The organism is Vibrio sp. CJQ_6, assembly GCF_043106745.1.
Classification (GTDB): Bacteria; Pseudomonadota; Gammaproteobacteria; order Enterobacterales; family Vibrionaceae; genus Vibrio; species Vibrio furnissii.
The window spans coordinates 1-113,969 of sequence record NZ_JBICMV010000028.1 but is presented as its reverse complement, the minus strand read 5'-3'; the positions used below and the strand labels follow the sequence as shown (position 1 = coordinate 113,969).

Here is a 113,969-nt window from a genome sequence, read left to right as displayed (position 1 = left end):
GCTGTCGGTTCCAAGTTTCTGATGCAATATGTCGATGAGTTTCTGCAACACTACCCAGACATTCGCATTCAGCTCACCACCACCACGCCCGGCCAGTTGCCAGAGCTGCATCTCGATCTCTTTATTAGCCGCGAAATCGATCAGCTCAATTCGCTGAGCTTCAAAGCCACACCCTTGTTTGTCCACAAAGCGGGCTTTTACGCGTCACCGCAGTATTTACAGCGCCATGGCACGCCATCGACGTTGCACGATCTGACACAGCACAACGTGCTGTGCTGGGGCGAGCAAACCAGTCGCGAAGTCAAAACCAACAACCATAAACGCCTAACCTTATCGGGCAACTTCGCCACCACCAACCCAGAAGCGCTGTTTTATGCGGGCAAGTGCGGCATGGGGATTGTGGTGTCCAATCACGTGATGTTGAAAGAAGAGCTGAAACAACGCACTTTAGTGCGCATTCTGCCAGACATCACCATCGATCAAGCCACGGTGTTTGCTTACTATCCCAAGCTCGATTACCAACACACGCGCACGCACCTGTTTCTCAACTTCCTCAAAGAGAAATTAGCGCACTCACAAGATGGCGACAGCGCATAAACCGTACGATATGTTTGATGTACAAGAAAGTACCAATGTTATGTCGCCAAATAACCCATTGTTCTAGAAAGCCATTCTTGGCTATACACCTAAAGTCGTAAGGACCCTCGGTGGAAAAAACCAGCACAATCTACCATAGTAACAAAATGCATATTATGAGATCTGTTCCTTAGTTCTCGGCATACAGATCAATCACAACGTGAGTGCTGGATTATGACTACAACATCACTGGCTAGAGATGCAGTTAGTCTGGATACAATCAATGAGTTAATTTTGTTGGACGGGAAAGCGTTGCTGGACCGGGCCACCTACGTGCTGCATACCCACTTCAACTCCTTTTGTACCTGCATCATTGAACTCGATAAATCCCATTACAAGGCTCATACGATCGCTTACGTCGCGGATCGTGAGCTGAAAGAGGGGGTTTGCTATCAGATGAAAGGCACGCCCTGCGAACAAGTCTCGAAGTCGAAGCAGGAGTATTGCCTGTTTCCCTCCCAGGTCACCAAGATTTTTCCGTACGACGATTTTCTAAACGATCACCACATTGAAGCGTACATCGGCATACCCCTGCGCAGCAAAAGTGGCGAAGTGCTGGGGATCTTGATCTCCACGTTCACCACGGCCGTGCACGATGAAGACCCGGTGATCGAGTACCATCGCATTCTGGCACGCATCATCGTCCACAGCTTGCGTAATAAATGGCTGTCGGAGCGCTCGGAAAGCTTGGTCAATCAACTGAGTTACGAAGTCTCACACGACAACCTGACCAATTTGATGAACCGGAACTACCTTTCAGACAAGTTGGAACGCTTGGTTGAAACCAGCAGCGAACCGTTTACGTTGGCTTATCTCGACATTGATAACTTTAAATCAATCAATGACTTGTACGGCCATTACATCGGCGACCAAATCATCAAATTCGTCGCCAACTCCATTTTGCAGTGCGTGCGTGAAGAAAACCTCACCTTTCGTATCGCAGGGGACGAATTTGCCTTCATCACCTTCTCTAACGACCCATTGAAGATCTGCCGTGCGATTCTCGATAAACTTGACCAAGGTTATTTTGACCCGTCGCACCGCATCAAAGTCGGGTTGAGCATTGGCATCGCCAAAAAATCGCACGAACCGATCACCGCAGACCAATTGATTCTTAACGCCAGCCTCGCACTCAAAGACTGTAAGCAGAGTCGCAGCAGTCAAATTCGCTGCTACGACACCCACTTGAGCAGCCAGTATCACCGTCGCACTCAGGTGATTGATGCGCTGCGCAGCGAGCTGGATAAAACCACGATGGCCGATTCTGAAATCTACGTGGTGGTGCAACCCATTGTTCATCGTCGCCAAAAAGAGTGGCACTATTTTGAAGTGCTGGCGCGCTGGAATAGCGCTTCATTGGGCTTTGTCTCGCCCATGGAATTCATTGACGCGGCGGAACAATCGGGGCTGATCATTGAGTTGGGCGAGAAAATTGTCGAACTGGCGTGCCAAGCCAAAGCAGACTTGGAACGCCAATTTGGCTACAAGGTCAAACTCGGCCTCAACTGTTCCGCCCACGAGCTGACCAATTCAACCCGTTACCTGACTCACTTGATGCAAACGCTCAACCAATACGGGTTCGAGCCGCGAGAATTCACCATTGAGCTGACCGAAACCGTGCTGCTGTCGCAAACCACAGAAGTGAAATACATCCTCGATAAACTACGCGAACTCGGTTTCACCGTGGCACTGGATGATTTTGGTACCGGCTATTCGAGTTTGAACTACATTCACAGCTACCCGATCGACTGCATCAAGATTGATGCAACCTTCATTCGCAATATGCTGTGCAATGAAACGGCAGAACGCGTGGTGTGGCTCATCATTCAGTTGGCCAAACAGTTGAATGTGGACTTGATTGCGGAAGGGGTCGAGAGCCAAGAAGCGCTCGATAAACTCTATGCGATGGGGTGTGACCAGATCCAAGGTTACTTCTTTGCCAAACCCGAAACGCCGGTCAAAATTGTGCAGCAATGGTTGGCACTTCAGCAGCCACGCCGCGCATAAAAAAGGCCCTGAAAACAGGGCCTTTCGTTTAACTTTCTGGCGTTGCCTGTGAATTGGTCGACGCCAGCAATCCTTCTTGGTGAGCCAGCATTCTGTCTAACTCATTGCGACGGGCGGTGAAGTTCGCCATGTCTTTCTTCGGCACCGAATTGGCCATAGGGATATTGGCCTTCATCGCATCCACCGGACGACCGCGCACGATCAACTCATAGTGAATGTGTGGGCCAGTCACTCGACCGGTTGCGCCAGACAGACCAATCCGCTGACCGCGCGACACTTTCTGCCCTTTACTCACCAGAATTTTGCTCAGGTGCAAGTAACGCGTCATGTAAGTGCTGCCGTGTTGAATCACCACGTAATTGCCCGCATACGGGTGATTACGTGTCATCACCACCACACCGTCACCGGTCGAAACCACGGGGGTTCCAGTTGGTGCCGCGAAATCCGTACCGTTGTGCGGCGCAATGCGCCCGGTCACCGGATGACGACGGTTCGGATCAAAGCCCGACGACAGACGCCATTTCCCCGTGGTGGGGTAACGCTGGAATGCGCGCTGCAGACTTTCACCGTTTTTGTCGTAATACTGACCATCTTTATACAGATACGCCGTCACATCATTGCTGCGGCTGAAAATCTTAATGGCTTGAATTTCGCTATTTCCCGTCAGTTGATCACCGACGAATTGACGCGACAACACCACTTCAAAGCGGTCGCCAGCGCGAACATCACGCACGAAATTAATTTTATCTTTCAGTAGCGTCACAATCTGATCAATATCTGAACTGCCCAACCCCAGTTGGTTCGCTGACTGTGAGAAACTGCCCTGAATTTCACCAATCAGCGGATATTCTTTCCATGTACCCGGGATTTTGACATCCTTGAACTCAAAACTGCCATCGTCCGTTCGCACATACACCGCGCGTTCAACCAAGCTGAACTTCAGCTCCATTTTCGCCAATGAACGTCCGTCTTGACTACGCCAAAAACGAAGCACGTTACCAGGCTTGAGGGTGTCGAGCGCGAGGTAGTTTAAGTCGGTTTCCATAATCTTCATCAGTTCTTGGTAGCTAAAGCCCAACTGATTGAAGATCGTGCTCAGATTATCGCCAGATTTAATCTCATACTCGTAATCCGGGTACGATTGTCGCGGTTCGGTCGTTTCCGACAGAATCGACTCCACGATGTGCGATTCAGGAATCGACAATTCAATTTTACGTGGGTACGACGGATTGCTGAGTGAGGATGAGAGGGCTGCCACTGCCAGTAGAGGTAAACCTACAACTGTTGCTTTCTTACGCTTTGAGAGCTCGGAAAATCGCAAAAATAGAGACTTGGGTAGCACAATCTAACCTGTGGATAATGTTAAAAGAGGTCAAAGAGTAAGACTTTCTTATCAAATTGTCACCTGTGATATGTCAAAGAACCATTAAAAAAGGCACCAAAGTGCCTTAATTTTTAATAAATATGCAACTTAAGCAAGCACTTAACTTGCTAACCGGTCAATTTTGACCATTCGGTTCATTGAGAGGTCTTAACCAGACAATTATCCTCACCAAATCCATTCGGAATGTATTGGTCAGCATGGGAATCGTTCACCCACTCTTGCGCATCGAGCAAGTAGCGGAACTGAAATTCAGCGTCTTTGGGTAAGCGAGTTTTGAACTTAAACGTGCTGCTCTTGGCCACTTTCTTCATCGGCTCCGGTTGCCAGTTCAGAAAATCGGCGACAATTTCAACTTTCGAGGCCTGTGGTGGCACATCCAGTTCAAATGTCACTTCCACCTCATCTTTGGTTTTAAAGAAACGCTTGATAATCATGATAAAACTCCGTTTTGGTATGAATTCATTCAGCTTGGCAGATTATAATAAACCTGGTGCACATGCTCAAATCGAACCACATACTGATTAACAGCGTTATCTCAACGAAAATACCGTCCTGACGCCTTCTCAACCCGTTGCCCTAGCAAGTGCAGATCATTGTTGAATTAATTGATATTTCTGCGATATCAGAAATAGTATAGACACAAATTTTGTCGGTGTATTTGCAAACGCTTCCCCCGCCTCATGCGTGAGAAGTGACACATTCAGTTGCGCATTTTCTTGTGTAACAGATTGTATCTCAACCCGATCGCCCAGCCATTCGCTGCTCACCATCACCATGCGCAGACGCAATTCATCGTACTGAAACAGTGCCAGATAGCTCATCACAGCGGAGCCTTGATTCGACACCCGAATGATACCCGCGTAACCACGGCGCTGCTCTTGGCCTTTCACGGGCACCAGCGAATGCGTATCAAGCGCCACTTGCCCCCGTTCACTGCCCGAATCGTAATCCCCCATCACCCAACGCTGCGTCTCGTCCCAACGATCCAGCAGCGCAAAGCTGACCGTTTCGGGGACCGGAATCGTCAGCGGCGTGGTGACATGGAGATCAAACAGACGCGCCACAATGGGGTCCGCTTTTAATGGTTGAGCAGGAAATTTCGACAGAATTTGCTCATCAGACAGTGAAAACCGGTATACCCCCGCGGCCACCACTAACACCAACAGCACCAGCGGCGTTAGTAAAATCAAAGGAATCGGAAGCCAACTTTTTCTCATGTTATGTCCGTTACAACTGACTAAAAGGGGCCGCACTATACCTTAATCATCACCTGAAGCGGACCATCACTTTGGCAGAATGTGCCCCATCCTATGTTTTCAGTCGCCTATTCTGATAATTGAATCACAACATAAGTAACACCGAGGTAAACCAACGGATAAATCAAGGTTAATATACTGATATTTCACATATTTAATAATCATGCATTACAATATCCCACTCATCAGGTTAGTGATATGGATCCCACTTTACAGGGACCAAAATGAGCGTAGAATCCACCGGGTTTCCAATTCCCTATCGTTAATAAGGTAATCGTTTATGTTTGCCATCTATGAATCCTATAAAGCGGGTTTACTTAAGCCAAAACAATGGATCACCAATATCAGCGCAGGATTGATCGTTGGGGTCGTGGCGCTGCCACTGGCGATGGCATTTGCCATTGCATCTGGAGTGAAACCAGAACAAGGCATTTATACCGCGATTATTGCCGGTATCATCGTGTCCCTGTTTGGGGGATCACGTGTGCAAATCGCCGGCCCAACGGGCGCGTTCATCGTCATTCTTGCCGGCATCGTGGCGCAATACGGTGTGGCCGGTTTGCAAATTGCCACCATGATGGCCGGGGTCATTCTTCTGATCCTCGGTGTTGCCAAACTGGGCAGCATCATTCGTTATATTCCAGCGCCGGTGATTGTCGGCTTTACCAGTGGTATCGGTGTCATCATCTGGGTCGGTCAATGGCAAGAATTCTTTGGTTTACCGGCCATTCACGGTGAACACTTTCACCAAAAGCTGATCGCCATTTTTCATGCGTTCCCACAGTTTGATCTCACCACCACACTGCTTGCGGTGTTCTCTTTGGCGCTGGTGATTGGCGGTCCGAAAATTCCAAAACTGAATAAAATTCCAGGCCCACTGCTGGCTTTGGTGGTCGTGACCTCACTGCAATACACCATTGGTTTCGATGGCGTACGCACCATTGGTTCTGCGTTTGGCGGGATTCCACAAGGGTTACCCAAACTGGCGATTCCTGACATCACCTTCTCACAGATCATTCAGTTGATTGGCCCTGCGTTTGCGATTGCGATGCTGGGCGCCATTGAGTCGCTGTTGTCAGCCGTTGTGGCCGATGGCATGGCAGGCACCAAGCACAACTCCAACCAAGAGCTGGTTGGTCAGGGTTTAGCGAACATCGTCGCGCCCCTGTTTGGCGGTATCGCAGCAACGGGCGCCATTGCGCGGACGGCAACCAATATTCGTAATGGCGGGAACAGCCCGATTGCGGGTGTGGTACACGCTGCGACCTTGGTCATCATTTTGTTGGCACTTGCGCCACTGGCCGTCAACATTCCGCTGGCAACGTTAAGCGCCATCTTGTTTGTGGTGGCGTGGAACATGAGTGAAGCACCTCACTTTATTAAGCTAGTAAAACGCGCGCCAAAAGCGGATGTGGTGATTCTGCTGCTGACGTTCGGCCTGACCGTGTTTGCTGATTTGGTGGTGGCCGTGAACATTGGGGTCATCATTGCGATTTTGCATTTCGTCAAACGGATGGCATCCAGCGTGGAAGTGAAAGCCAGTACTTCCCACGACTTGGGTAGTGAGCTGCGCACACACAACTTGTCGCAACTACCACGAGAAATTGCCGTTTACGCGCTGGAAGGCCCCTTCTTCTTTGCGGCTGCTGAAACGTTTGAGCGGGTGATTAGCACCATTCAAGAGACACCGGAAATCCTTATTATCCGCTTGAAATGGGTGCCGTTTATGGACATCACCGGTTTACAGGCGCTGGAAGAGATCATTGAGAGCTTCCAGAAGAAAAACGTTAAAGTGCTGATTTCCGGCGCGAACCCTCGCGTCACTCAGAAACTACGTCGCGCGGGCATCGTTCAACTGGTGGGTGAATACCACTTCTATGACGAGTTTGAAGCCGCGCTGAGCGCCAGCTTGGCGGAAATTGAAAGCCGTCAGAGCGCTGAACTGCCCGCCTCATAACGTTGCATTAATTATCCATTCCCGATAAAGCCCTTGAGTTCACAACTTGAGGGCTTTTTTCTGTCCGTTTTGTCGATAAAACCGCCACTCCTGTTTTCTCTCTTCATAAAAGCCGACGACTCTGTGCCCGCGATCACACAAAGAACACAAAGCGTTTTAAACAAATAATTAACCAGTGTAACAATGGCAAAACAAATCACTATGATTTGCACATCTCGCAGTGCAATGGAATGAATATTTAGCCCTTTTTAATGAATAGTATTGCAGAGCCATTAAAAACTGGATATTCTTGCACGCATGAGTAAATACGGATGTTTAGTGAATTAATATGCCAGGGATTTGGATTTAATTGACTAGTAGTCACACGAGAGAAGTAATGCAAGATAATGCTCAAACCTTAGAATCCCCGGCAGAGACGAACACTTCCGGCAGTTTTTGGATGTTCTTGATCCCGTCACTGGTCGGGGTCTTTCTATTTATGGCGCCAATCAGCTACGACGGTTCATTGACCATCCCCGTGGCCATTCTGGCGAAATCCATCCAAGCGCTGTTTGGTGACAGCCTGGTCGCGATCGTGACCGCCATCATCGCATTTATGTCGGTTGCCTCCGTTTTGACTAAAGTTTTCAAACCGGCATTCATCACGCAAAGTGGCTTTTTAAACAGCCTGTTTAACCCAACTTGGGTCTGGTTGCTGGTGCGTGTGATTGGTGGTGCAGCGGTGATCATGACATTCTTCCAAATCGGTCCAAAAGCGATTTGGGAAGAGAACACTGGGGGTTTGGTGTTGGAAGGCCTTCTCCCAACCCTATTCTCTGTGTTCATTTTTGCAGGCCTGCTGCTACCATTGCTGCTGAACTTTGGTTTGTTGGAACTCATGGGCGCGCTGCTGAGTAAAGTGATGCGTCCGCTGTTTAACCTGCCCGGTCGCAGTGCGATTGACTGTGTTGCGTCATGGCTTGGCGATGGCAGTGTCGGTATTCTGCTGACCAGCAAACAGTACGAAGACAAATTCTACACGCAACGTGAAGCGGCGGTGGTCGGCACCACTTTCTCTGCGGTCTCCATCACCTTCAGTTTGGTCGTGATTGCGCAAGTTGAGCTTGAACACCTGTTCCTGCCGTTCTACGCAGCGATCTGTTTGGCAGGTTTTGTCGCGGCGATCATTATTCCGCGTCTGCCCCCACTCAGCTGGAAGAAAGACACCTACATCGATGGCAGCAAGCCAAACCCAGATCAAGATGCCGTGCCAGAAGGCCACTCCTCTTTCTCTTGGGGGATGGAACTGGCGTTGACTAAAGCGGGCAAAGTAGACTGCCTGAAATCCGTATTTGGTGAAGGCATTCGTAACGCCGTTGACATGGTATTCGGCGTACTGCCGGTGGTGATGGGCTTGGGAACCATGGCGCTGGTTGTAGCAGAATACACACCGGTCTTCTCGGTACTGGGCCAACCGTTTGTGCCTTACCTTGAATTGCTGGGTGTACCCGAAGCGGTTCAAGCATCACAAACCATGGTGGTTGGTTTTGCAGATATGTTCATTCCATCGATTCTGGCCGCGTCAATCGACAATGAAATGACCCGATTTGTTGTCGCAGCCATGTCGGTCACTCAGCTGATTTACATGTCAGAAGTGGGCGCGCTGATGTTGGGCAGCCGTATTCCAGTCAACATTCTGGAACTGTTCATCATCTTCATCGTACGCACGCTGATCACCCTGCCGGTGATTGTGGGTGTTGCCCACCTGATTTTCTAACCCATCGTTTGACGTCGCTCTCGACGCCACACGCGAAAAGGCTTCCACTGGGAAGCCTTTTCTTTGTTCGTCATCTGAACCAATCAGTTAAACTAATCATTTAGTCAATAATTCATTTCATTGCTCAAACTCTCGCCTTATACTTTAAACAGCACCACAACTTCGAACCATCACCCGCAGAGGGAATTCCTTATGATAAGGCACCTGTCTTTCATCTGGTTGCTGCTGTATAGCGTCCACAGTGCCGCGGTCGAGATCACCGTCAAAGTGGGTGAGCACGCGCCACACACCATGACACTGGTGCAGTTGCAGTCAGCGCTGCCGGTGAATGCCTTCACCACGCACGTCCCTTGGTTGACCGAACCGCACACCTTTACTGGTTTTACGCTGACCGATTTACTCAAGTATCTCAAGGTCGAGAACGCCGAGTCGGTGTCGCTGATCGCACTCAACGATTACGCCGCCAACATTGCCATAGACGATGTGCAGCAATACAACCCGATTGTGGCCTACTTTTTGGATGGTAAACCGATGCGCGTGCGAGACAAAGGCCCGTTCTGGCTGGTCTACAACCTCAGCGCTTATCCGCAAATAGACGAACCGATGCACTACACCCAAATGGTGTGGCAGATTAAAGAGATATTGATTCACACGCATGATTAAACCGATACAAAGTCAGGCCCTCCATCCTTGGGTCTACCGTGCAAAAACATTGCTGATCCTCATCTCTGCGCTGCTGGTCGTGGCGAATCTGTACACCCTCAGCAGCACGCGCGATCTCGCGCGATCGTACAGCGACCAGCAAAATCAGGCGACGTGGTTTTTGTTTCAGTTGACCAAAGAGTTTACCGAGATGATTGCGGAATCGCCGTATGCGATCCATTCCGAGCAGAAGATGGCGCGCGTGTGGCTCAAATACGAGCTGACATGGAGCCGCTTTGACGTGATCCTCAACAGCCGTGAAGCCGAGGGGTTTATGGGGTTAGAAGGCACCTACCCGTTTTTTAAACGGGCCTTTGACGATTTTAAAATGCTGGAGCCCTATTTGATGGCTGCCAAAGACGAAGCCTCTATGGCGCGCTTTGAGGCCCAATCGCAGCAGCTTTATCAGCGCATCATCAGCTACATCAACGAAAACTTTAAGATTCAAAGCCCGATTTACCTGCACCAAAAACAGCAAGCGTACTGGCTGACTCAGATTCAGTTTGCCTTGATGTTTGTGCTGTTCGCCTGCATCGGTTTGGTCAGTTACATTTTGCACGCAGAAGCGCGTTTTCATAAATTGCTGGCGCTGACCGACCCACTCACCGGGTTGTCGAATCGCTTGGCGATGTTTGCTGCGCTAAAACGCTACACCGTGCAGCAGTCATTTTCGCTGCTGTTACTCGACCTGAACGGATTTAAAGCCATTAACGATACACTCGGTCATCAAGCCGGCGATTCGGTGCTCAAGCAAGTTGCATATCGACTGGCGCACATTCCGACGTTCGATTACTGGGTATTTCGCATGGGCGGCGACGAGTTTGCCATCATTCTCGACAGCGTTGACCCCGACGATCTGGCGGGCATGCAAACCCTGATTATGGAATGTTTTGACGCGGCGTTTCAGTTGCCAAGCCTTGAGTCCTATCCACTCAGCACCAGCATCGGCGTCAGCCGCTTTCCTTACGATGCGCTCGACATCAACCAACTGGTCCACATCGCCGACAAGAACATGTACCAGATGAAGTTCCAACAAAAAAGCCCCTCATAAAGAGGGGCAAAGTTACCATCGCTTATAGTTATAATCAGGTTCTTTCTCTTAACCGAAGTCACCGTTCACGTAGCCTCGTGTGCGGTCATCTTGTGGTTGGTTGAAAATAATTTGGGTGTCGTTGTGCTCGACCAGCTCTCCCATCAGGAAGAACGCGGTGCGGTCTGAAATCCGGCGCGCCTGCTGCATGGAGTGCGTGACGATCACGATCGTGTAGTTCTTTTTCAGCTCTTCCATCAGCTCTTCGATTTTATGAGTCGCAATGGGGTCAAGTGCCGAGGTCGGTTCGTCCATCAAAATCACATCCGGTTCCATCGCGATGGTGCGCGCGATACACAGACGCTGCTGCTGACCCCCTGATAAGCCGAATGCGTGCGACTTCAGGCGATCTTTCACTTCGTCCCACAGCGCGGCGCTGCGCAGTGAACGCTCCACCACTTCATCGATGTGTTTTTTGTCTTTCACGCCTTGAGCACGCAGGCCGTAGGCCACGTTTTCATAAATGCTCATTGGGAATGGGTTTGGCTTTTGGAACACCATGCCGACTTTGATGCGCAGGTCAGCCACGTCGACGTTGCCATACACATCTTCGCCATCCATGGTCAGTTTGCCGGTAATTTTGACGCCTTCAATCAAATCGTTCATGCGGTTCAAGCAGCGCAATAAGGTTGATTTACCACAGCCAGACGGGCCGATGAGCGCAGTCACCTGACGTGTAGGAATCGGCAGGTTGATCGATTTCAGCGCTTGGTTCTCACCGTAAAACAGGTTCAGGTTTTCAATGCTAAATTTGTTCATTGTCTTTATCTCGTAAATTCTGTCAGTCGTGTCGGTTTAGTAAGTCGCCGTATTGAATCGCTTCGCGATCAATTTGGTAAACATGTTGATGAGCAACACGACGACGATCAGGACGGTCGCTGTACCGTATGCCTGATTCCACTCTTCGATAGTAAACAGCTCAGTGGTCAGCTTGTACAAGTGCACAGTCAGCGTACGGCCTGAGTCCATCAAGGAGTCCGGAATACGCGCAACCATACCTGCGGTCAAAAAGACCGGCGCCGATTCACCGATCACACGACCGATACTGAGAATGACTGACGTCATAATACCTGGCATTGCGCTTGGCAAAATCAAACGCCAGATAGTATAGATTTTTGATGCGCCAAGGCCGTAAGAGCCTTCGCGATACGTTTGTGGCACCGCCATCAACGCTTCTTCTGTGGTTCGAATAATCACCGGCAGAATCAGGATACTCAAGGTCAATGCGCCCGACAGAATCGAGAAGCCAAAGCCCAGAATCGCCACGAAGAACGTCATACCGAACAGACCGAAGATGATTGATGGAATCCCCGCCAGCGATTCGGTACAGAAGCGAATCACTTTCACCAGTCGGCTACCCACTTTGGCATATTCAGTCAGGTAAATCGCAGTCATGATGCCAAGTGGCGCCGCCACTGCAATCGATGCAATCACCATGTAGATGGTTGAGACGATCATCGGGAAGATACCGTGCTCATCGCCCGTACGCGTGTAGTTGTCGGTAATGAAGTTCCAGTCTACATGCTGCAAGCCATTCGACAGAATGTACCAGATGATCCAGAACAGGAATCCAACCGTCAGTGCCGCAGCGAGCCAAATGAAGCTGCGCAGCACGTTGTCTTTCAATTCACGAACTTGTTTTAGTTTTGCGCGATCCATCGTCATTACCTCGCTTTCTCACGGTTCAGGTACAGCAGTGCCGCGTTCAACATCATGATGAACACCAAAAGCACCACACCGGTCGCGTACAACGCATTGGCGTGTACACCGCTGGCGTACGACATTTCGATCGCGATGTTTGCGGTCAACGTACGCGCTGAGTCCAGAATGCCTTGAGGCATCGCTGGCGCGTTCCCCATCACCATGATGATGGCCATGGTTTCGCCCAATGCACGACCGATCCCCAGAATCACACCGGTCATAATCCCGGAACGAGCCGCAGGAACGAGCAATTTGAAAATGGTGTAGATGTTGGATGCACCCAGCGCCAGAGACCCCTCTTTGTAGGTTTTTGGCACCGCGCGAATCGAGGTTTCCGATACGGTAATCACCGTTGGCAGAATCATCACGCCAAGGACGATGATCCCCGCCAGAATGGTGTTACCGGCTGGCACCTGAAAGATGTTTTGAATCAGTGGCACGATAATCACCAGGCCAAAGAAGCCGTAGACCACCGAAGGAATACCCGCCAGGAGTTCCACCGCAGGGCGAATCACATCAGCCACACGTTTAGGCGCGATTTCCGCAATGAAGATGGCCGTAAGCACACCAACCGGTACGCCCACGATCACGGCGCCAAAGGTCGACACCACTGACGCGACGATCATCGTCGCCACACCGTACAGTGCTGGTGGCAGCCAATCTTGGCCTAAAACGATACCCGTAATGCCGGCTTCTTGGAAAGCAGGGATACTTTCTCGAATAATGAAGTAGGCAATCACGGCGAGCGATACAATACCGATGACTGCACTGGTTAAAAACAAACCGTGAAAGAGGCGCTCTTTCCAGTCGATACGCTTTTTAGCGCGTAAACCGCGCTTTGTTGCTTGCGTCTTTGCACTGTTCATAAGCTGGTCACTATTTGTCGCGATGGTCATATTCATCTCACTTGTCGAACGAGTCGAGGTGGATTGAAAGCGCTCAGCCCTAATTAAGCGGGCTGAGCAAACTGATTAAATGGGGTTCTTAGTTCACAGGGATGTAGTGGTGAGAAGCAACAATCTTTTGCGCTTCGTCAGACAGCATCCAATCCAGGAATTTCTGTGTTTCAGCCGATGGTTTGCCTTCTTTGTACAGCACCAAGAATGGGCGAGCGACTTTGTAAGATCCTGCTTTCACATTCTCTACGGTTGCTGGCGTGCCATCGATCGATAGAGCGTGTACTGAACCATCTACTGTACCCAGTGAGATGTAACCGATTGAGTATGGGTTAGAAGCAACCATGGTTTTCAGGCCGCCGTTACCGTTAGCAACTTGCGCGCGCTGAGAGATGGCAGACACTGTTTTGCCAGAGATTTTCTTTTTCAGTTCCATGATTTCTTCGAATGCACCGCGTGTACCCGATGCTGTGTCACGAGTAATCGCAACGATTGGCTTGTCTTCACCACCCACTTGTTTCCAGTTGGTGATGTCGCCTTTGTAGATTTCTGATACTTGTTCTGCGGTCAGGCCTTTCACTGTGTTGCTTGGGTGCACAACAACCGCGATGCCGTCACGAGCGATCACTTCTTCAACCAAGGTTGGCTCTTTCTCTGAATCCTTCAGATTACGAGAAGACATGCCGATATCCGCGCTGCCGTTTTTCGCCGCTTTGACACCTGCAGATGAACCTGGGCCTTGCACTTCAATAAACACTTCCGAATTTGTCTTCATGTATGTTTCAGAGAAAACTTCCATCAGTGGAGTAACACTGCTAGAACCCACTGCAGAGATGGTCTCTTTTGCTGAAACTGGGTTAACTGCTAGAGCGCCTAGAAGAGCGATTGCACCGATTACTGTCTTTTTCATCACAATTTCCTTAAGTGGCTTTATTGCCGTTGTGTTTCACTTGGACGAGGGTCACTTTAGGCCTCGAATATGACAGTTGTGTTTCAGTTCATTGAAAAGTCGATGACAGGTTGAAATATTTGCAGCGGAGAAAAACTCTCTGGTTTGTCCCTGTTTCATTCGCAAAATCAAACATTTCACGCTCGCACATTGATGCCATGAAACACCGTTTTTTATAACGCATTGAAAAGGTTCATATTTCCACTTTAGCCGCTAGAACTGAAAAGCATAAGACAGTTAAAAATCCGATTGAAATCTTATAGTTAGCAGATATTATCTGGGGTGCTATTCATAAAAATGATAATTATTTTCTCCCCAATATTTCAGAAGAGGACCACCATGCGCCAGTTACTGAGCGGTTTGTCGATCAAGCTGCAAGTTGTAGTACCGGTGTTTATCACCATGTTGTTGCTGATTTCAGGGATCAGCTACAGCACCACCACGCTCAAACAAGCGTTTCGCGACATGTCGCAATCGACCGAAACACTGGTCAATCATAAAGATGAACTGACCGACATCATCGACAACACGTACGCCATGCGCATCAGCGCCATTTACAGCCTGTTCCAACCAGAAGAAGTCAACGCCTTGCCTTCTGTGCTCAAGCAGCGTCAAAGCGAAAACCTCGCGCACCTGAACTCGCTGGCCAAAGTGGCGGGGCTTGAGAACGAAATTGCCGAGCTGCGCCGCGCCATGCAGCGCTACGTGGATTATTCCATCCAAACCATGATTCCGCTGCTGAACACCAAACACCATCAGCAGGTGTCTGCGGCTTTTGATGCCGAATATGAGCGCGCCACCGACGTGTATCGCGATGCGGGGCGTGACATGGTGAATGCGATTCAAGCGCTGTCCGACCAACTCAACACGCTTGCATTGACTGACCTTCACGCCAATGAAGCGCACAACCACAGCGTGATGGACATGTCGTTGGCGGGTTTGATTGTGGTGTTACTGCTGGCCGCAGTCAGCAGTTGGCTGCTGGCGGGCGTTATCGTGGCGCCGATTCGTCAGCTACAACAGACGGTACGCGAAGTCGCGCACGGGAACCTGCAAATTCAAGCCAACGAGGAAGGAAACAACGAGATTACGGAACTGGCGCGCGATGTAAACGCCACGGTGTCTCAGCTACGCAGCACCGTGGATGCGTTGATTCGCATCAGCGTCGATGTGGCGTCTGCCTCGACCGAGCTGGCCACGGTGATGACGCAATCTAGCGTCAACTCAGATCAAGAAAAGCAAGAAGTGGAACAAGTGGCCTCGGCGGTGAATCAATTGGAAATCGCCGCGGGCAGCGTCACCGATAACGCGACACGTGCCGACAGCGCCGCGCAGCATGCCAATCAACTGGCACAAAACAGCCTGAGCATGTTCGAACAAAGCAATCGTGCCAACGCGATCATGACCGATAAACTCAGCGATGCCGCCCATGTGGTGACCAGCTTGAAAGAGCAATCCGAACGCATCGGTAAAGTCATTGAAGTGATTCAGAGCATTTCTGAGCAGACCAACCTGCTGGCCCTAAACGCAGCGATTGAGGCGGCACGCGCCGGAGAAAGTGGGCGCGGGTTTGCCGTGGTGGCAGATGAAGTGCGTATGCTGGCAGCGCGCACGCAAGATTCGACCAAAGAGATTCAGGTCATCATTGAAGAGCTGCAAGATAAATCCGGCATGGCGAACGACAGCATGAATTCGAGCTTGAAAATGCTGCAAGACAACCAAGCGTTGGCCGCGAAGGTGAGTACGGCCTTGGAAGAGATCAACGGCTCAATTGCTGAACTGAGCGCCGTCAACACGCAAGTGGCGTCGGCATCGGAAGAGCAGAATCAAGTCACCTCCGACATCAACCGCAATCTGGGTAACATCTATGAATTGGTGAGCCAGAACGTGACCGGCATTACGCAATCAGCCGCGGCAGCACAAGAGCTTTCGCAACTGGCCGAACAACAGAAACAGCAACTCAATTACTTTCGCGTCTAACGCCAAGGCACACGGCCATTCCCCTGATACGCCGTATTATGCACAATAAAAAACCACCTTCTCAGAAGGTGGTTGAAAAAGAACAAAGCCGCCTGATAAAGGCGGCTTTTTGATGCTTTATTCGTCGTCGACTTTCGGCGCCACTTTCTTCTTCGGAATGAAGACGGTATCGCCTACAGCCACGTGATCGTAGAACCCTTTATCACGCTTCACGGGTTTCTTCGCCACTTTCTTCGCTTGCGGTTTCGCTTGGCCACGTTGTGGCTTGGCTTTGTTCACAGGCTGACGTACTTTCAGGCCTTTGAACTTTCCTTGCAAACCTTCCAACACATCAAATTGAATGTCTTGCTTCAGGTAGGCTTCTACGCGTTTGAAGCTGTCCCAATCTTTTGGACCCACCAGCGAAATCGCATCACCTTTGTTGCCCGCACGACCCGTGCGGCCCACGCGGTGCACATACTCTTCCGTATGTTTGGGCATGTCGAAGTTAATCACGTGCGTGACGTTGGCGATATCCAGACCACGTGATGCCACATCGGTCGTCACCAGAATCTTAAACACCGCACGTTCAAACTGACTCATGATGGTATTGCGCTGAATCTGGTTCAAGCTACCACTCAGCGCCACGGCTTTGAGTTTGCGTTCGTTGAGTTTCGCCGTGAGACGTTCGGTGTCATTACGGGTTGCGGTAAAGATAATTACCTGACGGTAATCGGCATCATCCAGCACGCGATCCAGCAGCGCTTCTTTATGATCCAAATGGTCACACAGGTAGAAACGTTGGGTGATATCTTTGTGTTGCTCGTTCGAACCACCGACCGCAATGTGCTTGGCATCGTTCAGCATCTCGTACGCGATGTCGTTCACTTGCGCGTGATCCAGCGTCGCAGAGAACAGCAACGTCTGACGACGGCGGTGTTTCGCGGCGTTGTGAATGTGGCGCAATTGCGGCGCAAAACCGAGATCCAACATGCGATCTGCTTCATCCAGAATCAACGTTTCCAGACCTTCCAAGAACAGAGAGCGGTGCTCCAAGTGATCGGCCAAACGCCCTGGGGTCGCCACGATAAATTTCGGGCCACGACGCAGCGCTTTCACTTGGTCGTTAAAGTTTTCACCACCGGTGATTAGAGTGGCAGTGTAGCTCAGGCCCGACAGCATGGTACGCAATTCACCGTACACCTGTTTGGCCAGCTCACGGGTCGGAACCAGAATAACACCTCGCGGATCACGGGCTGACAACGCTTTGGTCTTCAACGCTTTATGAAGCATTGGCAGCAGAAAGGCTAGCGTTTTACCCGAACCCGTTTTAGATGAAGCCAGAAGATCTTTTCCGGCCATGGCAACAGGAATAGCCTGCTGCTGGATTTGGGTCGCTTGCTTGAAATCAAAATGAGCCAAAGTTTTCAATAAGCGATTGTCTAAACCTAAATCTTTGAACTGCAAAGGATTCTCCAATATTGTTGTAGCGCCTTGCACCGCAAGGCTAAGGTCAAAATAAAAAACGCGATATGATAGCGCGAATAGTGCACAAATAGATAGAGATCACACAAAATATTCTAAATGTAGCAGCAAAATGGGGAAGCGCGGATCAACGCGTGTCTCTCAGGAGTGAGAGCCTTCGTCAATTAATTGATTACTGGATAAAATTTTGGATTATTTTGACTTTGTGGATATAGGCGAAGATTAAAATAATGTCTACACTTTAAATCGTCACTATATGGACAAAAATGTATAGGGCGTAATTGATAAATGTAAACAAGGAGTTCGATATGAACAAAATGTTAATCGCAGCTGCAGCGTCATCTGTACTTCTACTGGCAGGTTGTGCATCAGGTCCAGACGAAGCGACCACAGCAAAATTGGATGAACTGAACAACCAAGTTAGTCAGCTAAGCGATCAAGTTGCATCGCTGAAAAGTGACCATGCGGCTATGATGTCGAAAGCGAATGCCACTTCAGATGCAGCCATGGCTGCTCAAGAAGAAGCAGCGCGTGCAAACGAGCGTATTGATAACATCGCTCAGTCTTACACGAAGTAAGACGAACCACAATAAAAAACCTTTATATATCAAACATTTAAATATTTGATAAGGTTTGAATGGCGATGAAGTGGCGACGAAATTTGATGTCGCCACTTTTGTTTTTACGGTTGTACTACCGCACCAGAAGAGTGACGCAATAAATCCGGCTTAAGCCTACTTTGCCTTGCTAACCAATTTCGGTTACGGTGATTGATAATGTGGCCTTACTAGTCATAAAATTATAAATACATTAAAATCAATAACTTATTAAGACACTGAGCCATGCTTGTCCCAAAAACGTCCACATCTCAATACTCATGTTTAGGTGAGTAAGATTAATCCCAACAAAAGCATTCCATTTTATTGTTGCCAAACATCATACTTTACCTAATATGCTTAACGCCTTGTTATAATTAGTTTTCGCAGAACTCAAGTTCAATACTTTTTATGAAGTCTTGATAGAAAGCAAGCCCCAAAGAAGCTACCTCTATTGGAGCCGACCACGGTAACTCTATACCTAAATGTTGTCGTGGTGGGTCGTACCATTTTTTACTGCTTAGAACACGCAATAATTCAACTCTCTCGGGTAAAAAGTGATAAACAATCGGGTGACTACCTTGATAGGATGAAATACGTCCACTGCCATCAATTGAGAAGTGCTCAATATGGACATAATCACCTTTACCACCAATTGTCATAAACTGCTGTGCACTTTTGGGCTCAATCATTTCTTGCACAGAATGCTGATCACTATGTCTTGCATGGTAGAGGTATTTTAAAAGCGGATCTGATTTTCTTAGTTTTTTGTATCTTCCCTGCCAAGGTTCAAACTTATTCCGAATAGGCTGGCATACTCTCTCGGCTTTGACCCAGCATTTCTCTATTGCACCAAGAAAAATTCGCCATTCATCTTCAAACTCCTCTAGCGTGCTCGACTCTTTCATACGCACAATGGCTCTTTCAGCAGATTCCAACTCTCTTTGAGCTGGTCGTAGTAACTTACCTTTTTCCACTTGGACCTCCATGGAGTTATTACGCTCTATAGACGGACTTTTCCGCCTTTGCATTCCGTCTATGTTGCTGCTATTTGTTATGAAACTCAACTGTCATCAACTTGGCCTATTGGTGTACTGGCTAGGTCGTGCACTCATTGGGTCTGAGAAGCTTTGGTCGGGTGGACGACACTTGTTACCAAGTGCCGTCTCCCTAAGAACCCAGCGTGCAACTTTCACTGCACTGGGCTCAAGCCTCCACTAAGGCATCGTTTGATACCCAGCAACTCACAAAGCAGTTGGAACAGGTTCAATCCAAGAGTTACGTGCTTGTCTTTTTGACTTCCGCTTAGCCAAGTATTCTTGATAGTCGGGGTCATAAGGGATTGCGGCACTTCGGATTTTCACGTGTCGTTCTATTGGCACTTTCGCAATTTGGAACAGATTGAACTGACAATCCATGTTCGTGATTTTCTGCCAACCATGAAATTGCCATTGGCCTTTTCGATTGAGAAAATACTTATGAACAACCCAGTCTTTAGACTTGGTTGGATGACGTCTAACTGCCCAGTGCCATAGTGCTTGGAATAGTTTGTGGTCTACATACCCGAATACTTGTTTAGCAACGCAGTGGCGGTAGTAATTCGCCCATCCTCTGAGTTTTGGATTTATCAGTTTGATAAGATCATTAACGGGGATAGTTGCGTGCTTTTTGATAAGCTCACGTAAATTTCTCGAAAATAACAGTGTGTTGAACTTGCTCGGTTTAATGAGCAATTTCCCTTTGTACTTCCTATGGTTGAAGCCCAGAAAGTCAAAACCATCATCAATATGAGTAATCTTCGTTTTCTCTTCGGATAGGGTTAACCCTCTTTCAGCCAGAAAGTCAGCAATCAACGGTTTGATATCGCTCACTAGCACTTCCTTTGAAGAGCAAGTGACCACGAAATCATCAGCGTAACCAATGAAATTGGCTTTAGCTCCTTTTCTCAGTGCTGTGGATTTTACGCGTTGCTCTAGTCCTGCAAGGGTCATTAGCATCAAGGTTGGAGATATTATCCCTCCTTGTGGTGTACCCTCATCGGTGTCGTAGAACAGGCCTTTATCCACAAAGCCAGACTTCAGCCATTGCTCTAACATACGTTTATCTACGGTGATATTTTCCATAAGCCATTGATGCCCGATTTTATCGAAGCAAGCTTTAATATCGCCCTCAAGAACCCATTTTGCTGATTTCTTCTGTGCCAAACATATAAAGCACTGACTAATGGCATCAGCGGTGCTGCGGTTTGGTCTGAAACCATAACTATTGAGGTCGGCTAGTGTTTCAGAAACAGGCTCTAGTGCAAGCAGGTGGAGCGCTTGTTGCGCTCTATCTATCATACACGGAATACCTAGAGGTCTGAGTTTGCCATTCTTTTTAGGGATGTAGATCCGTTTGAGTGGTTTTGCTTTGTCAGTCTTGCGACTCAGTTGATTAACCGCTTTCATACGGCGTGCATCTGTGTTCCAGATGACACCATCTATTCCAGGCGTTTTACTGCCTTTGTTTTGAGAGACTCGCTTAACTGCCAAAAATTTAGCAGAGCGAGAATGAGTCAAGAGCCACTGTAAGGATTTCACCTTACCGTATTTCTTTTCTCTCGTTGCTTTTGCGATACGCATTTGAAGCTTTAATACGTGCGCTTCAGCGGATTTCCAGTCAATAGACTGCCACTGAGCACCGTCAGAAGATGCACTAATCTCTTTCGAGATCATCATTTGCTTTTCTCCTTAAATAAAGTTCTTCAAATTCTCTCGCAAAGGGAGACCAGTCGGAAGTGGGCTCACTTTCGTGATCAGGCATGAGCCTGTATCTGCATCATTACAATGCAACTTTCGCTTTTTCCGACCTCCTCTACCTGCATCACTATCGGCCACAAAGGCTTTCCCTTAGGGAGTGATACAGGCTTACCCTGTTCCGTACGTTACGTAAAATGTCAGGTTAGATGCCCACTCTAGTGCGGGGAGCGTATCGATCACGAAAGAGCATTGCCCAATCTCTTTCCGACTCCCATTGCCTTTTTGGCTACAGCGTAATAACCACTTCCGCTGCTTCATCGTATAACGCACCTTAAATGGATTCACTTACGTTCATCATACTGACTACCTAGCACTCACCCGATTTGTGGTTATCAGGAGGATCTTCTTCTCACGATTCAAATCCCGAACGGGATATTCCCGCTCTTCGTTACATTGTCTGAGCCGCTGCTTTATTCAGGCTCATAGGCTCATCTGGTGATACAGAGGGTTCACTCATAAAGCGGTGAACAACGCTTCATACGACTTCAGGTCGCACGGGCAGATACGAGTTAGATTAACCATTCATAGGACCTTATAGGTACTTGGAAAAATCACGTTTTCCGTCATTGCTTGACTCTCTTTTACCGTTCTCTTTTTCAGACTAATCCCTTGAATAATTTTGAAAAAGTAAAATTTCTATTAGATTGACGCCAAAGCCTTGCCCTGTCTGGCTTCACCTCCTGAAAAAGAGATCTTTAATTTTATACATTAGATCGTTAAAAACCTGACGGAAAACGACTAAAAACATTTAAAATCAACACCTTACACTCCAAATCAAGATCCTTACAGATCATCATTATTGCAATTTATCGAAAAAAAACGCAATTCTTGAAATTCTATTAGGCGCGATATAAGCCCTTTTCTGCGGCTTTTCTTATCACTCTAAACCCCTTATAGCAAAAGGCTTTATCGCGTGTTCTACGTCTTTCCTAGCCCCGTAGATTTTCACTAAATCAAAATTGCGAAAAAATCAGATCGAAAGTGTCGCAGGTGGGGAGGAGGAGTGCGGATTCCGTCACCTAGAGGTGGCCTTCCGCCATGGATGCTCCTATTTGTGGTTTAGCCGCATCGGGCGCGTAATTGCTGCTGATGTTCGAGGCAAAAGAAAAGCGCCCTTGGTGGACGCTTGGTATGGCTAGAATCGGTTCCTAGATAATGGGATGCTCTCCGGCAGAGCTGCCACTCGATATGTTTGCTTTGGCATTTTGTGTAATTTCGTCATACACAGCATTGGCGATAGCTTCTGCCATCTTCCCTGCCATGGCGAATTCACCTGTAAGAACGAACCCTTGTGCTTGTAGTTCGCTTTCCAACTTCGCTTTGAGAGATGCTTTACTCATTGCCATGTTTATTTACCTGCCTTAACTGTCGATGACAAATCAGAGTGAGGCTTGCCTGTGTAAGCACAAATGCAGTCACCTTGCACAACACCTTTACCACCATTCATGGTGATGAGGTCAGCGACTTCTATGATTTTCTTGGCCGTAGTGGTTTTGTTGTTTGTGATTTCTTCTATTTTGTCTTCCAACACTTTGATGCGTTGGTTTAAACATTCGGTGATGTTGTCTTTGTCGGTCTTGCTTTCGAAGTTGCCCGCTTCATCTACCAATTGGTAAACACCTTGGCGTTGTTGGTATCGGCTTTCACCTTGCTTGATACTTGGTAACTTAAAACCAAGCGGCAGTACACAACGAATAAAAGGCTTGTCCGGTTGCCCGAACATAAACCCAATTTCTACGATGCTGCCGATCGCAGGTGGCTCAAGTCTACCGGCGTATTCACCCACACCTGGTATTGGTAGTGGTACCGCCTGAAGTGGTGATTTGTCTTTGAACTCCACGCCCTTTTCATCAAGCAGCTGAACGTCCACCGAGTAATGCGGATAAAAGCGATCAGACATGTCACCCTCCTCTGGCAGCTCAGGTAACGCCACCACCTTACCCCATCGTGGCAAATGCCAGCGTCCAGTCAGTTCTGGAAACAGTCGGAAGATAATCCGCTTAATTGCATTTACGTCCATGTCAGCTTCACCTCTGTTCCTTGGAAATCAACGCCCACCAAACGCAGGCCATTGACGATTGCACCCGGTCTTAACTTTGGGCTTGCAGGTATTTTCACTGACTTGGCCGTCGTGTGCCCCGTCATCAGGTTATCAGGAATCGTAACTGGCTTATCGGCCCAGTAAGAGTCTTTCCAAGTGCCCACATAGATTTGGCCGTTGCCCTGCTGCTGCCAAAACAGGTCTTCAATACCAAAAGCTTGAGACAACTCGTCCATCACCCGATATCCATTACCATCACTGTAAAAGCAAGGGATAGACGTTTTACTGTAGGCCGCTTCCGGAACCACGAACTGCAGTCCAGTTTTGTTGGTCACATCGCTGAGTAATTGCATCAATGTCGGATGACGAAGCGTGATATCTAACGGCTTAAACAACAATGCCGCCAGTTCTCGACAAAACAGTTCTGACCACCCTTTTTCTGATGCTTGCACACGTTCGATGTAGCCAAGGAATACCCGCGAAATGCTGTCACCCCATCCGACATCTACGGCAATGATAGTGTTTACCTTCGGAGTACCTTCAACGGAAATCGAGCAGCGACCAGGTGTATTAACATCAAAAAGAATGCGATGGTTCTTTGCTTTAACCTTTTGACTACCAAGATAGGCTCGGCACACGAACTTGTGGTTTGGTTCCATTACCTCCCCCCTATGACAATATTTCGTCTAGTGATTTAAGAAACTTCATGATGCCCGTGAGTTCGACGCTGGTATCCGGCGGAACATCTTCACTTTGCCCTGTTTCTACCGGAGTAGTCACCCCTTGCACCTGCTGTTGAGTTGCTGGCTTATCTTCCTGTCGCTGTTCAACACGCTCAGGAACGGACAAGTGCTCAACCAACTCGAAAGCGACGTTCCATTGTCGGTTGCTCTCTTGCTCATCGGCTCGAATCGTTCCTTGGAATTTAACCTGGCGAATTTTGAGTGCAGCGGCCGTGTTGTTGCTGATGCGGTAAATCTGGCGGGCACTGTTATCTTGCCCGCCTGCCATGGTGAAAAGGTTGCTAAGGGTTTCACTCTTGTTGAATGGGATCACGCCACTAACCGCCAACACTTTACCTTTGTTACCTGTTTCGGCTTGGTCAGTCGATGAGGACTGGCCGGACATATCTTGTCCGGCGAGCTGTTGGCGTACACTGATGCGCAGGCTCTTAAGTGAGATTTGAGTGCCGTTAAGGGTTAGCATATATCCAACCTGTGCAGATTCAGACGGAAATAATCCTCGATAGTTACGGAGAGAACTCCCGTAGTTTCATCAATGGTCGGCGGTACAGTAAATCCATCTATTGAACCCATTGGCGTGGCGTTCAGCATATACTTACCTGAAGGCATTCTAGTTACTGCTAAATAATAACCACCAAACTTATTCCCATTTGTCGACTGCCAATGTGTCGTCAAGCTCCAAGTTGAAACAATTCCGGCTCTGAGATTACCTGGCGAGCTATAACGATAGTCGTCTACTATCTCATTAAACGTATACGTTCCAGCCACACCACCAATATCCAATGAGGATGACAATGTTTGACCTAACACTCGCCCTGTTACGGTCAAACTTTTCTTACATTCAACATCACCATCTCTGACTACCTTAGCGACAGCTAACTCTTTATCAGTAAGAGGAATAAACTCATCATCAAAGATATAAAACGAACCAGGCTGAATAGCGTCTACTGCCTCAAAGTCGAACAAGTCAAGCGCTTGAGGATAATTACCCTCCGAGTGGAAATCGGCCAAGTATTTACAATCAAAGTAAAAAACTACGCCATTTTCACCACCGCTAGCGACATGCGATTGTAGCTTGCCAAGGCGGATAAAATGGTTTGATGACAGGGAAATATCACGAACCACACCGACACCGTTACGACCTCGAACATGGAGTACTTTTGCGATTTTCTCACCAAAGCAAGAATCCATTCGAACGCCAAACGTAAAACCTGTCATCCCGACACTATCAAGAGTCGTGTCGTTAACCCGTAAACCTGCCTTGTAATCTCGACGATACTGCGGCAAGGTTCGGTCATACCCTAACAACGGATCAATGCCTCCTGGACTGTCATACTGACCGTTACCGCTCAATCCTACTCCATTCAATCGTAGTGATTTTCTAAGCTGAGAAAGATAAATACCATCCAGACGATTATCTAAAAATCCACCGCCCAAAAACTCAATGTATTCCGTCGCACAATCCACACCCTCAATATAGCCAGTGTAAAGACCATGACCATTACATGACGAACTCTCCACACCGCTAAGTCGGGAAACCTCAAGGCCATTGGGTAGAAATATACCGTGACTACCTGTTCCGATAACGCGAACATCAAGGCTTCGCTGGCCAGTACCTTTGTAAACGTGGGGAGTTGCCGATGCTAATCCGTGCTGGCTTACCTTTCGGTGGTCACCGACTACAGCAAATCCCGCAACATTAAACTTGGTACCTAACTCAGCAGTAAATATACCGCCATCAAGATCACTAATAACCGCGGGGCCATAGCAAGTTTCAGTGACCATTTCTTTCCAGGTAAAGTTTCGTCCTTGATCGTCCCAATTAAAATAGTAATTCCAATTAGGCGTATTAAATACATAAGTACCATCAGGACGTCGCAAGAACATCGGGTCCGCTCCACCTTTAACACCACTGGTGCTTCGAATAATGGCATCACCAATTTCAACTGGTTCGGCGCAGTAATAAACATGCTCCTCATAAAAATACACAGGTCTTTGATTCAATTTTGACCAAAGCGCGGCACGGTTAAAGGCATCAGACGCAGATTCAAACACATAATCAAACTTATATCGCTTCGCTCCAAAGTGGTTAAACGTAATGGTTTCTGCATCCCGAACCCAACGACCAGTTCCGCTCGAAATCGAGTCTGGTTTGATGGTTACACCGCCATCATCGGCATCATCTGATTGTTCAGACCAATAGAATGCACCACCTCCGTCATCGTAAGGCGCATAATAACCAAGCACACGAACACGCTGGCTAGGGTAAGATCCAACATACTTTCTCAATTCAAAAATATTGTCTAATTGAGTTGTGGTCTTTTTAATAACCCACTCTTTATCTGCACTCTCTCCATCAGGTCTCAAATCACTCACTGAACCATCGGCCAGAACCTGGGCAATTTTGCACACGAAATGTGGGATATCTTTACCAGTCGATGAGTCGATGTAATCGTCTTTCTCTTCGGCCGTGATGACGAAATCAAACAGAGTGACCTGCTCCCCTGTTGGTGTGCCTTCACGGTGCGCGTCGATGTAGATGAACGATGGTTTGTTGGGTACCTGAACGCTGCGGTCAAACTCCATGCTCACACGGTTGCCCGATACATAACCGGCACCCGCTTTGATGTTGTATGCGCTGCCTGATGGCGTAACCAAGAAACCATCTTCGATAAACCAGTCTTTGCCGTTCTGGTCGATGATGGACTGCGCCACATCGCTGTCCATCTTCTTCATACGGTCAGTGGCGTTATATTGCCAGCTGGATGCATCCACCGTGATGTTGGTGATTTCCGCGATGTCTTTATATTCAAGAACGACCGAACGCACCAAGGTATTACCCGCGACACCCGGCTCATCGGCTGTTTTAGGTGTAAGCGCGTGATGGTCAATCGTGACTAATACGCCGTATTCTGAGCAGTATGCGCCTGTCCAGTTGAACTCAAACGGACCAACATCGCTGGTCAAAGTAGTGCTGTAGATAACCGAGTCTGCAGAAAGGCGGCCGCGCTGTTCCACCTGCTCTTGATGAACAATATCGTCCGTCGGGACCACATCATCTGGCTGTGGGAACTCTGGACGGTTCGGAACATTCGCAAACATCATCTTGTCGATGATAAGTGGCTTTTCTTCAGCGTTAAGCTGTGCCAACAGTGCTTTACCTGCGGCGGTTAAAATTGACTTGTCAGTGGTATTTGCCATGTTTAGTAATTCCTTAACCCTTCACTGTGGCTTGGTAATATTCGCAGTCGACATTCAGCACACTTGGAAGCATGCCAACATTGAGCCTGGTCTTAACGTGAGATGTGGTGTATTGCGCTTCGACGTTCTTGCTTCGCGCTGCCAACGGCATTTCGACATAACTGGTGTATTGATAGCGGCGGCAGGTTCTGCCGTATTGTCTGATTACTGTATCTAGCAGCTTGGGAACATTGGTTAAATCGCCGTCGCGGATTTTTAGACTGATTACATCCCAATCCACATTGGCTAAACGCTCATCTTGCCCGATGTGGGGATAGCCCAACTTGGCGAACATATCTTCCCAGCCCGCTATCGTTCCCGCGTCGCGAGCGAAGCCGTATGCATGAGCCACACGGATTCGAAATAACTCTTCCGGCTCTTGGCCTAAGCGTTGTATATCGCGTTGCCACGCAAGAATGTTCACCAGTACCATTGGGGCGGTTAACGGATCATGCTGCTGCAGTGGCATTTCGAATGCCACTCTTACATGTTCCCAATAGTTACGCATGGCTCGGGCGAACTTAGCCAGCTCGCCTCGGCCCATCCAGTAACGCAGATTAATCTCAGGAATTTTCAATCGTCACCCCCAGAGAATTAATGCGCGGTACCGTCAGGTTGTTGATGATGTCGGCGTTATCAAATTCGAGTGATTCAATCTCTGAGAACTGCGCATGCAGCTCCTGCCCTAGCCTTGAGAAACTGAATCTTAGAACCGGATTAGTGACCGTTGGCGAGTAATCGGTGTTCTCACGGAAAGCCGCACCGATGAACTGCTCCACTTTAATTTTCAACGCATCTCGGTCTTCCATCGTTAGTGAACGCAGCGGCCACACTCGGCAGACAATATCGTGTGTGGTTTCTGGCATGGCGAGCACTTGCAGATCATCACCATGGCCGTGCTGGCCTTCAACACGGATGTACTCATTCAAATCGGTTAACATCTCTGGCGAGGGTTCACCCGTGTCTAGAAGGATGAGCGCGTTGGCGGTACCTGGGCCTCGCGGGGCGTTATGCTCAAAGTAAACATTGTCGTCGTTAATGCCTGCACGACTGGTAAGCAGTGAACGGTAAGCCGCATCAATGTGCCACCTTGCTACTGCGCTCCACTGGTTACGAATACGTAGGCGGAGTTCGTCATTACTCTCTTTGTCTGCCCCGGCTTCATTCAACCATTCGGCAGGGTTGGTTACTGCACCAATGCCCGGGACTGCAGTTGGCAAAATGTGGTAATAACCTTCGCCTAAGTTGTAAGCCGCACCCTCGTTCTCTGCTTCGACCTCTGCCATCACCATGGTGTCATTTTCTGCCATCGTGGTATCAGCAAGTACCTTCACCCGGTAAATCGTGCCGTTAATCGGTTCGGTCTGTACCCATGTATCTTTGGGGATCACCAACGCAGGACCTTTAGCCGCGGAACGCTGAAAGGCGATCATCCCTTTAGCTTTGGTTGCGCCTTTGCGGGTGAGTTTGCATTGCCACGCCAACAAGTCGAGCCATTGGTCAACTGCGGTCGCGACAAACATGTTCGGTAAGACATAACCAACCAATAGCGTCATCACCAGCCACATGGTCACTTTGACCACGGCGGATTCAATCAGGCGCCAAAACGGGGAGAACGGTGAATCATTCGAGATAATGGAACCTTCTTTATCCATCTCCTCTTTGAGTACTTTCTTCCACCCCGTTTCATCGGTTGGGATACCGGATTGCTTCACCAATTCGGCGTAATCTGGTTTTGGAATATCAGTCATTAACGCTCTCCGCTATTGGCTATCTCAAATTGCAATTCGCCAAAGTCCATGGTGTCGGCAAATACATAAATGGTGCCTTGGGTTGGTTCTTCTAACCTCACCGTTCCTGGTACCAATCGAAAATCTTCTTCAACCAGCAATTCCAGTTTGGTGCGGATATCGGCTTTCTTTGATGGGCTTCGCTCTGCGATTAAATCCACCGCTAAGTTGCTCTCGATGATGGCGTGTTTAATGTCTTGGGCGATCACCGCTCGGTCTTGGATCAAGATTGGGTTGCGACCTGCATCGAGCACCACATCCCCGTTCTCAATCAAAATGTCCTGATATTTGTAATCCACCATTAGCCTGCCGCCATCTCTAGTTCACTCGCCATGTCTTGCGGGCTGTTCATATAGGTTGGATAAATCGCCACACCACCGTAGTTAGTCGAGCTTGTTTGGTAACTGGCGATGTTCTTGGCGGCGCCACCTGGTTGAATTCTGGCTCTAGGGGTAGCGCTTTGAACCGCTTTAGATTTCACTTGAGTCGCTTCATCATCACTACCGAAGCCGGGTATCCAATCAATCAATCCTTTTACTGAGTCCCAAATTCCCGCTAGGCTCTGAGTAATCCAATTGAAGACACCAGAAAAAATAGCCTTCATTGAGTTGGCCATATCACCAATAAAGGCAAAGCCACTGGTGTCGGTAAAGCCACTCATCACCCATTGCCAGCCTGCTTTGATGAACTCAAACATGGCTCTAAATGGGAATGTGATAAATGTCAGAGCCCCTTCCAATATTTGGAACCAAGTTGTGTCACCAAACGAGGCTTGGAGATCATCCCAGTAGAAAATCAGCGCACCTACTGCGGCGATTGCGGCAACAACAGCACCAGCAATGAATCCTATTGGGTTCGCCATCATTGCGATGTTTGCCGCTAGCATTGCAACACGAAGCGCTGTCATTCCTTTGGTTAGTAAAAAGCTCATGCCTGTAAAGAGCTTCATCGTAAGCAGGTAAGTCGCCATTGCTTGCTTACCAATCCCCATCATCAAGGTAAATGCACCACCTGCTGCAGCTGCACTTAAAATTGCGATGCCTGCAAAACCAATGTATTTGGTCAGGTTCGGGAACATCTCTGTCCATTCAATAATTTCCAACGCGCCATCGGCCAAACTTGATACCACTGGCAGCAGTGAAGGCAGCAACGCCGCACCAAAAGCGGTGCGAACGGCAAACACCCCTTGTTCGAGTCGTTCCCATTGGTCAGTCATTGCGCCAGCCATATTGATGGCCGTGTTTAAATTACTGGCATCATTTAGCTCTTTGACACTCGATTGGAGATCACCCGTCTTGCCTATCAAATCAGTGATAAGAAGCACGGCTTCATCCGAGCCAAAAGCTTGTTTTATCTGGTCGATTTCCAGCGAATCTAAATCACCGAACTGGTTGCGCAGTTTCGACATGATGTCGAACATCGGCAGCATTTTTCCGTTGCTGTCGGTAAACGACATGCCTAGTTTGTCTTGTGCTTTGACCACACCGTTCATAAAGGCTTTGTAACGAGTACCCGCTTCACTGCCAGTCATTGAACCTTGCAAAAGGCCAAGAATGGCCATCTGTTCTTGAATGGCGACGCCGTGAGTTTTACCTAACGCGCCGACACTCTTGAACGCATCCGACATGCCTTGACCCGTCGTTTTGAACATCTCGACAGATTTCGCGGTCATGCCTGCTACTTCTTCTGCCCAGTTATCTTTGCCCATTCGATCGGCTTGGTCTTTGAACACCGAGTACATAGTGCCCATGTAGTTGGTAATGGTGGCAGTATCGGCTTTTGTTGCCGCGGCTAAGATCGCCGAGCTTCTTGTTACCCCTGCCAGCTCATCGCCAGTCAAATCCCCCATTGCGGATTTGATGTCATAGGACGCAGCCACAAAGTCCGTGGCTGACTTGCCGTATTCAACCGAAAACTTCATGGCCGTTTGAGTCAGCGTCTTTAGTTGATCATCCGCTACACCAAGTGATTTCACTTCACCTAATGCCCTGTCCATTTCAATTGCTGGCATCAAGGCTTGTTGCAAAGCGAAACCAGCACCCACCATGCCTGCCGCTCCTGCCATCATGGTATGGGTCCCCTGACGATAGGTATTGGTGACATCATTTAGTTGGCGCTGAATGTTGCCCAGAGGTTTCGATATCTGGTCAATCAGTCCAACTTGAAATCTGAGTGCTTCTGGTAACATCATGTTCCTTATCAGCTAAACGCCTTGGCAACCCCGTTAGCTGTGGCAGCTTGCATGTTTTCCCAATACTGACGCTCTAACCAAATCGCCCTTGCAAGGTTCTCTTCGCTGTCTGCCTCACCTGGCAACCACTTACGGCGCCAAGTCAGCATTTGTTCGAGCTCGTTGGAGTCCATAGCCCGAACAAGGGCATCTATTTTTTTACTTTAATTTGCAACTTCGGTGTGTATTCCTTGAGAACTTCACCTACAACTTGAATCGCTGCACCTGGGTTATCGTTTGTCAGTTCACGAAATGCATCTTTGCTTTCATCTGTGACCGCATTCATCAAAAAGTTATGCGCAGAAGTGACAATCTCCCCCTGTGCCAACGCATTCATGTAGTCGTTGTAATCCGCTTCTGTTGGGACGAATGTGATATCTGTATTGCCGACGGTTAGTACAATTTGCTTGCTCATGCTGCTTCTCGCTTTAGTGTTTCGTAAATTCGTGTGAGGCCGTTTTCTAGCTGACGTTCCAGACGTTCGAAGCCGTCATTCACTTCGTCTTTTTTTGCGTAGTACTCGGCCACATGGGTTTTGTATTCAGCAAGCTCTTTAGAAAGTGCAAACAGCTTGCTGATAAGCGCTCCGGTTAACATCACCAAAAGGGTGGCAAGGGCAACCAGTGCTGATAACCAGGTTGGGTCCATCGCTATTCCTTCTGTGGAATTTCCTTCAGTCGTTTGCCTTGTAGCGCGTTGATGATGTCATCGACCGTTTCTTGCAAAACATCGTTTGTGCTGAGACCTTTCAATGTTTCTAAGCCCCACACCACAAGGCGCGTGGCGAAACGTTCAAGAACAATTTTCCAGCCAATTTGAAAGAACAGGCCTTTCAGTACTTCCAACAATGTCTTGCCAACGATTCCAGTTAAGAAACTCATGCTGCTTCTCCAATTAGGGATTGATATGCCTGCAAGTAATCTTCTTCGGTTGCTTTACCTGCGCTCGTGTTCCAGTACTTCTTCGCGTACCGAGCCAAACCTTCGAGGTCATCGGCATCTGGCAAGGCTTCTGGGAACCGAATTAAGTTGAGTCGTGCGGCAGCTACTGCGAACTCCGGCGAGATCACCATATAACGGGGGTCTAAGAGCTCAACGGGGCCGAACATCGACAATGCATCCAACAAGTGAGGGCGGCTCTTACCTAACCACTCAACAAGCCAATTGAATGTGGCGGGTTCCATCTGGGTAAAGCCCAATGCAGGGCCACGCACTTGTTTTGAGTAAGTAAACTTTCCGGACTCATGGGCAATAATCATCAGGATCAGATTAATCGCCGCTTGAGTATTCATTGTTCCTTTGCCACCGGATGCCATATCTAAGTGGTCAAGGACGGGTTTCATGATTTTCTCAACAAAGAGCTTTGCTAAATTCATCGGGTCATTCTCTCCAATTCGCTTTGACACGGGGTGCAGTAGATGCAACCTGGTACTTTTTGGCGGCGTTCTTCTGGGATTGGGTCGCCACATTCGCCGCATTCCTGTGCGCTTTCCCGTTGTTCAATTCGCTTAGCCCTTGCCAGTTGGTTGGCAAGCGCCACTTCTGTGAATTGGGTTTCAAGGCCACTGGCATGGTCGATAACATCAGACATTACGCCCCCTGTTTATTGAGCCAAAAGCTACTGAACCAACTCTTCGGTTTCATCCGAACGTAGGTACGGCACACCGTTGATGCTGACAAAGTCCGGGCTGGTCACTTCGAACGGCAGCTTGTGAACTAAGGCACTGCCTCCGTTTGAATCGGCATCAAGTAGATCAGAGATTTTGATGCGACATCCAAAGGCTTCAATTTTGAGCTCGTCTTTATCAATCTTGCCGTAGAACAGCGCATCAAAATCAGGCATGCCACGCCAAGAGCCAGCTTGTTTCGCTGCCTTGCTGAGCAAGTTAAATTGCTGCGTGGTCAGCTCCATTTCACCACTGGCTTCTACATCGCCATCTACCCAGCCATCAGGTACACCTGAGGTTTTATTCACGGCGGAATTGTCGGTAATGGATAACGTGACTTTTTGCGCTTTGAGCTTGTAGTCACCCAAAGAGAAATGCATGTTCTTGCCAGAAATTCGCATGCTCATGGATTACGCCTCCGAGTCGGTTGGGTTAGTAAGATCAAGCGCGATGTTGACCACGATGTGTTTCGGGCAGTTATGCGGGCGAACCATCAAGCCGATCACCACTTTGGTTTTGCTCATCCACTGAATGGTGACGTCACCATCTTCTGGCGGCATGATTTCACCAGGGAATGTAATGCCGCCAATTTCCGTCCCTTTCGACATATCACGCATGTCTTTGCGAAAGTACGTGCGATTGAGCTCAATGCTTGGTGGTGTTGAGTTAAGAATGCGATCGGCAATACGACGAATGGCTTTGATGCGTACACGGCGGTTAAGCTTGTGAACCGGACGAACGTATTCGAGATACTGATAATCACCGCCTTTGGCTTCCAATGTGGTGGCATCTGTCCAGTACACCCCTTCCAAATCGGCGTACCACTGTGGCAGTGAGTAACGGGCATCGGCCAGTGTGGCAATAGTGCTCATCTCTAACACTTTGCCTGCGCTGTCCGTTGGCATGTCACCCAAGCTCAAGACCGAACCTGTCGCCACGCGCATCGGGCTATCGGCTACCGTGACGCTTCGGTCACACAAACGGCCAGCCAACACACCGACGTTATTGCCATTAAGTTGAGGTACGGGCGTCACGAGGTTAGCTGATACGTCTTTGACCAAATCCAGCATGGCGGTCTCGTACTCGGCCCACGTTTGGCCTGTATCTGGGTCTGCATCAATACCGGCACAAGCTGCAAGGAAGAACACCCAACGGCCAAGTTTGCTGGTCAGTTCCGTCGCTTTGGACTGCATATCGTCAAATTCAGTTTTAACGGTGACTGGGTCACAAATGGCAATGCCTTCGAATGAGTCGGTTAGGTTTGCCAAGTCAACCGCGGCTTGCCATGTTTCACCATCGGCTAAACCAACAATCGCCCCTGTCCAGTTTTGTTTGCCGTTAAGCTGGGCGGCTTTCACGTTCAGACCAAGCGCATCGTCGGCGACAACTTCGTCAAGGTTGGTCATGTTATTAATGCGGGTCACTTGGCCTTGCAGTTCGGCTTGGTCAGTGCGCCCGATGAAAAGCACGTGACGTTCTATCTCAGGGATACCGCCTTGTGCCAAATTGAGATTGTTAACCTCTACCTTTCCGGTTGCCATTGGTTATTTCCTCTGTTTTGCCTGCTCAAATATCTTGATGAGCTGGCGGTTCACTTCACGTTTTTTACTACCGAGAATCTGACGCTCTGCTAATGGAATATCCCAACTGGTGATATTTGGCTGATTAGAGAGTTCTCGAATAAGTTGTCCTGCTTGTCCGTGGGTGATGGTTGCCATCAACTCACGTAAACTGGGTTTCTTTCGTCCTTTGCCGCTTTTTCTCGGTACCGTGTAACCCAGTTCTCTTAGCTTTCTCGCTTGCCCTTTGGTACAAGGCGCTGAGTAATCCGGTTTGCCCCATCGTTTTTGCATTTGGCGCTTGGTCATTTTTTGCTTTTGACCAACGTGGTGCCTTGCTGCGATTTTGGCGGTTAACTTGTTACTCCAAGTCAAATCAAGCTGGTTGGCGTTTCTTACATAAGGCGTTAAACCCTTTGCCATCCGCTTTAAAACCTTGCCTTTCTTCTTTCCTTTCCTTGGCTGCAGAGCGCTTCCGTTAATGTCTTTTTGGGAGCTAATGCGTTTGCGTGTATTGGCTTTTTCCCAACGGCCAAGGGTTTTCAGTATCCAGACTCGCTTTTTAGGTGGCAGAGCCAGCAAAGTCAGCTTTTCCTGCATGTTGAGCACATCGCGCTCATTGACCTTAATTTGCGGCTTCATTCACCAACTCCGCTTCTTCTGCGGTGTATATTTCAACGGCCTGTACTCGGTAGGTTTTCCCTCGCCAGGTGATCATTCCCGCTGGGTCAGGAATCAGCTCAATCGGCTCAATCATTTCCAGCTCAATGGCAACGTCCGCCACTTCACTGCTGATCACATCAACAGAAAGGTCTGGGTCGCCTAACTCATCTTCATTACGAGTAACGTCGTAATCGCTCAGCCAACAGGCAACCAGAGCAAGCAGACAACGAGGGTCCAGAAGTCGATGCGGAAACTCTTCAATGCTGATCACGGCGTTGTACTTCCAGTTACAAACGATGTAACCGCCGTTCCCTCGGTCTTCACCGTTTGGCACGATGGAGCCATTTTCCTGCCAGGCATCAATTTTGTTATCGAGCACATTGGTATTCAGGTGACTGACGATGTAATCCGTCAGGTGCTCAAGCTTGGTTTTGTTGTAAGTGGTTTCGCTCATATCGAGTCAATCCCATTTGCACTGCGGCCAAGGAGCGCACGCACATCTTTGTTACTCTGGGCGAGAAAACGTGCCTCTTGTTCCGGTTCATCCGTTGCCACGCTTTCGCCTTCTTTTCGGCGGTCTTGAGTCGCAAACTCTTTCATCAGTTCTGCATGAGCCCGACCATAAACCGCACGTTTGTAGAGCATGATTTTCGGGTTGCTCAGCACTGGTTTTTCGCCATCTACAATCAGGCTTTCCAGTCGCTCTTGAATATTCAGCGCGGCGATGGTCACCGCGTAGTTCAAAGAGTCGTTATCAAACGTATGGGGAACACGGCGTAAACTGCGGAATTCAGCCGTGGATAAATCCGGCCATCCTTCACCAGGTATGGCGATATCGACTGCGCTGTTAACATTTCCGCCAAAGCTCATAACGGCTCCTTGCTTATTTAAATTAGGGCGCCTCTAAGCCACTGGGTCGACGGTATCGAGTTAGCCTATTGGCTTCTCTTACCTCACCAGCCGAGGCGCGGTGGCGTAGGAGTCTTTACAGATTCTTGCCTTCGTTAATGGCGCGAATACGGGCTTCAATCTTCTTGATTTGGGTGCCAACACCCACTTTGCTGTTCTTATCGTGCGCGTGTTGAAGCAGAGCCAAGGCTTTTTCCAACGTTTCCACATTTCCGACTGCAGTGGCTTGCGGCTGACCTTCTTCATTTCGAATCAGGTATAAACCCGCGAACTTGTACCACTTGGCGTGAACCTTCTCGTGCAAGCGCCAGTCTTTCTCTACCTTTTCGAATATCTGGGAGAAATAAGGCTCGATTGAATGACCACGTTCGGATTCTTTCTCCGCCCATGCCAACACTTCATCAGCACAGAACGTCGGCCAGTCACGACGAAAGTTTTCTGGTGTAGGTAAGTCGAGCTCAATGGCTTTCATGCACCATTCGATTGCGATATCCAGCTCTTTAATGTCGAATAGCCAAACCACCAAGTTGGTAAAGATTGGGTTTTCGAACGCTTCACCACTTTCTAAGTAGGCCTGAACATACGGCTTGTACTTCGGTACCAGTACTTCACGCTTGTGCTTAATTCGATCAGCGATGGCATTTAAAGAGCGCAGATACTTGCGGTCTTCTTCAAACTCAATCAGCTTGATGTGCAGGCTGTCGGTATCTGCACCGGAACTTACTCCCGGTGCAGACTGGTTAGCCTGCTTTTCAATGATCTGTCGACGCTGTCTTGCTAATGGGCTAACCATGCGTCACCTCTTAAGCTGCAGGTTCAACAACAGTGACAGATTCGATAGCAGCAAACTTCTTCAGATTACCCACTGCATAACCTTCCATACGGATGTGGTTTTGCTTAAAGCGAAGCTCGTCTTCGTCATTTTGCTGCTTACGCCATTGAGTACCTTCTTGGGTAAGAATTTGCAGGTTCTTAGTGTTAGTTACCCACACCGCATCGGCAGGGAAGAAAGGCGGTGTATAGGCCTGTTTACCCGCAATGGTTTTGGCTAACTGCTGAGCGGCTTTGTGTTCCGTTGGCGTGTTTGCTGATTCCAGTAAACGATGCTGTTCTGCTGCGACCAGGTTGGAACCGACTAGAACCACTAGATCAGGGTCTTGACGATGTTCTGGTGCAATGGTGGTATTGATCAGGTCTTGAACCAACGAGTCTAGGTTCTTGTAGGAATCCGCGGTTGCGCCCGTTGGGTCGAGTTGCGCCGATGCAAGAACTTGGCTCGCTTTCTTCTCTTTCACGATGGTCAGCCAGCCTTTGTTAACATCCTGACCAAGTGGGTTAGCGACTGGATTGGTGTTGGCTGCGATAGACGTACCATTAAAGCCAACGCGCAACATGTCCAAAGCGAAACGGCGAGAGATGGCGTTTTTCATCATGGCCAGCCACTGGCCTTTTGAGCCTGAGTTTGCCCACTGAGTCATGGTCTCCCACAAGATATGTGCGCCAGAATCGGTCTTAGTCAGCTCGTAAGTATTACCACTTTGCCCGACTTCAACACTAAAGCGACCACTGTCTTTACGACCTGTAGACAGGCCATCATCACCCACATCAACAACCTGACCTTTAATTTGCTGAACTGGCAGCAACGAGACCATGCCAAGGAAAGCATCAGACTCCATGATCGCCTGGCGAAGCTTGGTTTCCATTGGTGGCGTCAGGTTAAATGACTGAGTACCCTGCGGAGCATTTGCCGCTGCTAACGTCGCTGCACAAAACTCTTGTAGGTAGGTGGTAGATAGTGCATTCAGCATTAAAAAATCTCCTCAGATGAGAACTTCTCACTGGTACCAGATGGGTTCGGCTCTTGACCTGGTACTTCCTGCGAAAGCTCATTGAACTTAGTTTCCAAACCGTTCACTTTCTCAAGTAACGGCTGTAACTTTTCTTCCAGAGTGGCAGAGAACTGCTCAACGGTTGTGCCCTGCTCTTTTGGATCTGTTGTTTCAGGTTCATCTTGCAAGTTGAACTCTTCTTTCAGTTCTTGCTTGAACTCGCCTTTGAATGCAGCAAACTGTTCTTTTAGTGCTGCTTTAAGTTGCTCTTCAGTCACTTCGGTATCCTCGTCTATTGATGGAGTTTCTGGCACTTCATCGCCAGAAGAGAAAAATTCATTGAATGCCGCGAAAAAGCGGTCTTTGCGCGTGAAACACTCGGAAAAATCGACTTCTTCCAATGCGCTGCACTCTAATTCGGTGGTTTCGCCAGATGTACGAGAGAATTGAAGGAGCGAGGTACCTGTGGAGGCTGGGGAGTCAGTCGCAGCTAGGCCCATTAAATAACAACGCCCTTCGCCCTTGTAATCTGGATTTGGCTCGATGGATGTGAACAGCTTTTGCTTTTTGCGGTTGGCTTCCAGCATGTATTCGTTTGGCTCAAGCTTCGCGAACAGACGTAATTTGCCGTCTTCTTCTTCAGCTTTAAGCTCAACAACATTGCCCCAGTTTTCACCGTAGCCATAAAATCGACGGTGTTCTGGCCAGATTAGCGCGGTGTACTCTTTCGGGTCATAGCTTGCCGCCATTTGCTCAATCCAATCACGGGTAATTTTGCGCCCGTCTACGGTTGGCCCCTCAGTAGCAATGATTTTCCAGTCACTAATCTTTGGCATTTTGGTACTCAAACTTGTCATTCACATATCGGTGTGAGCAAACAATACGCCTTTGAATAACGGCTTTCAGCCACTTCATTTCCTAAGAATTCGGATTTAGCCAAAATCCGAATTTATCCGAATTTTGGTTAGTCATTTGCGAGTTTTCGGCGCGTATGATGCAGCTATGGCATATTCAGATGAAATAAGAGAAGCCGCGAAAAAGCTCTATTTACGCGGTGTTCCTCCGAAAGAAATTGCAGCGCAACTTAACCTCAATAGTGAGCGCATCCTTTATACCTGGGCGGAGAAATTCGGCTGGGCTTTGTTGCTAAATGAACTTTCTGTTGAGGAAATGATTAACCGCCGTCTGGCGGTGCTGATAGATAAGGATGAGAAAACCGATCAGCAGCTCAAGGAAATGGACAAGCTTATCGATCACCACGTTAAGCTGCTAAAAGCTCACGCTGATGCAAAAGCCAAAGCAGAGCGACACCTTTCGCAAGGCAGCTCACCAAAGAGTGATGGTGACTCATCAAAACAAAGCAGCAATAACGGCAACCGTAAAAGTAGCCGCAAGAAAAACAGCATTGAGCACCTGACAGAAGATGACTTTAAAGGCTGGCACGAATCCCTGTTCGAATACCAGCACACGATGCGTAACAACATCAAACAGCGTATTCGTAATATTCTGAAGTCTCGCCAGATAGGCGCTACCTACTATTTCAGTGGTGAAGCGTTAGAAGATGCGATTCTGACTGGTGACAACCAAATCTTTCTGTCTGCATCACGCGCACAGGCTGAAGTTTTCCGCAGCTACATCATTGCGATTGGTAAAGAGTTCTTAGACATCGAGTTAACTGGCAACCCGATTATTCTTTCCAATGGTGCCGAACTTCGCTTTTTGTCCACGAACAGCAAAACCGCGCAGAGTTACCACGGCCACGTGTATGTCGATGAATACTTCTGGATACCTAAGTTCGACGAGCTGAACAAACTTGCTTCGGCAATGGCAACGCATAAAAAGTGGCGCAAAACCTACTTTTCTACGCCATCGTCTAAGATGCACCAGGCTTACCCGTTCTGGACTGGCGACCAGTGGCGCAAAGGTAAAGACTCACGCGCCCATGTCGAATTCCCGACTTTTGATGAATTCCGAGACGGTGGACGACTCTGCCCCGACAAACAGTGGCGTTATGTTGTCACCATTGAAGATGCGGCAAACGGTGGTTGTGACCTATTCGACATTGACGAACTGCGCGACGAATACAGTGATGATGACTTCAAAAACCTGTTTATGTGTGTGTTTGTCGATGGTTCGCTGTCTGTCTTCAAGTTCTCAGACCTCGAAAAAGGCATGGTGGATGCCGCTCACTGGCAGGACTTCAAGCCAAATAACAAACGTCCTTTTGCCAACCGGGAAGTTTGGTTGGGTTACGACCCAAGCCGAACCCGTGACAATGCGTGTTTGGTGGTTGTCGCTCCGCCTGTCGTCGCGGGTGAACGTTTCCGTGTATTAGAAAAGCACTATTGGAAAGGGCTGAACTTCCAATATCACGTAGCGGAAATAGACAAAGTCTTTCAGCGCTACAAAGTGACTTACATCGGCGTCGACACCACGGGTATTGGTGGCGGTGTTTGGGACTTAATTTCTAAGAAATACCCGCGTGAAGCTCACGCCATCCACTACAGCAATGAAAGCAAGAACCGTCTGGTCATGAAGATGATTGATGTAGTAGAAGCCGGACGCCTGCAGTTCGATGCTGAACACAAAGACATTGCCATGGCGTTTATGGCGATTAAGCGCGTACCAACCGCCAGCGGTAACGCCATGACCTTTAAAGCCGAACGCAGTGAAACGACCGGACACGCCGATGCATTCTGGGCAATATCTCACGCCGTCGCTAACGAACCGTTAGATCACTCAACACCAACTAAATCAACCTGGGCCACTGCAGCATGACCGAGCAAATAAACACTTTAGTCAAACAAGAAGAACACGCGCCAGAGTCGGTCTATCACATCGACTCCTCACCAGAGTCCATCGACTCAAACAGTTGGATGACCACCTATTCAGATTTGTTCTACAACGATGCTGATAACTATTGGGAACCTCCGATTTCACGCAGTGGCTTAGCGGATATTGCTCGTGCCAACGCCTATCATGGTTCACTGTTGATTGCCCGGGCAAACTACGTAGCCGGACGCTTCCAAAGTGGAGGCGCTACCCGCCGCCGACATATTCAAGCTTTTTGCCGTGATTACTTCACCTTTGGTGATGCTGCTTTTCTTAAAATCCGCGATGGTTTCAAACGTGTGGTTCGCTTGCATCCATTACCTGGCATGTACCTTCGCAGACGCAAAAACGGCAATTTCGTCATTCTGGAACGCGACAACCAGCAACGTGAATATAAAAAGGAAGATGTTATTTTCTTGCCTCAGTACGACCCTCAGCAACAAATCTACGGTTTGGCGGATTATCTGGGCAGCATTCAGAGCAGCTTGCTGAATAAAGACGCGACCTTGTTCCGCCGCCGCTATTACAAGAACGGCGCACACATGGGCTTTATCTTCTACGCTACCGACCCTAGCCTTAGCGAAGATGATGAAAAGATGTTGAAGGAAAAAATCGCCAGCTCTAAAGGTGTGGGTAACTTCCGCAGTATGTTTGTGAACATTCCGAACGGTAAAGAGAAAGGGATTCAATTGATTCCAGTTGGTGATATCGCCACCAAAGATGAATTTGAGCGTATCAAAAATATTACCGCGCAGGACATTCTCGTCGGCCACCGCTTCCCAGTGGGTAAAGCTGGCATTATTCCGCAGGGCACGACCAGTTTAGGCGACCCAACGAAGATAGGCAGTGAATACGCCAAGGATGAGATCATTCCTGTGTGTGAACTGATTATGGATGAGGTGAACTCAGACCCAGAGGTACCTAAGCACCTTCATTTGAAGTTTGATACTACAACCGAAACAACCTCATAGAACTGTACAAAAACACAGCTATTGGCGTAATATTATGATGTCAGTCAGAAAGTTAGGTCAGTGTATGCGAGTTTATTGCCAATGTGGTGAACGCGCAATTGTTAGCAGAAGCAACGCTGCGGATGCCAATTGCGCGGAATTATCCTGTTCATGTTCAAACCCCAATTGCGGACATACGTTCGTTAGTGCTATCGGGTATAAACATTCTTTAAATCCCTCAAAGCTTCATTTAGGAATTGGCGCGGCAAGTAAACCGACCCTTGGTGTGGGAAAAGTGTTTGGTAGCCGGGTTTATTGTGGCTGTGGGGAACGGGCGGTAATAAAGAAGACCAACCGCCTATCCAATGATTGTGCTGATCTGTATTGCGAATGTAAGAACCCAGCGTGTGAACATCAATTTGTAATGTCTTTATTTTTCAGCCACACGCTTAGCCCCTCTTCCAAAACGACCAGTGATTTAGCAACCTGCCTTATAAAGGCGTTATCTCCTGACCATCGAGATCACCTGAAACAACAATTGGCATTGTTTTAATACCCAACTCATCCATCTGGGCAGCTCTTAGCTGCCCTTTTTTATGTCTGAGAATCAGCTGCAACAAAAAGAGCCCTACCTCATTGCCTTGTTCACTATCGCCATATGTATCGTCTGCGAGCGCACACAAAACAAATTCCTCTGCTTTCTGATGTAGTTCAGACATTTAGCCTCCTAACCGACGTTTTACTGTATATTAATACAGTAGTTTTTACAGTACAAATATAATTAGTTTTTATGTGGTCAACTACACTCTATGAGTGTGCCGTCCTTTTTTGCGGCACAGTCTAAAGATAAAAATAACGTAATTATTTGAATTCTTAAGCATTTATCTAAATGCTAACCATGGCTGGCTTTTCATCTACTAAACACGCCAAATTTGGCGCACTGAGTGATTGAAATGCCAAAACTAGACAACCACATCTATTCAATTAACCAATACTTCACCCAATTAAGAATTGCTCGAAGGGTTACACAGAAAGAAGTGGCAACTAAAACCGGAATACCTTACCGAACGGTGCAACGGCTCGAACAGCAGCGCGCGGTGATTAATGCTGAGCAGATTGAAATGCTGTGTGAGTTTTACCAAGTCAGCCTGCTGGAGATGGCACAAGGAACTCTCGCCTTGCGCCCCACCAACAGTATCGAGTTACTAACCTATTTTGAAAGACTCCCAGAGCCAGTAAAAAAGTCGATCACCCAGCTAATCATCACGCTATGCAGCAGTATTAAATGACTCCCACTCTCGCTGATAGATGGCATCTCGCATTGCTCTAAAGTGATTAAGGATATTGACCTGTTCTTCCAACGTTTTGGCTGTCGCTAACTTCTCTTCTTCTAGGTCTACAACAAATTGGTATGTCGTCTTTGGACTACAGTTTTGCATATGTTCTCCTGGTTCTTTTTCTTGTGCTTTTACTTGAGCATAACTGGCGATATAACATTTCCTAAATTGGAAAATGTCTTAATGACCAAACCAGAATAACCTATGCTTTCATTCCCACAAGCTCGTCGAAACTGACGAAAATTGCTTTCTTAAACAGCTTAGAAATTGGGCTTGTCGACATCATTAAATATGTTATGGACGCAGCTATGCTTACTTAAAAAAATGCACTTGGGGGACTGGAGAAGGAGGGTGTATTTATACTGCCAAATCAGATTTATGAGTCAACAGCATTTTTTTAGCCAAAAATACCAACAATAAAAATTCATTTATTTTCAATAATTTAAAAGTTGTCGCTATAATGCCACAGTCATTTTTGTGAAGACAATCACAAAGGTGTCACATCATAGCGACGCCTATTCTAATCAGATTAACGACTCCCAATATTAGAAAGCGCGGCGAAAAGTGCAGCACCTTGAGCTTTCACGGCCAACCTGTTTTCTTGCTCTGAGGTTAAGTTTTTCAACACTAAAAGCCGTTCATAGTCTGAAAGTGACATACCGTTAATAAAGTCTTTTAATGTTGCCTGGCACAATTCGACAAGCTCTTCATCTAATGCAATATTTTTGTTTTCCATTCTTAACTCCTACGCTAATGGCCAGTCTTCTTCCATCTCTGGGAAGAACGACAGGTCTGGTTGTTGATACTTTTGCTGTTCTGGTTGGGCGAATACCTTGTCCCAACCTTCGAAATCCATCCATTTCAGATCATCTGCAGGTGCACGGCTTACTTCGACCAGCTGCGCCGGACGTTTATTGCCGTGTTCGTCTACCTCCGCAGGGCGGATTTGAATACTGGTTGCATCGTCGATGCGAATTGAGCTGCCTTTTAGCAGTGCGGCCAGTGCCGTTTCATCAATATTTGGCGGATTATTCGCCCGACTATTCACCGGGTCTAAAATTCGGGTTAGCTGATCGCTGACCTGTACCTCGCGATGCTCCGTACAGTTATTGACAGAACTCCGAGAGGAGCCAGAGGCTCCAATAACGGTCGCTGCGCTCCCTTGGGTGATCGCTTCAGCTTCTTCGATAACCTTTGATTTCTTCTGAATCGTCCAAACCTTAGTGCGAGTTTTCACGATCGCTTCCGGTGTTTGGAAACCTTCCACCTTGCGCACGTCTTCACCGTGAGGTGATGCGAAAGGAAGTACTTGATATGAGTTGGTGATCAGCAAATCTTCGCGTTTAACAAATGGTCCACCCTGCCCCATTATGTAACCTTGCCAGTTGCCATGGTCTGCGGCTTTCATCGTGTCTACGATGCAGGCTTCATCAGATTGGATTCGTGCCTGGTAGTTTTTGCCGATCACTTCTACCAACTCTTTGTTGGTTAGCAGGTGATCAGGTTTTACCGGACCAACCACATGGCGGTGCAGCATGTGGTACATATCTAACAGGTCAGCGCGTTCTTGCATGAACACGTATTCCATAAAGGCTTTTTTGTTTTGGCTTGCGAAGCGGCGCAGCTCTCGGTAAGTCGTAACCGGCGCACCACCAAAGAATTGAAACTGGCGAATCGCCCAGCGGCTTTTCCAGGCGCTGACGTTCTTCGCCATGTCTTTGACTGATTTGCCTGTTTCATCGGACACTTCATCGTCCATAGCAAAACCGTCGATGTTCTTAGAAATGTATTTAGCAATGTAGCCCGTTGCTGTGCCTTTCTCTGGGTCGATGTAACCAAAGTCACAACGTGGACGGTAATCCATAGGACCAACATAAGCGCACTTGCGAAATGGCTTTTGCTTTTCCTTTTCGAATTGCGGGTGCAGTTCTGCGCGGTCTTCTTGGGTTGCGTACGAAATAAAGATGTCACGCACTTGCGCCACTTCTTCTGGTTTTACCCAGATAAGTAAATGCCAGTGTGGTGTACCATCGTGATGAGGCTCAGCAACACGTACGCCAAACCAGCGGATTTCTTCACGGCCTAACTTAGCGCGAATACGCTGCCAAGCATTGTTTAAGTACGCTTGCGCCTCTCGAGGGCTCGCACCGTTCCAATGCTCAATAAAACCGCCTTTCTTGTATGAGTTGTGGTATTTCGACGGCGTGGTCAGAGTCAGAAACAAACCTTGTAAACCAAGTTCATTGCCGATGTCTTCACAACCACGACAACGCACCATCAATTCATGACGGCGAATCGCAGGGTTAGACACACTTTTCAGAACCATTTCGGACAGGTCGGCTTTCTCTTCGGTTTCTTCGTCGAAGAGTTCACACTGCTTGATGTATTCCCAGTTGCGCTTTTGTTGCTCCTGGTGCTCACGAATGCAATCCCAAGACGCATAAGCAGAGGCTTTTGAAGATACTTGCCCCATTGCAATGGCGAGGTGTTCGCGCATAATTTTGCGAGCTTTAACCAAACGACCAAGCCACCACTTTTCACTGATCATGCGAGAAATGTCTTGCAGAGCGGAAAGCTCATTTTGTTTCTTGTATTTACAAGGAGGCTTAATGCCAAACTGAGCAGTGAAAGCCGCTAACTGATGGTAACCTTCAACGACAGGACAGAACGTATCGTCCTTTTCCAGTTCAGCTTCGGTAATACTTGCCAACTTAGAAGAGATAATTTGGAAACGAGCATTCATGATTTTGCCAATCTTGAACGCCATTTCTTTGAGTTCGTCCAGTTCCAACTCTGCCAAGATGCGGCTTTTCACTGGCTTGCGGCTTTTCTCCGCCTTGTCGAAATCAAAGCGAAGTTGAGGTTTTGCTAACTCTGGGTGTGCTGACGTAAAGTCGCTTTGGTCAGTGTTATCTAATTCTTCACTGAGCAAAGAAACCTTTTGGGTTGTTGGTAGCTTTTTGTATTTGCGTAAAACCATAACGGCGCGATCTGCAGCTGGCCCCATGCGCTCACGCAAAAAGATGTTTGCTTCTCTACGACCTTTCTTTTCGAAAACTGAAATGTATCGAGTCACAAAGTACTTGGTTAAGTAGTCTGGCAGGCCATGGATTTTGTCTTTTGCCCACTCAAAATCATCTGGGTTTGCTTCGAATAGTTTACGTTCGAGTACGCTCAGGTCGTCAGGTTCTTGCGACTCATCAAAACGTCTTGCACCAAAGCAAGCATCCGCTAGTGTTTTTGGCGCTTGCGGAAAAACGTGCAAACTTCCCCAACTTTGACAAGCCAGAGAAGCAGCACGTTTGTAGTCATGGTCAAAACCGAACTTATCTAAGTCTAATAGTTCGATTTCTGTTGGTTCGCTTAGGTACTTCGACACGATAGTTCTTATCCACCAAAACCTAAAGCAACACGCCAAAGCGGGCTAATGTCAGTTGGTTTCTTAATGCCAACCTGCTCTATTGGCTTGGCTGTTGATTTAGCGCGAAGCTTGCGAACTTGCTCAGCTCTCTTTTGGCTTTTCTGAACCTTGGCTACTGCTTCATCCAGAGTGCAACCTGCATTCAAATGTTTGTAGATAGTGGTGTGCGTGGTACCAATCGCTTTCGCGATATTGTCGATACCTTTGATTCCCTTCCACTCATGAGTAGCAACGCCGCAATTGTTCTCACGGCCATCAACAAAATGAACCGCTTCACGGATGGTTTTGCCGTTACGTAGGCGTGATTTCAAAGTACCCAGTGGAACGCCAAACGCTTTCGCGATCGCGGATTGACCTTTATGACCGTCTAGTTCGTAGATGTAATCTGATCTCACGCTGCCACCATCCCTAATTTTTCTTTCGCAAATACAACAAACCGCTTTTGCCAATCTGGCTCATTAACGAAGCTTTCCAACTCTTCAATCCGAATGTTCGTGGTTACACCCCAACCTTCTGGTCCAGCAAAGTAGGCAACCGCGCACTTTTCGAATGTCGCCGTTCTGCCTTCAAAGACTTGGATTTTGTCTTCATCTACAGAGAGGGAAGTAATCTTCTTGTATTTCATACCGCCTCCAGTTCCTGAGTGGTCACCAACATAAAGCCGCCTTTACCGTTTCCTTTGCTCAACACACCTTTGGTTAGGTGAGTACAGCTAAGGGAAACACATGCCTGTTCGATCGCTTGGTCTAGTGAGTCGAAGTCGCCAACCATTACATTGGCAACTTCTTGCGTGTCTTCATGGCGGACAACACCGCCATCTGGACAAAGCATGATTGCTGCGTATTCCATTAGCTCTTTACTCCTTAACCAAAACAATGCCATCGTCTGTTTCAATGGCTCCGGTGATGACCGTGCCATCTTCAGTTCTGACTAAACCTAGTTCTTCGGCCTGTTGGATAGCTTCACGTAGTGATTCCACAATGCTCGGTTTCTTCATTGTTTTGGCGTTCGCTAGTGCATTGTTGTATTTGTCCGCATCAACCCAAACGATAAGAGCAGTCTTTTTGCCGTCCGCTAGTTCGGTAGCGCCAAGACCATCGGTTTTGAATTTGATTGTGGTTCGCCCTTTGTTGTATTGAGCCGAGTCCATACACTGGTGAAGCGCTTGAACCGTTACGTTCTCGTCACCAATTTCATTAAGTAGCTGAGTGAGTGATGCCATATCAAATTGCCTCCAACGTTGGGTAGCCATGCAGTGGTTCGCAGTCTCGCCACCACGTTTGCATTGTGGTGTTTTGGCTTGTGCTTTTCGTGCATGCAGAGATAAAGAAAAGAGCGCGGATTGCGCCAATGGCCTGATGATGCGTTGCGTTGTCTGAGGATTGGTTGAATACCACGACCCAGTAAACCCACCATGCAGTGATGAAGTCTTCCAGACACAAACCTTGCTTAGTGCCGTTCACGTTCACCAACATTGCTCGAGTAGAATCAAGCTCTAGCATGTCGCCTTGGCTTGATTCCACCGGATTGAATACGCGAATAAACTGCTCGATTTTGCGAGAAGTGAAACCTTCATGACGAAGGCCGAACTCTAGGTCTTTGCGATAGATAGTCAGGATGCTCATACTTCCCCCTCAATGACAGTTCTCGCGTCATCTGCATAGCAAACGACCATATGAAATTTCTGCCAAATCTCTGAAACGTATTTAGCCTGGAACTTCGCATCATCTAGTGCGGAATGGTGAACACCTTGGCGGATAAAGGTTGTTTTCGGGTCGATACCGAGAATTGAACGTCCCATCTCTACGATGGTTCTTACGTCTCGGTCATTCCAATGCGTGAAGTTAGGCTTGATGCGTGTAGCTTTAAACGCGTTCATTAAGATCACATTGTCGAAGCCGCTACCGTTACCCCACACTTGGATATCTTTTGCATCACCCAAGTCAGCGAACCATTGGTTTAGCTCTAGAAGTGCATCTTTTAGTGATGACTTAGGCGTATCTCTCAAGAATATTGAACGGGCTTCCTCGCTTTGCGTTAGCCACCAAGTAACCGTGGATGCGTCAATGTCGCTGTAGTAAGCAGAACTGTTAAGGTTCACGACCACTTCAAAGTCAGCACCAAGCGCACCTGTCACTGGTGAAAACACAACGGCGCCAATAGAAACAATCGCTGCATTACTGGTGTTGCCCATGGTTTCTAGGTCTAACATTACGTGCGTGCTCATGCCCCCACCTCCGCTTTCGCTTCGGCTTCTTCACGGGCTTCGATGATTAACTCTGTTAGTTGGCTCTCTACTGCTAGCAATTCCTGCAATGCATTTTCTTCACCTAAATACACACAGGCATTCATCAAATCGGTTCTATTAGCATCTCCATAATTTGTCGCAACGTGGTTAACACGAACATCTAATGCATTTACATGACCAGCAAACTCGACCATGACATGCAACACATCGGTATTCGCCATCGCCAGCGCATTAATGGCGTTCACAATGTCTAACACTTCACGGTTGGTGTTCAGGCCGCTAAATAGCTTTTGCTTTTGCGCCAATGCTTCTGCTGGCAAATCCGCATACCCAATCGTGCCGACATTACGGTTGAGAACTTGGTCTATGAGGTTTCTTGCTTCGGTTAACTTTTGATTGGTATTCATCTCTATGCTCCTACGCTTAGACGAAAAAAAGCCCCCCAATACAGCGGGGGCAAAGGCTGGCTTGGTGATTAATGGGTGTTACTGAATTGGTAGTGCTTGAGGCGACGAACATCGCCGAGCGTGTTGTCAAAGCCCACGATCATTTCCTTTAGGTACTGCATTCCTGAACGGATTTTTTGCAGCTCTAAATCGTCGAACGACTCAAACTCACGTTGGTAATCTTTTGGTGACATACCGCCAGCGATAAGAACTAAGCCGCGGCTTTTGTCTGGCAGCTCATTGAACATCTTTCTCAACTTGCCGCGTGTAGCGGAACCGTTGAAAAGCGCTTTGCACGCGGCAATGCTTTCGTTGGCGTTGGGTGCTTGTTGTAATTGTTCTTGTTGAATAGCTAACTGACTCATTGGTTCTCCTTAGGCTAAACCGGGAATTGGCGCACCGTTGGCGAAGAAATCCAGCCCCATAGACAACATGGGTGTCGCGCCAGTCGTGCGGTTTTCTATATCGTTGATAAGAAGCACAAGGTTGCCGATGCCTGCTTGTGCCTTTTGGATAAGTGATTGTTTATGAGTGCGTGATAGGCGTGGGCCACTGCCGTGTTGCAATGCCCAAGTAGACAGTTCGCCAGCATTGGCACTGTGTTTTAGAAGTCGCTCAACAATGCTTTCCGCTTCTTCTGCGCTTTCTACTGGAGCTGCTACCATATCGAGCCCAAGCAAAAGGCTATTAACGAGCGTGTAGTTACCGCTGATTTTTGAAACCGCAACAACTTCTACTGGCTTGAGTACATGGCGCTGACCTGGGTTTAGCTTGGCGCGAAGCAAGTCTTCGCTCATTCCCATTTCACGTGCGATATGTGCCATGTTCTCAGAACTCGCAAATGAGCAACAAGCCTCGTCAAATGACTTTTGTCTGGACTCGCAAAAAACGGACATTGAGATATTTGCAGTCATAACTAATACTCAAACGAAGAAGAAAGGGACGAAAACGAATGACCAGCCGATAATATTCAGCCAAAGAGGACATTTGTTTGGATAGTTTTCTTCCCAAGACTCACTCTTAGCATTTTGCAGAGTGAGTTTGGTTTTTGGTAGTAGGGCGAAGCTCATACATCTTGCTCCGCTGCGCGTTGGTAAAGCTTGACTAAGTTGATGAGAACGCTGCTGCTTTTACCTTTTTTTTCTAGGACAGGGATTTCGCCAGCAGTGATTGCGCGGTCAAGTGAAGATGAAGACCAACCCGTACGACGAAGAAACTCTTTTTTAGTACAAAAAGGTGCGTCAACAGCTATTTGAATACTTGCCATAAGTGGTATCCTACTTGTTTGAGATAATGATTGATGTGCATAGGTGAGACATGACGACATCAATTACTTTGTATGACGAGATTATTGATCTCATTTGAAAAGAATTCAATAGCAAATAGTCTGACTTAAGTCACATTTATCACAGGCTATTGCCCTATTTGACAAACTCAAATGAACCATTAATAAACTCATTTGAATAAATGGTGATACGTAAATGAGCACATTAAAGGCCAAAGTTCCTGCATATGACTATCTGAAGGGAAAGGAATTTACGGAAAAGCTGAAGGAAGTGACCGATTGTTCTACTTATGAGTTATTAGCAGATTACTTTGGCGTGCCTAGGTCGACTTTTTTTACTTGGCACACACATAATCGCACTGGCTTTGAACTTATAGTTCGTGAACATCTAAAATCTGGTGCATCAGTTCGCTACTTAGCGTTGGGTCAGGGTGAAGCATTTCCAGAAAAGGAAGTGGTAGCACCAACTAATAGCATTGAAAAGTTTGAGATTTCAAATGGACAGCTGGAAAAGGTTGGGACTCTAGAAATAGGTTTATCAACCCTTAATGATTTTGGCCTAGTAAAAGACAACCTAATCATTATTGAACAAGATGGTAGCAACCTATTCATCAATAAATCAGACTCTCAAGCATCTTCTGGTGAGTATCTGATTGATATAGACGGTGTTCTCTCTATAAATCGACTACAAAGGTTGCCAGGCAAAAAATTAGCTATAGCCTTTGACACATCAACGATAGAAGTGTCTGAACAAGACATCAAAGTGCTTGGCCGTGTGGCTTTGGAAATGAGGAAGAAGTAATACGCCGCAGTCACTGTTCACAAATATGCATCATGCTTCATCAATGCGTATCTAAATGTAAGTTTTTTAAGTTAAAATCTAGTTTCATATATAGCTAGAGGTAAACATAAATGACGCAAGACAAACTGTACACATGCAAATCCTGTAAAGAGTCGGTTCAAAAGGATGCGAAGAAATGCCCACACTGTGGTGAAAAGTATCCCACAGTGTCTAATGCCAAAGGCTGCTTGAGTTTAGTTGTTATCGCCTTGCTTGGTGCGGTAACACTATCTATGTGTACAAATGAACAAACCAGCAGTACGTCAGATAACGCCCGAGTGTCATCCGCACAATCCCAACCCAAATGGTATGAGAATGGAGGCCTACACGATAAAGGTGCCTTGGTTTGGCAACAAGCCCCTTACTCACAAAAACTTGCCAGTGCTGCTGATATTTATGCGTTCTTCTATCAACAAAACAAACTGTCCCCTTCTATCGCTTCGAACATTTCAAATGTTGATGACCTTAGACCATATGCTGAAAATCTAGTCGCCTCCCTCGATGAAGCATTCAAGCCAAGACCGACAAAGGAAGAAAACGAAAATATGTTTGCAAACCAAACAGTTTCTGAAACTTCCGTGATACTACTGACAATGCAAGGTCACTTGAAATAATAATGGCATGATTTGGTTAGGAATTTAAAAATGAATAAGGTTGTAAGTACAAAACTAAAATTGGGAATTATTTTACTCCCTATCGTCTTCTCTTGGTTCACGCTAAAGAAAGGATATAGCACTTTAGCTCGGGTAGTTTCATTCTCGTGGCTAGCTCTAACTTTAGTTTTTGCTGTAGCTGGAGATGAACAAGCTGGCGCGTTGATTGGCATTACGGCATTAGGCGCTGTCATATACGCGATTGCCGCTCTTTTAATATTCGTGTTTAAGAAAGCCACACAGCGAAAAGAAAAAATGCTTTCGATCATCAATGATGACGAACAATGGGCTGAATACTGCATCAAGAAAAAACTAACTCCATCTGCTCAAAAGTTCGTTTTAAAAACTTATGGTATTAAAAAAGAACCTGTCGAACTGCCAACTGCTGACATAAAGGTAAAAGTATCGGTTAGCAGCACATCAACATCAGATCACGAACGTGAGTATGAGCGTAAATCGTACGATAGTGTTGATGCATGGGAGCAAGACTGCAAAGTCCTATGGACTGGTACAACTAAAGACATTGAGTTTTCATATTCTAGCTCTTGGTCTAAACCTAAAGAACGCAGAACCTTAACTCCCCAAGAGTTCGGCATTGATGGTAATGGTAGCGGCTACATAAAAGGTATTTGCCATAAATCGAATGAACAGCGCACGTTTAAGCTTTATAACTTTGAAACGAAAATCAAAGTTGGAAGTCAGCGATTTGAGCCTGATGAGTGGGTGGAAAAATACCTCAACTTAGATACTTACGATTTGTACCAAAAGTACGGCGCTAACATTTAGGGTTAGTTTTAAAGTATGTCTGTTCGTAAATTAGAAGATGGCAGCAAAAAGCCATGGCTCTGCGAGTGTTACCCGCAGGGCCGAAACGGAGCCAGAAAACGTAAACGCTTTGCCACCAAAGGCGAGGCGCTGGCTTACGAAAAGTTTCTGATGAAAGAAGTCGATGATAAGCCTTGGCTTGGTGAAAGTAAGGACTTGCGCACACTTCAAGACTTAGTCGAACTCTGGCACAAGCTTCACGGCCAGCACCTGAAATCCGCTGAAAAAGTTTACCCTCGCCTCTGCACCATCGTTGAAGAACTAGGGAATCCGTTTGCAATCAAGTTCACGGCAAAAGACTTTGTTCATTGGCGCTCTAGCCGGAAAGCAAAAAACCGATACGGAGATGAGACGACTGCAGGCAAAGTGATATCTGCGCCTACCAATAATCTCGACTTGAGATATCTGCGTGCGGTTTTCAATGAACTCACTGCCCTTGGCGAGTGGACTCAACCAAACCCACTTGCCAGCGTTAAACAGATCCCTGTAGCTGAATCTGAAATGGGCTTCTTCTCAAATGAAGATATTACTACGCTCTTCGATAGGATCAGCAAAAGTAAACGGGCCAAAGAGTTCGAACTGGTCTGCAAGATTTGCTTATCGACAGGTGCACGAATTTCAGAAGCGAATAACCTCCGTCTTCCACAGATTACGAAATACAAGATCACGTTTCTTGATACCAAGAGCAAAAAGAACCGTACCGTTCCAATCACAGAAAAGCTTTATAACGAGCTGATAGATTTTGAACGAACGGGAGAAAAGGATAAGTTGTTTAAAAACTGCCTTCATGGGATTACATATATAGTGAATCAGACCTTTCCGGACTTACCGGATGGTCAAAGCACCCACGTCTTTCGTCATACCTTCGCAAGTCGGTTTATGGAGGCCGGAGGAAATATTCTCGTACTGCAAAAAATCCTTGGTCACAGTGATATCAAAATGACCATGCGCTATTCCCATTTTTCACCCGATCACCTTATCCAGGCGGCTGAGTTAAACCCCATTTCGAGCTTGGGACTGTAGCCATAATTCCAGAGAGAAATGGCGACAAAATGGCGGCAAATTTTCTTAATATTGATGAATATTGAATAGCATTGACGAAACGGGCATTTTATAAGGCATTGAAATGACACGGGAAGCCTTGATTTTACTGGGTTGCGGGAATAACTATTGATTACACGAAGTAAGTCTCGCTGAATTAAAAAAAGAGCCTGCATTGCAGGCTCTTTTTGTTTTGGGAACAGTTGAGAAGACCGCATCAACTCATGCGATCCGCGGCGTACATTCACTCGCCATCGAGCAAAGAGAAATCGGGGCTCACCACTTCAACGGGCACACCGTTTTGCGCCAAAATCACCGCGCGCGCTTTGGCGTCGGATTGATTAAATTCTTGCATCCACCAGCTCAGTTCAATCGGCAGTGCCAAATCTTTCTTGCTGCCATCGCTGCGCGTCAACGGCTCATGCGCTTCGACAAACACACTGCGGTCGGGCTCCAGCGCCACTTTCACGGGTTCATTAATGATGCGGACTTTCTCCCCCCGTTGCACCTGTTGGAACAGCCATTCGATATCTTTCGGATCCATACGAATGCAGCCGGAACTCACGCGCATGCCGATGCCAAAATCTTTGTTGGTGCCATGAATGAGGTATTCCCCATTGCCATAACCCAAACGCAGCGCGTATTCGCCCAATGGGTTTTCTGGCCCCGCCGGCACCACCGCAGGCAGTTCAATGCCTTTCGCCAAATACTCTTGGCGAATCGATTGCGGCGGCGTCCACGTCGGATTCGGTCGTTTTTGACTGATCACGGTTTCCATTTCTGGCGTATCCCGACCAATGCGGCCAATCCCCACCGGGAAAATATGTACTTTGCGGGTTTCCGGTTCGAAGTAGTACAAACGCAGCTCGGCCAGATTGACGACAATGCCTTCGTACGGCACTTTCGGCAAAATAATCTTCGAGGGGATCATCAAGACAAATCCCTCTTGCGGAAGAAACGGATCCACGCCGCGGTTGGCAGCCATCAAGGCCAAAAAGCCAACATCATACCGTTTGGCAATTTCTGCCAACGTTTCCCCTTTGTCGATCACATGATACTGCGTATTGCCGACCATGCTGCTGCCTTCCATCGGGAAGTCATAAGTGGCGGCCCAGACTTGGCTGGCAAAACTGGCGGCGAACGCCCCCAACACCAATAACTTACGCAACATGCTCCACATCATCCTTCGCTTCTTTATACAAGCGTAAGGTTACTTCCCTTTCTGCTTTGTGATCAACTATCGGCTGCGGATATAACAGAGAGTTAACACCGCTCCAGTTGGACGGGGCATGAATGTGCGCCTCTGGCACCGTGGCCAGTTCTGGCACCCATTGGCGAATGAAACGGCCCTGAGGGTCAAACTTTTCCCCTTGCGTGGTCGGGTTGAAGATACGAAAGTAGGGCTGGCCATCACAACCGGTTGAAGCGCACCACTGCCAGCCACCATTGTTGGCAGCGTAATCGCCATCCACCAAATGCTGCATGAAGTACCGCTCCCCCCAACGCCAGTCGATGTGCAGATCCTTGGTGAGAAAACTCGCCACTATCATGCGCAGGCGATTGTGCATCCAGCCCGTTTGGTTCAATTGGCGCATCGCCGCATCGACAATCGGGTAGCCCGTGTTGCCTTCGCACCAACGGGCAAATTTGGCTTCATCCGTCCACCACGTGAGGCGCGCGCCCCATGCTAGAAAATCTTTGCTCTTGGAGAGCTTGGGTTCGAAGGTCAGCAAGTGCTGATAAAATTCGCGCCAAATCAGCTCACTTAACCAGGTTTGCGCGCCGTCAGACAACGCCCCCATGTCCGATTCCGCATACACACGCGCAATACATTGACGCGGCGACAACGCGCCAATCGCGAGATAAGGCGATAACGAACTGGTGCCGTCCTGCGCCGGAAAGTCACGCTGCTGTTTGTAGTCATCCAGCTGCTCTTGGCAAAATGCGCGCAAGCGGCGGCGAATGGTGTCGAAATCGACCGGCCACGCATCGCTGCTGACACGCGGGTGGGTAAACGGCTGCGCCTCACACCAGAGCAGCGATTGCAACGCCTCGGGAAGCGACCAAGGCTTCGCGGCGCGGCTGGCTTGAATGCGTGGCGGTGAAAATTGGGTCAACCAAGCGCGTTTAAATGGCGTGAACACCTTAAAATAATCGCCCTGCTTATTGCGCACACTCCCCGGCGGCATCACGCATTTATCGTCAAACGACTGCCATTCAATCCCTTGCTGGTGAAGGCGCTCTGCAGCCTGTGCATCGCGCTGCTGCTCATTGAGTTCATAATCGCGATTGGCCAAAACCTGATTGGCATGTAACGCGGTGGCCACTTCGGTCACGGCATCAACCGCCTCGGTAAACGTCGCCACTTCGCGATACAGCAGCGGCACATTCAACGCCGCCAACTCGGTTTGCAAGGCAAATAGACGACGATGAATGAAATCGGCCTGCATCGGCGCCATGTCGTGCTGTTGCCATTGGGTCGGCGTCGCCACAAATAGCGCGCACACCGCCTCATCGCTGGCGAGCGCTTCATTGAGTGCCGTGTTATCCACCGAGCGCAGATCGCGCCGTAGCCACACCAGTTTCATTGCATGCTCCTATGTATTGACCAGCGATTGCAAGACATCCGACAGAAACAGGCGGTCGCCAAATTGCATCGCCAAGCGCTGCTGGGCCTGCATTTGGCTTTCCGCCAACCCGCGATGAGAAAACAGCGCCAGCGCGTTGTAAGCTGCCAAAGCATCGTTGTCGACCAAACCGGTCATGTCTTCAACGCCATCTAAAAACGTCACATTGTAGCCTTGCTCGGCCCACGTCACGGCCCACAACCAAGCCAGCAAACTGCCAGTCGGGTCAAAGCTGACCACCAAGCATTTGCCTTTGTGCGCCGCTTTGTTTTCCGATTCCAAAATGCTGGATAACTTGCTGAGCATGATGCTGTGAAACAGCCCTTTTTGCAGCGACCGCAGCGGCCCTTTGACTTTGTCTAACGCATCCACCACTGGCAGCAGAAACTGGCGTTCCACGTGATTGAGCGGGTATTCCTTCATCACCGTCGCCAGCACACTCTCGGCTTTACCGCGATTCAACTGTGCCAACGCGCTCAACAGTGTTTCACACTCTTCGAGTTCGGTATGCAGTTCTGGGCTTTCCGCGATGTCCCCCCCACTGCCTTGCAACAACTGGCTGACTTTACCGATCGACACCCCTTTCAATAACCAGCTTTGGATCTGGCGAATGGTCTGAATGTCGGCATCGGTGTATAGGCGGTGGCCTTTCGCGGTGCGTTGCGGCTGAACCAGATTGTAACGGCGCTGCCACGCGCGCAGCGTGACCGGTTTGACGCCAGTGATTTCCGAGACTTCGCGAATGGCGTACAACGTTTGCTCACAAGCCATAACGTAATTTCAACTCCTGAGGGTGTGGATCCAGATAACGCTGTTTGCTCAAGTACGCATCGGGATACATCGATAAATAGTGTTTGATGAGTGTCAGCGGCGCGAGTAGAGGCAGCGTTCCGCGTCGATAATCGTGAATCAGTTGCGCCAGCTCCGCTTTTTGTCGGCGGTCGAGCGCGCGCTTAAAGTAGCCCTGCAAATGCATCAACACGTTGGTGTGGTTTTTGCGGCTCGCACGATGGCTGAGCGCCTGCATCAGCCCCAACCGATATTCACGAATAAATTCGTCGGTCTGATAGTGACTGACATTGGCGACCAAACGGCCCAACGCTCGATACGAGAGCGGGTGGTGCGCCATCAAGGATAATTTATAACGGGAGTGAAACTCCACCACCTTTCCAGCACTCGGTTCATCGCCAAGGCAGCGATAAAAATCATCCAAACAGAACACACGGGTGATGAAGTTTTCGCGCAGCACCGGATCATTCAGACGGCCGTCTTCTTCCACCGGCAACCAAGGCATGGCGCGCATTAAGGTTTGGGTGTACAACCCCACGCCCTCTTTTTCAGCGCCATGTTGTTTATACACTTTGACACGCTCCATGCCGCAGGTGGGCGATTTCGCGCAGACGATGTAACCGCGCAGCTGATGCTGTTCAAGTTCCACCACTTTGTGTTCAGAGTACGCCAGCAGCGCATCGGTGTGATCGCGGCTCACGTTGTTGGTCTCGACCAGCGCGATGCGCTCGTCGTTAGACACCAAACGAATGGTCGGGCGCGGCACGGGCAATCCCATCCCCACTTCCGGGCACACCGAGACAAAATCAAAATAGGGCGCCAGCTCTTGTGTGACGAACTGACTTTGCTTGTGCCCGGCATCAAAACGAACTTTCTCTCCCAGAATACAAGCACTGACCCCAACACGAATACTCGCTGATTCCATCTTGGCCTCCAACTTATACAAACGTAAACTTTGTATAAGATATAGCACACACGCCAAGAGTTATACAAACAAAATTCTTGTACAAATAAATCAAACGTTTTCCCGAATCGATTGCCTTACCACTTTCAACACATTTAGTTATCAATAGAGCTTATCAATCACTCTCCGACTCATTTTGTGACAAATCTCTCAAGGAGCCTTGGGGTTACTGGCTAGTATTGCCGCAACAGATGATTCATCAGTCAACAAAAACCGTAATTTGTATCGGTGTATAGGATGACTGACCTACTTTGGAGAGAAACGATGGCTACCCCACACATTAATGCACAACCAGGTGATTTTGCGGATACTGTGCTGATGCCAGGTGACCCACTGCGCGCAAAATTCATTGCGGAAACTTATCTGGAAGACGTACAACAGGTTTGTGACGTTCGCAATATGTTTGGCTACACCGGCACCTACAAAGGCAAAAAGGTGTCAGTGATGGGCCACGGCATGGGCATCCCATCGTGCAGCATCTACGTTCACGAACTGATCGCTGAGTACGGCGTGAAAAACATTATCCGTATCGGTAGCTGCGGCGCAGTACGCGATGACGTCAAACTGATGGACGTGGTGATCGGCATGGGCGCCTCTACGGACTCGAAAGTGAACCGCATCCGTTTCAGCGGCCACGATTTCGCCGCCATTGCGGACTACGATCTGCTGGAAACCGCAGTCAATCAAGCGCGTGCGAAAAATGTACCGATCAAAGTGGGTAATGTATTCTCCGCCGATCTGTTCTACACACCTGAACCAGAAATCTTCGAGAAGATGAAAAACCTTGGCATTTTGGGTGTTGATATGGAAGCGGCTGGTATCTACGGTGTTGCCGCCGACCTCGGCGCACGTGCACTGACCATTCTGACCGTGTCTGACCACATTCTGCGTGGCGAGAAACTGAGCGCAGAAGATCGTCAGAAATCATTCCACGACATGATGCAAGTGGCTCTGGAAACCGCAATCAATATCTAATTTGAAGACTTACACTCCGCAGCCGGATTTAACCGCCGGCTGCCAGAATTACCCCGAGGGGGCGATCGTGTCTAACGACCAATTACCGGCGGATGCTGATGGTTTGCAACTCAACTTTTGTAAAACATTGGCGTGTGACAACTTTGGACTGAGTGACGCAGAACGTTATGTCCTGCAACGCGCAAACCCCAAGCGTCCATCGATGGTTTGTCGTGAATGTGGAGCTTTCCCCCCCTTACTTAACAACCGTGAAGTGCTCAACGAACTTCATCGCCTGCGTCAGCTGCACAGCGAAGGGCTGCCGGCATGTCGCAATGACGACTGCGCCAACGTTGGCTTGTCCGTCCATACCCACAAGCACCTCTATCACGCCTTTGGCTACAGCGGCGACCGCCAACGGTATCGTTGTAAACAGTGTCATGCCACCTTCGTGGACAAATGGTCCGGTGCCAACAAGAAACTCAGCTTTCAAGAGACCTTGCTCGGCCTGCTCTTTATGGGCTACTCCGTGCGCGAGATCTGTCGCAAGCTCAGCATCAATCCCAAAACCTTCTACGATCATGTCGATCACGTTGCCAGTCGATGCCGCCGTAAATTGGCGATGATTGACGCGCGCTGGGTCAACCATGCCGAATCTTTCCAGTTCGCCTCCCGTTACATGCCCCTGCAACCACAAAGCAACAACGGCGTGTTGTGGATTGCAACCGGCGATGCGCGAACCGGTTACATTTTGTGCCAGCACGTCAATTACTCAGCGCAAGAAGAGCCTGCGGGCAGCGTCGATCACAATCCGTATGGCTTTCCAGCTCGTTTTGTGTCTCGTGAACACTCTTCAGAAGCCAATCAGCCGATTCCTGATCCGTCACCGATTCTGCGTGAACGCATCGACCAGAAATATCAAACCATTCTGGCGCGCGGTAACGTCGAGGATCCGATGGGCAATCTGACCGTGTTCCATTACCCATCCAAAGGGGCGTTGATTCGACCACCGTACACCTCCTACGCTCATTACTTGCATGTGCTGGATATGTGCGAAGCAAGCAAACGGGTGTCGATTTTCATGCCTCAAGATCCGGTGTTGCGTTCAGCCGCACTGAGCGTGTGCCTGTCGCGCATTCGCGACAACAACGTCGATTTGATGTACGTGGAAGAAGACCACGGTTGGCAGCCGATGGGCGAGTTCAACAAAACCAATATCGTACTGATGGGGTGGTGGCGCGATCGCTGGGCCATTGCCAGCCAAGCGAACGGTGACAAAGGCATTTGCTACCTAGCCGGCGACAATGGTGAGCCGCAGCAGTGGCTGCAATCGGCTTCGATTCGTCAAATCGAGTTCTATCAGCAACGGTTTCAACTGCTGTTTGAATCCTTCATCAATGAACCGCGTCGAAAACTGCGTCCGGGCGGGCTGCAACCGTTACTGGATATTTTCCGTGCGTGGCACAATCTGTGTTATCAGGATAAACATGGCTTTACAGCGGCGCAAAACCTTGGGCTAACTCAACACCCATTAACATTAAAAGAGCTTTTATCCTAAACACTTGAAAGATTTGCCTTACAAAAAATGTGAACTAAGGTCAATAAATGTGCCGATAGCTAGTCAATCGGCTCAATTTATTGCTGTAATGAGTGCGAAAACCGAACGGCTCCATATAATGAAGCTGTCATTCAGAGCCGCAAAGCCAAGGATCATGCAGTTTGGATAAAAGCCAGTACCTACTTAAACTTGAAATTGACCAACTTCGGCACCGCATCGAGTCTGAACCGCAGCAAGTGCTAGCGGTGGCGGAGCAATGCTTAACGCGGGCCAAACAAATCGAGTTTTCTGACGGTATTCTGCAATCGCTGATCATCATGTCACGCTGTCTGTGGTGTGATATGGATTACCGCGCTGGCCTCAAAACCATCAAACAAGCCTTTACCTACCAAAACAGCCTCGAAACCGACGATTACCTGCCGGAAATTCTTCATGTACATGCTCTGCATTTTTGGGGGCAAGCCAAGTATTATTCTGCGCAGCAATTCTGGATCAATGCACTGGAACAAGCCGCGTTGGTGGAAGAAAACGAAATTCTGATCGAATGTTTGATTGGTCTTGGTAACGTGTGGCGCATCACCAACGAACACAAACTGGCGGGTGCGACTCACGAGCTGGCGGTGAAAGTGGCCAATAACACGCGCATTCACTGGCTGGAAGGCAAAGCGCGAATTTTGTGGGCATGGGATCTCTACCTGCTCAACCAATACGTTGAAATGCTCACGGTACTTGATGGGGCCGAAGAAGCGTTACGCGGCCATCCCGATCGCACTTGGCAAGCCGAAGTGTGGGATTTTCGCGGCCTTGCACTGCTGGGGTTAGAGCGCCTCAGCGATGCGGAAGAAGCCACCCAGCGCGCGCACGAGTTGGCGGTGAAACACGATTTGGTGTGGATGAAAGCCCACTCATTTATCAGCCGAGCACGGCTGGAACTGCTGCGCAAAAACCTCGATCACGCGACCGAACTGCTGCAACTCGCTGAAGCCTCTGCCGACAAGTTTGATAATGGCGAATTGCTATCGCAAATTTGCTACCAACAATCACGCGTGGCAGAAGAACAAGGGGATTTTCGCGCGGCGCTGGCCGCCTTTCGCAAATACCGCCAATTTTCGACCGCCATGCTACGTGAACAAACCATTCGTGCCGGTTTGGATAAAGCCCGAGCGTCAAAGCGCCAACTGGAACAACGTGCCCGTAAGCTGATCAACCGCGTTCGCGCGCAACACGAATACGATCCGGAAAAGCACCTGTCGAATGTGGTGTCTGAAACCTATTGGTGGGAACAAATGGTGCAGTTTAAAGCCGAGCTGCAACACGCCACCCATTCCGTGATTGTCATTCAGCACCATGACGCCCACTTTCTCGATGTCTGTACCGAGCTAGTGCATTCGCTGTGCGCGTCCCAAGATTTACTCTCTCGCCTCAGCAGCCAACGTTTGGGGCTGCTGCTGGCCGAAAAAGACGACGCAGCCCAGCAGGTCTATCAAACGCTACTCAACATGCTCGCGATTTATCCGTGGCAACGCAAAGGGCTGAGCGGCGAACAGCCCATCGTGACGCTGCACAGTATTCTGAGTTTCCCGTTTACCCTCGAACAACTCGAAGAGATGTCACCACAGGAAGAGTCGTATGGAAGCTCTACTCAATAAGATTCAAGATGCCGGGCTTGATGCCACGTCCGTGTCCGGTGAAGAAGCGATTATTTTCTGGGATCATGTCCGCCAGCACGTGGCTTCAACCGCGGAAGAAAAAGCGCTCAGCCTTACGTTCAGTGCGGAATACCGCGCCGAACTGAACCAACTGTCAACCAGTATCGAAGAGCTGCGCGCGGCGCTGCAACTGCTGCTTGGCAGTACATCTTATGAACTGATTCTGTCGTTGAAAAACAGCCTCAGCGAACGCTTGATGGAGCAAGGCGACTACAACGCAGCGCTCACTGAATACATTTCAGCGTCAAACATTGCAGTCGAACAAGGCTACATCGATGATTACGTGCTGGCCGTGCTTGGCATGGGTAACTTGTGTGACGCTTATGGCGATCACAATCGCGCCCTGCGCTACTACCAAAAAATCGACAGCATCGATCACGCCATCTCCAGTCGTTCACTGCGCCTGCGCTACAAACTTTACATGCTCGCCTGCTATCTGCACCTGCGCCGCTTTACCGCGGCCAACGATTTGGTCAAAGAGTGCGAAGAGCTGAGTATTTTGGTCAGCGACAAAACCTTGACCGGGCAAATTCTGCTTTATCAAGCCAAGCTCTACCGTGAACAAGGCAAGCTAGAACAAGCGCTGTCGATGTTAGGCAACGTGCAATTTACACTGGGGAATGTGCACTCAAGCTGGCTGTCGAACATGATTCGCATCGAAAAAGCCTACTGCTTAATCGCGCTCAACAAGCCGCATTTTTCCAACTTCATTCTGGAGTCGACCGAAAAGCGTTTACCGAAGTTGGTCGCGCCGATGTTGGAAAAGCATCTGTACGAAGCGTTCAGCGATGTGTGTGAACGCCAAGGCTTGTATCGCACCGCGCTGAACTACGAAAAGAAAGGCTTTCGCATTGAATCGGATTTGATGAAACGAATTCCGATCAGCGAGCTGGGTGCGACTCAGTTACGCCGGCTGGCACGCTTTGAGCTGCAATTGAAACTGATCTTGTCGGAGCTGGAAAATCGCGAGCTCAAAGAAACCACCGAGAATCAAAAGAACACCGTGGCGCAGTTACAGCAAGATGTGTTCACTGACCCACTCACCAAGCTGCACAACCGCCGCTGGTTGGATGTCAAACTCAAAGATTTGCTGCTAAATGAAACATCATTCGCGTTTCTGGTGGTGGACATCGACCACTTTAAATCCATCAACGATGAACTAAGCCATCTGGTCGGCGACAAAGCGATCGTCAATGTGTCCAACGAGATTGCCCGTTACTTCCGTTTTCGCGGCACGTCCTGCGTTCGCTTTGGCGGTGAAGAGTTCTTGGTGATTTTAGAACATGCCACGCTCGAGCAAGCCGCAACGCACGCCGACGCCTTCCGTGAGCGTATCTACCAATTCGATTGGCAAGACATTCTCGGCGAACGCGGCCTCACTGTGAGTGTGGGCGTCACACTGCATCGCGATGGCGAAAATACGCAGCGTACCTTCTACCGCGCCGATAAAGCGCTCTACCGAGCCAAAGCCAACGGCCGCAATCAGGTCTGTACCGAATAACCCTTCGTCCCTTGCCAAGAGCAGCACAGCCTTAATGTGCTGCTTTAATGTGCCGCGCCACAAAACGTGATCCACGGCCAAAATCACGGCCAATCTCCTCTCCTCAAGTGCATTATATTCCGAGGAGTAATGGAAACTTGTTTAATATAAATAAAGCGTTATGTAAAAACTAACGCCAAATCACTTCACTTGGTTACAAGGACTTCACCATGTTTTTAGATTATTTTGCCCTCGGGTTATTGATCTTTGTTGCCTTGGTTATCTTCTACAGCATCATTGTCATTCATGACATTCCGTATGAGATCGCCAAAGAACGAGGCCACCCCCACCAAGACGCCATTCATGTGTCCGGCTGGGTAAGCCTGTTCACGCTGCACGTGTTATGGCCGTTCTTATGGATTTGGGCCACGTTATGGCGCAAAGACCGCGGCTGGGGGTTTGCCCAATTACAAGAAGAGCAGCACGACATTCATCACCGCGTTGATGAACTGATTGATGAAATCAACACGCTCAAAGCCGAAGTGGCAGCGCTCAAACAATCCGCGCCAACAGCCGCCAAAGCCGAACCCAATGAGGAGCAACGCTGATGGATCTGTTACTCATTTTGACCTACACCGCCCTGTGTGTGGCGATCTTTAAAATTTTTAAGATTCCCCTCAACAAATGGACTGTCCCCACAGCGGTACTCGGTGGTGTGGTGCTGATCGGCACCCTGATTTTACTGATGAACTACAACCACCCCTTCACCGCCATTGGTGGTCAGGTGTACAACACCACGCCGATTGTTTCGAGTGTGCGCGGCAAAGTGATTGAGGTCGACGTGGAACCCAACACGCCACTGCGCAAAGGCGACATTTTGTTCAAAATCGATCCCATTCCGTTTGAAGCCGCCGTCATTCAGAAACAATCAGCGCTCGCCGCCGCAGAACAAGATGTGTTGAGACTGGAAGCGGAATACAAACAAGCCACCGCTGCCACAGTCAAAGCGCAGGCTGAACGTGATAAAGCGCAGCGCGAGTTCGCACGTTACGAAAAGGGCTTTAAACGCGGTGCATTTACCGCGCAACAAGTCGACACCACCCGCCAAGCGTACAAAGGGGCGCAAGCCGGTTATGAGGCGGCTCAAGCATTTGAAAACGAAGCCAAGCTGGCCTTTGAATCGCAAATTGATGGGGAAAACACCACCGTCGCGCACATTCGAGCAGAGTTGGTTCAAGCGGAGTTTAATCTGAGCGAAACCGTGGTTCGTGCCCCAACCGATGGCTATGTGACCCAACTGGCGCTTCGCCCGGGCATGATGGCAGTGCCGCTGCCATTGGCACCGGTGATGACCTTCATTCATACCGAAGAAAAGTTCTACGTCGGCGCTTTCCGCCAAAACTCGCTGCAACGCTTGTACCCGGGGTTTGACGCAGAGTTTTTGTTCCGCGCACTGCCGGGCAAAGTGTTCAAAGGAGAAGTGGTCGAAGTGATTCCGGCCATCGCAGAAGGCCAGATTCAGGCCCGTGGTTCACTCCTAGGGACACAAGCACTCAATACGCAGGGGCGCGTCTTGGTGAAACTGCGCATCACCGATGACATGAGTGAATACCATCTCCCACTCGGCACCAACGCAGAAATTGCCGTTTACTCGGATACCTTTGAGCACATCTCCGTCATGCGCAAAGTGTTAATTCGCATGAAAAGCTGGCAAAACTACCTGTATCTGGATCATTAGTCCTGACGAAAAAAACCGCCGAACTTCGGCGGTTTTTGATTGCGCGAGGCTTCAACTCCAGCGCAACACGCGCACTTCATTGCCTTCTTCAGGTTGCCTTGGAATGTTGAGCGACAGCAGCAGCGACACGCCCGCCATACCCGCCCCGATATAAAACACCGCAGCAGGCGACACCAACCAAAGCAGACCGAAACTCACAGGGATCACCACCGCCGCAATGTGGTTGATGGTAAACGCCACACCCGCGGTCGAGGCCATATCAGCCGGATCGGCAATCTTTTGGAAGTAGGTTTTGATCGCCAACGCCAAAGCAAAAAATAGATGATCGACCACATACAGCCCGGCAGCCCAATGGGCATCGGTCACCAAACCGTAGCCAACAAACACAAAAATCAGCCCCACATACTCAAACATCAATGCTTTGCGCTCGCCCACCACGCCAATGAAACGGCCAATGCGTTTGGCAAACAAGAAGTTGAATACGTAGTTAATCAGAAACAGTAAGGTGATGTCGGCCGCTGAATAGCCAAACTTTTCTACCATCAGAAACCCAGCAAAAACCGTGAAAATCTGGCGGCGAGCCCCACTCATGAAGGTCAACGCATAGTAAAGCCAGTAACGTTTTCTCAGCACCAGTTTCTTATTTTGCGGCGTTTCTGATTTGAACTCTGGAAACGCAAACGCCAGCAAGACCACCAGCGCGAACGCCACGCCCCCTGAGATGCCGTAAACCCATTGAAAACTGAGATGCAATTGCTCCAGCATGATCCACAGCGCGCCATACGTCAGCAACGACGCCAAAGCCCCCACGGAGATCAGCTTGCCCAGCATCTCCGGCGCTTCTTCTTTTTTCAGCCATTGCAATGACAAAGATTGCTTGAGCGTTTCAAAGTAGTGAAACCCCGTCGACATCAACAGCGTGGTGAGCAGCAAGCCAACCAATGAGGGGAAAAAGCCGGTGATCGCCGTGCCAATCGTGAGCATGCCCAGCGCAAGCACCAAGAAGCGTTGCTCACGAATAAACAACAGCACAAACACTGCGGTAAACGACAAAAAGCCTGGGATTTCCCGCACGCTTTGCAGCAACCCAATATCCGCACCGTCAAAATGCGCTTTCTCGATCACGAAATTGTTGAGCAGTGCCATCCAGCTTGAAAATGCAATTGGCACAATAATGGAAATGATCAGCAGAAAGTTTTGCGGCGTACGCCAGTTCTTTGCTTCCATGAGAATTATTATCATCCTTGTTCATCAGAACGCCAGTTTACCCAAACTTAGGTCCGGTGTAACCTTTTGTAACACATCCCGCTTTTCCAACCTATCGTCTGCACGGCAGCATAGGCTGGATGAGTCAACCCCGAGGTTTTTATGCAGGTTCGTTTCGCCACCGCCAATTTATTCAACTACCTTGCACCGCCGAACGCGTTTTATGAGTTCAACAACATTTATGAGCAGACGCAATGGCAACAAAAACAGCGCTGGCTGAGCCAAAAACTGACCGCACTAAACGCCGATGTCATCGGCTTTCAAGAAGTGTTCAGTCCGCACGCCTTGCGCGATCAAGTGGCGGCGCTGGGCTACCCCTATTTCGAGGTCATCGACACGCCACACGTCAGTGACGACTACATCTATTCCTCGCCGGTGGTGGGCATTGCATCGCGCTTTCCACTCAGCGAGGTGGCCGCCGTCGAGACATCGCTGGACGGGTTTCATTTTCATCGCAAACCACTGCGTGCAACGCTCAATCATCCTGCACTGGGGCAGGTGGATGTGTATGTGGTGCACTTTAAGTCGCAGCGTCCGATGCTTCATGAACCGATCGGCGACACCTTGGTCGATGCGTGGCAGCAGGAATTGCAGGGGCGCTGGCAATCGGCAATGCAACGAGGTCAGGAAGCGCATTTGCTGCATCAGGCCATCGTCCAGCGCAAACAGCAACGTCAACATCCAGTCGTCTTGATGGGCGATTTCAATCAGGTTTTGAGCAGCATGGAGTTTGCCGCGCTGCGTGCCACGCACCGTTTTCGTCAACCGGAAACCTGTCGTCCTCTGATTCCTTATCATCTGTTGGACAGCTGGACGCTGTTTAGCCACAGTGGCGACGACCAGCGCCAACCGACCCACTACACTGGCGCTGCCGGCCAAGTGTTGGACTACATTTTGCTGTCGAGCGAGTTTAGTTGCGACGCTGATTACCCCGTCGCCCTCGTGAGCGATTACCATGTTGAAGACCAACACCTGATCAACCCCCATTTCGACACCGACCGTTTTGCCAGCGATCACGCGTTGGTCTCGGTCACAGTCGAATGTGCCAAATCACTCGACCATCTCTCCTGAATAATGACCCTGAATCGCGATCCTGAATATCACGCCTGAAGCTCATTCCCTGCTTTTCATTTGTTCATGAAATAGTTAGATTGATTAAAAAATAACGGATAAAAAGAAGGACAGCATGGAGATTTTAATCAGACCCACAGAAGTCAGTGACGCACGCGCTTTATGCGATATTTACGCCCAACCCAAAGCACAGCGCGAAACCTTGCAATTGCCGCACCCAACCGTCGCGATGTGGCAAAAACGACTGGAAACCATGCCAGAAGGTGTCTTTAGTTTTGTCGCGGAAGTCGATGGCCGTGTGGTCGGCAACATCGGCATGCAAGTCTCGCAACGGGAAAGAACCGCACACTGCGCCAGTTTTGGTATTGGCGTACATGATGAATTTCACGGCCACGGCATTGGCAGCAAGCTGATTGAGACCGTGCTGAACCTCGCCGACAACTGGCTCAACATCAAACGCGTGCAAATCGAAGTCAACAGTGACAACGCCAAAGCGATCGCCTGTTACAAAAAATTTGGCTTTGAAATTGAAGGGGAAGCCAAGTATTCGGTGTTTCGCGAGGGCGAATTCATCAGCACCTACTACATGGCTCGCATAAACGCGTAATCCCACGCGCCAGCGCGCGCTCACCCCATCATTTGCCACTATACTTACCTAGATGGACGTAAGGAGTGGCAATGATGGATTTTGTCGACATGATGCGTTTACGCGGCCAAGCCGCAGAGAACATTTATTTTGCTCAGCGCGAGCGTGAATTGATTGACGCACTACACGCTCATCCCGAGCGCTTGCACCAATCACCGCCCGATTTAGGCTGTCCCTTAACGGACGCAGGCGATCAGGCAGACCGCGCTCAAGATTGATGACGTAGATGCTGCCACTGCGGGTGGCGCGTCAAATAGTGATCCACGTAGCTGCACTGCGGCACGATGGTCAAGCCTTGCTGCTCAATCAGGGGCAACACCGTTTCCATCATCACTTTGCCATACCCTTTGCCTTGTAAACGCTCTGGCACGCGCGTGGACGTAATCGTCATGACGCCAGGCGCCAATTCATAGTGTACCAGCGCATACTCGTCCCCTTCCAAATGCACTTTGAAGCATTGCTGCTGTGCATCTTGTATCACTTGTTCTTTCATTCTTACTCCAAATTTGATAATTAACTCAAATAAATTATGGCAAAACTGAATTGAAACTCGCCGTATGTAGTCATAAAATCGCTGAATCTGCAGGAAAAACAAAAAATAAAGCAGTACGTTATACGGAGAGAGACATGCGTTCACAGTCAGTGGCTACTCAGCACGACCCCAACGGTTCCAAGGTGAGCTCACGCCACAAAACTATTTCGACCCTCAATAGCACCGACGCTTTGGCGATGGTCGAACACGGCAGTGAACTGACACTGAGCATTACCACTCCCGTCGGCACCAAATTTATCTGCAAAACGCCATTCATCGGCACCCACTCTGACACCTACCTGCTGATTGAAATGCCACAGGTCTCCAGCGAAGACCTCACCTACTTCTTTCAAGAGGGCTTTTGGATTAACGTCCGTGCGATTTCACCCCGCGGTGAAGGGGCAATGATTCATTTCCGCAGTCAGCTTTTACATATCATGCACGAACCGATCACCTTGGCAATGCTTTCCATTCCAAACACCATGCAAGTCACGCAACTACGCAAAGAGCCGCGTTATGAAGTGAACTTGTCAGGTAAAGTGAATCAAGGCGAGCGTAAATCGGAATGTGAAGTGCGCGATCTGTCGAAAAGTGGTTGTCGATTTATTACGGCGCCGCTCGGCCGTTCGTACCAGGTGGGCGATCAGGTTTCGATTGAAATCTTCGCCGACAAACGTGGCAGCAAAATTTTCGAGCCCTTGGTCGGGCGCATCTGTAACTTACAGCGCTCCATTCATTACGCGCGCTACGGGTTGGAGTTTACCGACCAAGGCAAAACCAACGCCAAAAACCTGCTTGGTCAATTGAAGTTCAACGGCACCAAACTGACGCTGAACGTGGAATAACACTCTGCCTTTCGCCGTATTCGGCAACTGTGAATCATAAAAAAGGCTCTGCATTGCAGAGCCTTTTGGTTCGGGTTGGGTTAGCCGATAAACGAAATGTAACCTTGTAAAATAATCAGATTCACGATGTCGATGAAGAACGCGCCCACAATAGGCACCACCATGAAGGCCTGTGGCGACGGGCCATAACGGTTCACCAGCGATCCCATGTTCATCACCGCGGTCGGTGTGGCCCCCAAGCCAAAACCGCAGTGGCCGCCAGAAATCACCGCCGCATCGTAGTTCGACCCCATCACTTTAAAAGTCACGAAGTAAGCAAAAATACCCAGCACGACCGACTGAACGGCCAAGATCACCAGGAAAGGGATGGCCAAATCAAAAATGTTCCACAGCTTCAGACTCATCAATGCCATCGCCAAAAAGAGTGACAACGACACGGTGCCGAGAATATCGACCGTGTCCGTATCCAGCTTGTGCACCTTGGTCACTTGCAGCAGGTTGGTGATGAACACGCCAATAAACAGCGCGTAGACAAAGTCTGGAATCATTAACCAACTGATATGAAATGACTCGACCCATCCTTCCAGATACTGCGCGCCGGTGACACAAATCAGCAGCACAAACAGCACTTCAATCACCTTCTTCGAGGTCACTTTGTCTTCTTCGTACTCGTTGTATGTCACCAACTCAGGGAAGCGACTGTGCGCCTGCGTGCCGCGACCATATTCCGATTCAAAGTTGTGCTTGTCGATCAGCTTTTTCGCCACCGGGCTGCCAATCAAACCGCCCACAATCAAGCCGAAGGTGGCCGATGCCATGGCGATTTCCAGTGAATGGTCCAACCCGTAGTTTTCACTGAACGTTTGCGACCAAGCCGCGCCCGTGCCGTGACCACCCGATAACGTAATGGAACCGGCGATCAGGCCCATCAACGGATCGAGCCCCAATGCGGTCGCGAGCGTCACACCCACGCCGTTTTGAATGATGATAAAGAACGATGCAACGGCCAGGAACACCAGCACTTTCGCGCCGCCTTTCACCAGTTGTGTGTAGTTCGCGGCCAATCCCACCGTGCTGAAAAACATCAGCATAAACGTGTTCTGCAGCGGTAAAGAGAATTCCAACTCAATGCCATTGAAATGCAGCACGGTAATCAAAATGGCGACAATCAAACCGCCAACGATGGGCTCAGGAATGTTGAATTTGGTTAAAACCGGCAGTTTGGCATTAATAAAATGCCCCAAAAATAACACGCTAATGGCGATCAGGAATGATTCCAGCGTGCCGACGGAGATAATGTGATTCATATAACCTCAAATGTATATCCACACTCATCTTCCTTAATGAGCTACAAGCGATGGCAACCTGCGCCATGCTCTGATAAACGACCATACCCGTGTCGTCGAAAGAAACCTCTTAGGTGTGACTTTACGTCACGTCTCTGTGTCAATGTTGAAATGAGAGCTTGTTCACTGAGCTAAATGAGTCAGTGTGAGGAGGTGAAGGGAGACATAATACCTAACCAGAAAAAAAAGAGCCAATCGCAAAACGGCGATTGGCTTATGTATGATGTGAACAAGTATCTATTCACTAACAACGTCAGTTGGCTAGGTGACCCTCGGCTTTAAGAAGGGTCGAGATGAATTATGCATTAACCGTGCCATCTTGCAAAGCGCTATTTTGGGCGGAATAGCACAAATTCTGATAAAACACCGACAATATTTTTGCATTTTACGAATTGCAATTTGCAATTCGGCGCATTCTGATACTCAACCACATGCTGAGCAACCTTGTATTAAATTTTTGCCAATCCTCATTGTTCGATCGGATTCAGCAGCCATTTTTCGGTATAATCCCCGCTTCAGTTGGTCCCAATTAAGGTTTTCAATGAATTACTTGAGTACGTTTTTGAAAGGCATCGCGATGGGCGCCGCAGACGTCGTTCCGGGCGTGTCTGGCGGTACGATTGCTTTCATCACGGGTGTGTATGACACGCTGCTGGAAAGCATTCGTCGTATCAACCCAAGCCTGCTTCGCTTGTGGAAACAGGAAGGATTCGCCGCCGCGTTTCGTCACATCAATGGTGGTTTTCTGATTGCGCTGTTTGGCGGCATATTCACCAGCATTCTCACCCTCGCTAAGCTGATCTCGTGGCTACTGGTGACGCACCCGATTCCTATCTGGTCGTTTTTCTTTGGTTTGATTCTGGTGTCGGTGTACCACATCCTCAAACAGATTGAGCACAGGACATTATCTCGCTGGGCCTTTCTCATACTCGGAGTGGCTTTTGCCTACGCAATCACGGTGTTAAAACCGCTGAACATGGAATTTACCAGCCTGAACATTCTTATTGCGGGCGGCATTGCCATCTGCGCGATGATCCTGCCCGGCATTTCAGGCAGCTTCATTCTCCTGCTGATAGGCATGTACACGCCGGTCCTTGGCGCGGTGAAATCTTTACAAATCGATGTGCTGAGCCTGTTTCTACTGGGCTGTGTGATCGGTTTGCTGAGTTTTTCTCATGTGCTGTCTTGGCTACTCAAGCACTACCGCGACGTGACGCTGGCATTCCTAACGGGCCTCATGCTGGGCACGCTGCCGAAGATCTGGCCGTGGAAAGAGACCATTAGCTGGCGCGTGAACTCACACGGCGAACAAGTGCCGTTGGTTGAACACAACCTGAGCCCATTTAATTTTGAGGCCGTGACGTCACAACCGGCTCACCTCGGCATCGCCATTGTGTTGATGCTGTGTGCCATCCTGCTGGTGCTGGGGCTGGAACGATTTGCCAAAACGCACGACGTCTAATACGTATATCACTCAATCTCAGGTGGCTTCGGCCACCTTTTTTGTTTACATGACTGCCAGCACAGTTTTCTCGTTCGCTCACAACCGCTGATCCTCCCTTGTGCTACCATGCCGCTTTCTTGATTCCGAGCCGATGATCGCTCGAAACCCTTTGCACGCAGCCCAGCTGCGGCGTGATGAGGAAGATCTATGCGCAGAACATTTCGTTTGATGGTGGTAATTGCCGCACTGCTGGCCGGCTTTTTCGCCAACGATCTGATTGGTTATTTTCAGGCTGACCCGCCTCCCAAAGACCTGAGCCGCTATTGTGCGCTCTCAACGCAGCGCTGCGATCAAAACGGCGTGGGCATGACACTCGCTCACGATACCGCTCATCCATTGGTCGCAACACCGCTTGAAGTCGATTGGCCCAACGCCGCGCAAGACACCTTGTTGTTAACCCTAGAAGGGCTTGAAATGGACATGGGCCAAACCAAGTTTGTCTTGAAACGCCGTGATGATGGACGTTTCGGCGCTGATTTGATGTTGCCGGTCTGCACCACCGCCCACATGACTTGGGTTGGCACGCTGACCGATGGACACACCACAGTTTATCCCGCGATAAGGATGCAACGATGAGTAAAAACTGGTCCCTGATTCTGGTGGTCGCGTTCGTACTTGGCTTTGGTTTCAAAAGCTACCTTGACGCGCAACCTGAGCCGACGAACCTCGCCGATTCACCCACGGTCACCCTGTTCGGCCAAGACAACCAAGCCGTGAATATCTTTGACGCCAACGACCCACGCATTCGCATTGTCTATTTTGGCTTTACCCGTTGCCCAGATGTCTGCCCAACGTCTCTGGCCATGCTGGCTGGCGCGCTCAATGAACTGGATGCCGACACGCAAAGCCAAGTGCGCCCGATGTTTGTATCACTCGATCCGGAACGGGACAACGCACAAGCGTCAGCGACCTACGCGCACTATTTCCACCCCATGATTGAAGGTTTGTCAGCGCCCTTAGACGTGACCACTGCACTGGCTCACCGCTACGGCGTGATTTTCCGCAAAACCGAATTGCCGAACTCTGAGTTGAAATACACCTTGGACCACAGCTCCTATTTTTACTTCCTTCAACCAGACGGCACGCTCATCACCAAAGTACCACATACCCAAAACCCAGCTCCGATCGTGGATGCAATTAAAAAAACAATAAATACATCAAAAGGATAGTGACATGAAATTGAAAGCTGTTGTGTTGGCCAGTCTGTTTCTCAGCCCGCTGAGTTACGCGCAATCCGACGTCATGGTGCATCACCCGTATGCGCGCGCCACACCGCCCAATGCGCCCACCAGCGCAGTCTTTGCTGAACTCTCCAACACTGGCGACCACGCGCGCTACATTGTGGCAGCCTCAACGCCAGCAGCCGGAAAAGTGGAATTGCACGATGTGCTCAAAGACGGAGACGTCATGAAAATGCGTCAAGTGGAAGCCTTCACCCTGCCTGCGCACGGTTCACTGACGCTACAACCGGGCAGTTTTCACATCATGCTGTTCGACCTGAAACAACCGTTCCACGAAGGCGAAGCCATTGAGGTTCAACTGACCTTTAAAAACGGGGAGCAACAGTCGTTTACTGCGCCAGTGAAAAAAGTCATGAACGGTATGCAACATCACTGATGTTTGGCACAACCTTATCAACCTGTGGCGAAAGTCGCAGCCTGATCAAAAAGAGATGGGATTCCCCATCTCTTTTGCTATGATGTCTGCGCATTCAGCCCACTCAATATTTGGAGGATTTTAATGATTGTAATCACTCACCACCGCGCAAGTTCAGTGAAGAAAGCGTAACCCAATAGCTCACCTTTCCTTCCCTAGAATTGCCCGGTGTTCTTAACCGGGGTCACACAATACCATTTCGACCCTAGCGATATTTCATGCGTTCAAGGCAGCGTTTTTGCGTCTGTCTGGGGTAACCAAATGAGTTTAATCAATACACATACTCTCTCACTGCCACAGTTAGGGTGGCGACCTGTATTCCAACAACAACTGAGCTTGGAAGAGATCGAGCATACTGTTTTCGCCCGCATCGCCGCGCACCATCGCAGCGGTTATGTTTGCTGGAGCGAGCACGGAGAATTTCATCTCGACATTCACGCGAAACTTCCCGCGATGACGGTCGGCGATTGGATTTTGATCGATAGCAACCAGCAGTTTGTGCGCTTGTTAGACCGCCAATCGCTGTTTCGGCGCAAAGCGGCCGGCAGCCGCGCCTATGAGCAGTTGATAGCGGCCAACGTCGATACGTTGTTTATCGTCTCCTCACTCAATCAGGACTTTAATCTCAGCCGCATCGAGCGTTATCTGGCGCTGGCACGAGAAGCCCAAGTTGAGCCAGTTATCGTGCTGACGAAAGCAGATTTATGCACCGATGGCGAAGCGAAGCGCCGCGACGTACAAGCGCTCAGCCCGCTGCTCAATGTCGAAACCATCAACGCACTCGACCACGACAGTTGCCAGGTGCTGCATGCATGGTGCAAAACCGGCAGTACGGTCGCTGTCATGGGCTCATCCGGCGTCGGGAAGTCGACATTGGTCAACACCTTGATGGGCGAAACCATCCAGAGCACCGGTGGCATACGCGAACAAGACAGCAAAGGACGTCACACCACCACCGCACGCTTCTTGTTACCGATGCCGGGGGGCGCACTGTTGCTCGATACACCGGGCATGCGTGAGCTACAAATTGCTGATTGTGAACACGGTGTTGCAGAAACCTTTGCCGATGTCGCATCACTTGCGCAGCAGTGCCGCTTCGGTGATTGCCAACACCAGTCTGAACCGGGATGTGCCGTTCAGCGCGCGCTCGAAACCGGAGAATTGGATGCGAGACGATTGAGAAATTATCAGAAATTACTCGCAGAACAGCTCTATAACAGCGAGACCATTGCCGAGCGGCACGCAAGACATCGCCGCTTCAGCAAAATGGTTCGTCATGCACAGATAATCAAGCAGTCATAAAAACTGCGTATTAACCCAATAGAGGGTGAATATTCGCCCTCTGTTTTCAAACCCATTCGCTACATATTTTTAACATCAACTCTAAAATGCGTTGCATTTCAACATATCTGGTAATTTTTTGTTCTAACTATCAATTAATCCTAGACACATTATCCCGTCACGTTAATATTGGCCTTATTCAGTGATATCCACTGAAATAACTACAAATCGAATCATATATTCATTACAGGGATAACTATGCAAAGCAACAATATTTTTGCCCGTTTTGCTCGTGGTAATCTCGTGCTGCAGATCCTAGCAGGTATCATTCTTGGTGCTGTGCTGGCGGTTGCCGCGCCGGATACTGCGCAAAGTGCTGGGCTACTCGGAAGCCTTTTCGTGGGTGCACTGAAAGCAGTCGCACCAATTCTGGTCTTTATTCTGGTGGCGGCGTCTATCGCCAACCAAAAGAAAAACCAACACACTTACATGCGTCCTATCGTCGTACTCTACCTTTTTGGCACCTTTACCGCTGCGCTGACTGCCGTGGTACTGAGCTTCCTGTTCCCGACGACCCTGACGTTAGTTGCTGGTGCTGAAGGCGCAACGCCGCCTCAAGGCATCGCAGAAGTTCTGCAAACCCTGCTGTTCAAACTGGTTGATAACCCAGTGAACGCGCTGATGTCTGCCAACTACATCGGTATTCTGGCGTGGGCGGTCGGCCTAGGTTTGGCACTGCACCATGCATCTGCGACCACCAAAGCCGTGTTCGAAGATCTGAGCCACGGCGTTTCACAAATCGTGCGTTTCATCATTCGTTTGGCGCCATTTGGTATCTTCGGCTTGGTTGCATCAACCTTTGCAACCACCGGTTTTGATGCACTGGCTGGCTACGCACAACTGCTTGCGGTCCTACTGGGCGCGATGGCGATCATTGCACTGGTCGTGAACCCAATCATTGTTTATGTCAAAACACGCACCAACCCATACCCACTGGTTTTCCAATGCCTGCGTGAAAGTGGCGTCACGGCATTCTTCACCCGTTCAAGTGCAGCGAACATTCCTGTGAACATGGCGCTGTGTGAAAAACTGAAGCTGGATGAAGACACGTATTCCGTATCTATCCCTCTGGGTGCAACCATCAACATGGCAGGCGCAGCAATCACCATCACCGTACTGACGCTGGCGGCGGTTCACACCATGGGCATTCAAATCGACCTGCTGACTGCACTACTCCTGAGCGTGGTCGCGGCAGTCTCTGCGTGTGGCGCATCAGGCGTTGCGGGTGGCTCTCTCCTGCTGATTCCGCTGGCGTGTGGCCTGTTTGGTATTTCAAACGACGTGGCGATGCAAGTCGTAGCGGTTGGCTTTATTATCGGTGTGATTCAGGACTCGGCAGAAACCGCGCTGAACAGCTCAACCGACGTGGTGTTTACGGCAGCCGTTTGCCAATCACAACACAAACCTTCCGCTTAAGCGCGTCTTAGGCGATCAAAAAAGCCCCGACATGTCGGGGCTTTTTTTTGTCTCTGGTGGTTCGTATTAGGCCATCAGTGTTTATCCATCGAGGTCTGTGAGAAGTTTAACGGCGCGGGTTTCTCTTCCGTCGGCTGAGCGGCTGGCTCTGCCATCATGCCGCCATCCAACTCATCGAAAATGCCATCACTGGCGCTATCAGCAATCTCATCATCTTGCATCGATTCCCCTTTTTTCGGCACCGGCACGCCCCGTTTGTAGAGCTTGTTCAGCGCACGAATAATCGCGTGTTTACTGACCGTCCCCGAACGAATTTTTTGTTGCAGAGGTTTCGCCAGCGATTGCAGCCCGACCACTGAATCCACGCCGATGCGCCCGCCCACTTGGTCACGCAGCACTTTCGCGGGCTCGTAACCAAAGTAAGCCGAAAGAAACAGCCAGATGTAGGCAATCGCGTTGCCATTGGCCCCGCGATCAATCCACGCTTCACCAGCGCAGTACATCGCTTCTGCATACCCTTTCTCACTGGCGCGTTCGAGCCAGTACACCCCTTTGAGGAAATCTGCAGCGACGCCCACACCTTTGATGTAGTTGATGCCCAGTTTCATCATGCCTTCCAAGCTGTTGAGTTTTGCAGCTTTGGAATACCAATAGGTCGAATCGCCCGGCGCTGGCGCGATGTTGTCTTTGGAGACACACCAGTCGCCCATAAACATCATGGCATCGATATATTTGTCTTCTGCCGCATCTTGAATCATGGCAATGCCTTTCGACACATCCACTTCAATCCCACGGCCATACACCAACGCACGACCCGTTTCATACTTCGCCGCCAGATCCCCTTCCTGACCCTGAATGCAGTTCTGCCAGAATTTGGCTTTTTCCTTGAGGATCACATCATCACGAATCCGTTGGCAAATGCGCACAATCCCGTACATGCCGGTAATGTTGTCGTTATGTGCTGCTTTTTCGTACCAGAATAGCGCTTCTCGAAGGTTGGTCCGCTCGGCCTCTTTGGCCAGGTAAAGCATCGTCGGCACATGACCGGACTCCGCCTTGTACAGACGCTCTTTACGCTCTTGATCGCGCTGGCGTTCCAGTGCTTTGCGATAGGCTTCTTCGCGGGCTTTCTTTTCCGCTTCGAGTCTCTTCTTGCGAACAGACAGCGAAATCATCCACACAAATATCAGAATCAGTGACAACCCTGTTGCCCCGATCGCAATCCCAATAGTATTCATCAAATAAGGTTCTTAACTCAGTCTTTGTGACTGTATCGGCTGAAATAGCAAAAACTTAATTCTCACCAGACGTTACAGTTTGTCTCCAGATAAAAACAATAGTACCGCACTCCTGACGAAGTGCGGTACTTACAAAATCGTTCGCAACAAGAATTGTGCTACACGGCGCGTTTCAATCAGACAGGCTTATTGCGCCGATTTACGGTTCACCGCTTTGACAAAGACTTCTTGTGCCCCTTCAATCCCCAACGCTTTGGCTTCATCCAACAAGCTCAGTGCTTTCGGAATGTCGTTGGCGGCCACCGCTTTTTCGATGGTTGAGAAGTAATAGGCTTTGGTGTCTGGTTGGACCGTCACAGGTTGCACTGGCACGTTGCTCTTTAGATGCGCTGACGCAAAGCCACCAACCATGGTTTTAGTCTCTACCTTGAGCTCAAGTTGACCACTGGATGAGGTTGCATAAGTCGGGTCAGTGACGATAGGCAGTGGATCACCCGATTGCTCGGCGCGTAGCTTCGCTGGATGAGGAACGGTGACTTTTTCACCCAATGCATTGGTCTCGCTATAAATCACGAGATAAGGCGTTTGTTTTGCATTCACGCTGAGCTCGATTTCAAATCGGTTGCGGGAAAGCGCATCAGAAAAAAGGGTTTTAAATTGATCCGAGGAGATCGTGCGCACAACGTTAAAGCTGGTATCTAGCAACTGAACCGCAGGTTTCAGTACGCGTCCCTCTTGCATCACACTACGAATACGAACGTCAACATTGCCGGAGCGATCAGCAAACTGAAACGCAGCAAAGTAGCTTTTGCCCGTATCAAACTGCCATACTGGTGAACTGGCATCTAAACCAAAGTTCAAATCTTCGTTGAGTTCTAATGCCGCCCAAGGCGCGCCACTCAGGGACTCACAACAAACATCCGTCTGATTTACATCTACGTAACTATTAGGTTCGTTCGATGATGTACAGCCCATCAAACCAGCAACACTCAGAGCGAGTACCCACATTTTCTTCATTGATCGAATCCTATATCAAAACAAAAGGCAGTCTGGTGACTGCCTTCAAATAGTAACAGTAAATTAGGCTAACAACTTAGAACCAAATCTCGGCTTCAACACCAAAGCGAGTTTCGTCGCCTTTTGCATCGTTGCTCCAACCGTAGTTATCTTCACTTGATTTCATGTAAGTAACGTAAGGTTTGATTTGTGGACGACCAAAGTAATCCGCGTTCACAGTGAATACTGGTGCAATCGTCGCGGTGTAGAAACTGGTGTCTGCTTTTTCACGACCCCAATCCGAACCGTTACCCAAGCTTTCTACTGCGTAAGTCAGCGTGGTTTCTAGACGGAAGTTCTCGTTGAATTTGTACGATGGTGTCGCACCAAAGAAGAAACGATCTACGCCATCCTCAGAACCCCAAACTTGGTCTTTCGTGTCGTTGTACAGTTTCCAGTACACCAACTCGGTACCAATTTGTAGGTTATCGGTCACGTTCAGAACACCGTAAGAGGTCAAGAAAATAGACTCATCGTCTTTATCCCAACCGCCGTTCCATTGACCAAAGTTCACACCTTTAGTTGACGCAATACCTGAACCGTAAGTCAGTGCTGTGGTTGTCCAACCATCCAGACCGTAGTAGTCACGAGAATAAGTTACAGCCAGACCGTAGCCATCTTTCGCCGTGTTATCTTCGTCTACGTTTTTACGCGACATGATTTTCGCGTCAAAGTCAAAGCGGCCGCTCAGCGCTTCCACACCGTAGTAGTACAGGTCAACCGAGGTCAATGTAGTACTGCTGCCATTGGCGTCAACATTGCCCAGTTTTGAGTTGTAGCTATCACCAGCATCTGCAGAGACAACAGCAATACCCATATCTTTGTACTGAATACCGCCACCAACACCAGAAGATTGTTTCCAGAATTCTTTAGTAATGATACCAGCTTGACGGTTTAGGTAACGTTTACCAGCCCAAATGCTCAAGCCTTCTGGGAAGTAAGAAAGATCGCCCAGTTCAACGTAAGCTTCTTTAAACTCAAGTTGACCTGATTCACCAAAACCTTCACTACCTGAAGATGAAGTATAGAAACCACGGCCGCTACCTTCGTTGTTGCCGTATTCAGTCTTCAGAACATATTTAGACCAAGCGCCATTGTCGTAGTTATCACCACGAGTGACCGTAAATTCAACTTGGTTTGGGTTACCAGAAAATGAAGCACCAGCCGCACGGTAATCGCGACGATGTTCATACGATTCATTTAGGGCTAAAGATTGACCTGCGTTATACAGTAAATGGCCGTATCCATTAATTTGCCAACCTTGATTTACTTTGTCTTCAGCAAAGCTGGAGCCAGCAGCCAAAGACGCAACCACTGCGGCAGCAATTACACTTACTTTTCTCATTATAAACTCCATTTAGGGTGTATTAATCTCGCCCTCTCTCTCTGTTTCATCCTAAAAGGCAGAAATAAGATACTGTCAAAAAGAGAGGTAAGATGGGACGAATCCCCAGTTGTTTCAACACTGTTAAGACTACTGAAATTGGGCAATGCTGACTTCCTCCACCCCTAAAATATTGGGGGGGGATGAGAAAGGCGTAGATATTTTACCGTATGGTGTTTTTAAAGCCTCGATCACGGATTCGAGGGGGAGGCGCTTGTTCACTTCCGAGCATATGGAATACAAAATGCATAATTGATCACTATTTCAACGCAATAACGTCATAAAAATGAAAGAAAATTACATGAAAAATTTTGTGACAGGGCTCTTGACCTAAGTCGGGCAAAGCCTTTTACTTAAAACGGTGGTTACTGCTGACTCAATAACAAAAACGACTGCTTACGATGAAAACAACCTGCTCTCGCCCGTACCCTTTAGGTGCAACACTTGATCCAAATGGATGCAATTTTGCTGTGTATGCACCAGCAAATAAGGACCTGCTTTTGGCGCTGTTTCATGCCGATGGCAGTTATGAAACTCACCCGCTCGACGGGGAATATGCCGGTATTCAGCACACCTACATTGAAGGCGTGAAAGCTGGGCAAAAATACGGATTTATCATTCATCACCAAGATGAACTGCTGTACCTGTCCGATCCGTATGCGAAAGCATTGGATCAAAGCCTGACTTATGACGTTCCGTTTGATGCGGCCAGTAGTTTTGACCTCGCCAAATGCGTGGTGATCGACCCTGAATTTGATTGGCAAGACACGCCAAAACCCCTGCGTCCACGGGAAGAGATGGTGCTGTTTGAAACCCACGTAAAAGGTGTCACGAAGAAAAACCCGGATGTCGACGACGCACTGCAAGGCACTTACCTTGGCTTAGTGAGCGAATCGATGTTGGCGTTTTATCGTGAGCAGCACATCAACACGCTGCAATTGCTGCCAATCGCGGCCTGTATGCACGAACCACATCTGCTGGAAATGGGCAAGGTGAACTATTGGGGTTACAACCCGTATGTGTTCATGGCCCCCGATCCACGTTATGCGCAACACGATGCGGTCACGGAACTCAAAACCACCATTCGTGAGCTGCACAAACAGGGCATCGAAGTGATTCTGGATGTGGTCTACAACCACACCGCCGAAGGCGGGGAAGATGGGCCAATTTTCAACCTGAAAGCGCTCGATCCACACTATTACCTGCAACATGGGTCCCATTTCGCCAATTTTACCGGCTGTGGGAACACGCTCGATTTGTCTTACCAAGCGTCGTTAAACTTGGTGATGGACACCTTACGTTACTGGGTGAGTGAATATCACATCGATGGTTTCCGTTTTGATTTGGCGGCAACATTGGGCCGAATCGGTGACGATTTCAGCCAAGACGCGGCGTTCTTTAAAGCCGTGGCACAAGACCCGGTGCTGCGTCAGGTGAAGCTGATTGCAGAACCTTGGGACATTGGCCCGAACGGGTATCAAGTGGGCAACTTCCCGTTTGGTTGGAACGAAACCAACGACAAATTGCGCGACATCACACGCAGCTTCTGGCGCGGTGATCAAGGCTATTTAAAAGAGTTTGCCACACGCTTAATGGGCTCACGCGATCTCTACAGCGCAGCGAACTGGCCGTACAAACTGACGGTCAACTACATCACCTACCACGACGGTTTCACGCTGCAAGATTTGGTGTCGTACAAGCACAAACACAACGAAGCCAATGGTGAGCAAAACCGCGACGGTCACGGTGACAACCGCTCCGACAACTACGGTGTGGAAGGGGAAACCGACAACATGGTGGTGCGCACCATTCGCGAACGTCAAAAGCGCAACTTCATGGCCAGTTTGTTGTTTGCGTTCGGTATTCCGCACATTCTCACCGCCGATGTGCTCTCACACACGCAGCAAGGCAATAACAACGCCTACTGTCAGGACAACGACATCAGTTGGCTGGATTGGAGCACATCAGAGCGTAAATCCGACTTCAAAACCTGGCTGGCAGAGATGGTCGCGGCGCGTCAAACGTACATGGTGCCGTTTATTCGCGCCTTCAGTGGCGAAGAGCGGAACTTCAACCGCATTTTCTGGCGTCGTGTCGACGGCAGCTTGATGGAGCATGACGATTGGAACCGCTTGTGTTCCGTGGCGCTGCACATTGGGATTGGTGAAGATGGCCAAGAGCTGTTGTATCTGATCAACCAAACCAACGCGCCCGCGCGTTTTACCTTGCCCAATGATCGAGCGCAGGATTGGCACGTGATCTGTGATACCAACATGCGCAACATGCAACCAGATCATGCCGAAGGCGAAGTGCTGCAATTGCCGGTCTCGATGACCATTTTGCATTATCAGCCGAAGAAAAAATGCCGCGCCCGACCGGCCAAAGGAACCGCGTAATCATTCAAAACACCGCATCCGCGGTGTTTTTTTATGCCGTCGTGACCACACGGTTTACCGCGTTGTCATCGAATCTCAATTCCAATGCGCATATTTTCATCAGTTCAGGTTATACTAGCCACAGCTCGCGAAACAATCAGTTGCATATTTAAGTAGCCGCATTGCTTTCGCCATTTACCCGTTCACCTCACATCAACCCCAACAACGCGCGTTCGTGCCCGGGCTTATCGCCCTTGCGGTGGCTTTCGGTCAAGGCAACCGCCTTGGCGCAGTAAAGCCATGGCACGAATCAACACCATCACACGTACAAAGAACGGGACACCATAAAGGATGCTGCATGTATAAGAAGTTTGAAAGCTTTACCAAGGCTTTCCCCCAAGATGAACCCCAGCGCCCACCCAACACGCTGTGGGCATTCTGCCGTCACTACACCAAAGGGTACGAGAAGCCGCTGTTGATCATGGCGCTGCTCAGCACCACCATTGCCATCATCGAAGTGTCGTTGTTTGGTTTTATGGGCCAACTGGTCGACTGGCTCTCCACCAGCAACCCGGACACGTTTCTCGAAGAGAACCGGAACACGTTGATTGGGCTGTCATTGCTACTGTTGGTGGGGATGCCGGTGCTGGTGTCGATCTACTCGTTACTGATCCACCAAACCATGCTTGGCAACTATCCGATGTCGATTCGCTGGTTGGCACACCGCTACCTGCTGCGACAAAGTTTGTCGTTCTATCAGGATGAATTTGCCGGACGCATCGCCACCAAAGTGATGCAAACTGCGCTGTCTGTGCGCGAAACGGTAATGAAAACCCTAGATGTCTTCGTTTATGTCGCGGTCTATTTCACCGCCATGGTGGTGATGCTGGCGCAAGCAGATTGGCGTTTAATGATGCCCATGCTGCTATGGCTCGCGGCCTATATTGCGATTCAAGTGCGCTTTGTGCCGAAGCTCAAACAAGTGTCGGCAGAACAAGCCGATGCGCGCTCGTTAATGACGGGCCGCATTGTCGACAGTTACACCAATATTGCGACCGTGAAACTGTTCTCGCACAGTCGCCGAGAAACCGACTACGCCGAAGAAGGCATGGAGAGCTTTCTCGATACCGTGTACCGCCAAATGCGCTTGGTGACCGGGTTTAACATCTGGGTCGAAGTGGCGAACTACCTCTTGGTATTCACCATTGCGGCGATGTCGATTTATTTGTGGATGACCAGCGCGATCACCATTGGTGCGATTGCGATTGCCATCAGTTTAGCGCTACGCATCAACGGCATGTCGAAATGGATCATGTGGGAAGTCGGCGGCCTGTTTGAAAACATGGGCACCGTGGTCGATGGCATGAACATGCTCTCCAAGCCGATCACCATTCAAGACCAACCCAACGCCAAAGCGCTGCAAGTGACCACTGGCGCGATTGAATTTGAGGACGTCAGTTTCCACTACGGTGAAAACAAAGGGGTCATCAACCATCTGAATTTGACTATCCACCCCGGCGAAAAAGTGGGGCTGGTTGGCCGTTCCGGTGCGGGTAAATCGACGCTGGTCAATCTGCTGCTGCGTTTTCATGACGTGGAAAGCGGCACCATCCGCATTGATGGCCAAGACATCTCACAGGTGACTCAAGATTCACTGCGCAGTGAAATCGGCATGGTGACACAAGATACTTCGCTGCTGCACCGCTCAATTCGCGACAACATTTTGTACAGCAACCCCAATGCGTCGGAAGACGACGTGTTGCGCGCGACCAAGCAAGCACACGCGCACGAGTTTATCGAAACGCTGACCGACCCTTACGGCAACGTCGGGTACGATGCACAAGTGGGAGAACGCGGCGTAAAACTGTCTGGCGGCCAACGCCAACGCATCGCGATTTCGCGCGTGCTGCTCAAAGATGCGCCGCTGCTGGTGCTGGATGAAGCGACCTCAGCGCTCGACTCTGAAGTCGAAGCGGCAATTCAAGAGAGCCTGAATGAGCTGATGCAAGGCAAAACCGTGATTGCGATTGCGCACCGTTTGTCGACCATCGCCGCCATGGATCGTTTGATCGTGCTCGACAAAGGCCAAATCGTCGAGCAAGGCACGCACCAACAGCTGATCGACCAAAATGGCATCTACGCCCATTTGTGGGCGCATCAGACCGGTGGGTTTATTGGCTGCGACGACGACATCAACGTCGCCTAAGCAAAATGCCGGAGCCTCGCTCCGGCTCTTTTCCCTGCGCGCAATTTCTCTTAAAATTCCGCTCACTTTTCTTTTAATCAACCTCAACGTTTTTGCTATGAACAAAAGTCTTATCACCAATGTGGTTGCCTTGGCTCTGCTCGGCGCCGGTTATTCACTAGACAACACCTTTGCGTTTTACGCGGGTCTGTTTGCCTTCTCGGGCGCGATCACCAACTGGCTCGCGATCCACATGCTGTTTGAGAAAGTCCCGGGGCTGTATGGCTCGGGCGTTATCCCTGCGCGTTTTGAAGCGTTCAAAGCCGCCATCAAAACCTTGATGATGGAACAGTTTTTCACTGAATCGAATATCGATCGTTTCTTAAACCAAGAGATGGTGGGCGACAAAACACTCAACTTGGAGCCGGTGATTGCCAAAGTGGATTTCAACCCCACATTTGATTCTTTGGTCGAGGTGATCAGCAACTCGTCGTTTGGCGGTATGCTGGCCATGTTTGGGGGTAGCGAAGCCCTGCAACCGCTCAAGCAACCCTTTGTCGAGAAGATGCAAGAAGCCATGGTTGAGATGAGCCAAAGCGATAGTGTCAAATCCGCGCTGAAAGCGCAGTTAGAATCACCCGCGATGATGGGTGAGATTCAGGCCAATATCGAAAACATCATCGATCAACGCCTGAGTGAACTGACGCCCAAACTGGTCAAAGAGATGGTGCAGAAGATGATCAAAGAGCATTTGGGCTGGCTGGTGGTGTGGGGCGGCGTCTTCGGCGGCCTGATTGGCATCGCGTCGGCGTTCATTGCTTAATCCGTCCTGACGGAGTCTGTTCTCGCTTTTTCCGCATAAAAAATGGGCCCCAACGGCCCATTTTTTTCATCTGGCTTGTGGCAACACTCGCCCGAGCAGTTTTTCCGCCAGCGGATAGCGCCTTGGCACCACAAAATAGAGCACACCCACCAGAATCGCCGCCCCCAACAAATCAGCCGGACGATGCATCCCCAGCCACAATCGTGAGAAACCGATACTGGCGCTCCACATCAGCAACACCACCGCACTCGCGCGACGTTGCTGTTCTAACAAAATACCACCAAAAAACGCCAAGCAGAGCGTGGCAAACACGGTATGACCCGATGGGAACGAATAGTCCGTTTCCTTCTTCCAGCTCTCGATGCGGGCTGGAGACACCTGATCGGCCATCTCATCCATCACCGCGAGCTGTTGCGATCTATCCAGCTTGTAGAAATGTTCCGGTGACGGCAAAATCAATTCCTGCGTCATCGCTTCCGTATACGGCCGCGGACTCTCCGTCATTTTCTTCAGGCCACTTTTCATTCCCACCGCCAGCACCAGCAAAATGCCCAGTTGTATCGCCTTATTGAGCCACTCGGCTTTCGTGGCGCGCACGCGCCAACCCGTCCAGAGCATCAAGAGGATCAGCGTGAGCAAAAACCCTTCCGGGCCCGCCGAATGCGTCAACATCACAACGGCGCGCACGAGCGTTTCATTGGTGGGTTGCAGAAAATCCAGATTCATACACGCGGCCGAAATCGGCGCTAGAATCAATACAAACAGCAATAACAGTGTTAAACCGGATTTCCGATCGTCTAATCGTTGTTTCAAAAACATGTCCATTCACCTCGCCACAGAGCCGGCAAGTGTAATGCAGGGGGCGAAGGCATGTATCAACCATCTGTCAAATTCAATGCAAATTCAGGTTACGACATGTGCCAAATAAAAAACATCCCGGAAAGTGGCTTGAACTTTCCGGGATGAATCAATGCAGACGATGTCGTTTGCGATTAGGCGCCGATCACGCCGCCATCATCGCGCGTGATCATCATCACCGTAGAGCGCGGTTTGGTGCTGCCGCCGTATGGGAAGTGCGACGCTGCGCCCTCTTCGCCCGGGTGCTGCACGCCCACAAACATGGTCTTGTGATCCGGCGAGAATGCCAGGCCCGTGATTTCACACGCCACCGGCCCCGTCAAAAAGCGCTGCACTTCACCGGTGATCGGGTCGCCACACAGCATCTGGTTGTTGCCCTGGCCGGCAAAATCGCCTCTGTTGGAGTAATTGCCATCGGTCAGAATCCATAGGCGCCCTGCGTCATCAAACCCCAAACCATCCGGGCTGTTGAACATGTTGTTGGCATTGATGTTGTCGCTGCCCGCGTACAGGTCGCCATGATGCACTGTAGGGTTACCGGCAATCAGGTACAAATCCCACGCAAACATCTCCGCGGTGTGGTCGCCATGTACAGGCATCCAACGCAGAATTTGGCCATAGTTGTTCTTGGCACGCGGGTTAGGACCGCCCACCGGCTGGCCGTCTTTCACGCCACGGTATTTGTTGTTGGTTAAGGTGCAGAACACGTGTTGGTTGTCAGGGTGCACCGCAACCCATTCTGGGCGGTCCATGGTGGTCGCGCCCACTTGCGTGGCTGCACGGCGGGCAAAAATCAGCACTTCCGCTTGGTTTTTGAACCCATTTTCCGGCGTCAGGCCATTCTTGCCAAACGTCAGTTCAATCCAGCGTCCTTGGCCTTTCAGCTCTTTGTCCTGCATATCGAATTTCGCAACCGACAGCGTGCCCTCATCAAGTAGCTTGCGATTGGCCGCATCGTTGCCTTTCTGGTAACGGTTTTTCGACACAAAACGGTACAGGTGCTCACCGCGCTCATCATCCCCCAAATACACAACCGCATAGCCATCGCTGTTGAGCGTGAAGGCTGCGTTTTCATGCTTGAAACGGCCTAACGCGGTGCGTTTCATCGGTGTTGAATCCGGGTTGTGCGGGTCAATTTCAACGATCCAACCAAAGCGGTTCGGCTCATTCGGGTTCTTGGTGACATCAAAACGCTCGTCGTGCTGATGCCAATGGTAATCACTCGGTTTGGCGGCAATGCCATAGCGTTTCTGGTCAGCGTTCACCGTGCCCTCTTCATTGGCTCCAAAGAAGTCATCGAAGTTCTCTTCACACGTCAGATACGTGCCCCAAGGCGTCTGACCGTTTGAACAGTTGTTGAATGTGCCCAGCGCCAGTGTCCCTTTAGGATCGGCCTTCGTTTTCAGCCATTCGCTGCCTGCCGCAGGACCCGTGATTGCCATCGGCGTATTGGCCGTAATACGGCGGTTACGCTGACCTTCACGGTCAATCATCCACTTGCCGTTCTTGCGTACAATTTCTACCACCGTCACACCGACTGCCGCCTGCGCTTTGCGCACGTCGTCCGCCGTCATCGCCGCGCCTTTGTGGTCGAACAGATATTCGTAGTTGGTGTATTCGTTGTTGATCGCCAGTACTGCGCGATCGTCACTGATAGGGAAGAAGCTCATGCCGTCGGTGTTGTCACCAAACTGACGCGCTTGCGCACGTGAATCTTGTTTACCGCTTTGGTCAAATGCAGGTGCATCAGCGAAAATCGGGTCACCCCATGACATCAAAGGAGTCGCCTTATAGCCTTTAGGGACCACCACCATGTCTGCCGTGGACGCAGGAACCGGTTCAAAGTTCAGCAAAGAGGATTGCGGTTTTGCAGCAACGGCTTTCGCAACAGGGTTTAAAGTCAGAAATGCGCCCGCACTCACCGCCGCGCTGCCCGCGAGGAAACGGCGGCGTGATAAACGCGCTTCAATCATTTCGCTAAACTGTGAATCTTTCTCATCACGGTTCCACATGAGCTTGCTCCTTTACTTTCGTCATAATTATTGTGTGTTGCATCAATGCAAATTGATGATGGTTCAGGAGCTTAGCGTTGTTAAATGACTGATCAGTGAAGATTGTGTTGCTGAACGATGACAATTGCGTCTCGGATTTGGGAGCTGAGTCGTGGGCAGGCCCCACCCCATTCACTATACTTCGATAATAACCACAATTTTTATGCAGATATTGCGAAGGTAAACACACGCAGCGGTATGCTTCAACCTTGCCATTCGCATGACAAAGGCCAGTCGAGTTGCACCGAGTCGGTGCCAGAGAGGTATCTATGCAAGTGGTCGTGAATGGCATCGCCTACCCCTATCACCGTGGGCAAACTCTGTTTCAATTCCTGCAGTCGATCGGCATCGACATTCCTCATTTGTGTGCCACCAGCCATCAAGCCGAAAAACAGCACTGCGATTTGTGCGTGGTTGACGTTGAGCAGCTCGGTGTCGTGCGCGCCTGTGAGCACCCAGTACAGCCGAATCTGGTGATCGAGACCCACAACGACACGCTCTATCAGCGGCGCCAAGCAGCGCTGAAACGGCTGCTCTCCGACCACAACGCCGATTGCGAAGCGCCGTGCCAAATCGCCTGTCCGGCGCACGTGGACATTCAATCTTACCTGCATCACATCGCCGAGGGCGATTATCACAAAGCGGTCGCCGTGATCAAACGCCACCTGCCGCTGCCCGCCTCGATTGGCCGTGTGTGCCCGGCGTTTTGTGAAACTGAATGTCGCCGCACCTTAGTCGACGAGCCTATCGCCATTCGTCAGCTCAAACGCCATGCGGCAGATATGGACAGCCAAAGTCAGCCTTTTCAGCCCATCGTGCCGCTCGGCAATGGCAAACAGGTTGCGATCGTCGGGGCTGGGCCGGGCGGGTTAGCGTGTGGTTACTATCTACGCCTTGCCGGTTTTGCCGTCACGATTTATGAAGCCATGCCCAAACCCGGCGGTTGGCTGCAATATGGCATTCCGGAATACCGCCTGCCAAAGCAGATACTGGATCAGGAAATCGACCTACTTTGTCAGACGGGCATTCAGATTCGATGTCATCAGAAAGTCGGCCGCGATTTCACTCTTGAGCAGCTTCAGCAAACAAATGACGCGGTGTGTGTCGCCATCGGTGCGAGTTTAGCAGTTAGCGCTCACTATCCGGGCAGTAACCTTACCGGTTGCTATCTAGGCGTCGATTACCTCAAAGATGCTGCAACCGAGCGCACACTCATCACAGGGAAACAGGTCGCGGTGATCGGCGGCGGCAATACCGCCATCGACTGCGCGCGCACGGCGCTGCGTTTGGGCGCGCAAGTCACGCTGATTTATCGCCGCACCGTCGATGAAATGCCAGCAGAAGAATACGAAATTGAAGCCGCGGCGCACGAAGGGGTGCAGTTCTGTTTTCTCACTCGTCCGGTCGAAAACTTAGCCGACGCACACGGCCGAGTGCGTGCCATTAAACTCGAAACCATGGCGCAGGGTGAACCGGACGCCTCTGGCCGTCGCCAGCCCGTGCCAACGGGGGAATATCACCAACAAGCATTTGATACGGTGATTTCTGCGCTGTCGCAAACGCCGGATTTGAGCCTGTTTGGGGCGAAATGGGACCACGTGCCGCTAACGCGCAAACACACCGCCGACGTTGACGGCGACACACTGCATCACTTTGACAACGTCTACGCGATCGGTGATTTTCGCCGCGGCCCTGCCACCGCCATTGAAGCCATCGCAGACGGCAAACGTGCGGCCGAAGCCATCACGGAGCGGCTGATTTTGGGCACGCCTGTCCATACTTCAGCCCCCTTCACCAGCCGTAAAGCCGAAAGCCTCAGCCGGGTTAAACGCAGCGAATACCGCTTGGAAGCCAAACGGCGCCGCATTGATTTTCCTCATCTGCCCCCCTTGCATCGACGCAAAAACTTCTCGGAAGTGGAGCTTGACCCCGGCGATTTGGCCGTGCGCATGGAAGCGGCGCGCTGCTTAGAGTGTGGCTGCCAAGCCAACACCCAGTGCGATTTACGGACCTACGCCTCTGCGTATCAGGTCGATGCTGCCCACCTCGATTGCGGCGAAAAACAACGCTTTGCCGTGGATAAGAGCAGCGAGTTCATCGTGTTTGATGCCAATCGCTGCATCAGTTGTGGCGCATGCGTCCAGACATGTCAGGAAGAGACCGTGCACGGCGCGCTGCATTTTTCGCACTCACAAAACCGGCCGATGTTTCACGATGGCACCTTGATGGGCGATTCCAACTGCGTGCAATGCGGAGCATGTGTGCAGGTGTGTCCGACGGGCGCGCTGGTCGATAAACGCGACAAATCACACGCACGAGTTGAAGTGCTCAAACCGGTGACCACGGTTTGCACCTACTGCGGTGTGGGCTGCAACGTGGTGATGTATGTCGACGAGCAAGCGAACCGCGTGCGTTACGTGCAAGGCGATACGCGCTCTCCCGTCAACCAAGGCATGTTGTGCGTCAAAGGCCGCTTTGGGTTTGATTTCATTCACAGTCCGCAGCGCCTCACTCAGCCGTTAATCCGGCGGCACGGTGAATTGCAACCCGCCAGTTGGGACGAAGCCATTGCCCTGATCGCCGAGCGCTTTCGTCACATTCAACAGACGCATGGCAGCGATGCGCTGGGCGGCTTCTCGTCCGCCAAAACCACCAATCAGGACAACTACCTGTTCCAAAAATTGATGCGCCGCGAATTGGGCACCAACAACGTGGATCACTGCGCGCGGCTGTGTCACGCCTCCACCGTCACGGGGCTGGAAGCCTCCCTTGGCAGCGGCGCCATGACCAACGACATCGCCAGCATTGCGCATTCGGATGTCATTTTGATCATCGGCTCTGACACCACCGCCGCACACCCGATCATCGCCTCGCACCTCAAGCAAGCCATCCGCAAAGGCGCGCGATTGATTGTGGCCGACCCGAAACGCATCGAGATGGCCGATCACGCTACGGTGTACGTCGCGCAGCGCCCGGGCACCGACGTGATGCTGCTCAACGGCATCATGCAGCAAATCATCACGCATGCTTGGTACGATGACGCCTATATTCGCCAACGGGTGGATGGCTTTGAGGAGCTGCTCATGGAAGTCATGTCGGATCGTTACCTGCCCGAGAAAGTCGAACTGGTGACCGGCGTCCAAGCCGCCGATGTGATTCGAATCGCCGAGATGATCGGCACCGCGCGCGTCACGGCGGTGTATTACGCCATGGGCATCACCCAGCACACCACCGGACATGACAACGTACGCTCCATTGCCAACCTGCAACTGCTGTGTGGCAACATCGGCGTGGAGGGCGGCGGTATCAACCCGCTGCGTGGCCAATCCAATGTGCAAGGAGCGTGTGATATGGGGGCGCTGCCCGGCGACTACCCCGGCTATCAAAAAGTCACGAACCCGTTGGTGCAAGCCAAATTTGCGCAAGCTTGGCAGTGCGATCACCTGCCCACCACGCCCGGGTTAACCCTGACCGAGATGATTGATGCCGCGACCACCCAGCAGCTGCGCGGTTTGTATGTGATGGGTGAAAACCCGGTGCTGAGCGATCCGCATCAAGCGCACGTCATCGACGCGCTCAACACGCTCGATTTTCTGGTGGTACAAGACATCTTTTTGTCGGAAACCGCACAGTTAGCCGACGTGGTATTGCCGTCTTGCTCGTTTGCTGAAAAACAGGGCCACTTCACCAACACGGAACGGCGCGTGCAGGCACTCTCACCCGCGATTAAGCCGCCAGGCACAGCACGTGAAGATTGGCACATCATCACCGAGATTGCCAATGCGCTCGGCGGCAACTGGCATTATCAACATGTTGAGCAGATCCAACAGGAGATCTGCTCAGTCACGCCGCAATACGCGGGGATGGATTGGCAGCGCCTTGGTCATGAAAGCCTGCAATGGCCTTGTAACGAGCAAGCGCCGAATGGCACGCGGATTCTGCATCAAACCAGCTTTAAACGTGGCCGGGGCGAGATGGTCGCAGTGCCGTTTGAATACGCCGCAGAATTGCCCGATGACGCGTACCCGCTCATCCTCACCACCGGCCGGCTGCTGGAACAATTTCACACCGGCACCATGACACGCAAAACCAAAGGGCTGGATCAGCGCGCCGGACCGCGCATCATGATCAGCGTGCAAGATGCAGAGCGGCTCGGGATTCACAACAGCGAACGCGTTCGTTTGTGCTCTCGACGTGGTGAGATTGAGGCGCCAGCGTTTGTGACCAAACGCATGCAAGCGGGCGTGGTGTTTGTGCCGTTCCACTTTGCCGAGTCCCCCGCCAACCGCTTAACCTCCGAAGCGCGTGACCCGACGGCCAAAATTCCGGAGTTCAAAGTCTCGGCGGTGCGACTGGAAAAAATCGTTCCGGTGACGCATCTCGTCCCGTATGAGGCGTAACCAAACGCCGCCGCTGAGTCGGCTGTGAACGGCGCGCAAGAAAAAAGCCACCTCAAAGGGTGGCTTCTTGATGCACTCAACACTTAGTAAGCGTGAGCGACTTCTAGTAAACGTGAGCGACTTCGGCAGACAGGCTACACAACTCGTCGACAATTTCTTTGGTCTGTTTGGAGTAGATCAGTTTGTCTTTGGCGCCGACAAGCTGAATCATTTTCACTTTGCCAGACATCACCGCTTGGCGAATGGCGCGCAGAACCAATTGGTTATCGAGAATCTTGTGTTCATCCAGGCCATTGCCCGGCACTAATGAGGCTAGATCCACAGAGAGTACCAGTTGATCGCAGTGTTCAATGTAATGGCTCAATTGGCTTTTGAGCTGATTACGATTTCGGAAACTGCACTCTTCCTCGGTCAACCAGTCACACCCTAAATCTTCCGCGTATTCCCAAGTTTGGCTCGGCACTCGCTCTGCATCGATCCCTAAGCAGAACAAACGCGCATTAGAAAAACGCGACAAGGCGAAATGGTAAACGGAACCCACTTGTGGATCTAAGGTTTGTTTCAGCTCAAAGTCATGACCCACGTGAATGATGCCAATTTCTTCATTATCCAGCGCCAGCACTGGCAATGCGTTGAGCAGCAACTCGTGGCAGTTCGCCAGCACGACGGGGACAGAGCTGAGCGCCAAATGACGGCTCAAAACATGCTGATAGCGTGCATCGGATGCATCGTTCAGTACCAGATGGCCCGCATCAGCGTAATTCGGATTGGACTGTTGTTGATACAACCAGTCAGAGGCAAATTCTAGGCTTTGTTGAGCAAATTCAAACTCTACGCGTGACATGGGTTTCACACGCTCACACACGGTCATAAAGGTAAACGCAGAGATGTGAGGAACCGCAGTGCGGCTCAGACGGTAGCGTTTGAATAAACTTAACATGATGAATTACCTTTCTGGTGGCAACGCTCGCGCGGCCTGCAACACATGTAAAATGATACGCTGCTTGTGAGTTTCGACGCGATGGGCTGGGGCCATCACCGAAATTGCACCGATCAACTTACTCCCTTTCATCACCGGAGCACTGATCCCCGACACTCCGGGGTCAATTTCGGAGGTGCTCACGGCATATCCATGTCGACGTATTTTTTCCAAATCGGTTTGCCATTTGTCCATTCGATGCTCTTCACCGAAATAGCGCAGAATTTTTTCGCAACGCTGCGCGGGCATATACGCCAACATAACTTTAGATGAGGCGCCACGAAGCAGGGGTTGACTTTGACCCTGGACGAAGCTGCATCGAAGCGCCTGCATGCTCTCTTTTTGGCTCACACACAAAGCCCGGTATCCGACCGGCACCATGTACGCTGCCATTTCGCCAGTCTGTTTCTGCAATCGACTCAACACGGCGTCGACGGCATCCAGATTGTGCTGGCTGGTTTCATAACTGCGCATCAGAAGAAGGGCCGCTGAACCGATGATCAACGTTTTGTCATGCGGGCTTTCTTCTATCAGGTTCCACTCTTTCAGCAGTTTCAGATGTCGGTACAAACTGCTGAGGGGCACCTGCAATTGTTCACTTAATGTTTTGGCCGAGACCGGCTCATCATTCACCGCGACCTGCATCAGCAGTTGCAGTGATTTTTCGTTAACTTGATTCGCAGATTGTTTTGTTTCGCTCATGACTGCTTTTTAGCCTTTATCGTGTTTCAGCTCAAACCTTAATTCTTATATATCGAGAATTTAATTTGAATTAAAGGATTGCATTCTCACCAAGTGAGAAAACGATGAAAATTAACAAATTTAAACATAATTTGATGAGCGAAAAATCGCTGCAGAGTTGCGCAGAATGCGGTGAATTTCCACCCAGCTTTTGGCGGAATTTCCGACAAAAAAAGCGACGCCGAAGCGTCGCTTTTTGCGGTTATTGGCAGTTTTTGCGGTGACTGGCGGTTAGGCGAGTTTAAACGTTGCCACTTTTGCGCTTAACTCCGCCGCTTGCTGCTTGAGCACATTAGACTGATTCAAACTGTCGTCTGCACCCTCGACCAATTGCTCGGTCACATCCTTAATCGCCGTGATGTTTTGCGTGATTTCGCTGGTCACGTGGGTTTGCTCTTCAGCAGCCGTCGCGATTTGCGTCGCCATATCACTGATCAGCGCCACCGCTGCGTTAATTTCTTCCAGCGCATGGGTCGCTTTATCGGCATCATCCACCGAGTTGGCTGCCAGCGTTGAACTGCTCGACATGAGGCCCACCGCCTGTTGGGTGGTTTGTTGCAGCGTCTCGATAGTCGATTTGATCTCTTCCGTTGACGTGTGCGTGCGTTGGGATAACACGCGCACTTCATCCGCCACCACCGCAAATCCGCGGCCCTGTTCACCGGCACGAGCCGCTTCAATCGCCGCGTTCAGTGCCAATAGGTTGGTCTGTTCCGCAATGCTCTGAATCGTGGCCAGCACGGTCGAAATCTCTTGGGCATGTTGATTGAGCACCGAAATGACGTCACTGGCCTGACTGACTTCATGGGCCAAGTTGTTAATGGAGGCTTTGGTGTTCAAGACCAGTGTACGACCATTGGTGGTACTGGTCGACGAGTCTTGCGCTGCGTGGGCGGTTTGCTCTGCGTGCGAGGCGATTTCCTGCGTGGCCGAGGCCATTTCAGTGACCGCCGTGGCCACCATGGTGATCTCTTGCTGCTGCATACCCAGCTCTGATGCCGATTGATTGGCACGCTGCGAGCCATGCTCGGCTTGCTGCGTCAATTGTTCTGACTGATGGCGAATGTGGCCGATCAACTGCTGCAGGCTGGCAACGAAGGTATTGAAGCTATCGGCCAATTTGCCGACTTCATCGTTGTTTTCCACCACGATGCGTTGCGTTAAGTCGCCGCTACCGTTGGCAATCTGTTCCAGCGCATGCGAGACGTTTTTCAACGGACGGAACAACACGTTACACAACACATTGAACAAAATGGTGCACAGCACGACCACCAGCGCCGTCACCAATAATTGGCCCCACAGCGCATCGAACAGCGGTGAAATCAATGATTGATAGTTAATCACAACCACGGTGCTCAGCGTCGTGCCGTCAATGGCGCGCGCAACCAACACATATTGGTCGCCGTTGATTTCGACTCGGCTGTCGTTGCCCGACCGTTCGGCCTGTTGAATGGCGGAGAAATCGATCCCCAACTCAGCAACACTCTTGTTCAGCAGTTTGGTGTTCGCGTGCGTAAAGATATTGCCTTGCGCGTTGACGATAAACATGTCGCCAGTGCCCGGCAACACCACCTGTTTCATGTTATTGAGAATGTCGGTAATTTCCACATCGGCGCCCAGCACCAATTGTTGACCATACAAATCCACGGCTTTACCAAGCGACACCACATTGGCCCCCGTTGCCGCCGCAACGGTTGGGTTATCCATGAACACATTGGCCGGATTCGCTTTAGCATTGATGTACCATCCCCATTTGCGTGGGTCGTTGTTGTCTGGCGGCAGCACCACGCCGTTGGCGTTTTGTTGTGAACCATCTGGATAGGCGAGGAACACGTTGTCGAAGGCCGCGGCGTGCTTCACCTGTTTCAGGTGCGTCACAATAGCCTCTTGTTTGGCGTCGGAGGTCAGCGATGTCAGCGCGCGCTGTTTCGACACCAGCCAGTCCGACACGTATTGATTGTATGACGCGGTGACGCCTTGCAGACGCTGTTCAACCTCAAGATCCAACCGACTCAACGACGCATTGAATGACAGTGCTTCGACCAGCACGCCCCCGATCACAATGGCAGCGCTGGCAGAAATGGCCAGCTTATTTTTTAACGATAGATTTTTGAACATACCCTGTCCTGATTGTCATTATAATTTGCTTCACGACGAAGCCGCCCTCAGGGCGTCCGCATTATAATTTTTAGCCTCGAAATAAATGAGAACCGCCCAACGAAAATCACTTTTTATCGCCATGCCTTGTCACAAGTGTCGTATTGATTCCATTTTTGTCCATTCTGAGTACGCTAGGCGTTGCATAAAATGTGAAGCACGCGAATGTGACGACGATATCTCAGGCACAAAAAAGGAGGCCATCGCCTCCTTTCTGTTCGAGTCCTGACTAGCGCTGCAACAGGGTGCGCCACGAGACGTCGTCCGTCTGGTAGCATTTCAGGCTCAGCATAAAGCTGACGACGCCCAGTACGATGTAAATCAGCGCATTGACGGTGCTGATTTGCGTCATCACCTCAGACAGATTCGCATCCATTAAGATATTGAGCGGTAACCCCAACACTTGGTGAAAGAAATCTCCCACCACTTCAGTGCCAAATAAGCCCAAGCTCAACCACTTCAATGCATACACGCCAATGAACATCACCAGAATGGGTGAATTCACCAATTGAGACAGCAGCAGCGTGATGCACGCCAACGGCAGCAACGCCACAGCCACCAGCAGCATTTGACCGAGGTAGCTCAACCAGTGCGTCACCGCAAACAACAGTGAACGTTGATGAAACAGCAGCGGAATCGCATCATCCGTGACCATGTTCACCAACCAAAACATCACATCGGACGCGATGACTAAAACGGAGCACACCACCGGGATCACCAGCAAACCAAACGCCAGTTTAACGCCGTGCGTTTTGAGGTTGCTGACCGGCATGCTGCGCCAGAACATAGAACTGCCTTCCTGACGTTCTTTGCGCAGCGTTTTGGGGATGTAGAGCGTGCTGAGTAGAATCGACAGCGCGCCAGCCACCACAATCATGAACGAGCTGAATTGATCAACAAATTGCAGATCCAACGGTTCAAAACCACTGTAACTCATCTCAAACGAGAGGTTGCTCTGCAGATTGCCATTGCTCAACAAACCGATAAACAGCACCAGCATGCACGCCAGCACAAACAACGGAATTCGAGTGACCACTTTGTGTTCGATCCACTCTTTTTCTAACATGTAGACGGATGCATGCATTATGCGTTCTCCTTCTGCAGTGCCAAAAACAGCTCTGCCAGTTTTACACTGTAAATACGCCCCAAACCTTCCACCGCCTCACGATGCTGCGCTTTCAACAGCCACTGCGTCGTCCCCAAGCCCGCCTGAGCAGACAGAGGCTGCAGCGCATCAATTTGCTCCGTCAGAGACGTCGGCGCATCCAACACAAAGTAACCTTGCTCAACCTCGTCCATGCGCGCTTGCAACACCACGCGGCCTTGCTTAAGAATCAACACATCGGTCAGCAGGTGTTCGATTTCCGACACTTCATGGCTGGCGATAATCAGCGCGCGTTCGCCATCGTGAAACCATTCCAACAGATGACGATAAAACGTGTCGCGATAGATGAGATCAAGCCCTAATGTGGGCTCATCCAGAATCAGCACTTTGGTGTCCGTGGCAATCACCAATGCCAGATGCAATTGCACCTTCATGCCTTTCGACAACGCTTTGATTTTACTGTGTAAGTGAATGTCCGTTTTGGCCAGTACCGACTGCGCTTTGCCCAGCGAAAAGCTTGGATGCACACCCGAGGTGTACTTGAGCAGTTGCTGCACCGTCATCCACTCCGGCAGCACATTGACGTCCGAAATGTAGGCCAAATGTTCCATGACTTGAGCACGTTGCTGGATGGGATTGCGCCCTAAAATATGAATTTCACCCTGATAATGGTGCGCGCCCAGCAGCGCTTTGATTAACGTCGACTTGCCCGCGCCGTTATGGCCAAGCAACCCCAACACCTGTCCCGGCGCTAGGGTAAAGCTAACCGGATGTAGCGCCGTTTCTCCATGCGAAGCCGAATACTGTTTCGACACCTGTTTTACTTCAACATACGGCCTCATGCTGCATCCTCAATGTGTTGTTTTAACTGTTGCATAAAATCGTCCAGCGACATGTCCAGTTGTGCCAGCGTCGCCGCAATCTGTGGAATTTGCTGTTCTAAAAACTGCTGTCGCTGCTGCGTTCTCAGTTGGCTGAGTGCGCCACTGGCCACGAACATGCCTTGGCCGCGGCGCTTTTCCACCAGCCCTTCATCCACCAGTAACTGATAGCCTTTCATCACCGTCAGGTGATTAATTTTCAGATCGGCGGAAACGGTTCGCACGGATGGAAGTGCTTCACCTTCGGGCCAGATGCCCTGCAAAATCTGCTCGGTGATCTTGTCCGCCAACTGGCGAAAAATCGGTTGGTTATCCTGCCATTCTGTCACTGTGCATTACCGATATGGTGTTATACATGTATATAACACTAAACGCGAATACCGTTTTTGGCAACATGCTTTTTCACTCCCCATGAAAAAGGCTCTGCCGAAGCAGAGCCTTTCATTTCAATCACGGGATTAAAATCAATTCGTTGCGCAGTCTGCGTCCCCGATCAATTTCCACACACCCCACTCACCCGATTGCGTTGGATCGTCACCTTGTGTCCACCATTTGGCTTCCCACACACTGCCCGACCATGTGACTTGGTTGCCACCCACGTACACGGCACTGGCATCCCACAAGTTGTCACACGTTTCACCGCCGCTGGATGTTTTCAACACCACCACATCCGTCGTTGCGGACGCACTCGCCTGACCATCGCTGACCGTCACCGAGAAACTCAACGTGGTATCTTGGGTGTACTCCGGCGCGATAAACGTCACTTGGCTGCCATTGATCGCCGCCTCGATTCCAGCAGGCACCGTCCAGCTAAAGGTCAGCGTATCCAGATCCGCATCGCTGGATGCCGACGCATCCACGACCACCGTCTCCCCAGCATTAACCTGTGCTGGCGCGTTCACGACGGCCACTGGCGCAGTATTTTCAGCGCCGCCAACCGGTTTCACGGTTACAGTCGTCGTTGCCGAAGCGCTGGCGCCATCGTCATCCGTCACGGTGAGCTTGAAGGTGAAGCTCTGTTCACTGGTCACTTCCGGCGCTGTAAAGCTTGCCTGAACTGCGCTTGCGTTGCTCAGCGTCACCGCATCACCGCCGGTTTGTTCCCACAGGTAGCTGGCGATTGTGCCATCGCTATCGGCTGATGCGCTACCATCCAGCGTCACACTCGCAGGGCCTGTCACCGTTTGAGCCACACCCGCATTGGCTGTTGGCGCGCGGTTTGCTGGCGGTGTGCCGCCGTCCGCCAAGCCTTCATGCATCGCATTGAGAATATCACCGTTGTCGGCATCGATTTCCCACGAGAACAGACCCGCCAAACCTAGGCTACGTGCATACGCACCTTTGGCTTTCACAGAGCGGTCATCATCAAAGGTAATCAACTGACCCGACGTGCGATTCCACACCCAAGGTGCTTCTGCTTGCGCATCGTAGCCATATTCAAACCCATTGATGCCGGTGTTATCCGCGCCCAACATGTTGGCTTTGATGCCTTTGTAGTCAATCACACCCGCTTCCCACACGCCTTGCGCGGTTGACCCGGTGAGTTTGCCATTGCCCACACCGGTCATCGGGTCGGTCGGATCGCTCAAGCTGGACGGCATCACACCATCCCAGCCACGGCCATACATCGCCGTCCCCAGAACCAGTTTGTTGGCTGGCACGCCTTGGGCCAGCAGAAGCTGAATCCCACGGTCAGCGGTGTACGCCGGGCCTTTGTATGCTTCGCCATTTTCATCCACACCCGTTCCATCACATTGGCCTGGGCGCATGAACGTGCCGCAGTTCAGTGCGGTTTGGTGACCGAGTACGTTGTTCCAGCCGCCGTAGAAATCGTAAGTCATGGCAAAGATGTAATCCATGTACTGCACCGCATCGGCGTAGTTCACGTCTTCAATCTTGTCGTAACCGACGCCAATCGCTGATGTCAGTTCATAAGTGCGGCCGGTTTCGGCTTCCAGCCCATCCAACATGGTGCGCAGTTCTTGCATCAAGGCAACGTACGCTGGGCCGTCATTGACTGGATCGCCCAGATCAGGCGCCGCGCCATCACCGCCCGGAAATTCCCAGTCGATGTCCACCCCATCAAAGAATTTCCATGTGGTCAGGAAGCGTTTGACCGAAGCCACAAACGTGTCACGATTGGCTTTGGTGGTGAAATCGAAGAAGGGATCAGAGAGCGTCCAACCGCCGACCGAAGGAATGATTTTCAGATCAGGATAACGCTGCTTCAGCGCCATCATCATGGCGTAGTTGCCCTTGATCGGAGAGCTGTATTCATGACCAGCCTGAGCGAAACTTTTCTGATATGCCGCCCAAGGGTCGTGGATGACCACTTCGTAATCGGGCACGCCCTGACATGCCGTCATCAGCGCGTTGTAGCTGTTACCGCCGACCGATTTCACCGACTCGTTCGGCCCACAAATCGGGATAAATCCATACAGAATGTGCGTTAAGTTTTGTGCTGGAATGTTATCCACGGTGTAGTTGCGGCCATAAATGCCCCATTCAACAAAATACGTCCCGACCACGGTATTGGCATCGGTGGTGTAAGTTTTGTTGTTGGGATCCACGTTCATGGTCAGCGGCTTGAGATGCGCCCCGTCGGTATCGGCAATGGTCAATTCAACGGGCGCGCTGGTGCTGCAACCGCTGTCATCACACGCGGCCACTTCCAACTGGTACAGGCCGCCTTTGCTGTAGGTGAAACTGGCGGTCGTTTGGCTGCCTGAAATGGGGCCAGACGCCACTTCTTCGCCATCGAAATAAATCTTATAGGTGTTGCCCGTTTCACCACTCCACTGGTTAAACGTAATGCTGATGGGCGCTTCGTCGTGGTATGTCACCATCTGGTTGTAGCCCGCGGTGGTTTCCATCGCGAGTTCAATTTTCGAAAATTGCAGATTGTTCGACCCGTAGACATCAATACTTGGTGCCGCCGGAGCCGCTAAGGCCGATCCAGACAGAGCCAGTGCAATACTTGCGGCGCACAGAGTAATACGATTCATATCTATTTCTCTCATTCCTTGCAGATTGTACTCAACATGAGTTGGCTGCTCTTCAGTCACACATTGAAGAACATCGGCTTCAGTATTTGGGAGACTTTATTTTTTTGAAAAAAAATTAAAACGCTTTTCGAGTCACAACGAGCAATTCGTAGCGAAAACGCACGCGATTGCACGCTAAATTCTACTCTGTGCCAGAAATTCAGAATTTTGACACAGCGAATGAGGCAAATTTATTTTTTTGCACTAATAAAGATTCGAAATGATGGCTAAAACAGAAAAGCCCTCTGAAAAGAGGGCCTTAGTGAACAACAACTCAGTTAGAGTGGACGAAACTTCGCCGTAAAATGGCGTAATACCGGCGGTTCATAGGTAAATTCAAGCCCTTTAAAGCACGACGCGCGCTTGGCCAGTGCAATGATCGCGTCAGCAATATAATCCATGTGATCGTTGGTGTAGACGCGACGGGGAATGGTCAGGCGCATCAACTCCAGCTCTGCCGCCTTTTGCACACCCGTTTGCGGATCGCGCCCTAATAACAGCGAACCGATTTCGACCGCACGAATGCCTGCTTCGAGATAGAGCTCGTTGCACAGCACTTGTGCCGGAAACTGATCGGCGGGAATGTGAGGCAAGATCTTCGCCGCATCCACAAACACCGCGTGCCCGCCAGTTGGGTATTGAATCGGAATCCCAGCCTCACGCAGGCGCTCGCCCAAATAGGCCACCTGACTGATGCGATAGTGCAAGAAGTCTTCGTTAGCCGCTTCGTACAAGCCACGAGCCAGCGCTTCCATGTCACGCCCGGCCATGCCGCCATAGGTCACAAACCCCTCCATCGGCACACAACGTGTGCGCACCGCTTGAAACAGCTCTTCGTGATCGCGAATACAGCACAGGCCACCAATATTGACCATTGGATCTTTCTTGGCCGACATGGTGAGCATGTCGCCGTACTGATACATCTCACGGATGATGTCCAAAATCGTGGCATCGGCGTAACCGGCCTCACGCTGTTTAATGAAATAGGCATTTTCACAATAGCGCGCCGAGTCGATCACCACCGGAATGTCATGACGGCTGGCTATCTCATACACGGCACGCATGTTCGCCATCGACACGGGCTGCCCACCCGAGCTGTTACAGGTGACCGTGGTGATGATGGCGCAAATATTCTGGGCACCGTAGTGATCGATGGTGGTTTGCAACTTGTCGAGGTCGAAATTGCCTTTCCAGTCATACGGCGTGGTGGTATCAAATGCTTCTTGAGTCACCACGTTGACCGCGGTGCCGCCATTGAGTTCGATATGACCGGCGGTGGTGTCAAAGTGGTAGTTGGAAATAAACACCGGCGTGGTGCCGCCGCGCACTTGGCGCATACGTTCAATTAATGCAGGAAACAGAATTTGCTCGGCGCCGCGGCCTTGGTGCGCAGGCACCGTCAGTGAGTAACCAAAGAAGTGCTCCACCGCCGCACACAAGTTGTAGTAGTTGCGACTGCCAGCATAGGATTCATCACCGAGCATCAAGCCGGCCCATTGGTTGTCGCTCATGGCGCCGGTGCCGGAGTCGGTGAGCAGGTCGATATAGACATCGTCGCTGCGCAGCAAAAATGGGTTGTATCCAGCCTCTTTTAACGCCTGCTGACGATCAGAAAAGGTGGTCATTTTAATCGGTTCCACCATTTTAATGCGGAACGGTTCTGGAATGCGTTTCATACTTAACGGTCCTTCATGCGCCGCCCAAACCCGCAGGATGTGGCAGCGTTTAATTCATGGATGGGTATGCCACAAGCGGCACAGGGCGGCCTGAATCAGGCCAAGGCGTTAAGCGTGAGAAGCGGTTTTGCTGAGCAGTGACAAGCCGAAATCGAGGTTATACCAACACGACAACACTAACTTGATGTCGTGCTTTGCATTGAAGTCCATCGCGTTATCTTCTGGTTGGTGAGTGATGTCATCACTATAGTGCAGCGGGCGGGATATTGACGTGCTTAAAATACACACTTTGCCAGCGCGCTCACATCTTACGCGGTATGCGTGATTGCCTGAGTTGTTAAATTTTGATGAAATTCATCCATCCGTGCGGGGGAAAACTTGCAATTCATAGCGACAATCGGCACCCTCACAGGTCATTACGCGAAAGCGGTTAAAAGGATAAAACTAATGAATACAATCAAATCTTTATCATGTCTTTTGGCTATTGTTTTTAGTGCTTCAGCTGCCGCAAAAGTAACATTGAACATTCCAGATTCCATCGACCTTTTGGTGGTCAATGGCGCCAAACCTCAATCTTCAGGCAGCATTTTCTCATCCACTAAAAGCGTTGAAATGGACGATGGCCAGCAACAAATCGTATTCCGCTACAACCCATACTTCACGCAAGGGAATGACCGCATCGGTGTCGAAAGTGACGTCGTGATCGCCAAATTCACCGCCACCGACAAAACATTAGACTTCGACATGCCGCAATACCGCAATGCGGATGACGCGCAAAACAACATCAAAGCGATGGAATGGGCACTGCGTGATCAACAAGGCAATGCCGTGGGCCTTGAGCAAGATCGCCTGATCAAACAAGGCATGCAGATTGGCCGTGACTACAAACAAGAAACGTTTGAGTACAACCTGCAAGGCGGACCAGCCGCAATCGCCACCGCCTTTATCAAACCAAGCAAAGAAGGCTCTGCGGGCGACACCACTGCCGAAGAAATGCTGCATTTCTGGTACAACAAAGCCGATCCACAAACGCAAGCTCGCTTTAAAGCGTACGTGAATCAGAAATAAGTACTGCTTATCGAATGAGCAAAACGGGCGTCCAAAGGGCGCCCATTTTTTATTAAATCACTTGAGACTGCGCCAACGCGTCATCATCACTCGAAATCTGATAACAGCATTCGGCGTGCTGCTTGAGACAGGTAAAGATCTCGCGATCCAACTGATTGGCATCCACCAACGATTCCACAATGCTCAACGCTTTTTCCAGCGAAATACCATCTCGATACGGACGAGACTGGGTTAGCGCCTGAAACACATCAGACACGGCGATAATTCGACTAGGCCGGTCCAGATCCAAGGTCGTCTTGCCCAGCGGATACCCCGAACCGTCCAGCCGTTCATGGTGATTGGATGCCCATTCGCAGATTCTCGGCGAGGTAATAATCCCCTGCAAAATAAAGCGCGTGTCCGTCGCATGACGTTTAATGCACGTGTACTCTTCCGCAGTGAGTTTTCCCGGTTTATGCAGCACCACATCCGGCGTGCGCAGTTTCCCAATGTCATGCACCAACCCCGCCAAATACAACATATTTTGCATTTTGGGCGAATAGGCTAATTGCTTGGCCAGATACTTAGAGAGCTGTGCCACTTTGAGTGAATGCTGAAAGGTAAAGGTACTTTTGGCGTCGACCACTTTGGCAAACAATTCCGCGATCGCGATGGTTTGCTCAAGCCCCAAGTTACTTGAGAAAAAAGGCACCACATCAAGGTTGAGCATTTGCGCTTCAATGTAATGAGGATGCATGGCAAACCAAAAGTCATCGTTGTCCACCAGCTCCGTCATGTGCTGGACCATATTGGCTTCAAACACACTGCCCGAATGCTGCTGTAACTGGTGTGCGATGGACTGTTTCGCTGCTGCGCTGAGGTTGCCATATTTATCTTTGGTCTGCTGGCGATACAAGTGATCCACGCGGTTGACCAGATAAATGAGGGTTGCCAATTCTTTGTCCGTATCGGCAATCGGCAGGTGCTGCAACTCGCTCCACGGCGTGTGGTGATACAACACCGGCGTGGCAAAACACGACAGCGGCGCACATTCGCTCAGTAGGTTGTACCCTTTTTCACAGTGGCGAGCAAAGCTGCCAGGTTGAAAGGGAAAAAACAGCGGCATCGATGCCGACGACTGCGTGGATCCACAGTCGTGCACCAAGCCGGTCGAAAACGCGAGCTGAGCCTGTTCTTCATCCCAGCCCATTAATTTAGCGCACCGATAAGCCATGTACCCGACTCGGTGGCTATGATGAGGTTCGTCAAACCCGACCGCATCCAATGCTTGAGCAATGCCCAATAACACCTTGCGTAAGTCAACACTGACTTCTTCCGTATGCAATTCCATATTGGCTAACTGACACTAAACGATTGATGAATAATCATGTGGTTCGAGACTAATACAAACGGACTACTTAGTCCTGACAATTCTTAAGGTTTTTGTGGAATCTGTGACGAATTCTATGTGCCACAAGTTTCATCTTGATATGAGGTACGAATAACTTACCGTCCCCGCGAGAAAAGTGTTACGGTACACCTCACAATAAAGAACAAATAACATACAAAATCAGGTGGTTAGAATGTTTACTCTCAACGTGGATGATGAACTCCAGCTGGCGATGATTGAAGAATCCTTTGCCCCGCTTTATGCGCAAATCGTGGCGGATCAGCGTGCGTACCTGTCGCAATGGTTGGCCTGGCCGCCCCATTGCCGAAGCCAGCAAGATTTTGAATTGTTTGCACAGAATATGCTGCACGATTATGCCGATGGCAAAGTGTTGGTGTGTGCGATGTTCTATCGGGGTGAATTGGTTGGCAACTGCAGCTTGCAGGATATTAATCGCGATTTGGGCAAAGCCAGAATCGGCTATTGGTTATCACAACCTCATCAAGGGAAAGGCATTGCCACACGTGCGGTAGCCAAGTTGATCGAGGTGGCATTCCATCAGTATCAGTTGGAAAAAGTAGAATTGGCGGCGGCCAGTGGCAACCTGCCGAGTCAAGCCGTGGCCAAGCGCTTGGGGTTTGTTCAGGAAGGCCTCATCACGCGAGCGGAAGACCTCAATGGGCGCGTCGTAGACCATATTGTCTATGGCCTAACGCGCGCCCACGCCAATCAACATCCATAAAAAAAGCGGAGCTAAGCTCCGCTTTCCGTTATTGCCAGAAGAACATTGCAATCATCGACAACAAGGCGATACACGCAATATTCAAGAACATCCCCACTCGCATCATCTCGCTTTGCTTAATGTGACCCGTGGCGAACACAATCGCGTTCGGTGGTGTTGCAACAGGCAACATAAAGGCACACGAAGCGGCAACGGCAATCAAGACCGACAGCAAGATGGGCGAAATACCAAACGCTTCAGCCACACTGGCAAACACAGGGATGAGCAGCGCAGCACTCGCCGTGTTACTGGCAAATTCAGTCAAGAACACCACAAACGCCGCAATCACCAAAACGATGAACAGCAAGTTCATGTCGGCAATCATCGCACTCAGTTCATTGGCGAGGAATACGCTGGTACCGGTTTGTTTCAGCACGTTACTTAAACAGATACCACCGCCAAACAGCAGCAATACACCCCAGTCGGCCGTTTTCTCGATGTCTTTCCAATGCACGACACGCGCAAAGCTCACCAGAACAATCGCTCCCAACGCAATCACGGTATCAAAGCTCTTGAAGCCGCCCAGCATGGCGTTCACTGGCTTACTGAAGATCCACAGGAAAACAGTCAGTGCGAAAATGGCCAGCGTAACCACTTTACCTTTATCCCAATCCACCGCTTGGTGATTCAATTCAAAGTGACCACTCAAGTCTGGTTTCAACAGCAGATAAAGCACCACAATGGCCATCGGCAACATCACCAGCGTCGTGGGTAGACCAAACGCCATCCAATCGGTAAACGACAAGCCAACTTCAGCGGCCGCAATCGCATTGGGCGGGCTACCAACCACGGTGGCAATCCCACCAATACTGGCACTGTATGCAATACCGAGTAGCACGAAAACATAGGTGCTGTGGCCACGATCGTCATCCACTTTGCTCAGCACACCAAGTACCAGTGGCAACATCATCGCAGCGGTGGCGGTATTACTGATCCACATGGACAGCACCGCCGTGACACCAAACAGCATAAACACGGCCACACTCATTTTGCCACGCGCCATAATCAACACTTTGTCGGCGATGACTTTATCCAACCCCTGACGGTGCATCGCAGCAGCGAGCGCAAAACCACCTAAGAAGAGGAAAATCACGGAATTGGCAAAGTTGTTGAGCGCAGCCTGCGTATCGAAAACACCAAACAACACGGCCATGATTGGCACCAAAATGGCGGTGACGGTGACGTGCAGTGCTTCGGTCAACCAAAGGACAGCGATAAACGCCAACATACTGATACCGAGGACAACATTCGGTTCAAATGGCAGCGTCTTAAATAAGATAAAAAATAGCACCACATCCGCCAGGATGATGAGGCTATTGCGGTTAAGAAACCATTCTCGGGTATTGTGGGGTAAAGGGACACTATCGTTTCGATTCATTATTATTCTTCCTTATGGAGGCCAATCGGCATCCTGATCATCACATAGAATCAAACAAAGGAGATAATAATTATTGCGAAATTGTTAAGCCTATCAAAACTATCACTTACAATTTAACACATTGAAATAAATAGAAATCTCAACCCCACAAAATTTAACAAATCAGGAAAACACGTGTTTCAATTCAAACAATTTACCTAGTCAATGAATTTAACAATTTGTTCAAAAGCAGATTTCACTTCATTTCCTTTCATAATTCTTCCATGTCCTTGATTTTTAGTCGTAATCAAGGTGACGTTTGCAATTTCCTCGGCTGCCTTGTGTGATTCGGCATAACGCGCAAAGCGATCCTTTTCATCATGAACAATGATGGTTGGTGTACGACGTAACGTCAGGCTTTGATACGGCTGAATGGAATGGATGGGATAACGGTACTCATCTTGAACTTCGTTAACCACTTCTTCAAACAGACGCATCGAATAACCAGAGCGAGCCACTGTGCCAAACAAATTGTCCAAGTAATCGAGTACTGGCGCGATGAGCATCATCGGGCAGTCTGCCAACTTGGCATGGCGGCATTCCAGCGCAGTGACGTTCCCCATGCTATGGCCGATCAACCCGATGAACGCCGGTTCACTGTCAAGAATCGCCTCCAAACCACGCACAAACGCCGGAACGTGACCAAATGCCCCTTCACTCTCACCATGTGCGGGATGGTCGTAAGCCAGCGCGGTATAACCTTGCGCTGCGATGTGCTCCATCAACGGAAAGAACTGGCTCGATGCCCCCGACCAGCCATGAGTCAGCAACCACACTGGCCCTTCGCCCAAGCGATAGGTGGTTAATTTACCTTCCACAGAATCTACCTGGCTTTTGATCATGCCTTGCGGCACTTCGTTCTTTGCCGTCATACGAGCGGGTGTGAGCAACAATTTGCGCGCCGTTTTACGCGCATGGGCTGGCGCCACCGTATGGTGCAGGCGGGTGGTCCAATTCACGAGGCTGCGACGCAGACTGAATTTGCCAGACGTATTGAAATAAATCTTCTCACTCATGGTGTTATCCTTCAGCACAAAAACGAACGTTCGTGCTTTTTATTAATAAAAATTTTTGTGTTCAGGCTCACTCATTAAATAGAAACGCGTGAGCCAAATGCTTTAGGCCTTTTTCCAGCGCGCCAGCAGCGCATCGACGCCCTGCCAAAAATGCTGGTCACTTTGCTCTTGCCCATAGATTGAATAAAACAGATGCGCACTCAGATAGAGCCCATACAATTCATAACTCGCTTGCTGAGCATTCAGGCTTGCGACAAACTGCCCTTGCTCAACGCCTTTGCTGATTTGAATCTGCAAATAGTGAATCCAGCTCGAAATCGCCGCTTTTAAGGTTTGTTGAATGGCACAATCGGTGTACGCCGCTTCTTTCCACGCATCTAAAAACATACAACTGCCTTGAAACGATTGGTTCCAGCCCAACCAGTTGTCCAAAATTCGGCGCAGTTTGCGTTCGATGTCGCCATCACCCAGTTCACGAGCCGGCACGATCACTCGGTGGATAAAGGTTTGATTCGCAAATTCCAACACCGCGATTTGCAGGTTCTCTTTGGAATTGAAGTGCGCGAACAACCCACTTTTAGACATACCACACTGCTTAGCCAGCTCACCGATGGTCAAACTTTCCAAACCATTGGCGCTTGCCAGCTCAAACGCTGTGAGCAATATATTCTCTCGAGTGATTCGACCTTTACTCATTATTGATCGCCGTAATTACAAGACACTCTATTTTTAGCACGTTCGTTCTATTTTGCAAATTTGATTTCTCGCGCTCCTCAATCTGTGAAAGAATGATGAAATTGCGACCACATTCAAAGGATTGATATGGAAGGGATAATAGAGCAACTGCAGTTTTCCGCGTCGATTACCGGCCCGATTTGTCTCATGCTGGTTTTGGGGGTTGTGTTTAAACGCATGAACCTGATCAACGAAAACTTCATTGAAGTTGCGTCCCGTATGGTATTTCAAGTCACGCTGCCCGCCATGCTGTTCCTCAGTATTGTCGGCTCTCATCACGACTTCTCCTCCAGCGCAGCGCTGATCATCTTTGGGTTAGTGGCCAACTTTTCGTTCTTCCTCTTTACCACCATCATGACCAAACGCGCGTTTCGCGACCCGCGCGATCAAGGGGTGATCATTCAAGGCGGATTTCGAGCCAATACCGCCATCATCGGCCTGGCGTATGTTGCGAACACGTACTCCGATGCCGGGGTGGCGTTGGCCGCAATTTACGTTGCAGCGACAACCGTGCTGTATAACATTCAAGCCGTCATTGCACTGACACCGAAAGGTGAAACCACAGGCCCCAAGGCCAGCGCACTGATTCTCAAAACATTGACCAAGAACCCGTTGATCATCTCGATTCTGCTCGGTGTGGTGTGTTATTTTCTCGCCGTGCCTATCCCCGATATCGTCACGCAGGCTGGGCACTACTTTGCCAATATGACACTGCCTTTGGCCCTGTTGTGTACTGGCGGCTCGTTGGACATGCGCTCTCTCAAAGATGATAAAAGTTCAGCATGGTTTTCCACGGCATTCAAGCTGGTGTTATCCCCCATCATGATCACCGGGGCAGCCTTACTCTATGGCTTCCGCGGGATTGATTTGGGCTTGATTTTCCTGATGAGCGCATCGCCCACCGCAGCAGCCAGCTATGTGATGGCGCGCGCTATGGGCGGCAACGCCACATTGGCCGCCAACATCATCGCGCTCACCACCGTATTCTCTTTGCTCTCATGCACGCTGGGCATTTTCATTCTCTCTAGCTTGCAGCTCATCTAACCGCGAAACGGTTGTTACCCGTTCAACGCACGGACGTTGGGCGGAACACCAAACCGACGAGATCGCACCGCTCACGCACGCGACATTTGCCTGATGGTCATTTCGCCCGCTACGCTTAACGTCAGAGATAGAACGAACCGCCTGAAATCGCGACTCTTTTGTGAAACAAGGAACCTTATGTTGGCACGTTGGCTCAGCACCGCTTTGTGGATACTTCCAATACTTTCTTGGGCAGACGACGCGCCCCCGATCGCGTGGCATATGGCAAAAAGCGACAACGGCATCACCATTCAAATCCGAAAACATCGTGACGGCTTGGTCGAAATTCGCGCGCAGATGTTGGTACCCACCACATACGCAGCCTTCATGACACTTCTGGAAGACAGCAGTAATGTTCCGAACTGGATTGATCATGTGGACTCCAGCCGAGTCCTCAAACAGATATCGGACAACGAAAATATCGTCTACACACGCTTTGCGGCCCCTTGGCCAGCCAGAGACAGAGATATGGTGACTTATTCGCAGTTCAAGCAGTTTGCAGGCGCGTTGGTACTGACCATTAAGGATGCGTCAGATCAGTATCCTGAGCAGGAAGGTTTTGTGCGAATCAAGGCAGTTAAAGCCACCTGGACACTAGAAAAGCTGACCAATGGGATGACGCATATCGACTATACCGCCTTTGCCGATCCGGGCGGCATGTTACCCAATTGGCTGGCGAACAAGCTCTCTGTGTCGAGTGCTTTCAATACTTTTGAAGGATTGAGAGCGCAGTTGCCTGATTATCAGAATAAACTGCACCCTCATGTAAAGGAGTGATTAGAACAGTTTGCCGTACGGCAGATAAATCAGATTCAGTACAATCAGTATAATCATGACGCTGAAAGTCAGTTTCATTCCGGTTATGCGGCCTTTAAGTTGATCGTTTAAGATCGCTTTGGCATGCAGCAAACGACCGAGAATGAAAGCAATTCCCGTCGCATGCAGCCACCATACATTCGTGCCGTTGAACTCTGCGAAGCCCATCAAAATTAACGTGATCGGAATATACTCTGCCGCATTGCCCTGCGCACTGCGCGCCAAAGTCAATGCATTCACTCCCCCATCCATATACTTCACCTGATGGCGCCGACGCTGCTTGATCACCTGCACCGCCAACCCTATCAATAACCCAGCCAAAATGACGGCATACAATGCTGTAACCATAAGATTTCCTTAGTCTCAATTAAGGAGATAAGTGTAGATGAAAAGAGAAGAAAGAAAAAAGCGCCCTAATCCCCGAACTCAAGCAAGGGCGCTTAAGCATTAGAACAAATCAATCGAGGTTTCATCCAAAAATAGATTAGGCTTAATGTCTTTTACAAATTCAGCCACTTGTTTATCCATTTCCGCTTGTTCTTGCTCAGTAACGAGAATTTCAAACACCGGATCACCATTTTCATCAGAAACGGGTAGACCATCCTTGATAATATTCCTGTATAAAATAAGGCTATTATCTTGCTTAGGCCCACCTAACGCCTCGGTAAGCCGACTATAGTAGTAGGCTTTTTTAGGGTCTGAGTGAATGGTTATATTACCATCACGATCTTTTTCACCTAGCGTGTATGTAAGGAGCAAAGTTCTCGCTGCTTCGGCATACCCCAATTCGATCGCTTTATTAATCCATCTCATAGCTTCATCATAACCAATGGTATCCATACGATAATAAAGTGTTTCCATTGCTGGTGCATAACCTTGGTTGGCGGCTAATTTTAAGTAATACGTATATTTGTCATCACTTATCCAACCACCCATTTTTAAAATGGCATGATTACTCCCCTTCTGAAAAGCATCAAAATAAATCTTCTCTGAATTATAAGAACGATAAAACGGGATCAGTTCCCAGAAATAATACTGTGTAATTCTTAAAGCAAGAATAGCATTGCCATTACCTTCATCGGCTTGTTTCTTCCAAACACGAAACGCCTTATCGTTCCATTTGTCATCACAGGGCCAACCAAGGAACCTACAAGGGTTGTTAGCATAAATATATTTATCACCCAGAACATTCATCGCCCATGGGTCGCCCATTTCCGCCGCTTTTAAAAAGGTTTGTCCTGCCTCAAAGTGCTGGCGGTTTTTGTACTGGGTCACCCCTAACCAAAATGTTGCATAAGCACTGCCAGCATCCGATTGCTGCTGAAAAATTTGCTGCGCTTGTTGATACTCTTTTTGATTAAACAGGCGAATACCCTGCTCAACAGATTCCATCGCCCAAACGGTGCTATGTAACAACATTAAGCAGATAACGATAATTTTTTTCATGTTTATTTCTCTGGTAACCAGTTAACAAGTCGATAGCCCTTGGTTTTCAGGTATTCAAGCTGCATCGAGTCACTGGCACGTAGCACTGTGTACTCAGTGTTTAAACGGGCACGGCGCTCAGA

The 113,969-nt window shown here is 49.8% G+C and carries 113 protein-coding genes and 1 pseudogene (1 of these 114 running past the window's edge); 42 read left to right on the top strand and 72 right to left on the bottom strand.

What is annotated here, in order from left to right; all coding sequences use genetic code 11:
* Both ACF8PK_RS15350 and ACF8PK_RS15345 read left to right on the top strand, forming a co-directional pair.
* Positions 1 to 597 carry the 3' portion of a LysR family transcriptional regulator gene (locus ACF8PK_RS15350; RefSeq protein WP_004727287.1) on the top strand. 300 nt of this gene lie to the left of the window's left edge, so only the last 597 of its 897 coding nucleotides appear in the window; its start codon lies beyond the left edge, outside the window; its stop codon occupies positions 595 to 597.
* 213 nt (positions 598 to 810) lie between these two features.
* Entirely contained in the window at positions 811 to 2,643 is a 1,833-nt protein-coding gene (locus tag ACF8PK_RS15345; RefSeq protein ID WP_041943293.1) for a bifunctional diguanylate cyclase/phosphodiesterase, read from the top strand.
* A 28-nt stretch (positions 2,644 to 2,671) separates the two neighbouring features.
* On the opposite strand, the gene ACF8PK_RS15340 is transcribed toward ACF8PK_RS15345, so the two are convergent.
* From ACF8PK_RS15340 to ACF8PK_RS15330, 3 genes are all read right to left on the bottom strand, one after another.
* Positions 2,672 to 3,985, bottom strand: coding sequence for a peptidoglycan DD-metalloendopeptidase family protein (locus tag ACF8PK_RS15340; protein ID WP_086027858.1), 1,314 nt, complete (start codon positions 3,983 to 3,985; stop codon positions 2,672 to 2,674).
* Positions 3,986 to 4,161: 176 nt separating this feature from the next.
* On the bottom strand, positions 4,162 to 4,461 hold the full coding sequence (locus ACF8PK_RS15335) for an isoamylase early set domain-containing protein (RefSeq protein WP_004727290.1): 300 nt from the start codon (positions 4,459 to 4,461) through the stop codon (positions 4,162 to 4,164).
* Positions 4,462 to 4,617: 156 nt separating this feature from the next.
* A complete protein-coding gene (locus ACF8PK_RS15330) occupies positions 4,618 to 5,244 on the bottom strand; it encodes a hypothetical protein (RefSeq protein WP_392442170.1) in 627 nt (208 codons plus the stop codon).
* Positions 5,245 to 5,563: 319 nt separating this feature from the next.
* On the opposite strand from ACF8PK_RS15330, the gene ACF8PK_RS15325 reads away from it, so the two are divergent.
* The 4 genes from ACF8PK_RS15325 (at position 5,564) to ACF8PK_RS15310 (ending at position 10,749) form a co-directional block, all read left to right on the top strand.
* Positions 5,564 to 7,240, top strand: coding sequence for a SulP family inorganic anion transporter (locus ACF8PK_RS15325; RefSeq protein ID WP_004727292.1), 1,677 nt, complete (start codon positions 5,564 to 5,566; stop codon positions 7,238 to 7,240).
* A gap of 376 nt (positions 7,241 to 7,616) precedes the next feature.
* Positions 7,617 to 8,996: a YjiH family protein gene (locus tag ACF8PK_RS15320; protein ID WP_014257923.1), complete on the top strand. Its 1,380-nt coding sequence runs from the start codon at positions 7,617 to 7,619 to the stop codon at positions 8,994 to 8,996.
* Between the two features lie 192 nt (positions 8,997 to 9,188).
* Positions 9,189 to 9,659 carry a molybdopterin-dependent oxidoreductase gene (locus ACF8PK_RS15315; RefSeq protein ID WP_158108309.1) on the top strand — a complete coding sequence of 157 codons (471 nt, stop codon included), beginning with the start codon at positions 9,189 to 9,191 and terminating at the stop codon, positions 9,657 to 9,659.
* On the top strand, positions 9,652 to 10,749 hold the full coding sequence (locus ACF8PK_RS15310) for a GGDEF domain-containing protein (protein WP_014257921.1): 1,098 nt from the start codon (positions 9,652 to 9,654) through the stop codon (positions 10,747 to 10,749). Before ACF8PK_RS15315 ends, ACF8PK_RS15310 begins: the two co-directional genes overlap by 8 nt.
* A gap of 48 nt (positions 10,750 to 10,797) precedes the next feature.
* Here ACF8PK_RS15310 and pstB read toward each other — a convergent pair whose 3' ends face one another.
* The 4 genes from pstB to ACF8PK_RS15290 all read right to left on the bottom strand — a co-directional run bounded on the left by pstB (position 10,798) and on the right by ACF8PK_RS15290 (position 14,295).
* Positions 10,798 to 11,547 (bottom strand): phosphate ABC transporter ATP-binding protein PstB, encoded by a 750-nt coding sequence (gene pstB / locus ACF8PK_RS15305; RefSeq protein WP_004727297.1) that lies wholly within the window; start codon positions 11,545 to 11,547, stop codon positions 10,798 to 10,800.
* A 36-nt stretch (positions 11,548 to 11,583) separates the two neighbouring features.
* Positions 11,584 to 12,447, bottom strand: coding sequence for a phosphate ABC transporter permease PstA (gene pstA / locus ACF8PK_RS15300; protein WP_004727298.1), 864 nt, complete (start codon positions 12,445 to 12,447; stop codon positions 11,584 to 11,586).
* A gap of 5 nt (positions 12,448 to 12,452) precedes the next feature.
* Positions 12,453 to 13,385, bottom strand: a complete 933-nt coding sequence (gene pstC / locus ACF8PK_RS15295) for a phosphate ABC transporter permease subunit PstC (protein WP_038151743.1) — start codon at positions 13,383 to 13,385, stop codon at positions 12,453 to 12,455.
* Between the two features lie 88 nt (positions 13,386 to 13,473).
* On the bottom strand, positions 13,474 to 14,295 hold the full coding sequence (locus tag ACF8PK_RS15290) for a phosphate ABC transporter substrate-binding protein (RefSeq protein WP_041943291.1): 822 nt from the start codon (positions 14,293 to 14,295) through the stop codon (positions 13,474 to 13,476).
* Between the two features lie 378 nt (positions 14,296 to 14,673).
* On the opposite strand from ACF8PK_RS15290, the gene ACF8PK_RS15285 reads away from it, so the two are divergent.
* A complete protein-coding gene (locus tag ACF8PK_RS15285; protein ID WP_392442163.1) occupies positions 14,674 to 16,314 on the top strand; it encodes a methyl-accepting chemotaxis protein in 1,641 nt (546 codons plus the stop codon).
* A gap of 117 nt (positions 16,315 to 16,431) precedes the next feature.
* Here ACF8PK_RS15285 and ACF8PK_RS15280 read toward each other — a convergent pair whose 3' ends face one another.
* Complete coding sequence (locus tag ACF8PK_RS15280; RefSeq protein WP_055464917.1) at positions 16,432 to 17,760, bottom strand: DEAD/DEAH box helicase; 1,329 nt, start codon at positions 17,758 to 17,760, stop codon at positions 16,432 to 16,434.
* Positions 17,761 to 18,086: 326 nt separating this feature from the next.
* Between ACF8PK_RS15280 and ACF8PK_RS15275 the strand changes: the two genes are divergently transcribed.
* Positions 18,087 to 18,356, top strand: a complete 270-nt coding sequence (locus ACF8PK_RS15275) for an Lpp/OprI family alanine-zipper lipoprotein (protein WP_004727303.1) — start codon at positions 18,087 to 18,089, stop codon at positions 18,354 to 18,356.
* A gap of 395 nt (positions 18,357 to 18,751) precedes the next feature.
* Here ACF8PK_RS15275 and ACF8PK_RS15270 read toward each other — a convergent pair whose 3' ends face one another.
* From ACF8PK_RS15270 to ACF8PK_RS15150, 25 genes are all read right to left on the bottom strand, one after another.
* A complete protein-coding gene (locus ACF8PK_RS15270) occupies positions 18,752 to 19,351 on the bottom strand; it encodes a hypothetical protein (protein WP_392442159.1) in 600 nt (199 codons plus the stop codon).
* A 267-nt stretch (positions 19,352 to 19,618) separates the two neighbouring features.
* The gene (gene ltrA / locus ACF8PK_RS15265; RefSeq protein ID WP_392442156.1) at positions 19,619 to 21,091 is read right to left on the bottom strand and encodes a group II intron reverse transcriptase/maturase; all 1,473 of its coding nucleotides are present in this window, start codon (positions 21,089 to 21,091) and stop codon (positions 19,619 to 19,621) included.
* Between the two features lie 1,229 nt (positions 21,092 to 22,320).
* Positions 22,321 to 22,518 carry a hypothetical protein gene (locus ACF8PK_RS15260; RefSeq protein ID WP_392442153.1) on the bottom strand — a complete coding sequence of 66 codons (198 nt, stop codon included), beginning with the start codon at positions 22,516 to 22,518 and terminating at the stop codon, positions 22,321 to 22,323.
* Between the two features lie 2 nt (positions 22,519 to 22,520).
* Entirely contained in the window at positions 22,521 to 23,192 is a 672-nt protein-coding gene (locus ACF8PK_RS15255) for a hypothetical protein (protein WP_392442150.1), read from the bottom strand.
* Complete coding sequence (locus ACF8PK_RS15250) at positions 23,183 to 23,872, bottom strand: hypothetical protein (RefSeq protein WP_392442148.1); 690 nt, start codon at positions 23,870 to 23,872, stop codon at positions 23,183 to 23,185. Before ACF8PK_RS15250 ends, ACF8PK_RS15255 begins: the two co-directional genes overlap by 10 nt.
* 10 nt (positions 23,873 to 23,882) lie before the next feature.
* Entirely contained in the window at positions 23,883 to 24,419 is a 537-nt protein-coding gene (locus ACF8PK_RS15245; protein WP_392442145.1) for an adenine glycosylase, read from the bottom strand.
* On the bottom strand, positions 24,413 to 27,157 hold the full coding sequence (locus tag ACF8PK_RS15240) for a phage tail protein (protein ID WP_392442143.1): 2,745 nt from the start codon (positions 27,155 to 27,157) through the stop codon (positions 24,413 to 24,415). Before ACF8PK_RS15240 ends, ACF8PK_RS15245 begins: the two co-directional genes overlap by 7 nt.
* A 13-nt stretch (positions 27,158 to 27,170) precedes the next feature.
* Positions 27,171 to 27,773 (bottom strand): phage tail protein, encoded by a 603-nt coding sequence (locus ACF8PK_RS15235; RefSeq protein ID WP_392442142.1) that lies wholly within the window; start codon positions 27,771 to 27,773, stop codon positions 27,171 to 27,173.
* Positions 27,760 to 28,947 carry a baseplate J/gp47 family protein gene (locus ACF8PK_RS15230; RefSeq protein WP_392442140.1) on the bottom strand — a complete coding sequence of 396 codons (1,188 nt, stop codon included), beginning with the start codon at positions 28,945 to 28,947 and terminating at the stop codon, positions 27,760 to 27,762. The genes ACF8PK_RS15235 and ACF8PK_RS15230 overlap by 14 nt, the downstream gene beginning before the upstream one ends.
* Positions 28,947 to 29,288: a DUF2590 family protein gene (locus tag ACF8PK_RS15225; RefSeq protein WP_392442137.1), complete on the bottom strand. Its 342-nt coding sequence runs from the start codon at positions 29,286 to 29,288 to the stop codon at positions 28,947 to 28,949. The genes ACF8PK_RS15230 and ACF8PK_RS15225 overlap by 1 nt, the downstream gene beginning before the upstream one ends.
* A complete protein-coding gene (locus tag ACF8PK_RS15220; protein WP_392442748.1) occupies positions 29,288 to 31,174 on the bottom strand; it encodes a phage tail tape measure protein in 1,887 nt (628 codons plus the stop codon). Before ACF8PK_RS15220 ends, ACF8PK_RS15225 begins: the two co-directional genes overlap by 1 nt.
* Before the next feature lie 11 nt (positions 31,175 to 31,185).
* Positions 31,186 to 31,326 carry a DUF6890 family protein gene (locus ACF8PK_RS15215; protein ID WP_188010113.1) on the bottom strand — a complete coding sequence of 47 codons (141 nt, stop codon included), beginning with the start codon at positions 31,324 to 31,326 and terminating at the stop codon, positions 31,186 to 31,188.
* 41 nt (positions 31,327 to 31,367) lie between these two features.
* Positions 31,368 to 31,631 (bottom strand): putative phage tail assembly chaperone, encoded by a 264-nt coding sequence (locus ACF8PK_RS15210; protein ID WP_392442135.1) that lies wholly within the window; start codon positions 31,629 to 31,631, stop codon positions 31,368 to 31,370.
* The gene (locus tag ACF8PK_RS15205; RefSeq protein ID WP_392442133.1) at positions 31,628 to 31,864 is read right to left on the bottom strand and encodes a hypothetical protein; all 237 of its coding nucleotides are present in this window, start codon (positions 31,862 to 31,864) and stop codon (positions 31,628 to 31,630) included. The genes ACF8PK_RS15210 and ACF8PK_RS15205 overlap by 4 nt, the downstream gene beginning before the upstream one ends.
* A 2-nt stretch (positions 31,865 to 31,866) precedes the next feature.
* On the bottom strand, positions 31,867 to 32,097 hold the full coding sequence (locus tag ACF8PK_RS15200) for a hypothetical protein (protein WP_392442131.1): 231 nt from the start codon (positions 32,095 to 32,097) through the stop codon (positions 31,867 to 31,869).
* On the bottom strand, positions 32,094 to 32,591 hold the full coding sequence (locus ACF8PK_RS15195) for a hypothetical protein (RefSeq protein ID WP_392442128.1): 498 nt from the start codon (positions 32,589 to 32,591) through the stop codon (positions 32,094 to 32,096). The genes ACF8PK_RS15200 and ACF8PK_RS15195 overlap by 4 nt, the downstream gene beginning before the upstream one ends.
* Positions 32,588 to 32,806, bottom strand: a complete 219-nt coding sequence (locus tag ACF8PK_RS15190) for a TraR/DksA C4-type zinc finger protein (protein WP_140374583.1) — start codon at positions 32,804 to 32,806, stop codon at positions 32,588 to 32,590. The genes ACF8PK_RS15195 and ACF8PK_RS15190 overlap by 4 nt, the downstream gene beginning before the upstream one ends.
* A gap of 27 nt (positions 32,807 to 32,833) precedes the next feature.
* Positions 32,834 to 33,289, bottom strand: a complete 456-nt coding sequence (locus ACF8PK_RS15185; RefSeq protein WP_392442126.1) for a phage protein — start codon at positions 33,287 to 33,289, stop codon at positions 32,834 to 32,836.
* Positions 33,290 to 33,292: 3 nt separating this feature from the next.
* Positions 33,293 to 34,423 (bottom strand): DUF2586 domain-containing protein, encoded by a 1,131-nt coding sequence (locus ACF8PK_RS15180; protein ID WP_392442123.1) that lies wholly within the window; start codon positions 34,421 to 34,423, stop codon positions 33,293 to 33,295.
* Between the two features lie 3 nt (positions 34,424 to 34,426).
* Entirely contained in the window at positions 34,427 to 35,083 is a 657-nt protein-coding gene (locus tag ACF8PK_RS15175; RefSeq protein ID WP_392442121.1) for a virion morphogenesis protein, read from the bottom strand.
* Positions 35,067 to 35,558 (bottom strand): phage tail protein, encoded by a 492-nt coding sequence (locus ACF8PK_RS15170; RefSeq protein WP_392442119.1) that lies wholly within the window; start codon positions 35,556 to 35,558, stop codon positions 35,067 to 35,069. The genes ACF8PK_RS15175 and ACF8PK_RS15170 overlap by 17 nt, the downstream gene beginning before the upstream one ends.
* Positions 35,555 to 35,974 (bottom strand): head completion/stabilization protein, encoded by a 420-nt coding sequence (locus tag ACF8PK_RS15165; protein WP_193233272.1) that lies wholly within the window; start codon positions 35,972 to 35,974, stop codon positions 35,555 to 35,557. Before ACF8PK_RS15165 ends, ACF8PK_RS15170 begins: the two co-directional genes overlap by 4 nt.
* Before the next feature lie 115 nt (positions 35,975 to 36,089).
* Entirely contained in the window at positions 36,090 to 36,806 is a 717-nt protein-coding gene (gene gpM, locus ACF8PK_RS15160; protein ID WP_392442117.1) for a phage terminase small subunit, read from the bottom strand.
* A gap of 10 nt (positions 36,807 to 36,816) precedes the next feature.
* The gene (locus ACF8PK_RS15155) at positions 36,817 to 37,821 is read right to left on the bottom strand and encodes a phage major capsid protein, P2 family (RefSeq protein ID WP_392442114.1); all 1,005 of its coding nucleotides are present in this window, start codon (positions 37,819 to 37,821) and stop codon (positions 36,817 to 36,819) included.
* Entirely contained in the window at positions 37,821 to 38,678 is an 858-nt protein-coding gene (locus ACF8PK_RS15150; RefSeq protein WP_392442112.1) for a GPO family capsid scaffolding protein, read from the bottom strand. Before ACF8PK_RS15150 ends, ACF8PK_RS15155 begins: the two co-directional genes overlap by 1 nt.
* Before the next feature lie 166 nt (positions 38,679 to 38,844).
* On the opposite strand from ACF8PK_RS15150, the gene ACF8PK_RS15145 reads away from it, so the two are divergent.
* The 4 genes and pseudogenes from ACF8PK_RS15145 (at position 38,845) to ACF8PK_RS15130 (ending at position 42,177) form a co-directional block, all read left to right on the top strand.
* Entirely contained in the window at positions 38,845 to 40,620 is a 1,776-nt protein-coding gene (locus ACF8PK_RS15145) for a terminase large subunit domain-containing protein (protein ID WP_392442110.1), read from the top strand.
* Positions 40,617 to 41,645 carry a phage portal protein gene (locus ACF8PK_RS15140; RefSeq protein ID WP_392442108.1) on the top strand — a complete coding sequence of 343 codons (1,029 nt, stop codon included), beginning with the start codon at positions 40,617 to 40,619 and terminating at the stop codon, positions 41,643 to 41,645. The genes ACF8PK_RS15145 and ACF8PK_RS15140 overlap by 4 nt, the downstream gene beginning before the upstream one ends.
* A 34-nt stretch (positions 41,646 to 41,679) precedes the next feature.
* Positions 41,680 to 41,838, top strand: a pseudogene (locus ACF8PK_RS15135) (ogr/Delta-like zinc finger family protein); the annotation flags it as partial.
* 81 nt (positions 41,839 to 41,919) lie between these two features.
* On the top strand, positions 41,920 to 42,177 hold the full coding sequence (locus ACF8PK_RS15130) for an ogr/Delta-like zinc finger family protein (RefSeq protein ID WP_262584451.1): 258 nt from the start codon (positions 41,920 to 41,922) through the stop codon (positions 42,175 to 42,177).
* Here the strand turns inward: ACF8PK_RS15130 and ACF8PK_RS15125 are convergent.
* The gene (locus ACF8PK_RS15125) at positions 42,116 to 42,343 is read right to left on the bottom strand and encodes a hypothetical protein (RefSeq protein ID WP_392442106.1); all 228 of its coding nucleotides are present in this window, start codon (positions 42,341 to 42,343) and stop codon (positions 42,116 to 42,118) included. The two genes, ACF8PK_RS15130 and ACF8PK_RS15125, sit on opposite strands and share 62 nt — an antisense overlap.
* A 234-nt stretch (positions 42,344 to 42,577) precedes the next feature.
* On the opposite strand from ACF8PK_RS15125, the gene ACF8PK_RS15120 reads away from it, so the two are divergent.
* Positions 42,578 to 42,913: a helix-turn-helix domain-containing protein gene (locus ACF8PK_RS15120; protein WP_238966897.1), complete on the top strand. Its 336-nt coding sequence runs from the start codon at positions 42,578 to 42,580 to the stop codon at positions 42,911 to 42,913.
* A 577-nt stretch (positions 42,914 to 43,490) separates the two neighbouring features.
* On the opposite strand, the gene ACF8PK_RS15115 is transcribed toward ACF8PK_RS15120, so the two are convergent.
* The 12 genes from ACF8PK_RS15115 to ACF8PK_RS15060 all read right to left on the bottom strand — a co-directional run bounded on the left by ACF8PK_RS15115 (position 43,491) and on the right by ACF8PK_RS15060 (position 50,343).
* On the bottom strand, positions 43,491 to 43,697 hold the full coding sequence (locus ACF8PK_RS15115; protein ID WP_140273446.1) for a hypothetical protein: 207 nt from the start codon (positions 43,695 to 43,697) through the stop codon (positions 43,491 to 43,493).
* Between the two features lie 9 nt (positions 43,698 to 43,706).
* A complete protein-coding gene (locus tag ACF8PK_RS15110) occupies positions 43,707 to 46,340 on the bottom strand; it encodes a replication endonuclease (protein WP_392442104.1) in 2,634 nt (877 codons plus the stop codon).
* Positions 46,341 to 46,348: 8 nt separating this feature from the next.
* Complete coding sequence (locus tag ACF8PK_RS15105; protein ID WP_392442101.1) at positions 46,349 to 46,777, bottom strand: hypothetical protein; 429 nt, start codon at positions 46,775 to 46,777, stop codon at positions 46,349 to 46,351.
* Positions 46,774 to 47,007 (bottom strand): hypothetical protein, encoded by a 234-nt coding sequence (locus ACF8PK_RS15100; RefSeq protein WP_392442099.1) that lies wholly within the window; start codon positions 47,005 to 47,007, stop codon positions 46,774 to 46,776. The genes ACF8PK_RS15105 and ACF8PK_RS15100 overlap by 4 nt, the downstream gene beginning before the upstream one ends.
* Positions 47,004 to 47,231 (bottom strand): hypothetical protein, encoded by a 228-nt coding sequence (locus tag ACF8PK_RS15095; protein ID WP_047508607.1) that lies wholly within the window; start codon positions 47,229 to 47,231, stop codon positions 47,004 to 47,006. Before ACF8PK_RS15095 ends, ACF8PK_RS15100 begins: the two co-directional genes overlap by 4 nt.
* Positions 47,232 to 47,238: 7 nt before the next feature.
* Complete coding sequence (locus ACF8PK_RS15090) at positions 47,239 to 47,604, bottom strand: hypothetical protein (RefSeq protein WP_392442096.1); 366 nt, start codon at positions 47,602 to 47,604, stop codon at positions 47,239 to 47,241.
* A gap of 1 nt (position 47,605) precedes the next feature.
* Positions 47,606 to 48,007 (bottom strand): hypothetical protein, encoded by a 402-nt coding sequence (locus ACF8PK_RS15085; protein ID WP_392442094.1) that lies wholly within the window; start codon positions 48,005 to 48,007, stop codon positions 47,606 to 47,608.
* Entirely contained in the window at positions 48,004 to 48,594 is a 591-nt protein-coding gene (locus ACF8PK_RS15080) for a 3'-5' exonuclease (protein ID WP_392442091.1), read from the bottom strand. Before ACF8PK_RS15080 ends, ACF8PK_RS15085 begins: the two co-directional genes overlap by 4 nt.
* 11 nt (positions 48,595 to 48,605) lie before the next feature.
* The gene (locus tag ACF8PK_RS15075) at positions 48,606 to 49,037 is read right to left on the bottom strand and encodes a hypothetical protein (RefSeq protein WP_392442090.1); all 432 of its coding nucleotides are present in this window, start codon (positions 49,035 to 49,037) and stop codon (positions 48,606 to 48,608) included.
* A 68-nt stretch (positions 49,038 to 49,105) separates the two neighbouring features.
* Entirely contained in the window at positions 49,106 to 49,441 is a 336-nt protein-coding gene (locus tag ACF8PK_RS15070) for a hypothetical protein (RefSeq protein ID WP_025587973.1), read from the bottom strand.
* 9 nt (positions 49,442 to 49,450) lie between these two features.
* Entirely contained in the window at positions 49,451 to 49,990 is a 540-nt protein-coding gene (locus ACF8PK_RS15065; RefSeq protein WP_392442087.1) for a phage regulatory CII family protein, read from the bottom strand.
* Positions 49,991 to 50,142: 152 nt separating this feature from the next.
* On the bottom strand, positions 50,143 to 50,343 hold the full coding sequence (locus ACF8PK_RS15060) for a Rha family transcriptional regulator (RefSeq protein WP_392442085.1): 201 nt from the start codon (positions 50,341 to 50,343) through the stop codon (positions 50,143 to 50,145).
* Positions 50,344 to 50,557: 214 nt separating this feature from the next.
* On the opposite strand from ACF8PK_RS15060, the gene ACF8PK_RS15055 reads away from it, so the two are divergent.
* The 4 genes from ACF8PK_RS15055 (at position 50,558) to ACF8PK_RS15040 (ending at position 53,703) form a co-directional block, all read left to right on the top strand.
* Entirely contained in the window at positions 50,558 to 51,163 is a 606-nt protein-coding gene (locus ACF8PK_RS15055) for a helix-turn-helix domain-containing protein (protein ID WP_392442082.1), read from the top strand.
* A 110-nt stretch (positions 51,164 to 51,273) separates the two neighbouring features.
* Positions 51,274 to 51,816: a hypothetical protein gene (locus tag ACF8PK_RS15050; protein WP_392442079.1), complete on the top strand. Its 543-nt coding sequence runs from the start codon at positions 51,274 to 51,276 to the stop codon at positions 51,814 to 51,816.
* 30 nt (positions 51,817 to 51,846) lie between these two features.
* Complete coding sequence (locus tag ACF8PK_RS15045; RefSeq protein ID WP_392442076.1) at positions 51,847 to 52,641, top strand: hypothetical protein; 795 nt, start codon at positions 51,847 to 51,849, stop codon at positions 52,639 to 52,641.
* Positions 52,642 to 52,656: 15 nt separating this feature from the next.
* Positions 52,657 to 53,703 (top strand): tyrosine-type recombinase/integrase, encoded by a 1,047-nt coding sequence (locus ACF8PK_RS15040; protein ID WP_392442073.1) that lies wholly within the window; start codon positions 52,657 to 52,659, stop codon positions 53,701 to 53,703.
* Between the two features lie 262 nt (positions 53,704 to 53,965).
* Here the strand turns inward: ACF8PK_RS15040 and ACF8PK_RS15035 are convergent, their stop codons facing one another.
* Genes ACF8PK_RS15035 through ACF8PK_RS15020 form a run of 4 tightly spaced genes read right to left on the bottom strand, consistent with a single transcriptional unit; the run spans position 53,966 to position 58,062 of the window.
* On the bottom strand, positions 53,966 to 54,892 hold the full coding sequence (locus ACF8PK_RS15035; protein WP_004727311.1) for a L,D-transpeptidase family protein: 927 nt from the start codon (positions 54,890 to 54,892) through the stop codon (positions 53,966 to 53,968).
* Complete coding sequence (phrB, locus tag ACF8PK_RS15030; protein WP_392442072.1) at positions 54,882 to 56,309, bottom strand: deoxyribodipyrimidine photo-lyase; 1,428 nt, start codon at positions 56,307 to 56,309, stop codon at positions 54,882 to 54,884. Before phrB ends, ACF8PK_RS15035 begins: the two co-directional genes overlap by 11 nt.
* A 9-nt stretch (positions 56,310 to 56,318) precedes the next feature.
* The gene (locus ACF8PK_RS15025; RefSeq protein ID WP_004727313.1) at positions 56,319 to 57,119 is read right to left on the bottom strand and encodes a MerR family transcriptional regulator; all 801 of its coding nucleotides are present in this window, start codon (positions 57,117 to 57,119) and stop codon (positions 56,319 to 56,321) included.
* Positions 57,109 to 58,062, bottom strand: a complete 954-nt coding sequence (locus tag ACF8PK_RS15020) for a DUF523 and DUF1722 domain-containing protein (RefSeq protein WP_004727314.1) — start codon at positions 58,060 to 58,062, stop codon at positions 57,109 to 57,111. Before ACF8PK_RS15020 ends, ACF8PK_RS15025 begins: the two co-directional genes overlap by 11 nt.
* 303 nt (positions 58,063 to 58,365) lie before the next feature.
* On the opposite strand from ACF8PK_RS15020, the gene deoD reads away from it, so the two are divergent.
* The 6 genes from deoD to ACF8PK_RS14990 all read left to right on the top strand — a co-directional run bounded on the left by deoD (position 58,366) and on the right by ACF8PK_RS14990 (position 65,540).
* Positions 58,366 to 59,076 (top strand): purine-nucleoside phosphorylase, encoded by a 711-nt coding sequence (gene deoD / locus ACF8PK_RS15015; protein ID WP_004727315.1) that lies wholly within the window; start codon positions 58,366 to 58,368, stop codon positions 59,074 to 59,076.
* Position 59,077: 1 nt separating this feature from the next.
* Positions 59,078 to 60,613: an IS1 family transposase gene (locus ACF8PK_RS15010; protein WP_195723416.1), complete on the top strand. Its 1,536-nt coding sequence runs from the start codon at positions 59,078 to 59,080 to the stop codon at positions 60,611 to 60,613.
* A 161-nt stretch (positions 60,614 to 60,774) separates the two neighbouring features.
* Entirely contained in the window at positions 60,775 to 62,262 is a 1,488-nt protein-coding gene (locus ACF8PK_RS15005) for a hypothetical protein (protein WP_004727317.1), read from the top strand.
* Positions 62,243 to 63,823 (top strand): diguanylate cyclase, encoded by a 1,581-nt coding sequence (locus ACF8PK_RS15000; protein ID WP_172562731.1) that lies wholly within the window; start codon positions 62,243 to 62,245, stop codon positions 63,821 to 63,823. Before ACF8PK_RS15005 ends, ACF8PK_RS15000 begins: the two co-directional genes overlap by 20 nt.
* Positions 63,824 to 64,032: 209 nt before the next feature.
* Positions 64,033 to 64,410, top strand: a complete 378-nt coding sequence (locus ACF8PK_RS14995) for a DUF3302 domain-containing protein (protein WP_014257914.1) — start codon at positions 64,033 to 64,035, stop codon at positions 64,408 to 64,410.
* The gene (locus ACF8PK_RS14990) at positions 64,410 to 65,540 is read left to right on the top strand and encodes an HlyD family secretion protein (RefSeq protein WP_392442069.1); all 1,131 of its coding nucleotides are present in this window, start codon (positions 64,410 to 64,412) and stop codon (positions 65,538 to 65,540) included. Before ACF8PK_RS14995 ends, ACF8PK_RS14990 begins: the two co-directional genes overlap by 1 nt.
* A gap of 51 nt (positions 65,541 to 65,591) precedes the next feature.
* Here the strand turns inward: ACF8PK_RS14990 and ACF8PK_RS14985 are convergent, their stop codons facing one another.
* Positions 65,592 to 66,767, bottom strand: a complete 1,176-nt coding sequence (locus tag ACF8PK_RS14985; protein ID WP_392442067.1) for an MFS transporter — start codon at positions 66,765 to 66,767, stop codon at positions 65,592 to 65,594.
* A 141-nt stretch (positions 66,768 to 66,908) separates the two neighbouring features.
* Between ACF8PK_RS14985 and ACF8PK_RS14980 the strand changes: the two genes are divergently transcribed.
* The 3 genes from ACF8PK_RS14980 (at position 66,909) to ACF8PK_RS14970 (ending at position 68,741) form a co-directional block, all read left to right on the top strand.
* Complete coding sequence (locus tag ACF8PK_RS14980; RefSeq protein ID WP_392442065.1) at positions 66,909 to 67,877, top strand: endonuclease/exonuclease/phosphatase family protein; 969 nt, start codon at positions 66,909 to 66,911, stop codon at positions 67,875 to 67,877.
* A 115-nt stretch (positions 67,878 to 67,992) separates the two neighbouring features.
* Positions 67,993 to 68,484, top strand: a complete 492-nt coding sequence (locus tag ACF8PK_RS14975) for a GNAT family N-acetyltransferase (RefSeq protein WP_014257911.1) — start codon at positions 67,993 to 67,995, stop codon at positions 68,482 to 68,484.
* Positions 68,485 to 68,555: 71 nt separating this feature from the next.
* Positions 68,556 to 68,741 (top strand): hypothetical protein, encoded by a 186-nt coding sequence (locus ACF8PK_RS14970; RefSeq protein WP_154179410.1) that lies wholly within the window; start codon positions 68,556 to 68,558, stop codon positions 68,739 to 68,741.
* Here the strand turns inward: ACF8PK_RS14970 and ACF8PK_RS14965 are convergent.
* On the bottom strand, positions 68,732 to 69,016 hold the full coding sequence (locus tag ACF8PK_RS14965; RefSeq protein ID WP_154179412.1) for a GNAT family N-acetyltransferase: 285 nt from the start codon (positions 69,014 to 69,016) through the stop codon (positions 68,732 to 68,734). The genes ACF8PK_RS14970 and ACF8PK_RS14965 overlap by 10 nt on opposite strands.
* Before the next feature lie 134 nt (positions 69,017 to 69,150).
* Here ACF8PK_RS14965 and ACF8PK_RS14960 point away from each other — a divergent pair, with 134 nt between their 5' ends.
* Positions 69,151 to 69,900, top strand: coding sequence for a flagellar brake protein (locus tag ACF8PK_RS14960; protein WP_014257908.1), 750 nt, complete (start codon positions 69,151 to 69,153; stop codon positions 69,898 to 69,900).
* 80 nt (positions 69,901 to 69,980) lie between these two features.
* On the opposite strand, the gene gltS is transcribed toward ACF8PK_RS14960, so the two are convergent.
* The gene (gene gltS, locus ACF8PK_RS14955; protein WP_004727328.1) at positions 69,981 to 71,207 is read right to left on the bottom strand and encodes a sodium/glutamate symporter; all 1,227 of its coding nucleotides are present in this window, start codon (positions 71,205 to 71,207) and stop codon (positions 69,981 to 69,983) included.
* A gap of 580 nt (positions 71,208 to 71,787) precedes the next feature.
* Between gltS and ACF8PK_RS14950 the strand changes: the two genes are divergently transcribed.
* From ACF8PK_RS14950 to sstT, 6 genes are all read left to right on the top strand, one after another.
* Complete coding sequence (locus ACF8PK_RS14950) at positions 71,788 to 72,708, top strand: DUF368 domain-containing protein (RefSeq protein WP_004727329.1); 921 nt, start codon at positions 71,788 to 71,790, stop codon at positions 72,706 to 72,708.
* A gap of 189 nt (positions 72,709 to 72,897) precedes the next feature.
* Positions 72,898 to 73,326 carry a hypothetical protein gene (locus ACF8PK_RS14945; protein WP_143679788.1) on the top strand — a complete coding sequence of 143 codons (429 nt, stop codon included), beginning with the start codon at positions 72,898 to 72,900 and terminating at the stop codon, positions 73,324 to 73,326.
* Positions 73,323 to 73,919 carry an SCO family protein gene (locus tag ACF8PK_RS14940; RefSeq protein ID WP_143679787.1) on the top strand — a complete coding sequence of 199 codons (597 nt, stop codon included), beginning with the start codon at positions 73,323 to 73,325 and terminating at the stop codon, positions 73,917 to 73,919. The genes ACF8PK_RS14945 and ACF8PK_RS14940 overlap by 4 nt, the downstream gene beginning before the upstream one ends.
* 4 nt (positions 73,920 to 73,923) lie before the next feature.
* Positions 73,924 to 74,367: a copper chaperone PCu(A)C gene (locus tag ACF8PK_RS14935; RefSeq protein WP_392442062.1), complete on the top strand. Its 444-nt coding sequence runs from the start codon at positions 73,924 to 73,926 to the stop codon at positions 74,365 to 74,367.
* A gap of 300 nt (positions 74,368 to 74,667) precedes the next feature.
* A complete protein-coding gene (rsgA, locus tag ACF8PK_RS14930; RefSeq protein ID WP_041943289.1) occupies positions 74,668 to 75,708 on the top strand; it encodes a ribosome small subunit-dependent GTPase A in 1,041 nt (346 codons plus the stop codon).
* 237 nt (positions 75,709 to 75,945) lie between these two features.
* The gene (sstT, locus tag ACF8PK_RS14925) at positions 75,946 to 77,163 is read left to right on the top strand and encodes a serine/threonine transporter SstT (RefSeq protein ID WP_004727334.1); all 1,218 of its coding nucleotides are present in this window, start codon (positions 75,946 to 75,948) and stop codon (positions 77,161 to 77,163) included.
* A 74-nt stretch (positions 77,164 to 77,237) separates the two neighbouring features.
* Here the strand turns inward: sstT and ACF8PK_RS14920 are convergent, their stop codons facing one another.
* From ACF8PK_RS14920 to ACF8PK_RS14910, 3 genes are all read right to left on the bottom strand, one after another.
* Positions 77,238 to 78,401, bottom strand: a complete 1,164-nt coding sequence (locus ACF8PK_RS14920; RefSeq protein WP_143680097.1) for a tetratricopeptide repeat protein — start codon at positions 78,399 to 78,401, stop codon at positions 77,238 to 77,240.
* 186 nt (positions 78,402 to 78,587) lie between these two features.
* A complete protein-coding gene (locus tag ACF8PK_RS14915) occupies positions 78,588 to 79,418 on the bottom strand; it encodes a MalM family protein (protein WP_004727336.1) in 831 nt (276 codons plus the stop codon).
* Between the two features lie 76 nt (positions 79,419 to 79,494).
* A complete protein-coding gene (locus tag ACF8PK_RS14910; protein WP_154179422.1) occupies positions 79,495 to 80,802 on the bottom strand; it encodes a carbohydrate porin in 1,308 nt (435 codons plus the stop codon).
* Positions 80,803 to 81,242: 440 nt separating this feature from the next.
* On the opposite strand from ACF8PK_RS14910, the gene glgX reads away from it, so the two are divergent.
* The 3 genes from glgX to ACF8PK_RS14895 all read left to right on the top strand — a co-directional run bounded on the left by glgX (position 81,243) and on the right by ACF8PK_RS14895 (position 86,224).
* Entirely contained in the window at positions 81,243 to 83,237 is a 1,995-nt protein-coding gene (gene glgX, locus ACF8PK_RS14905) for a glycogen debranching protein GlgX (protein WP_038151754.1), read from the top strand.
* A 337-nt stretch (positions 83,238 to 83,574) separates the two neighbouring features.
* A complete protein-coding gene (locus tag ACF8PK_RS14900; protein WP_004727339.1) occupies positions 83,575 to 85,422 on the top strand; it encodes an ABC transporter ATP-binding protein in 1,848 nt (615 codons plus the stop codon).
* A gap of 97 nt (positions 85,423 to 85,519) precedes the next feature.
* Positions 85,520 to 86,224, top strand: coding sequence for a hypothetical protein (locus ACF8PK_RS14895; RefSeq protein ID WP_014257899.1), 705 nt, complete (start codon positions 85,520 to 85,522; stop codon positions 86,222 to 86,224).
* 66 nt (positions 86,225 to 86,290) lie between these two features.
* Here ACF8PK_RS14895 and ACF8PK_RS14890 read toward each other — a convergent pair whose 3' ends face one another.
* Positions 86,291 to 87,043, bottom strand: coding sequence for a phosphatase PAP2 family protein (locus ACF8PK_RS14890; protein ID WP_392442057.1), 753 nt, complete (start codon positions 87,041 to 87,043; stop codon positions 86,291 to 86,293).
* 173 nt (positions 87,044 to 87,216) lie between these two features.
* Positions 87,217 to 89,094, bottom strand: a complete 1,878-nt coding sequence (locus ACF8PK_RS14885; RefSeq protein ID WP_392442056.1) for a PhoX family protein — start codon at positions 89,092 to 89,094, stop codon at positions 87,217 to 87,219.
* Positions 89,095 to 89,402: 308 nt separating this feature from the next.
* Here ACF8PK_RS14885 and fdhF point away from each other — a divergent pair, with 308 nt between their 5' ends.
* Positions 89,403 to 93,533 carry a formate dehydrogenase subunit alpha gene (fdhF, locus tag ACF8PK_RS14880; protein ID WP_392442055.1) on the top strand — a complete coding sequence of 1,377 codons (4,131 nt, stop codon included), beginning with the start codon at positions 89,403 to 89,405 and terminating at the stop codon, positions 93,531 to 93,533.
* A gap of 103 nt (positions 93,534 to 93,636) precedes the next feature.
* On the opposite strand, the gene ACF8PK_RS14875 is transcribed toward fdhF, so the two are convergent.
* The 8 genes from ACF8PK_RS14875 to ACF8PK_RS14840 form a co-directional block, all read right to left on the bottom strand.
* Entirely contained in the window at positions 93,637 to 94,473 is an 837-nt protein-coding gene (locus ACF8PK_RS14875) for an arginase family protein (protein WP_392442053.1), read from the bottom strand.
* Between the two features lie 6 nt (positions 94,474 to 94,479).
* Complete coding sequence (locus ACF8PK_RS14870) at positions 94,480 to 95,214, bottom strand: IclR family transcriptional regulator (RefSeq protein WP_004727345.1); 735 nt, start codon at positions 95,212 to 95,214, stop codon at positions 94,480 to 94,482.
* A 270-nt stretch (positions 95,215 to 95,484) separates the two neighbouring features.
* On the bottom strand, positions 95,485 to 97,371 hold the full coding sequence (locus tag ACF8PK_RS14865) for a methyl-accepting chemotaxis protein (RefSeq protein WP_206981059.1): 1,887 nt from the start codon (positions 97,369 to 97,371) through the stop codon (positions 95,485 to 95,487).
* Positions 97,372 to 97,639: 268 nt separating this feature from the next.
* A complete protein-coding gene (locus tag ACF8PK_RS14860) occupies positions 97,640 to 98,494 on the bottom strand; it encodes a hypothetical protein (RefSeq protein WP_004727347.1) in 855 nt (284 codons plus the stop codon).
* Complete coding sequence (locus tag ACF8PK_RS14855) at positions 98,494 to 99,357, bottom strand: ABC transporter ATP-binding protein (protein ID WP_392442050.1); 864 nt, start codon at positions 99,355 to 99,357, stop codon at positions 98,494 to 98,496. The genes ACF8PK_RS14860 and ACF8PK_RS14855 overlap by 1 nt, the downstream gene beginning before the upstream one ends.
* Positions 99,354 to 99,725, bottom strand: a complete 372-nt coding sequence (locus ACF8PK_RS14850; protein WP_004727349.1) for a GntR family transcriptional regulator — start codon at positions 99,723 to 99,725, stop codon at positions 99,354 to 99,356. The genes ACF8PK_RS14855 and ACF8PK_RS14850 overlap by 4 nt, the downstream gene beginning before the upstream one ends.
* 135 nt (positions 99,726 to 99,860) lie before the next feature.
* On the bottom strand, positions 99,861 to 102,401 hold the full coding sequence (locus ACF8PK_RS14845) for a glycosyl hydrolase family 18 protein (RefSeq protein WP_392442048.1): 2,541 nt from the start codon (positions 102,399 to 102,401) through the stop codon (positions 99,861 to 99,863).
* Positions 102,402 to 102,718: 317 nt separating this feature from the next.
* Positions 102,719 to 104,116, bottom strand: coding sequence for a tryptophanase (locus ACF8PK_RS14840; protein ID WP_004727351.1), 1,398 nt, complete (start codon positions 104,114 to 104,116; stop codon positions 102,719 to 102,721).
* Positions 104,117 to 104,131: 15 nt separating this feature from the next.
* On the opposite strand from ACF8PK_RS14840, the gene ACF8PK_RS14835 reads away from it, so the two are divergent.
* Together ACF8PK_RS14835 and ACF8PK_RS14830 are read left to right on the top strand one after the other, a co-directional pair.
* On the top strand, positions 104,132 to 104,257 hold the full coding sequence (locus ACF8PK_RS14835; protein WP_275138623.1) for a hypothetical protein: 126 nt from the start codon (positions 104,132 to 104,134) through the stop codon (positions 104,255 to 104,257).
* A gap of 306 nt (positions 104,258 to 104,563) precedes the next feature.
* Positions 104,564 to 105,184 carry a DUF2057 family protein gene (locus ACF8PK_RS14830; RefSeq protein ID WP_055464892.1) on the top strand — a complete coding sequence of 207 codons (621 nt, stop codon included), beginning with the start codon at positions 104,564 to 104,566 and terminating at the stop codon, positions 105,182 to 105,184.
* A gap of 52 nt (positions 105,185 to 105,236) precedes the next feature.
* Here ACF8PK_RS14830 and ACF8PK_RS14825 read toward each other — a convergent pair whose 3' ends face one another.
* Positions 105,237 to 106,514, bottom strand: a complete 1,278-nt coding sequence (locus ACF8PK_RS14825) for an HD-GYP domain-containing protein (RefSeq protein ID WP_041943285.1) — start codon at positions 106,512 to 106,514, stop codon at positions 105,237 to 105,239.
* 232 nt (positions 106,515 to 106,746) lie between these two features.
* Between ACF8PK_RS14825 and ACF8PK_RS14820 the strand changes: the two genes are divergently transcribed.
* Positions 106,747 to 107,295 carry a GNAT family N-acetyltransferase gene (locus tag ACF8PK_RS14820; protein ID WP_014257890.1) on the top strand — a complete coding sequence of 183 codons (549 nt, stop codon included), beginning with the start codon at positions 106,747 to 106,749 and terminating at the stop codon, positions 107,293 to 107,295.
* Positions 107,296 to 107,323: 28 nt separating this feature from the next.
* Here the strand turns inward: ACF8PK_RS14820 and ACF8PK_RS14815 are convergent, their stop codons facing one another.
* The 3 genes from ACF8PK_RS14815 to ACF8PK_RS14805 form a co-directional block, all read right to left on the bottom strand.
* Complete coding sequence (locus ACF8PK_RS14815) at positions 107,324 to 108,712, bottom strand: DASS family sodium-coupled anion symporter (protein ID WP_004727356.1); 1,389 nt, start codon at positions 108,710 to 108,712, stop codon at positions 107,324 to 107,326.
* A 197-nt stretch (positions 108,713 to 108,909) separates the two neighbouring features.
* The gene (locus ACF8PK_RS14810) at positions 108,910 to 109,767 is read right to left on the bottom strand and encodes an alpha/beta hydrolase (RefSeq protein ID WP_014257888.1); all 858 of its coding nucleotides are present in this window, start codon (positions 109,765 to 109,767) and stop codon (positions 108,910 to 108,912) included.
* Between the two features lie 102 nt (positions 109,768 to 109,869).
* Entirely contained in the window at positions 109,870 to 110,463 is a 594-nt protein-coding gene (locus ACF8PK_RS14805) for a TetR/AcrR family transcriptional regulator (protein ID WP_004727358.1), read from the bottom strand.
* Between the two features lie 126 nt (positions 110,464 to 110,589).
* Between ACF8PK_RS14805 and ACF8PK_RS14800 the strand changes: the two genes are divergently transcribed.
* Both ACF8PK_RS14800 and ACF8PK_RS14795 read left to right on the top strand, forming a co-directional pair.
* Positions 110,590 to 111,546, top strand: coding sequence for an AEC family transporter (locus ACF8PK_RS14800; RefSeq protein ID WP_004727359.1), 957 nt, complete (start codon positions 110,590 to 110,592; stop codon positions 111,544 to 111,546).
* Between the two features lie 177 nt (positions 111,547 to 111,723).
* Entirely contained in the window at positions 111,724 to 112,362 is a 639-nt protein-coding gene (locus ACF8PK_RS14795; RefSeq protein WP_392442041.1) for an START domain-containing protein, read from the top strand.
* Here ACF8PK_RS14795 and ACF8PK_RS14790 read toward each other — a convergent pair whose 3' ends face one another.
* Both ACF8PK_RS14790 and ACF8PK_RS14785 read right to left on the bottom strand, forming a co-directional pair.
* Complete coding sequence (locus ACF8PK_RS14790; protein ID WP_392442038.1) at positions 112,363 to 112,749, bottom strand: MAPEG family protein; 387 nt, start codon at positions 112,747 to 112,749, stop codon at positions 112,363 to 112,365.
* A 99-nt stretch (positions 112,750 to 112,848) separates the two neighbouring features.
* Positions 112,849 to 113,847 carry a tetratricopeptide repeat protein gene (locus tag ACF8PK_RS14785; protein WP_392442035.1) on the bottom strand — a complete coding sequence of 333 codons (999 nt, stop codon included), beginning with the start codon at positions 113,845 to 113,847 and terminating at the stop codon, positions 112,849 to 112,851.
* Between the last annotated feature and the right edge of the window lie 122 nt (positions 113,848 to 113,969).

Excerpts from the sequence above, each read along its gene's own strand:
- ACF8PK_RS15215 (WP_188010113.1), bottom strand. The coding sequence starts at position 31,326 with ATGCTGACTTGGCGCCGTAAGTGGTTGCCAGGTGAGGCAGACAGCGAA.
- ACF8PK_RS14805 (WP_004727358.1), bottom strand. The coding sequence starts at position 110,463 with ATGAGTAAAGGTCGAATCACTCGAGAGAATATATTGCTCACAGCGTTT.
- ACF8PK_RS15090 (WP_392442096.1), bottom strand. The coding sequence starts at position 47,604 with ATGGCATCACTCACTCAGCTACTTAATGAAATTGGTGACGAGAACGTA.
- ACF8PK_RS14970 (WP_154179410.1), top strand. The coding sequence starts at position 68,556 with ATGATGGATTTTGTCGACATGATGCGTTTACGCGGCCAAGCCGCAGAG.
- ACF8PK_RS14860 (WP_004727347.1), bottom strand. The coding sequence starts at position 98,494 with ATGCATGCATCCGTCTACATGTTAGAAAAAGAGTGGATCGAACACAAA.
- ACF8PK_RS15120 (WP_238966897.1), top strand. The coding sequence starts at position 42,578 with ATGCCAAAACTAGACAACCACATCTATTCAATTAACCAATACTTCACC.
- ACF8PK_RS14985 (WP_392442067.1), bottom strand. The coding sequence starts at position 66,767 with ATGGAAGCAAAGAACTGGCGTACGCCGCAAAACTTTCTGCTGATCATT.
- ACF8PK_RS14840 (WP_004727351.1), bottom strand. The coding sequence starts at position 104,116 with ATGAAACGCATTCCAGAACCGTTCCGCATTAAAATGGTGGAACCGATT.
- ACF8PK_RS15125 (WP_392442106.1), bottom strand. The coding sequence starts at position 42,343 with ATGTCTGAACTACATCAGAAAGCAGAGGAATTTGTTTTGTGTGCGCTC.
- ACF8PK_RS14945 (WP_143679788.1), top strand. The coding sequence starts at position 72,898 with ATGCGCAGAACATTTCGTTTGATGGTGGTAATTGCCGCACTGCTGGCC.
- ACF8PK_RS15200 (WP_392442131.1), bottom strand. The coding sequence starts at position 32,097 with ATGAGTTTCTTAACTGGAATCGTTGGCAAGACATTGTTGGAAGTACTG.
- ACF8PK_RS15080 (WP_392442091.1), bottom strand. The coding sequence starts at position 48,594 with ATGTTAGACCTAGAAACCATGGGCAACACCAGTAATGCAGCGATTGTT.
- ACF8PK_RS14865 (WP_206981059.1), bottom strand. The coding sequence starts at position 97,371 with ATGTTCAAAAATCTATCGTTAAAAAATAAGCTGGCCATTTCTGCCAGC.
- ACF8PK_RS14810 (WP_014257888.1), bottom strand. The coding sequence starts at position 109,767 with ATGAGTGAGAAGATTTATTTCAATACGTCTGGCAAATTCAGTCTGCGT.
- pstB (WP_004727297.1), bottom strand. The coding sequence starts at position 11,547 with ATGAACAAATTTAGCATTGAAAACCTGAACCTGTTTTACGGTGAGAAC.
- ACF8PK_RS14825 (WP_041943285.1), bottom strand. The coding sequence starts at position 106,514 with ATGGAATTGCATACGGAAGAAGTCAGTGTTGACTTACGCAAGGTGTTA.
- ACF8PK_RS14785 (WP_392442035.1), bottom strand. The coding sequence starts at position 113,847 with ATGAAAAAAATTATCGTTATCTGCTTAATGTTGTTACATAGCACCGTT.
- ACF8PK_RS15070 (WP_025587973.1), bottom strand. The coding sequence starts at position 49,441 with ATGAGTCAGTTAGCTATTCAACAAGAACAATTACAACAAGCACCCAAC.
- ACF8PK_RS14790 (WP_392442038.1), bottom strand. The coding sequence starts at position 112,749 with ATGGTTACAGCATTGTATGCCGTCATTTTGGCTGGGTTATTGATAGGG.
- ACF8PK_RS15245 (WP_392442145.1), bottom strand. The coding sequence starts at position 24,419 with ATGCTAACCCTTAACGGCACTCAAATCTCACTTAAGAGCCTGCGCATC.
- ACF8PK_RS15050 (WP_392442079.1), top strand. The coding sequence starts at position 51,274 with ATGACGCAAGACAAACTGTACACATGCAAATCCTGTAAAGAGTCGGTT.
- ACF8PK_RS14975 (WP_014257911.1), top strand. The coding sequence starts at position 67,993 with ATGGAGATTTTAATCAGACCCACAGAAGTCAGTGACGCACGCGCTTTA.
- ACF8PK_RS15225 (WP_392442137.1), bottom strand. The coding sequence starts at position 29,288 with ATGGTGGATTACAAATATCAGGACATTTTGATTGAGAACGGGGATGTG.
- ACF8PK_RS15155 (WP_392442114.1), bottom strand. The coding sequence starts at position 37,821 with ATGCTGAATGCACTATCTACCACCTACCTACAAGAGTTTTGTGCAGCG.
- gpM (WP_392442117.1), bottom strand. The coding sequence starts at position 36,806 with ATGGTTAGCCCATTAGCAAGACAGCGTCGACAGATCATTGAAAAGCAG.
- ACF8PK_RS15275 (WP_004727303.1), top strand. The coding sequence starts at position 18,087 with ATGAACAAAATGTTAATCGCAGCTGCAGCGTCATCTGTACTTCTACTG.
- ACF8PK_RS14960 (WP_014257908.1), top strand. The coding sequence starts at position 69,151 with ATGCGTTCACAGTCAGTGGCTACTCAGCACGACCCCAACGGTTCCAAG.
- ACF8PK_RS15075 (WP_392442090.1), bottom strand. The coding sequence starts at position 49,037 with ATGAATACCAATCAAAAGTTAACCGAAGCAAGAAACCTCATAGACCAA.
- ACF8PK_RS15320 (WP_014257923.1), top strand. The coding sequence starts at position 7,617 with ATGCAAGATAATGCTCAAACCTTAGAATCCCCGGCAGAGACGAACACT.
- ACF8PK_RS14990 (WP_392442069.1), top strand. The coding sequence starts at position 64,410 with ATGGATCTGTTACTCATTTTGACCTACACCGCCCTGTGTGTGGCGATC.
- rsgA (WP_041943289.1), top strand. The coding sequence starts at position 74,668 with ATGAGTTTAATCAATACACATACTCTCTCACTGCCACAGTTAGGGTGG.
- pstA (WP_004727298.1), bottom strand. The coding sequence starts at position 12,447 with ATGGATCGCGCAAAACTAAAACAAGTTCGTGAATTGAAAGACAACGTG.
- ACF8PK_RS15000 (WP_172562731.1), top strand. The coding sequence starts at position 62,243 with ATGGAAGCTCTACTCAATAAGATTCAAGATGCCGGGCTTGATGCCACG.
- gltS (WP_004727328.1), bottom strand. The coding sequence starts at position 71,207 with ATGAATCACATTATCTCCGTCGGCACGCTGGAATCATTCCTGATCGCC.
- ACF8PK_RS15240 (WP_392442143.1), bottom strand. The coding sequence starts at position 27,157 with ATGGCAAATACCACTGACAAGTCAATTTTAACCGCCGCAGGTAAAGCA.
- ACF8PK_RS15170 (WP_392442119.1), bottom strand. The coding sequence starts at position 35,558 with ATGAGCGAAACCACTTACAACAAAACCAAGCTTGAGCACCTGACGGAT.
- ACF8PK_RS15195 (WP_392442128.1), bottom strand. The coding sequence starts at position 32,591 with ATGAATTTAGCAAAGCTCTTTGTTGAGAAAATCATGAAACCCGTCCTT.
- ACF8PK_RS15205 (WP_392442133.1), bottom strand. The coding sequence starts at position 31,864 with ATGGACCCAACCTGGTTATCAGCACTGGTTGCCCTTGCCACCCTTTTG.
- ACF8PK_RS15055 (WP_392442082.1), top strand. The coding sequence starts at position 50,558 with ATGAGCACATTAAAGGCCAAAGTTCCTGCATATGACTATCTGAAGGGA.
- ACF8PK_RS15040 (WP_392442073.1), top strand. The coding sequence starts at position 52,657 with ATGTCTGTTCGTAAATTAGAAGATGGCAGCAAAAAGCCATGGCTCTGC.
- ACF8PK_RS14855 (WP_392442050.1), bottom strand. The coding sequence starts at position 99,357 with ATGAGGCCGTATGTTGAAGTAAAACAGGTGTCGAAACAGTATTCGGCT.
- ACF8PK_RS14870 (WP_004727345.1), bottom strand. The coding sequence starts at position 95,214 with ATGAGCGAAACAAAACAATCTGCGAATCAAGTTAACGAAAAATCACTG.
- ACF8PK_RS15315 (WP_158108309.1), top strand. The coding sequence starts at position 9,189 with ATGATAAGGCACCTGTCTTTCATCTGGTTGCTGCTGTATAGCGTCCAC.
- ACF8PK_RS15180 (WP_392442123.1), bottom strand. The coding sequence starts at position 34,423 with ATGGCAACCGGAAAGGTAGAGGTTAACAATCTCAATTTGGCACAAGGC.
- ACF8PK_RS14935 (WP_392442062.1), top strand. The coding sequence starts at position 73,924 with ATGAAATTGAAAGCTGTTGTGTTGGCCAGTCTGTTTCTCAGCCCGCTG.
- ACF8PK_RS14965 (WP_154179412.1), bottom strand. The coding sequence starts at position 69,016 with ATGAAAGAACAAGTGATACAAGATGCACAGCAGCAATGCTTCAAAGTG.
- ACF8PK_RS14835 (WP_275138623.1), top strand. The coding sequence starts at position 104,132 with ATGCGCCGCCCAAACCCGCAGGATGTGGCAGCGTTTAATTCATGGATG.
- ACF8PK_RS15250 (WP_392442148.1), bottom strand. The coding sequence starts at position 23,872 with ATGGAACCAAACCACAAGTTCGTGTGCCGAGCCTATCTTGGTAGTCAA.
- ACF8PK_RS14980 (WP_392442065.1), top strand. The coding sequence starts at position 66,909 with ATGCAGGTTCGTTTCGCCACCGCCAATTTATTCAACTACCTTGCACCG.
- ACF8PK_RS15260 (WP_392442153.1), bottom strand. The coding sequence starts at position 22,518 with ATGGCAATGAGTAAAGCATCTCTCAAAGCGAAGTTGGAAAGCGAACTA.
- ACF8PK_RS15020 (WP_004727314.1), bottom strand. The coding sequence starts at position 58,062 with ATGGAATCAGCGAGTATTCGTGTTGGGGTCAGTGCTTGTATTCTGGGA.
- ACF8PK_RS15335 (WP_004727290.1), bottom strand. The coding sequence starts at position 4,461 with ATGATTATCAAGCGTTTCTTTAAAACCAAAGATGAGGTGGAAGTGACA.
- deoD (WP_004727315.1), top strand. The coding sequence starts at position 58,366 with ATGGCTACCCCACACATTAATGCACAACCAGGTGATTTTGCGGATACT.
- ACF8PK_RS15230 (WP_392442140.1), bottom strand. The coding sequence starts at position 28,947 with ATGACTGATATTCCAAAACCAGATTACGCCGAATTGGTGAAGCAATCC.
- ACF8PK_RS15115 (WP_140273446.1), bottom strand. The coding sequence starts at position 43,697 with ATGGAAAACAAAAATATTGCATTAGATGAAGAGCTTGTCGAATTGTGC.
- phrB (WP_392442072.1), bottom strand. The coding sequence starts at position 56,309 with ATGAAACTGGTGTGGCTACGGCGCGATCTGCGCTCGGTGGATAACACG.
- ACF8PK_RS14795 (WP_392442041.1), top strand. The coding sequence starts at position 111,724 with ATGTTGGCACGTTGGCTCAGCACCGCTTTGTGGATACTTCCAATACTT.
- ACF8PK_RS15185 (WP_392442126.1), bottom strand. The coding sequence starts at position 33,289 with ATGAGCATGCGAATTTCTGGCAAGAACATGCATTTCTCTTTGGGTGAC.
- ACF8PK_RS14820 (WP_014257890.1), top strand. The coding sequence starts at position 106,747 with ATGTTTACTCTCAACGTGGATGATGAACTCCAGCTGGCGATGATTGAA.
- ACF8PK_RS14950 (WP_004727329.1), top strand. The coding sequence starts at position 71,788 with ATGAATTACTTGAGTACGTTTTTGAAAGGCATCGCGATGGGCGCCGCA.
- ACF8PK_RS15085 (WP_392442094.1), bottom strand. The coding sequence starts at position 48,007 with ATGAGCATCCTGACTATCTATCGCAAAGACCTAGAGTTCGGCCTTCGT.
- ACF8PK_RS15210 (WP_392442135.1), bottom strand. The coding sequence starts at position 31,631 with ATGAGCAAGCAAATTGTACTAACCGTCGGCAATACAGATATCACATTC.
- ACF8PK_RS15045 (WP_392442076.1), top strand. The coding sequence starts at position 51,847 with ATGAATAAGGTTGTAAGTACAAAACTAAAATTGGGAATTATTTTACTC.
- ACF8PK_RS15325 (WP_004727292.1), top strand. The coding sequence starts at position 5,564 with ATGTTTGCCATCTATGAATCCTATAAAGCGGGTTTACTTAAGCCAAAA.
- ACF8PK_RS15140 (WP_392442108.1), top strand. The coding sequence starts at position 40,617 with ATGACCGAGCAAATAAACACTTTAGTCAAACAAGAAGAACACGCGCCA.
- ACF8PK_RS15165 (WP_193233272.1), bottom strand. The coding sequence starts at position 35,974 with ATGAGCTTTGGCGGAAATGTTAACAGCGCAGTCGATATCGCCATACCT.
- ACF8PK_RS14830 (WP_055464892.1), top strand. The coding sequence starts at position 104,564 with ATGAATACAATCAAATCTTTATCATGTCTTTTGGCTATTGTTTTTAGT.
- ACF8PK_RS14845 (WP_392442048.1), bottom strand. The coding sequence starts at position 102,401 with ATGAATCGTATTACTCTGTGCGCCGCAAGTATTGCACTGGCTCTGTCT.
- ACF8PK_RS14875 (WP_392442053.1), bottom strand. The coding sequence starts at position 94,473 with ATGTTAAGTTTATTCAAACGCTACCGTCTGAGCCGCACTGCGGTTCCT.
- ACF8PK_RS14920 (WP_143680097.1), bottom strand. The coding sequence starts at position 78,401 with ATGAATACTATTGGGATTGCGATCGGGGCAACAGGGTTGTCACTGATT.
- ACF8PK_RS15100 (WP_392442099.1), bottom strand. The coding sequence starts at position 47,007 with ATGAAATACAAGAAGATTACTTCCCTCTCTGTAGATGAAGACAAAATC.
- ACF8PK_RS15255 (WP_392442150.1), bottom strand. The coding sequence starts at position 23,192 with ATGGACGTAAATGCAATTAAGCGGATTATCTTCCGACTGTTTCCAGAA.
- ACF8PK_RS15175 (WP_392442121.1), bottom strand. The coding sequence starts at position 35,083 with ATGAAGCCGCAAATTAAGGTCAATGAGCGCGATGTGCTCAACATGCAG.
- ACF8PK_RS15150 (WP_392442112.1), bottom strand. The coding sequence starts at position 38,678 with ATGCCAAAGATTAGTGACTGGAAAATCATTGCTACTGAGGGGCCAACC.
- pstC (WP_038151743.1), bottom strand. The coding sequence starts at position 13,385 with ATGACCATCGCGACAAATAGTGACCAGCTTATGAACAGTGCAAAGACG.
- ACF8PK_RS15190 (WP_140374583.1), bottom strand. The coding sequence starts at position 32,806 with ATGTCTGATGTTATCGACCATGCCAGTGGCCTTGAAACCCAATTCACA.
- ACF8PK_RS15345 (WP_041943293.1), top strand. The coding sequence starts at position 811 with ATGACTACAACATCACTGGCTAGAGATGCAGTTAGTCTGGATACAATC.
- ACF8PK_RS14940 (WP_143679787.1), top strand. The coding sequence starts at position 73,323 with ATGAGTAAAAACTGGTCCCTGATTCTGGTGGTCGCGTTCGTACTTGGC.
- ACF8PK_RS14890 (WP_392442057.1), bottom strand. The coding sequence starts at position 87,043 with ATGTTTTTGAAACAACGATTAGACGATCGGAAATCCGGTTTAACACTG.
- ACF8PK_RS15060 (WP_392442085.1), bottom strand. The coding sequence starts at position 50,343 with ATGGCAAGTATTCAAATAGCTGTTGACGCACCTTTTTGTACTAAAAAA.
- ACF8PK_RS15220 (WP_392442748.1), bottom strand. The coding sequence starts at position 31,174 with ATGTTACCAGAAGCACTCAGATTTCAAGTTGGACTGATTGACCAGATA.
- fdhF (WP_392442055.1), top strand. The coding sequence starts at position 89,403 with ATGCAAGTGGTCGTGAATGGCATCGCCTACCCCTATCACCGTGGGCAA.
- glgX (WP_038151754.1), top strand. The coding sequence starts at position 81,243 with ATGAAAACAACCTGCTCTCGCCCGTACCCTTTAGGTGCAACACTTGAT.
- ACF8PK_RS15145 (WP_392442110.1), top strand. The coding sequence starts at position 38,845 with ATGGCATATTCAGATGAAATAAGAGAAGCCGCGAAAAAGCTCTATTTA.
- ACF8PK_RS15290 (WP_041943291.1), bottom strand. The coding sequence starts at position 14,295 with ATGAAAAAGACAGTAATCGGTGCAATCGCTCTTCTAGGCGCTCTAGCA.
- ACF8PK_RS14900 (WP_004727339.1), top strand. The coding sequence starts at position 83,575 with ATGTATAAGAAGTTTGAAAGCTTTACCAAGGCTTTCCCCCAAGATGAA.
- ACF8PK_RS15095 (WP_047508607.1), bottom strand. The coding sequence starts at position 47,231 with ATGGAATACGCAGCAATCATGCTTTGTCCAGATGGCGGTGTTGTCCGC.
- ACF8PK_RS15310 (WP_014257921.1), top strand. The coding sequence starts at position 9,652 with ATGATTAAACCGATACAAAGTCAGGCCCTCCATCCTTGGGTCTACCGT.
- ACF8PK_RS15065 (WP_392442087.1), bottom strand. The coding sequence starts at position 49,990 with ATGACTGCAAATATCTCAATGTCCGTTTTTTGCGAGTCCAGACAAAAG.
- ACF8PK_RS15330 (WP_392442170.1), bottom strand. The coding sequence starts at position 5,244 with ATGAGAAAAAGTTGGCTTCCGATTCCTTTGATTTTACTAACGCCGCTG.
- ACF8PK_RS15285 (WP_392442163.1), top strand. The coding sequence starts at position 14,674 with ATGCGCCAGTTACTGAGCGGTTTGTCGATCAAGCTGCAAGTTGTAGTA.
- ACF8PK_RS14995 (WP_014257914.1), top strand. The coding sequence starts at position 64,033 with ATGTTTTTAGATTATTTTGCCCTCGGGTTATTGATCTTTGTTGCCTTG.
- ACF8PK_RS14815 (WP_004727356.1), bottom strand. The coding sequence starts at position 108,712 with ATGAATCGAAACGATAGTGTCCCTTTACCCCACAATACCCGAGAATGG.
- ltrA (WP_392442156.1), bottom strand. The coding sequence starts at position 21,091 with ATGATGATCTCGAAAGAGATTAGTGCATCTTCTGACGGTGCTCAGTGG.
- ACF8PK_RS14910 (WP_154179422.1), bottom strand. The coding sequence starts at position 80,802 with ATGAGAAAAGTAAGTGTAATTGCTGCCGCAGTGGTTGCGTCTTTGGCT.
- ACF8PK_RS14895 (WP_014257899.1), top strand. The coding sequence starts at position 85,520 with ATGAACAAAAGTCTTATCACCAATGTGGTTGCCTTGGCTCTGCTCGGC.
- ACF8PK_RS15035 (WP_004727311.1), bottom strand. The coding sequence starts at position 54,892 with ATGTTGCGTAAGTTATTGGTGTTGGGGGCGTTCGCCGCCAGTTTTGCC.
- ACF8PK_RS14885 (WP_392442056.1), bottom strand. The coding sequence starts at position 89,094 with ATGTGGAACCGTGATGAGAAAGATTCACAGTTTAGCGAAATGATTGAA.
- ACF8PK_RS14915 (WP_004727336.1), bottom strand. The coding sequence starts at position 79,418 with ATGAAGAAAATGTGGGTACTCGCTCTGAGTGTTGCTGGTTTGATGGGC.
- ACF8PK_RS14800 (WP_004727359.1), top strand. The coding sequence starts at position 110,590 with ATGGAAGGGATAATAGAGCAACTGCAGTTTTCCGCGTCGATTACCGGC.
- sstT (WP_004727334.1), top strand. The coding sequence starts at position 75,946 with ATGCAAAGCAACAATATTTTTGCCCGTTTTGCTCGTGGTAATCTCGTG.
- ACF8PK_RS15025 (WP_004727313.1), bottom strand. The coding sequence starts at position 57,119 with ATGGCTTGTGAGCAAACGTTGTACGCCATTCGCGAAGTCTCGGAAATC.